The organism is Sphingobium sp. TomTYG73, assembly GCF_055394245.1.
The window spans coordinates 1-111,464 of the sequence record NZ_AP027339.1 but is presented as its reverse complement, the minus strand read 5'-3'; the positions used below and the strand labels follow the sequence as shown (position 1 = coordinate 111,464).

112 protein-coding genes and 1 riboswitch (1 of these 113 running past the window's edge) are annotated in these 111,464 nt (G+C 63.0%); of the genes, 35 read left to right on the top strand and 77 right to left on the bottom strand.

What is annotated here, in order from left to right:
- From nadC to ACZ5TH_RS00550, 3 genes are all read right to left on the bottom strand, one after another.
- Positions 1-379, bottom strand: the start of a protein-coding gene (nadC, locus tag ACZ5TH_RS00560; protein WP_464794251.1) for a carboxylating nicotinate-nucleotide diphosphorylase. 470 nt of this gene lie to the left of the window's left edge; the window shows 379 of its 849 coding nt (coding positions 1-379); its start codon is at positions 377-379; its stop codon lies beyond the left edge, outside the window.
- A gap of 158 nt (positions 380-537) precedes the next feature.
- Entirely contained in the window at positions 538-1,524 is a 987-nt protein-coding gene (gene nadA, locus ACZ5TH_RS00555) for a quinolinate synthase NadA (protein WP_464794250.1), read from the bottom strand.
- Positions 1,525-1,596: 72 nt separating this feature from the next.
- Positions 1,597-2,475 carry an MBL fold metallo-hydrolase gene (locus tag ACZ5TH_RS00550; RefSeq protein ID WP_464794249.1) on the bottom strand — a complete coding sequence of 293 codons (879 nt, stop codon included), beginning with the start codon at positions 2,473-2,475 and terminating at the stop codon, positions 1,597-1,599.
- 89 nt (positions 2,476-2,564) lie between these two features.
- Between ACZ5TH_RS00550 and ACZ5TH_RS00545 the strand changes: the two genes are divergently transcribed.
- Positions 2,565-3,461 (top strand): tyrosine recombinase XerC, encoded by an 897-nt coding sequence (locus ACZ5TH_RS00545; RefSeq protein WP_464794248.1) that lies wholly within the window; start codon positions 2,565-2,567, stop codon positions 3,459-3,461.
- A gap of 182 nt (positions 3,462-3,643) precedes the next feature.
- On the opposite strand, the gene ACZ5TH_RS00540 is transcribed toward ACZ5TH_RS00545, so the two are convergent.
- The 4 genes from ACZ5TH_RS00540 to rsmI all read right to left on the bottom strand — a co-directional run bounded on the left by ACZ5TH_RS00540 (position 3,644) and on the right by rsmI (position 6,567).
- On the bottom strand, positions 3,644-4,243 hold the full coding sequence (locus tag ACZ5TH_RS00540) for a DedA family protein (protein ID WP_464794247.1): 600 nt from the start codon (positions 4,241-4,243) through the stop codon (positions 3,644-3,646).
- 127 nt (positions 4,244-4,370) lie between these two features.
- Positions 4,371-5,345 carry a glutathione synthase gene (gene gshB, locus ACZ5TH_RS00535; RefSeq protein WP_464794246.1) on the bottom strand — a complete coding sequence of 325 codons (975 nt, stop codon included), beginning with the start codon at positions 5,343-5,345 and terminating at the stop codon, positions 4,371-4,373.
- Positions 5,346-5,374: 29 nt separating this feature from the next.
- Positions 5,375-5,728: a YraN family protein gene (locus ACZ5TH_RS00530; protein ID WP_464794245.1), complete on the bottom strand. Its 354-nt coding sequence runs from the start codon at positions 5,726-5,728 to the stop codon at positions 5,375-5,377.
- Positions 5,725-6,567: a 16S rRNA (cytidine(1402)-2'-O)-methyltransferase gene (gene rsmI, locus ACZ5TH_RS00525; protein ID WP_464794244.1), complete on the bottom strand. Its 843-nt coding sequence runs from the start codon at positions 6,565-6,567 to the stop codon at positions 5,725-5,727. Before rsmI ends, ACZ5TH_RS00530 begins: the two co-directional genes overlap by 4 nt.
- An 11-nt stretch (positions 6,568-6,578) precedes the next feature.
- On the opposite strand from rsmI, the gene ACZ5TH_RS00520 reads away from it, so the two are divergent.
- Positions 6,579-7,781 carry a penicillin-binding protein activator gene (locus tag ACZ5TH_RS00520; RefSeq protein WP_464794243.1) on the top strand — a complete coding sequence of 401 codons (1,203 nt, stop codon included), beginning with the start codon at positions 6,579-6,581 and terminating at the stop codon, positions 7,779-7,781.
- Between the two features lie 99 nt (positions 7,782-7,880).
- Here ACZ5TH_RS00520 and ACZ5TH_RS00515 read toward each other — a convergent pair whose 3' ends face one another.
- Positions 7,881-8,660 carry an ABC transporter ATP-binding protein gene (locus ACZ5TH_RS00515; RefSeq protein WP_464794242.1) on the bottom strand — a complete coding sequence of 260 codons (780 nt, stop codon included), beginning with the start codon at positions 8,658-8,660 and terminating at the stop codon, positions 7,881-7,883.
- Entirely contained in the window at positions 8,654-9,649 is a 996-nt protein-coding gene (locus tag ACZ5TH_RS00510) for a FecCD family ABC transporter permease (protein WP_464794241.1), read from the bottom strand. The genes ACZ5TH_RS00515 and ACZ5TH_RS00510 overlap by 7 nt, the downstream gene beginning before the upstream one ends.
- A gap of 113 nt (positions 9,650-9,762) precedes the next feature.
- Between ACZ5TH_RS00510 and ACZ5TH_RS00505 the strand changes: the two genes are divergently transcribed.
- The gene (locus tag ACZ5TH_RS00505) at positions 9,763-10,572 is read left to right on the top strand and encodes an ABC transporter substrate-binding protein (RefSeq protein ID WP_464794240.1); all 810 of its coding nucleotides are present in this window, start codon (positions 9,763-9,765) and stop codon (positions 10,570-10,572) included.
- 36 nt (positions 10,573-10,608) lie between these two features.
- On the opposite strand, the gene ACZ5TH_RS00500 is transcribed toward ACZ5TH_RS00505, so the two are convergent.
- The gene (locus ACZ5TH_RS00500; protein WP_464794239.1) at positions 10,609-12,468 is read right to left on the bottom strand and encodes a TonB-dependent receptor plug domain-containing protein; all 1,860 of its coding nucleotides are present in this window, start codon (positions 12,466-12,468) and stop codon (positions 10,609-10,611) included.
- Positions 12,469-12,639: 171 nt separating this feature from the next.
- Positions 12,640-12,864: riboswitch (cobalamin riboswitch) on the bottom strand.
- A 61-nt stretch (positions 12,865-12,925) separates the two neighbouring features.
- On the opposite strand from ACZ5TH_RS00500, the gene mobA reads away from it, so the two are divergent.
- Complete coding sequence (gene mobA, locus ACZ5TH_RS00495; protein WP_464794238.1) at positions 12,926-13,462, top strand: molybdenum cofactor guanylyltransferase; 537 nt, start codon at positions 12,926-12,928, stop codon at positions 13,460-13,462.
- 84 nt (positions 13,463-13,546) lie between these two features.
- On the opposite strand, the gene cobA is transcribed toward mobA, so the two are convergent.
- The 7 genes from cobA to ACZ5TH_RS00460 form a co-directional block, all read right to left on the bottom strand.
- Complete coding sequence (cobA, locus tag ACZ5TH_RS00490) at positions 13,547-14,329, bottom strand: uroporphyrinogen-III C-methyltransferase (RefSeq protein WP_464794237.1); 783 nt, start codon at positions 14,327-14,329, stop codon at positions 13,547-13,549.
- Positions 14,316-16,928, bottom strand: a complete 2,613-nt coding sequence (locus ACZ5TH_RS00485) for a molybdopterin-dependent oxidoreductase (RefSeq protein WP_464794236.1) — start codon at positions 16,926-16,928, stop codon at positions 14,316-14,318. The genes cobA and ACZ5TH_RS00485 overlap by 14 nt, the downstream gene beginning before the upstream one ends.
- A gap of 124 nt (positions 16,929-17,052) precedes the next feature.
- The gene (gene nirD / locus ACZ5TH_RS00480) at positions 17,053-17,388 is read right to left on the bottom strand and encodes a nitrite reductase small subunit NirD (RefSeq protein WP_449471110.1); all 336 of its coding nucleotides are present in this window, start codon (positions 17,386-17,388) and stop codon (positions 17,053-17,055) included.
- A 5-nt stretch (positions 17,389-17,393) separates the two neighbouring features.
- Complete coding sequence (gene nirB / locus ACZ5TH_RS00475) at positions 17,394-19,901, bottom strand: nitrite reductase large subunit NirB (protein WP_464794235.1); 2,508 nt, start codon at positions 19,899-19,901, stop codon at positions 17,394-17,396.
- Positions 19,902-20,254: 353 nt separating this feature from the next.
- The gene (locus ACZ5TH_RS00470) at positions 20,255-21,499 is read right to left on the bottom strand and encodes a nitrate/nitrite transporter (protein ID WP_464771821.1); all 1,245 of its coding nucleotides are present in this window, start codon (positions 21,497-21,499) and stop codon (positions 20,255-20,257) included.
- Positions 21,500-21,725: 226 nt separating this feature from the next.
- Positions 21,726-22,928: a CmpA/NrtA family ABC transporter substrate-binding protein gene (locus ACZ5TH_RS00465; protein WP_464794234.1), complete on the bottom strand. Its 1,203-nt coding sequence runs from the start codon at positions 22,926-22,928 to the stop codon at positions 21,726-21,728.
- The gene (locus ACZ5TH_RS00460) at positions 22,925-23,506 is read right to left on the bottom strand and encodes an ANTAR domain-containing response regulator (RefSeq protein WP_464794233.1); all 582 of its coding nucleotides are present in this window, start codon (positions 23,504-23,506) and stop codon (positions 22,925-22,927) included. The genes ACZ5TH_RS00465 and ACZ5TH_RS00460 overlap by 4 nt, the downstream gene beginning before the upstream one ends.
- A 187-nt stretch (positions 23,507-23,693) precedes the next feature.
- Between ACZ5TH_RS00460 and ACZ5TH_RS00455 the strand changes: the two genes are divergently transcribed.
- Positions 23,694-25,271: an ABC-F family ATP-binding cassette domain-containing protein gene (locus tag ACZ5TH_RS00455; RefSeq protein WP_464794232.1), complete on the top strand. Its 1,578-nt coding sequence runs from the start codon at positions 23,694-23,696 to the stop codon at positions 25,269-25,271.
- On the opposite strand, the gene ACZ5TH_RS00450 is transcribed toward ACZ5TH_RS00455, so the two are convergent.
- Genes ACZ5TH_RS00450 through ACZ5TH_RS00440 form a run of 3 tightly spaced genes read right to left on the bottom strand, consistent with a single transcriptional unit; the run spans position 25,268 to position 29,455 of the window.
- Positions 25,268-26,764, bottom strand: a complete 1,497-nt coding sequence (locus tag ACZ5TH_RS00450) for a DHA2 family efflux MFS transporter permease subunit (protein WP_464795122.1) — start codon at positions 26,762-26,764, stop codon at positions 25,268-25,270. The two genes, ACZ5TH_RS00455 and ACZ5TH_RS00450, sit on opposite strands and share 4 nt — an antisense overlap.
- A gap of 38 nt (positions 26,765-26,802) precedes the next feature.
- Positions 26,803-27,951 (bottom strand): EmrA/EmrK family multidrug efflux transporter periplasmic adaptor subunit, encoded by a 1,149-nt coding sequence (locus tag ACZ5TH_RS00445; protein ID WP_464794231.1) that lies wholly within the window; start codon positions 27,949-27,951, stop codon positions 26,803-26,805.
- On the bottom strand, positions 27,944-29,455 hold the full coding sequence (locus tag ACZ5TH_RS00440; protein ID WP_464794230.1) for an efflux transporter outer membrane subunit: 1,512 nt from the start codon (positions 29,453-29,455) through the stop codon (positions 27,944-27,946). The genes ACZ5TH_RS00445 and ACZ5TH_RS00440 overlap by 8 nt, the downstream gene beginning before the upstream one ends.
- 89 nt (positions 29,456-29,544) lie before the next feature.
- Between ACZ5TH_RS00440 and ACZ5TH_RS00435 the strand changes: the two genes are divergently transcribed.
- Both ACZ5TH_RS00435 and ACZ5TH_RS00430 read left to right on the top strand, forming a co-directional pair.
- Entirely contained in the window at positions 29,545-30,216 is a 672-nt protein-coding gene (locus tag ACZ5TH_RS00435) for a TetR/AcrR family transcriptional regulator (RefSeq protein WP_464794229.1), read from the top strand.
- Positions 30,217-30,268: 52 nt separating this feature from the next.
- Entirely contained in the window at positions 30,269-30,892 is a 624-nt protein-coding gene (locus ACZ5TH_RS00430) for a response regulator transcription factor (RefSeq protein ID WP_464794228.1), read from the top strand.
- Between the two features lie 13 nt (positions 30,893-30,905).
- Here the strand turns inward: ACZ5TH_RS00430 and ACZ5TH_RS00425 are convergent, their stop codons facing one another.
- The 5 genes from ACZ5TH_RS00425 to argH are packed head-to-tail and all read right to left on the bottom strand — an operon-like array spanning position 30,906 to position 35,532.
- Positions 30,906-31,862: a zinc transporter ZntB gene (locus tag ACZ5TH_RS00425; protein WP_464794227.1), complete on the bottom strand. Its 957-nt coding sequence runs from the start codon at positions 31,860-31,862 to the stop codon at positions 30,906-30,908.
- Complete coding sequence (locus ACZ5TH_RS00420) at positions 31,859-32,617, bottom strand: precorrin-2 dehydrogenase/sirohydrochlorin ferrochelatase family protein (RefSeq protein WP_464794226.1); 759 nt, start codon at positions 32,615-32,617, stop codon at positions 31,859-31,861. The genes ACZ5TH_RS00425 and ACZ5TH_RS00420 overlap by 4 nt, the downstream gene beginning before the upstream one ends.
- Entirely contained in the window at positions 32,617-33,882 is a 1,266-nt protein-coding gene (lysA, locus tag ACZ5TH_RS00415; RefSeq protein WP_464794225.1) for a diaminopimelate decarboxylase, read from the bottom strand. Before lysA ends, ACZ5TH_RS00420 begins: the two co-directional genes overlap by 1 nt.
- 25 nt (positions 33,883-33,907) lie before the next feature.
- Complete coding sequence (locus tag ACZ5TH_RS00410) at positions 33,908-34,168, bottom strand: hypothetical protein (protein ID WP_449471088.1); 261 nt, start codon at positions 34,166-34,168, stop codon at positions 33,908-33,910.
- Positions 34,165-35,532, bottom strand: coding sequence for an argininosuccinate lyase (argH, locus tag ACZ5TH_RS00405; protein WP_464794224.1), 1,368 nt, complete (start codon positions 35,530-35,532; stop codon positions 34,165-34,167). Before argH ends, ACZ5TH_RS00410 begins: the two co-directional genes overlap by 4 nt.
- A gap of 58 nt (positions 35,533-35,590) precedes the next feature.
- On the opposite strand from argH, the gene ACZ5TH_RS00400 reads away from it, so the two are divergent.
- Positions 35,591-36,199: a TlpA family protein disulfide reductase gene (locus ACZ5TH_RS00400; protein WP_449471084.1), complete on the top strand. Its 609-nt coding sequence runs from the start codon at positions 35,591-35,593 to the stop codon at positions 36,197-36,199.
- A gap of 145 nt (positions 36,200-36,344) precedes the next feature.
- Here ACZ5TH_RS00400 and ACZ5TH_RS00395 read toward each other — a convergent pair whose 3' ends face one another.
- From ACZ5TH_RS00395 to ACZ5TH_RS00365, 7 genes are all read right to left on the bottom strand, one after another.
- Positions 36,345-36,521: a Trm112 family protein gene (locus tag ACZ5TH_RS00395; RefSeq protein WP_464794223.1), complete on the bottom strand. Its 177-nt coding sequence runs from the start codon at positions 36,519-36,521 to the stop codon at positions 36,345-36,347.
- Positions 36,518-37,129 carry an LON peptidase substrate-binding domain-containing protein gene (locus ACZ5TH_RS00390; RefSeq protein ID WP_464794222.1) on the bottom strand — a complete coding sequence of 204 codons (612 nt, stop codon included), beginning with the start codon at positions 37,127-37,129 and terminating at the stop codon, positions 36,518-36,520. The genes ACZ5TH_RS00395 and ACZ5TH_RS00390 overlap by 4 nt, the downstream gene beginning before the upstream one ends.
- Positions 37,130-37,140: 11 nt before the next feature.
- Positions 37,141-38,052, bottom strand: a complete 912-nt coding sequence (locus tag ACZ5TH_RS00385; RefSeq protein ID WP_464794221.1) for a tetratricopeptide repeat protein — start codon at positions 38,050-38,052, stop codon at positions 37,141-37,143.
- An 82-nt stretch (positions 38,053-38,134) separates the two neighbouring features.
- On the bottom strand, positions 38,135-38,977 hold the full coding sequence (locus ACZ5TH_RS00380; RefSeq protein ID WP_464794220.1) for a MipA/OmpV family protein: 843 nt from the start codon (positions 38,975-38,977) through the stop codon (positions 38,135-38,137).
- Positions 38,978-39,049: 72 nt separating this feature from the next.
- On the bottom strand, positions 39,050-39,487 hold the full coding sequence (locus ACZ5TH_RS00375) for a DUF2141 domain-containing protein (protein ID WP_464794219.1): 438 nt from the start codon (positions 39,485-39,487) through the stop codon (positions 39,050-39,052).
- A complete protein-coding gene (locus ACZ5TH_RS00370; RefSeq protein WP_464795121.1) occupies positions 39,484-40,212 on the bottom strand; it encodes a sterol desaturase family protein in 729 nt (242 codons plus the stop codon). The genes ACZ5TH_RS00375 and ACZ5TH_RS00370 overlap by 4 nt, the downstream gene beginning before the upstream one ends.
- A gap of 40 nt (positions 40,213-40,252) precedes the next feature.
- Positions 40,253-41,143, bottom strand: coding sequence for a prephenate dehydratase (locus ACZ5TH_RS00365; RefSeq protein ID WP_464794218.1), 891 nt, complete (start codon positions 41,141-41,143; stop codon positions 40,253-40,255).
- Positions 41,144-41,330: 187 nt separating this feature from the next.
- Between ACZ5TH_RS00365 and ACZ5TH_RS00360 the strand changes: the two genes are divergently transcribed.
- The gene (locus ACZ5TH_RS00360; protein ID WP_449471072.1) at positions 41,331-41,990 is read left to right on the top strand and encodes a c-type cytochrome; all 660 of its coding nucleotides are present in this window, start codon (positions 41,331-41,333) and stop codon (positions 41,988-41,990) included.
- A gap of 99 nt (positions 41,991-42,089) precedes the next feature.
- Here ACZ5TH_RS00360 and ACZ5TH_RS00355 read toward each other — a convergent pair whose 3' ends face one another.
- The 4 genes from ACZ5TH_RS00355 to ACZ5TH_RS00340 form a co-directional block, all read right to left on the bottom strand.
- Complete coding sequence (locus ACZ5TH_RS00355) at positions 42,090-42,431, bottom strand: ArsC/Spx/MgsR family protein (protein ID WP_464795120.1); 342 nt, start codon at positions 42,429-42,431, stop codon at positions 42,090-42,092.
- A gap of 61 nt (positions 42,432-42,492) precedes the next feature.
- The gene (locus ACZ5TH_RS00350; protein ID WP_464794217.1) at positions 42,493-43,161 is read right to left on the bottom strand and encodes an aquaporin; all 669 of its coding nucleotides are present in this window, start codon (positions 43,159-43,161) and stop codon (positions 42,493-42,495) included.
- Complete coding sequence (locus tag ACZ5TH_RS00345) at positions 43,158-43,526, bottom strand: ArsR/SmtB family transcription factor (RefSeq protein WP_464794216.1); 369 nt, start codon at positions 43,524-43,526, stop codon at positions 43,158-43,160. Before ACZ5TH_RS00345 ends, ACZ5TH_RS00350 begins: the two co-directional genes overlap by 4 nt.
- A 160-nt stretch (positions 43,527-43,686) precedes the next feature.
- Positions 43,687-45,003, bottom strand: a complete 1,317-nt coding sequence (locus tag ACZ5TH_RS00340; protein WP_464794215.1) for a hemolysin family protein — start codon at positions 45,001-45,003, stop codon at positions 43,687-43,689.
- Positions 45,004-45,156: 153 nt separating this feature from the next.
- Here ACZ5TH_RS00340 and ACZ5TH_RS00335 point away from each other — a divergent pair, with 153 nt between their 5' ends.
- Positions 45,157-45,837, top strand: a complete 681-nt coding sequence (locus ACZ5TH_RS00335) for a YiaD family glycine zipper/OmpA-like lipoprotein (RefSeq protein WP_449471064.1) — start codon at positions 45,157-45,159, stop codon at positions 45,835-45,837.
- A gap of 245 nt (positions 45,838-46,082) precedes the next feature.
- Here ACZ5TH_RS00335 and ACZ5TH_RS00330 read toward each other — a convergent pair whose 3' ends face one another.
- From ACZ5TH_RS00330 to ACZ5TH_RS00285, 10 genes are all read right to left on the bottom strand, one after another.
- A complete protein-coding gene (locus ACZ5TH_RS00330; protein WP_464794214.1) occupies positions 46,083-46,700 on the bottom strand; it encodes a MarC family protein in 618 nt (205 codons plus the stop codon).
- Positions 46,697-47,347 carry a Cif family virulence factor gene (locus tag ACZ5TH_RS00325; protein WP_464794213.1) on the bottom strand — a complete coding sequence of 217 codons (651 nt, stop codon included), beginning with the start codon at positions 47,345-47,347 and terminating at the stop codon, positions 46,697-46,699. The genes ACZ5TH_RS00330 and ACZ5TH_RS00325 overlap by 4 nt, the downstream gene beginning before the upstream one ends.
- A complete protein-coding gene (gene folD / locus ACZ5TH_RS00320) occupies positions 47,344-48,237 on the bottom strand; it encodes a bifunctional methylenetetrahydrofolate dehydrogenase/methenyltetrahydrofolate cyclohydrolase FolD (protein WP_464794212.1) in 894 nt (297 codons plus the stop codon). Before folD ends, ACZ5TH_RS00325 begins: the two co-directional genes overlap by 4 nt.
- The gene (locus tag ACZ5TH_RS00315) at positions 48,234-48,557 is read right to left on the bottom strand and encodes a DUF167 domain-containing protein (RefSeq protein WP_464794211.1); all 324 of its coding nucleotides are present in this window, start codon (positions 48,555-48,557) and stop codon (positions 48,234-48,236) included. The genes folD and ACZ5TH_RS00315 overlap by 4 nt, the downstream gene beginning before the upstream one ends.
- Positions 48,554-48,844 carry a YggT family protein gene (locus ACZ5TH_RS00310; protein ID WP_460987406.1) on the bottom strand — a complete coding sequence of 97 codons (291 nt, stop codon included), beginning with the start codon at positions 48,842-48,844 and terminating at the stop codon, positions 48,554-48,556. Before ACZ5TH_RS00310 ends, ACZ5TH_RS00315 begins: the two co-directional genes overlap by 4 nt.
- A 173-nt stretch (positions 48,845-49,017) precedes the next feature.
- Entirely contained in the window at positions 49,018-49,923 is a 906-nt protein-coding gene (argB, locus tag ACZ5TH_RS00305; RefSeq protein WP_464794210.1) for an acetylglutamate kinase, read from the bottom strand.
- A gap of 176 nt (positions 49,924-50,099) precedes the next feature.
- Entirely contained in the window at positions 50,100-51,614 is a 1,515-nt protein-coding gene (locus tag ACZ5TH_RS00300) for a Ppx/GppA phosphatase family protein (protein WP_464794209.1), read from the bottom strand.
- Positions 51,615-51,620: 6 nt separating this feature from the next.
- Positions 51,621-53,759, bottom strand: a complete 2,139-nt coding sequence (locus tag ACZ5TH_RS00295; protein WP_464771796.1) for an RNA degradosome polyphosphate kinase — start codon at positions 53,757-53,759, stop codon at positions 51,621-51,623.
- A gap of 10 nt (positions 53,760-53,769) precedes the next feature.
- Complete coding sequence (locus ACZ5TH_RS00290; RefSeq protein WP_464771795.1) at positions 53,770-54,402, bottom strand: P-loop NTPase family protein; 633 nt, start codon at positions 54,400-54,402, stop codon at positions 53,770-53,772.
- Positions 54,399-55,601, bottom strand: a complete 1,203-nt coding sequence (locus ACZ5TH_RS00285; protein WP_464795119.1) for a heavy-metal-associated domain-containing protein — start codon at positions 55,599-55,601, stop codon at positions 54,399-54,401. The genes ACZ5TH_RS00290 and ACZ5TH_RS00285 overlap by 4 nt, the downstream gene beginning before the upstream one ends.
- A 184-nt stretch (positions 55,602-55,785) precedes the next feature.
- Between ACZ5TH_RS00285 and purM the strand changes: the two genes are divergently transcribed.
- From purM to nadB, 5 genes are all read left to right on the top strand, one after another.
- Positions 55,786-56,880, top strand: a complete 1,095-nt coding sequence (purM, locus tag ACZ5TH_RS00280; protein WP_464794208.1) for a phosphoribosylformylglycinamidine cyclo-ligase — start codon at positions 55,786-55,788, stop codon at positions 56,878-56,880.
- A gap of 109 nt (positions 56,881-56,989) precedes the next feature.
- Complete coding sequence (gene purN, locus ACZ5TH_RS00275; protein WP_464794207.1) at positions 56,990-57,940, top strand: phosphoribosylglycinamide formyltransferase; 951 nt, start codon at positions 56,990-56,992, stop codon at positions 57,938-57,940.
- A 72-nt stretch (positions 57,941-58,012) separates the two neighbouring features.
- Positions 58,013-58,951 carry an ABC transporter ATP-binding protein gene (locus ACZ5TH_RS00270; protein ID WP_464794206.1) on the top strand — a complete coding sequence of 313 codons (939 nt, stop codon included), beginning with the start codon at positions 58,013-58,015 and terminating at the stop codon, positions 58,949-58,951.
- Complete coding sequence (locus tag ACZ5TH_RS00265) at positions 58,948-59,400, top strand: endonuclease domain-containing protein (RefSeq protein ID WP_464794205.1); 453 nt, start codon at positions 58,948-58,950, stop codon at positions 59,398-59,400. Before ACZ5TH_RS00270 ends, ACZ5TH_RS00265 begins: the two co-directional genes overlap by 4 nt.
- Before the next feature lie 4 nt (positions 59,401-59,404).
- Positions 59,405-61,009: an L-aspartate oxidase gene (gene nadB, locus ACZ5TH_RS00260; RefSeq protein WP_460987397.1), complete on the top strand. Its 1,605-nt coding sequence runs from the start codon at positions 59,405-59,407 to the stop codon at positions 61,007-61,009.
- Between the two features lie 11 nt (positions 61,010-61,020).
- Here nadB and ACZ5TH_RS00255 read toward each other — a convergent pair whose 3' ends face one another.
- Positions 61,021-61,839 (bottom strand): alpha/beta fold hydrolase, encoded by an 819-nt coding sequence (locus tag ACZ5TH_RS00255; RefSeq protein ID WP_464795118.1) that lies wholly within the window; start codon positions 61,837-61,839, stop codon positions 61,021-61,023.
- A gap of 185 nt (positions 61,840-62,024) precedes the next feature.
- On the opposite strand from ACZ5TH_RS00255, the gene ACZ5TH_RS00250 reads away from it, so the two are divergent.
- Positions 62,025-63,170 carry a serine hydrolase gene (locus tag ACZ5TH_RS00250; protein ID WP_460987395.1) on the top strand — a complete coding sequence of 382 codons (1,146 nt, stop codon included), beginning with the start codon at positions 62,025-62,027 and terminating at the stop codon, positions 63,168-63,170.
- Positions 63,171-63,177: 7 nt separating this feature from the next.
- Here the strand turns inward: ACZ5TH_RS00250 and ACZ5TH_RS00245 are convergent, their stop codons facing one another.
- The 5 genes from ACZ5TH_RS00245 to ACZ5TH_RS00225 form a co-directional block, all read right to left on the bottom strand.
- Positions 63,178-64,044 carry an SGNH/GDSL hydrolase family protein gene (locus ACZ5TH_RS00245; protein ID WP_464794204.1) on the bottom strand — a complete coding sequence of 289 codons (867 nt, stop codon included), beginning with the start codon at positions 64,042-64,044 and terminating at the stop codon, positions 63,178-63,180.
- 12 nt (positions 64,045-64,056) lie between these two features.
- Positions 64,057-66,654 carry a methionine synthase gene (gene metH, locus ACZ5TH_RS00240; protein WP_464794203.1) on the bottom strand — a complete coding sequence of 866 codons (2,598 nt, stop codon included), beginning with the start codon at positions 66,652-66,654 and terminating at the stop codon, positions 64,057-64,059.
- A 124-nt stretch (positions 66,655-66,778) separates the two neighbouring features.
- Positions 66,779-67,825, bottom strand: a complete 1,047-nt coding sequence (locus ACZ5TH_RS00235; protein WP_464794202.1) for a homocysteine S-methyltransferase family protein — start codon at positions 67,823-67,825, stop codon at positions 66,779-66,781.
- Positions 67,822-68,754: a methylenetetrahydrofolate reductase gene (metF, locus tag ACZ5TH_RS00230; RefSeq protein WP_464794201.1), complete on the bottom strand. Its 933-nt coding sequence runs from the start codon at positions 68,752-68,754 to the stop codon at positions 67,822-67,824. The genes ACZ5TH_RS00235 and metF overlap by 4 nt, the downstream gene beginning before the upstream one ends.
- Positions 68,751-69,722 (bottom strand): ArsR/SmtB family transcription factor, encoded by a 972-nt coding sequence (locus ACZ5TH_RS00225; protein WP_464794200.1) that lies wholly within the window; start codon positions 69,720-69,722, stop codon positions 68,751-68,753. The genes metF and ACZ5TH_RS00225 overlap by 4 nt, the downstream gene beginning before the upstream one ends.
- 215 nt (positions 69,723-69,937) lie before the next feature.
- Here ACZ5TH_RS00225 and ACZ5TH_RS00220 point away from each other — a divergent pair, with 215 nt between their 5' ends.
- On the top strand, positions 69,938-70,165 hold the full coding sequence (locus tag ACZ5TH_RS00220; protein WP_460988155.1) for a circumsporozoite protein: 228 nt from the start codon (positions 69,938-69,940) through the stop codon (positions 70,163-70,165).
- A gap of 133 nt (positions 70,166-70,298) precedes the next feature.
- Here the strand turns inward: ACZ5TH_RS00220 and ACZ5TH_RS00215 are convergent, their stop codons facing one another.
- Positions 70,299-70,709, bottom strand: a complete 411-nt coding sequence (locus tag ACZ5TH_RS00215; protein WP_460987385.1) for a glycine zipper 2TM domain-containing protein — start codon at positions 70,707-70,709, stop codon at positions 70,299-70,301.
- 277 nt (positions 70,710-70,986) lie between these two features.
- On the opposite strand from ACZ5TH_RS00215, the gene ACZ5TH_RS00210 reads away from it, so the two are divergent.
- On the top strand, positions 70,987-71,988 hold the full coding sequence (locus ACZ5TH_RS00210) for an esterase-like activity of phytase family protein (RefSeq protein WP_464795117.1): 1,002 nt from the start codon (positions 70,987-70,989) through the stop codon (positions 71,986-71,988).
- A 122-nt stretch (positions 71,989-72,110) separates the two neighbouring features.
- Here ACZ5TH_RS00210 and rpmB read toward each other — a convergent pair whose 3' ends face one another.
- Positions 72,111-72,404, bottom strand: a complete 294-nt coding sequence (gene rpmB, locus ACZ5TH_RS00205) for a 50S ribosomal protein L28 (protein ID WP_196225248.1) — start codon at positions 72,402-72,404, stop codon at positions 72,111-72,113.
- Between the two features lie 155 nt (positions 72,405-72,559).
- On the opposite strand from rpmB, the gene ACZ5TH_RS00200 reads away from it, so the two are divergent.
- Both ACZ5TH_RS00200 and ACZ5TH_RS00195 read left to right on the top strand, forming a co-directional pair.
- Positions 72,560-72,781, top strand: coding sequence for a hypothetical protein (locus ACZ5TH_RS00200; protein ID WP_196225247.1), 222 nt, complete (start codon positions 72,560-72,562; stop codon positions 72,779-72,781).
- A 39-nt stretch (positions 72,782-72,820) separates the two neighbouring features.
- Positions 72,821-73,279 carry a nucleoside deaminase gene (locus ACZ5TH_RS00195; RefSeq protein ID WP_464794199.1) on the top strand — a complete coding sequence of 153 codons (459 nt, stop codon included), beginning with the start codon at positions 72,821-72,823 and terminating at the stop codon, positions 73,277-73,279.
- On the opposite strand, the gene ACZ5TH_RS00190 is transcribed toward ACZ5TH_RS00195, so the two are convergent.
- Positions 73,241-75,142 (bottom strand): hypothetical protein, encoded by a 1,902-nt coding sequence (locus ACZ5TH_RS00190; RefSeq protein ID WP_464794198.1) that lies wholly within the window; start codon positions 75,140-75,142, stop codon positions 73,241-73,243. The genes ACZ5TH_RS00195 and ACZ5TH_RS00190 overlap by 39 nt on opposite strands.
- A gap of 45 nt (positions 75,143-75,187) precedes the next feature.
- Between ACZ5TH_RS00190 and ACZ5TH_RS00185 the strand changes: the two genes are divergently transcribed.
- On the top strand, positions 75,188-75,604 hold the full coding sequence (locus ACZ5TH_RS00185; RefSeq protein WP_464794197.1) for a GtrA family protein: 417 nt from the start codon (positions 75,188-75,190) through the stop codon (positions 75,602-75,604).
- 7 nt (positions 75,605-75,611) lie between these two features.
- Here ACZ5TH_RS00185 and ACZ5TH_RS00180 read toward each other — a convergent pair whose 3' ends face one another.
- From ACZ5TH_RS00180 to ACZ5TH_RS00170, 3 genes are read right to left on the bottom strand one after another with little or no spacing between them, the layout of a single operon-like run.
- The gene (locus tag ACZ5TH_RS00180; protein WP_196225243.1) at positions 75,612-76,412 is read right to left on the bottom strand and encodes a LytR/AlgR family response regulator transcription factor; all 801 of its coding nucleotides are present in this window, start codon (positions 76,410-76,412) and stop codon (positions 75,612-75,614) included.
- Complete coding sequence (locus ACZ5TH_RS00175) at positions 76,409-77,515, bottom strand: sensor histidine kinase (RefSeq protein ID WP_196225242.1); 1,107 nt, start codon at positions 77,513-77,515, stop codon at positions 76,409-76,411. Before ACZ5TH_RS00175 ends, ACZ5TH_RS00180 begins: the two co-directional genes overlap by 4 nt.
- A gap of 46 nt (positions 77,516-77,561) precedes the next feature.
- Positions 77,562-78,044, bottom strand: a complete 483-nt coding sequence (locus ACZ5TH_RS00170; RefSeq protein WP_460987375.1) for a winged helix-turn-helix transcriptional regulator — start codon at positions 78,042-78,044, stop codon at positions 77,562-77,564.
- Between the two features lie 111 nt (positions 78,045-78,155).
- On the opposite strand from ACZ5TH_RS00170, the gene ACZ5TH_RS00165 reads away from it, so the two are divergent.
- From ACZ5TH_RS00165 to rplL, 3 genes are all read left to right on the top strand, one after another.
- Positions 78,156-80,261, top strand: a complete 2,106-nt coding sequence (locus ACZ5TH_RS00165; protein WP_460987373.1) for a RelA/SpoT family protein — start codon at positions 78,156-78,158, stop codon at positions 80,259-80,261.
- Positions 80,262-80,866: 605 nt separating this feature from the next.
- Entirely contained in the window at positions 80,867-81,382 is a 516-nt protein-coding gene (gene rplJ / locus ACZ5TH_RS00160) for a 50S ribosomal protein L10 (protein WP_449471020.1), read from the top strand.
- Positions 81,383-81,463: 81 nt separating this feature from the next.
- Positions 81,464-81,838 carry a 50S ribosomal protein L7/L12 gene (gene rplL, locus ACZ5TH_RS00155; protein ID WP_449471019.1) on the top strand — a complete coding sequence of 125 codons (375 nt, stop codon included), beginning with the start codon at positions 81,464-81,466 and terminating at the stop codon, positions 81,836-81,838.
- 131 nt (positions 81,839-81,969) lie between these two features.
- Here the strand turns inward: rplL and ACZ5TH_RS00150 are convergent, their stop codons facing one another.
- The 9 genes from ACZ5TH_RS00150 to ACZ5TH_RS00110 form a co-directional block, all read right to left on the bottom strand.
- Complete coding sequence (locus ACZ5TH_RS00150; protein WP_464794196.1) at positions 81,970-82,245, bottom strand: Hpt domain-containing protein; 276 nt, start codon at positions 82,243-82,245, stop codon at positions 81,970-81,972.
- The gene (locus ACZ5TH_RS00145) at positions 82,242-82,610 is read right to left on the bottom strand and encodes a response regulator (protein WP_464794195.1); all 369 of its coding nucleotides are present in this window, start codon (positions 82,608-82,610) and stop codon (positions 82,242-82,244) included. The genes ACZ5TH_RS00150 and ACZ5TH_RS00145 overlap by 4 nt, the downstream gene beginning before the upstream one ends.
- 25 nt (positions 82,611-82,635) lie before the next feature.
- On the bottom strand, positions 82,636-84,249 hold the full coding sequence (locus tag ACZ5TH_RS00140; RefSeq protein WP_464794194.1) for a GAF domain-containing sensor histidine kinase: 1,614 nt from the start codon (positions 84,247-84,249) through the stop codon (positions 82,636-82,638).
- Positions 84,250-84,332: 83 nt separating this feature from the next.
- Complete coding sequence (locus ACZ5TH_RS00135; RefSeq protein ID WP_464794193.1) at positions 84,333-85,049, bottom strand: Crp/Fnr family transcriptional regulator; 717 nt, start codon at positions 85,047-85,049, stop codon at positions 84,333-84,335.
- Positions 85,021-85,338 (bottom strand): DUF6894 family protein, encoded by a 318-nt coding sequence (locus ACZ5TH_RS00130; protein ID WP_464794192.1) that lies wholly within the window; start codon positions 85,336-85,338, stop codon positions 85,021-85,023. The genes ACZ5TH_RS00135 and ACZ5TH_RS00130 overlap by 29 nt, the downstream gene beginning before the upstream one ends.
- A gap of 54 nt (positions 85,339-85,392) precedes the next feature.
- Positions 85,393-85,887 carry an energy transducer TonB family protein gene (locus ACZ5TH_RS00125; protein WP_464794191.1) on the bottom strand — a complete coding sequence of 165 codons (495 nt, stop codon included), beginning with the start codon at positions 85,885-85,887 and terminating at the stop codon, positions 85,393-85,395.
- A gap of 281 nt (positions 85,888-86,168) precedes the next feature.
- Positions 86,169-87,788, bottom strand: a complete 1,620-nt coding sequence (locus tag ACZ5TH_RS00120; RefSeq protein ID WP_464794190.1) for an NAD(P)/FAD-dependent oxidoreductase — start codon at positions 87,786-87,788, stop codon at positions 86,169-86,171.
- A gap of 65 nt (positions 87,789-87,853) precedes the next feature.
- Positions 87,854-89,902, bottom strand: coding sequence for a TonB-dependent receptor family protein (locus ACZ5TH_RS00115; protein ID WP_464794189.1), 2,049 nt, complete (start codon positions 89,900-89,902; stop codon positions 87,854-87,856).
- Positions 89,903-89,956: 54 nt separating this feature from the next.
- Positions 89,957-90,367: a DUF2946 family protein gene (locus tag ACZ5TH_RS00110; RefSeq protein WP_464794188.1), complete on the bottom strand. Its 411-nt coding sequence runs from the start codon at positions 90,365-90,367 to the stop codon at positions 89,957-89,959.
- Positions 90,368-90,464: 97 nt separating this feature from the next.
- Between ACZ5TH_RS00110 and ACZ5TH_RS00105 the strand changes: the two genes are divergently transcribed.
- The 3 genes from ACZ5TH_RS00105 (at position 90,465) to ACZ5TH_RS00095 (ending at position 93,394) form a co-directional block, all read left to right on the top strand.
- Positions 90,465-90,875 (top strand): MerR family transcriptional regulator, encoded by a 411-nt coding sequence (locus ACZ5TH_RS00105; RefSeq protein ID WP_449471002.1) that lies wholly within the window; start codon positions 90,465-90,467, stop codon positions 90,873-90,875.
- 35 nt (positions 90,876-90,910) lie between these two features.
- Entirely contained in the window at positions 90,911-92,713 is a 1,803-nt protein-coding gene (locus tag ACZ5TH_RS00100; RefSeq protein WP_464794187.1) for an acyl-CoA dehydrogenase C-terminal domain-containing protein, read from the top strand.
- A 342-nt stretch (positions 92,714-93,055) separates the two neighbouring features.
- Positions 93,056-93,394 carry a hypothetical protein gene (locus ACZ5TH_RS00095; RefSeq protein WP_449470998.1) on the top strand — a complete coding sequence of 113 codons (339 nt, stop codon included), beginning with the start codon at positions 93,056-93,058 and terminating at the stop codon, positions 93,392-93,394.
- Between the two features lie 156 nt (positions 93,395-93,550).
- Here the strand turns inward: ACZ5TH_RS00095 and dnaJ are convergent, their stop codons facing one another.
- Positions 93,551-94,690 carry a molecular chaperone DnaJ gene (gene dnaJ, locus ACZ5TH_RS00090; protein WP_464794186.1) on the bottom strand — a complete coding sequence of 380 codons (1,140 nt, stop codon included), beginning with the start codon at positions 94,688-94,690 and terminating at the stop codon, positions 93,551-93,553.
- 98 nt (positions 94,691-94,788) lie between these two features.
- Positions 94,789-96,687: a molecular chaperone DnaK gene (dnaK, locus tag ACZ5TH_RS00085; RefSeq protein ID WP_464794185.1), complete on the bottom strand. Its 1,899-nt coding sequence runs from the start codon at positions 96,685-96,687 to the stop codon at positions 94,789-94,791.
- A 173-nt stretch (positions 96,688-96,860) separates the two neighbouring features.
- On the opposite strand from dnaK, the gene ACZ5TH_RS00080 reads away from it, so the two are divergent.
- Genes ACZ5TH_RS00080 through ACZ5TH_RS00070 form a run of 3 tightly spaced genes read left to right on the top strand, consistent with a single transcriptional unit; the run spans position 96,861 to position 98,192 of the window.
- Positions 96,861-97,319 carry a copper chaperone PCu(A)C gene (locus ACZ5TH_RS00080; protein ID WP_464795116.1) on the top strand — a complete coding sequence of 153 codons (459 nt, stop codon included), beginning with the start codon at positions 96,861-96,863 and terminating at the stop codon, positions 97,317-97,319.
- A 3-nt stretch (positions 97,320-97,322) separates the two neighbouring features.
- A complete protein-coding gene (locus ACZ5TH_RS00075) occupies positions 97,323-97,787 on the top strand; it encodes a vgr related protein (RefSeq protein ID WP_464794184.1) in 465 nt (154 codons plus the stop codon).
- A 45-nt stretch (positions 97,788-97,832) separates the two neighbouring features.
- The gene (locus ACZ5TH_RS00070) at positions 97,833-98,192 is read left to right on the top strand and encodes a hypothetical protein (protein ID WP_464794183.1); all 360 of its coding nucleotides are present in this window, start codon (positions 97,833-97,835) and stop codon (positions 98,190-98,192) included.
- Between the two features lie 5 nt (positions 98,193-98,197).
- On the opposite strand, the gene ACZ5TH_RS00065 is transcribed toward ACZ5TH_RS00070, so the two are convergent.
- Together ACZ5TH_RS00065 and ACZ5TH_RS00060 are read right to left on the bottom strand one after the other, a co-directional pair.
- Positions 98,198-99,187 carry a S66 peptidase family protein gene (locus ACZ5TH_RS00065; protein ID WP_464795115.1) on the bottom strand — a complete coding sequence of 330 codons (990 nt, stop codon included), beginning with the start codon at positions 99,185-99,187 and terminating at the stop codon, positions 98,198-98,200.
- Positions 99,188-99,228: 41 nt separating this feature from the next.
- Complete coding sequence (locus ACZ5TH_RS00060; RefSeq protein WP_464794182.1) at positions 99,229-99,672, bottom strand: cupin domain-containing protein; 444 nt, start codon at positions 99,670-99,672, stop codon at positions 99,229-99,231.
- A gap of 50 nt (positions 99,673-99,722) precedes the next feature.
- On the opposite strand from ACZ5TH_RS00060, the gene dapE reads away from it, so the two are divergent.
- Positions 99,723-100,865: a succinyl-diaminopimelate desuccinylase gene (gene dapE / locus ACZ5TH_RS00055; RefSeq protein ID WP_464794181.1), complete on the top strand. Its 1,143-nt coding sequence runs from the start codon at positions 99,723-99,725 to the stop codon at positions 100,863-100,865.
- A 3-nt stretch (positions 100,866-100,868) separates the two neighbouring features.
- Here dapE and ACZ5TH_RS00050 read toward each other — a convergent pair whose 3' ends face one another.
- The 4 genes from ACZ5TH_RS00050 to ACZ5TH_RS00035 all read right to left on the bottom strand — a co-directional run bounded on the left by ACZ5TH_RS00050 (position 100,869) and on the right by ACZ5TH_RS00035 (position 105,097).
- The gene (locus tag ACZ5TH_RS00050) at positions 100,869-102,545 is read right to left on the bottom strand and encodes a putative bifunctional diguanylate cyclase/phosphodiesterase (RefSeq protein WP_464794180.1); all 1,677 of its coding nucleotides are present in this window, start codon (positions 102,543-102,545) and stop codon (positions 100,869-100,871) included.
- Between the two features lie 99 nt (positions 102,546-102,644).
- Positions 102,645-103,178, bottom strand: coding sequence for a Smr/MutS family protein (locus ACZ5TH_RS00045; RefSeq protein WP_464794179.1), 534 nt, complete (start codon positions 103,176-103,178; stop codon positions 102,645-102,647).
- A gap of 12 nt (positions 103,179-103,190) precedes the next feature.
- The gene (gene mltA / locus ACZ5TH_RS00040) at positions 103,191-104,444 is read right to left on the bottom strand and encodes a murein transglycosylase A (protein WP_464794178.1); all 1,254 of its coding nucleotides are present in this window, start codon (positions 104,442-104,444) and stop codon (positions 103,191-103,193) included.
- The gene (locus tag ACZ5TH_RS00035; RefSeq protein WP_464794177.1) at positions 104,441-105,097 is read right to left on the bottom strand and encodes a Tim44/TimA family putative adaptor protein; all 657 of its coding nucleotides are present in this window, start codon (positions 105,095-105,097) and stop codon (positions 104,441-104,443) included. Before ACZ5TH_RS00035 ends, mltA begins: the two co-directional genes overlap by 4 nt.
- Positions 105,098-105,283: 186 nt before the next feature.
- Here ACZ5TH_RS00035 and secB point away from each other — a divergent pair, with 186 nt between their 5' ends.
- The 4 genes from secB (at position 105,284) to ACZ5TH_RS00015 (ending at position 109,333) form a co-directional block, all read left to right on the top strand.
- Entirely contained in the window at positions 105,284-105,784 is a 501-nt protein-coding gene (gene secB, locus ACZ5TH_RS00030) for a protein-export chaperone SecB (protein ID WP_460987336.1), read from the top strand.
- Positions 105,785-105,918: 134 nt separating this feature from the next.
- Positions 105,919-107,511: a murein biosynthesis integral membrane protein MurJ gene (gene murJ, locus ACZ5TH_RS00025; protein WP_464794176.1), complete on the top strand. Its 1,593-nt coding sequence runs from the start codon at positions 105,919-105,921 to the stop codon at positions 107,509-107,511.
- A 4-nt stretch (positions 107,512-107,515) separates the two neighbouring features.
- Positions 107,516-108,520, top strand: coding sequence for a tryptophan--tRNA ligase (gene trpS / locus ACZ5TH_RS00020; RefSeq protein ID WP_464794175.1), 1,005 nt, complete (start codon positions 107,516-107,518; stop codon positions 108,518-108,520).
- A 165-nt stretch (positions 108,521-108,685) separates the two neighbouring features.
- Positions 108,686-109,333 carry a DUF4136 domain-containing protein gene (locus ACZ5TH_RS00015; RefSeq protein WP_464794174.1) on the top strand — a complete coding sequence of 216 codons (648 nt, stop codon included), beginning with the start codon at positions 108,686-108,688 and terminating at the stop codon, positions 109,331-109,333.
- A 75-nt stretch (positions 109,334-109,408) separates the two neighbouring features.
- Here the strand turns inward: ACZ5TH_RS00015 and ACZ5TH_RS00010 are convergent, their stop codons facing one another.
- Positions 109,409-110,014, bottom strand: coding sequence for a peptidylprolyl isomerase (locus tag ACZ5TH_RS00010; protein WP_464794173.1), 606 nt, complete (start codon positions 110,012-110,014; stop codon positions 109,409-109,411).
- A gap of 37 nt (positions 110,015-110,051) precedes the next feature.
- The gene (gene dnaA / locus ACZ5TH_RS00005) at positions 110,052-111,464 is read right to left on the bottom strand and encodes a chromosomal replication initiator protein DnaA (protein ID WP_464794172.1); all 1,413 of its coding nucleotides are present in this window, start codon (positions 111,462-111,464) and stop codon (positions 110,052-110,054) included.

Below are 111,464 nucleotides of genomic sequence, written 5' to 3'. Positions count from 1 at the left end.
TGATCGCGTCGACATAAGCGCGGGTCATGGTGGCGATGCCGGTCAGGTGCTGGACGGTGTTGAGGGCGGAGCGCTCCGCCGTCAACATCGCGCGTGCCTTGCCACGGATGCGCATGATGTCGGTGCCTGGCGCGACGCGGTCGCCGTCTTGGCGGAGTAGCTCGATCTCGACGTCAGGGTCGAGGGCGCGGAAGAAGGCGGCGGCGATGGGGAGGCCAGCGAGCGTCACCGCGTCGCGGCTGTCCATCACGCCTTCGAAGATCGCGTCGGCGGGGATGACTGCTTCGCTGGTGACATCGCAGCTGTCAGGGCCGAGGTCTTCGGCGAGGGTGGAGGCGATGAAGGCGTCTAGGTCGAAGCCGGGCAAGGTGAAGGTCATCTGGCCTCTCTGTGCATTGATCGGAGTGGGATAGCAAACGCAGGCGGCGCTCACCGCGTCGTCATCCCGGCCTTGAGCCGGGATCCCGCTTTCACACGATTGAACGTAAAGCGGGACCCCGGGTCAAGCCCGGGGTGACGGAAAACAAGGAGCATGCCTTAGCGATTGCCCACGTCGCCCTTCCCTACCGTGCCGCTAGCCAGTTCCAGCATCCGGTCTAGGCTCTTCTTCGCGGCGAGGCGGAGGCCTTCTTCCATTTCGATGCGGGGCTGGAGGTCGCGCAGGGCGAGGTACAGCTTTTCCATCGTGTTGAGCGCCATATAGGGGCAGACGTTGCAGTTGCAGTTGCCGTCCGCGCCGGGAGCGCCGATGAAGTTCTTGTCCGGCACTGACTTGCGCATCTGGTGGATGATGTGCGGTTCGGTGGCGACGATCAGCGTGTCGCCGGTCATCGTCTTGGCATATTGCAGGATGCCGCTGGTCGAACCAACATAATCGGCATGATCGACGATATAGGGCGGGCATTCGGGATGCGCGGCGATGGGGGCGTCGGGGTGCTGGGCCTTGAGCTTTAGCAGTTCGGTTTCGCTGAAGGCTTCGTGGACGATGCAGACGCCGGGCCAGAGCAGCATCTCGCGGTTGAACTTGCGCTTCAGATAACCGCCCAGATGCTTGTCGGGGCCGAAGATGATCTTCTGGTCGCGGGGAATCTGGGAGAGGATCGTTTCCGCCGAGGAGCTGGTGACGATGATGTCAGAGAGCGCCTTCACCTCGGCCGAGCAGTTGATGTAGCTCAAGGCGATGTGGTCGGGATGCGCTTCGCGGAACGCCTTGAACTGGGCGGGCGGGCAGCTGTCCTCAAGCGAACAGCCAGCGTCCATGTCAGGCAGGACGACGATCTTTTCGGGGCTCAATATCTTGGCGGTTTCGGCCATGAAGCGCACGCCGCAAAAGGCGATGACGTCGGCGTCGGTTTCCGCCGCCTTGCGGGACAGTTCGAGGCTGTCGCCGACGAAATCGGACAGGTCCTGAATTTCGGGCTTTTGATAATAATGGCCGAGGATGACGGCGTTGCGTTCCTTGCGCAGCCGGTCGATCTCCGCGCGCAGGTCGGTCCCCTGCGGGATTCCGGTGATGGCGTTCATGTCCCTAACTCCTCACGGCCTTTGACCGCGCCACTAGCGGGCGGCGCGGCGGTTGGCCAGTAACTGTTTCCCCTAGCGCAATTGCCAGCGGCCATCCCCTGCGACCTCCGCCACGCCACGCCCGTTCAGGTCGATAAGGTGAGCAAGGACCGAACGCCCGGCGGCGGGATGAAGGCGCGGATCGACGCCTTTATACATTTGCGCCACCATCGCCGGGATTTCGGACGCGCCGTGGCGCTGAAGGAAGCGCATGATCTGCCCTTCCCGCTGCTTGCGATGCCCCATCATGCCACGCACCAGACGGCGCGGATTGGGCACCGGATCGCCGTGGGCGGGATAATAGATGGCATCATGCCGATCGAGCAGCCGCTGCATCGAGCGCATATAGTCGGCCATGTCCCCGTCCGGGGGCGAGATGACGCTGGTGGACCAGCCCATGACATGATCACCGGTAAAGAGGGCGTTTTCCTCGGTCAGCGCAAAGCAGAGATGGTTGGAGGTGTGGCCGGGCGTGGCGACGGCTTCGAGTGTCCAGCCCTCGCCTGTCACCTGTTCGCCGTCGGCGAGGATGCGGTCGGGCGTATAGGAAGGATCGAAGGCGGCGTCGGCGCGCGGGCCGTCATCGTCCAGCACCAGCGGCGCGCAGCCGATGATGGGCGCGCCGGTCTGTGCCGAGAGCGGCGCGGCGGCAGGGCTGTGGTCGCGATGGGTGTGGGTGCACAGGATTGCCCGCACGGGGCGGTCTGCGATCGCGGCGAGCAGCGCGGCGAGATGATCGGGATCGGCGGGGCCGGGATCGATCACCGCCACGTCGGTTGACCCGACCAGATAGGTCTGGGTGCCCGTATAGGTGAAGGGCGACGGATTGGGCGCAAGAACACGGCCAATGCGCGGCGAGATTTGCAGCAGCGTGCCCGTGGGCATGTCGGCCATGTCAGGTGCGGTTGCCATGCGCTCCATGTGCCTATCTGGCCGGGATTTTCAAGGGCCGGTTGATCGGGGGATTCCGTTTGGTGACGCCATCGCCTAGACTTGGCGCCATGAGCGCGAGTGGTGATCTTGTGGAAGCATGGCGGCAGCATCTGGCGCTGGACCGGCGGCGCTCGACGCATACGGTGCGCGCCTATATGGCGACGGCGGAGCGGTTGATCGCGTTCCTGACGGAGCATCGCGGGGAAGCGGTGACGGCGGCGGGGTTGGCGCGGGTGGATCAGGCTGACCTGCGGGCGTTCCTGACGGCGCGGCGGATGGACGGGATCGGCAACGGATCGGCGGCGCGGGAATTGTCGGCGGTGCGCGGGTTCCTGAGGTTCGTCGGTGGCGAGGATGCGCGGGTGCCGCTGCTGAAAGGGCCGAAGGTGAAGCGGGGTCTGCCCCGGCCGATCTCCCCTGACGAGGCGGTGGCGCTGGCGGGTGAGATTGCGGAGACGGCGCGCGAGGGATGGATCGGCGCGCGGGACTGGGCGGTGCTGTTGCTGCTTTATGGCGCGGGGCTGCGGATCGGCGAGGCGATGGGGCTGATGGGCGACGTGCTGCCGCTGGGCGATACGCTGCGGGTGACGGGCAAGCGGGGCAAGAGCCGACAAGTGCCGCTGCTGCCGCAGGTGCGCGCGGCGATCGAGGCTTATGTGGCGGTTTGCCCTTATCCTGTGGAGCGGGATGAGGCGCTGTTTCGGGGGGCGCGGGGTGGTCCGCTGTCGGCGGCTTTGATCCGGCGCGCGGTGCAGGGTGCGCGCGGAAGGCTGGGGCTGTCGGATCGGACGACGCCACATGCTTTGCGGCACAGCTTTGCGACGCATTTGCTGGGGCGCGGGGCGGATTTGCGGTCTTTGCAGGAATTGTTGGGGCATGCCAGCCTGTCATCGACGCAGATTTATACGCAGGTGGATGCGGCGCATTTGCTGGATGTCTATCGGAATGCGCATCCTCGGGCTTGAGTTGGGCGGAGGGACGCTGTTCCCCTCCCGTAAACGTTCAAACGAGGCACGTGACTCGTTTGAAGGGTTAGGGGTGGGCGCGAGCGTAGCGAGCTTCGACCTCGCCGTTACAAGACTCAATCCAACGTTGCGCCAGCCCACCCCCTAGCCCCCTCCCGCCTGCGGGAGGGGGAACAGCCCACTCACCCCCTCGGCTTCCAGGTTGCCAAGCGCCAGAGGTAGAGCGCAATTGCCCCGACCACGCACGCCGTCGCCGCGGGCCCCACATATTTGTCGATGTCGCGGAAATTCTGGCCGAGGACATAGCCTGCATAGGCAAGGATGATGTTCCAGATCAAAGCGCCGCCCGCCGTCCAGGCGAGAAATTTGCCATGTCCCATGCGGAACAGGCCCGCTGGGAGCGAGATCATGGTGCGGAAGGCGGGGAGGAAGCGGAACACGAATACGACGATCTGGCCGTATTTGCCGAATATATGGTCGAGCGCCTCAACGTCCCGCCATTCCAGCGTAGCCCAACGACCATAGCGGTCCACCAGCGGCTTGAGTCGTGCGAAGCCCAATATATGGCCGACCAGATACCAGAAATAATTGCCGACCGTGGTGCCCAGCGTGCCCGCGACGAGCAGCCACTCCATCGCCATGCGGCCTTGGCCGACGCGGATGCCGCCGATGCCCATGATGAGTTCGGACGGGATCGGGGGGAAGACATTTTCGATGACCATCAGGGCGAAAATGCCCCAATAGCCGCCTGCGTCGATGAGGTGGAGGACCCAGTTGGTCATACTTCGTCATTCCAGCGGAGGCTGGAATCTCTTTCGAGCTGCACGGCTTGGGGCACGAGGTCCCAGCGTTGGCTGAAGCCGCCCTTTGGGTCACTGAGATGACGGGAGTGGGACGGCAGGGGGTGGCTCAAGCAGCTACTCTTGCCGCCAGACGCGCATCGATGGCGTCCCAGATCATGGCACCGGTGTCTGTGCCGTTGAAGGCGTCGATCGACACGATGCCGGTCGGGGACGTCACGTTGATTTCGGTCAGCCATTCGCCGCCGATTACGTCGATCCCGACGAACAGCAGTCCACGCTGCTTGAGTTCCGGCCCCATGGCGGCGCAGATTTCCAGTTCCCGGTCGGTGAGTTCTGTGCGTGCGGCTGATCCGCCCACAGCGAGGTTGGAGCGGATTTCGCCTGCGCCGGGGATGCGGTTGATGGCGCCCGCGATTTCGCCGTCGATGAGGACGATGCGCTTGTCGCCTTGCGCGACGCCGGGAATGAAGGCCTGAACCATGAAGGGCTCGACCCATGAAGCGTTGAACAGTTCCACGAGCGCGGAGATGTTCGCGCCGGACTGACCGACATGGAAGACCGCGTTGCCCGCATTGCCGTAAAGTGGCTTGACCACGATCTCGCCATGTTCGGCGAGGAAGCTGCGGACTTCCGCAAGGTCGCGGGTGATCATGGTCGGCGGCATGAAGCGCGCATAGTCGAGCACGAACAGCTTTTCGGGCGCGTTACGGACGGCAGCGGGATCGTTCACCACCAGCGTTTCGGCCTGCACCCTCTCCAGCAAATGGGTGGCGGTGATGTAGCTCAGGTCAAAGGGCGGGTCCTGGCGCATGAGGACGACATCGACGTCGCGGCCGAGGTCGAGCAGTTCGGGCTCGCCAAGGGCGAAATGATCGCCTTGGACCTTCTGAACCTTTACCGGGCGCGCCTTCGCCAGCACGCGGCCGTCGCGATAGGTGAGGTCGGGCGCGAGATAATGGTAAAGGCGATGCCCCCTCGCCTGCCCTGCCAGCATGATGTGGAAGGTGGAATCGCCCGCGATGTTGATCCCTTCCATCGGATCCATCTGCACGGCGATGGTGAGGGGGTTGAGCTCAGTCATGTCCAATCCTTTTTCCGGGGATGAAAGGATCAGCCCCCATGCCAGACATTCGCCAGATGGCGCGGCGGACGGCCCGGCGCAAGGAGGATCACGTCGATCCGCATGTCGTCGCCCGGCTTTGCAAGGTCGTAGAAGAGCATTTCGGCTGCGGACGCGACGCGGGACAGGCGGCGTTCGTCGATCGCAAGGTCAAGATCGGCGGCGGTGGCGCGGGCCTTTACCTCGATAAAGGCGAGCATCGCGCCGCGTCTTGCAACAAGGTCTACCTCGCCGGCGGGTGTGCGCAGGCGGCGGCCGACGATCTGCCAGCCTTTGAGCCGCAGCCACCATGCGGCGATGCGCTCTGCCTGTCGCCCGCGTTGTTCGGCCTGTTGGCGCTTCATCCTTTCAGTTCCAGGGCTCGGTCGTAAAGGGCGCGGCGGTCGAGGCCGAGTTTCTTGGCGACCTCTCCGGCGGCCTTGGAGACGGGGAGCCGTTCCATGGCCTCTATCAGGGCGGCGTCGGCGTCCTCGGCACTGGCGGGCAGAGCTTCGCCGGGCGGGCCGACGATGACGACAATCTCGCCCTTGGGCGGGGCGTCGGCGTAGCGGGCGGAAAGTTCGGTCAAGGTGCCGGTGCGGGTTTCCTCGAAGGTCTTGCTGATTTCGCGGGACACGGCGGCTTCGCGGTCGCCCAGCCCCTCGGCCATGGCGGCGAGGCTTTCCGACAGGCGCGGGCCGCTTTCGTAGAAGATGAGGGTGGCGCGCAGGGCGGCGACTTCAGCCAGGGTGTCGGCGCGGGCCTTTTGCTTCACCGGCAGGAAGCCCATGAAGAGGAAGCGGTCGGTGGGCAGGCCCGACAAAGTGAGCGCGGCGATGGCGGCGCTGGGGCCGGGCAGCGTTATGATGTTGCGACCGGCGGCGCGGGCGTCGCGGACGAGCTTGTAGCCGGGGTCGGAGATGAGGGGGGTGCCAGCGTCGGACAGGAGCGCGACCGATTCGCTCGCCATCCGCTCGATCAGGCGGGCGCGGACGCCTTCGGCGCTGTGATCGTGATAGGGGATCATTGGGCGATCCGACCCCGCGTGACGCAGCAAACGTGCGCTCACCCGTGTATCTTCCACGGCGATCACATCGGCAAGGCGCAGGACTTCCGCCCCGCGCGGGCTAAGGTCTCCGAGGTTGCCGATCGGCCCCGCAACGATGTAAAGCCCGGGCTCCAGCCCAGAAGTTGTATCTTCCATAAGGACGCCAGATGACAGAGACGGATGCCCTCCGGCAAGCGGACATGTTCGCGGCAATGAAGCGCGGTGCGCGTATCCTGTTCGCCGCCAGCGCTTTGGCTCTCGCCGCCTGTCAGTCGATCGTGCCGCGTGGGCCGGGTCCGGTGCGGCCGACGGAGCCTGTTCCAAGTGGCCCTGATGTGACACAGGGCCTGCCGACCGACACGCTGCGCCACCGCGTCGCGCTGCTGGTGCCGATGAGCGGGCCGAATGCGGGCGTGGGACAGTCGATCGCCAATGCGACCACGCTGGCGCTGTTGGATACCAAGGCCGACAAGGTGCGCATCACCACCTATGACACCAGCATGGGCGCGGCGGCGGCGGCGAACAAGGCGCTGGCGGAAGGCAATCGCCTGATCCTGGGGCCGCTGCTGGCCGAAGACGCGCGGGTCGTGGGTCCGATCGCCGCAAAGGCGAATGTGCCGGTCATCAGCTTTTCCAACGATGTGAGCGTTGCCGGGAACGGCGTCTACATCATGGGCTATAATCCCAACCAGTCGATCGAGCGCGTCGTCGAATTCGCCAAGGGCAAGGGGCTGTCGAAGTTCGCCGCGCTGGTGCCCAAGGGCATGTATGGTGAGCGGTCGGGCACCTCGCTTCTGCGCGCGGTCGAGGGTGTGGGCGCGACCGTCGTGTCTATGCAGACGTTCGACCGGACGCCTGCTTCGATGACGGCGGCGGTCAAGAAATTGCAGGCTTCGTCCAGCTATGACGCCCTGCTGATCGCGGATAGCGGGCGGGTGGCGTTGCAGCTGGCGCCGATCGTGCGGAAGAATGGCGGGGCGACGGCGCGCCTGCTGGGCACGGAATTGTGGAATACGGATCGCGGGCTGGCGTCCGCTCCGGCTTTGCGGGGCGCGTGGTTCGCCAGCGTGTCGGACGGGCTTTATGGACAATTGGCGGGCAAATATCGCGCGCGTTATGGCAGCGCGCCGTTCCGGCTTTCAGCGCTCGGCTATGACGCGGTGCTGCTGACCGTGCGGATTGCGCGGGATTGGAAACCGGGGACGGTGTTCCCGGCGGCGCGGCTGCGCGATTCGGGGGGCTTTTCGGGGATTGATGGCGCGTTCCGGTTCGGGCGTGGCGGGGTTGCCGAGCGGGCGCTGGAAGTGTCGGAGGTTGGTGCCGGGACTTATACGGTGGTGGCGGCTGCGCCCAAGGCATTTGGAGAATAACTCACCTCACCCCGTTCGGGCTGAGCTTGTCGAAGCCTTTTCCTTCTTAAAAGAAAAGAGAAGCCCTTCGACAGGCTCAGGGCGAACGGAGTGTGGTGGTTAGCTTTTGATCCGCCCGGTTGGCAGGATCAGCGGCCATTCGCCATCGGGCTCGATGCAGGCGGAGATGCCGTAGACTTGGGCAAGGCTCTGTTCCGTCAGGACGTCGAGCGGCTTGCCATCGGCTACAAGCTTGCCATTGTCCATCAGCAGCAATCGATCGCAATAGCGGGCCGCCATGCCGAGGTCGTGCAGGACGGTGACGACCAGCGAGCCGGCGCGGGATTCGGCCTTGAGCAGGTCCATGACATCCAGTTGATGACCGGGGTCGAGAGCCGCGAGGGGTTCGTCGGCGATGAGCGCGGGCGCGCCTACTGCCAGCGCGCGGGCGAGGAGGACGCGGGCGCGTTCGCCGCCTGACAGTTCGGTTGCGATCCGGCCCTTGAGGTGGAGGACATCGGCGCGGGCTAGCGCGGCATCGACTAGAGCCTCATCCTGCGGAGACAGGCGGGACAGCGGGCCAAGATGGGGCATGCGGCCGAGCGCCACCAGCCGTTCGACAAGCAACGGCCAGTGCAGCGTCTGGCCCTGCGGTAGATACGCGACTCGGCGCGCTATGTCCTTTCGGCTGAGGCTGGTGATCGGGAGTCCATCGATCGACACGGCGCCGCTTTCCGCGCGGACGAGGCCGAGCAGGGCGCGGATCAGCGTGGATTTGCCAGCGCCATTGGGGCCTATGATGCCGACCAGTTGCCCCGGCTCCAGCACCGTGGTGACGCCGGTCACGGCGGGGTGGCGGCCGAGGCGGACTGAGAGGTTTTCGGCGCGGATGGTCACCATAGCCGCCGCTCCCGCATCAGGTGGACGAGGAAAACGGGAACGCCGAGCAATGCGGTCAGGACGCCGAGCTTCAATTCGCTGCTGGTGGGGATCAGCCGGACACCGATGTCGGCCAGCGTGAGCAACGCCGCGCCGCCGAGCAGCGAGGGGAGCAGGATGGCCGAAGGGGAGCGATCCGTGAGGGGGCGGACCAGATGGGGGACGATGAGGCCGACGAAGCCGATTGCGCCCGACACGGCGACCGCTCCGCCGACGCCGATCGCGACGCCCAGCATCATGCGCAGCCGTGCCCTGGAAAGGTCAACGCCGAGTGCCTGTGCGCCCTCCTCCCCCAAGGTCAGTGCGTCGAGGCTGCGGCCGTCGGCGATCAGCAGCGCGGCGCCGAGGAGGACGCAGGGCAGCGCGATCCAGACATGGGCGTAGCTGCGATTTTCAAGGCTGCCCATCAGCCAGTTCATGATCTCCATCGCCGCGAAGGGATTGGGTGAGAGGTTGAGCGACAGGCTGATCCCCGCCCCCGCGAGGGTTGCGACGGCTATGCCTGCGAGGATCAGGGTCAGCGGGCTTTCGGATGGGCCTGCGAGCAGGAACAGCGCGGCGATGGCGATGAGGCTGGCGATGATGGCGAGGGCGGGGAGGATGAGCGGGTGAAGCTGCGCGAGGCCGAAATATAGGGCGCAGACTGCTCCGAGAGCCGCCGCGTTGGAGGCGCCAAGGACCGAGGGTTCAGCGAGTGGGTTGCGGAGATAGCCCTGAAGCGCGGCTCCGGCGAGGCCCAGCATCGCGCCGACGATGAGACCGAGCAGCATGCGCGGCAGGCGCAGGTCGATGAGAATAGCGCGGGCGACCTCATCACCGCCGCCGGTGAGGACGGCTAGGATGCGGGCGGGAGAGAGTGGTACGGCGCCCAGCGTGAGGGAGCCAAGCGCTGCCAAAAGCGTGAGCGCGATCAGGATGGGGAGCAGCAGGGGATGGCGGCGGGCCTTCATGGCTTGCGCGCTCCAAGGCTGCTGATAGGGGTTGTAGTGCTGCGGCGAAAGCGGGAGCACGGCGCTTTGCGGAGGCTGGATTGGTGCGCAGAAGGTTGTTGGCGATATGTTGTTTGGTCGGCCTGACCGGCGCTGCGCCCGCGCCGCCCAAGCGTATCGTGTCGCTCAACACCTGTTCCGACCAATATGTGCTGGCGCTCGCCGATCCGGGGCAGATCGCGGCTCTGAGTCCCTATGGGCATGATCCGGAACTGTCGGCGGCGATCGCCAAGGCGCGGCGTTTTCCGGTACTGAAACGTCCGGCCGAAGAGGTATTGGCGCTGCGTCCCGATTTGGTGATCGGCTTTCCCGATGGCACTGGCGGCGTTGTCAGCGCGCCGGACGGGCGATGGCGCAAGCTGGGGCTGGCGAGCGCGGACAGTTTCGCGGCGATCAGGGGACAGATCCGGCAGGTGGCGGCCATTGTCGGCCATCCCGCGCGGGGCGAGGCGATGATCGCGGGCATGGAGCGCGACCTTGCCGCCCTGCCCCGGTCCCGGCGCGGCGGCGTGGCTGCCTATTATCAGCGGCGCGGCTATATGACCGGGACCGGCACTTTGGTCGATGAGTTGATCCGGCGCGCGGGCCTCACCAATCTGGCTGCGAAACTTGGCAAGCCAGCGCTGGCCCAGGTGCCGTTGGAACAGATGATCGCGGCCAGGCCCGACTATCTGATCGTGGAGCAAGGCAGCGAAAAGGTCGTCGATCAGGGGACGGAAATGCTGCACCACCCGGTGCTGCGATCCATTCCTCGCATCCGCGTGCCGCAAGCCTGGACGGTCTGCGGCGGCCCCGCCTATGTGCGGGCCGCGCGCAGCATCGTGGCGCAGGCGGACGCCGCAAGCAAAGGCAGGGCGCGCCCAAAGGCCGCGCCCCTGCGATGAAGGGGGGCAGTCGCCCACCCCCTTCACCTTCTACCGTCAGAAGCGGACACGCACGCCGCCATAGGCCGACCGGCCGTAGGTGCCATAACCATAGGCGGTGGCGTATTCCTGATCGAACAGATTGTCGATGCGACCATAGATTTCGAGCCTTTCCGTGATCGGGAAGGACGCGCGGATATCCGTTACCGCATAGCCGTCAATCTGCACCCGGTTGCGGGTCACGGGGTCGAGATCGACGCTGTCGCTGACCATCGTCACGGTCGCCCCGGTCGACAGGCCGAAGGACCAGGCATAATCGACCGATGCGCTGACGGCGTTAGCGGCGCGGCGCAGCAGGCGCTCGCCAAAGGCCGCGCTGCCCGGCGAACGATCACGCGCATCGACATAGCTATAGGCGGCGGTGAAGGTCAGTGCATCGACCGGACGCAGCGTCAGCGTCGTTTCCACGCCCTTGGCGCGGGTGCGATCCAGATTGCCATAGGTGAATGTCGTATTGTCGTAATTCAGCTGGTCCCGCGTGTCGCGCCAGAATCCGGTGACGGACAGCACCGCCCGGTCGCTCCCCAGATTCTGGTCGAAGCCGATGTCGTAGCTCTTCGAACGCTCGGGCTTCAGGTTCGGATTGCCGCTGAATGTATCGTAAAGCTGATAGAGCGACGGCGCCTTGAAGCCCTCCCCGTAGCTCAGGCGGAAATTGGTCGCGCCGCCATTGGGCGTGTAGTTGGCGTTCGCGCCGAACGTCGTCGCGCCGCCGAACTGGCTGTGATCGTCATGCCGCACGCCTGCGGTCATGGACAGGCCTTCAACTGGCTTCACCACCGCGAGGGCATAAACGCTGTCGATATTGGCGCGGTGGCTTTCCTGCGAACCGAAGCCGAAAAACTCATAATCGGGCCGCTCATGTTCATAGCCGAGCAGCAGCTTTACGTCATCGATGGGCTGATAGACGCCTTCATATTCGAAGCGCAGGTTCGTCCCGGAATAGCCGAAGTCCGGGGCGTTGCCGCGCACGAAATAATAATCGCGATCCTGCTGATACCAGGTAACGGCCGCCCGGTTGGTCAGCTTGCCGTCGAACAGCGCCAAATTCACGCCCGCATAGCCGATATATTGATTGGACTTCGCGACGTCGGGGCTGTCGGCCGGCGTGCCAAAGAAGCTGTCATAGTCGAGATCGCCGTTGATATAATAGCCGCGCAGGTCGAGGCTCAGATCATCGGTGAAGGCGATCTTCAGCCGGGCATTGCCAGTGATATTTTCATAGCCATCCTTTTCCGCGCCACCGAAATCGGAAGAGACAGCGGAGATGCCATCGGTGCGGAAATAGGCGAGGCCCACGCCGCCCGACAATATGCCGCTGGTGCCCGATACATCCGCCTTCGCATTCAGCGTATCGGCATAGCCATAATCGACCGACGCCTTGCCGCCGAACCCTTCGCTTGGGATACCGGTCATGATGTTGACGACGCCGCCGATCGCCTGGCTGCCATAGGCAATGGAGTTGGAACCGCGCAGCACCTCGATCCGGCGGATATTGCCGACAAGCAAATTGCCGAAATCATATTGATCGCCGATGCCGCTCGGGTCGTTGACCTTCACGCCGTCGATCAGCACCAGCGTCTGCGTCGTTTCGGCGCCACGCACCGACACGCTGGTGACGTTGCCCAAGCTCCCGGTACGATTGAAGCGGACTCCCGGTGTGGTGACCAGCAAATCGACGACGCTGACATTCTGGCGGGTTTCAATCGTCTTTTCGTCGATCACGGTCACCGCCTGCCCGACTTCATCGGTAGGCTGTTCGATGCCGAGCGCGGTGACGATGATTTCGTCCGCGTCTGCGGCGAGCGCGGGGGTGGCAGCGAGGAGCGCCAGCAGTGAAATTCCGGTCCTGATCATATTTCTGTCTTCCCTGAGCGCCATGCGACATGAGCCCAGGGCCTGCCGCATGAGCGGCCGGTGCGCGGGAAGAAGAGACGCCAGCCCCGTCACGCGCACCGATGCGGCCCTGCGCCGCTTCGTCGCTCAGACGGAAAACACCGTGCCCGGACCTATCCCTGGACCCAAGGCAAGAGCGACCATGCGCCGGTAGGTTTCCTGGCTCGCGGGTCGTCGCGGTGATGCACGCCTTCCCGGACTTTTGGTCCAGTGGCTGGTCCCCCTCGCCTTCCCCTTTGAAGGCTTGCGGGTTTCCCTGTGCATCGCGCTCGCCGCTTACAGTTGCAGGGACAGCCGCGGAGTTGGACGGTGATCCCGTCCGCACCGCATTCCCTTTCCGGCGCGATCTTTCGTGAACAGTTGCCCGCTCACGCCGCGCGCCATAGGGGAAGTTGAGGGTTCTGCCAAGGAGTGGATAATGCGATTGCTGGGTGCGGTGCTGGCTGGGGGACGATCCAGCCGTTTCGGCAGCGACAAGGCATTGGCGCTGATGCCGGACGGGCGCACGCTGATCGACCATGCTGTGGCGGCGATCGCGCCGCATGTGGAGGCAGTGGTGGTCTGCGGGCGGAGCGTCGAGGGGCTGACGGGGCTAGCGGATCGGCCAGCGGCGGACATGGGGCCGCTGGGCGGGCTGAACGCGGCGCTGCATTATGCGCGCAGTCAAGGTTACGATGCGGTGCTGACGACGGGGTGCGACATGCCCGTTTATCCGGCGGCGCTGGTGGAGGCGCTTGTGGGTGACAGTGGGGCGGTGCTGAAAGGGCAGCAGCTTGCGGGATTTTGGCCTGCGTCGCTCGCGGACGAGCTGGATGCGCATCTGGCAGAAGAGAATAATCGGTCGATCTTTGGCTGGATCGAGCGGTCTCGCGCGCGGGTGGTGGAGCGGCCGGAACTGGTGCTGCCGAATATCAATCGGCCGGAGGATCTGGCGCGCTGGCGCGAGCCGAACTGAGCTTGCCGAAGCCCCCTCCCTTCCTTCCAACTAAGTTCGGGGGCATTCGGCAAGCTCAGGGCAAAAGTTGCAAAGAGCCGGTCTTCAAAGCTGAAGAGCGACGCTGGCTGCAACCCCTACAGGCATGGTCGTTCCCGCCACCGCTTCGCCGATCAGCAGCAGGGTGGGGTCTTCGTCGCTGATCGTGGCGACCAGGAAGGCTAGCGCGGACAGCTTGCCCCGGATCAGGCGTTCGGTGGGGAGCGAGACGTTCACCGCCACCATCACCGGCGTTTCGGGATCGCGTCCGGCGGCGATCAACTGGCGGCTGATCTCTCCAGCGGCGGCGCGGCCCATATAGATGCCGAGCGTGCCGCCGGGACGGGCCAGCGCTTCCCAGTCGAGCTTGAGCGGTTCACCGGCTTTCAGATGCGCGGTCACCAGCGTCAGGCCTCGCGCCTTGCCGCGCAGGGTGAGCGACGCGCTGCCGCTGGCCGCTGCTGCGCTGGCGGTGGTGATGCCGGGGCAGATGTGGAAGCGGATGCCGTCGGCAGCGAGATGCTCCATCTCTTCGGACGAGCGGCCAAAGACCGACGGGTCGCCGCCCTTGAGGCGCACGACGCGCTTGCCAGCCTTGGCGGCGGCGAGGAGGAGGTCGTTGATGCTTTCCTGCGCCTTTGAATGGCGGCCCGAACGCTTGCCGACGCTGACCCGATCGACACCTTGGGGGATGAGATCGAGCACGCCGGGGCCGACGAGCGCGTCGTAGAAGACGATTTCGGCGGCGGCGATCAGCTTTTCGGCCTTGCGGGTGAGGAGGTCCGGGTCGCCCGGACCTGCGCCGACCAGCCAGACTTCACCGGGGGCGATTAGTTCATTCGGCTGCATGAAGGGCCTCCTGCGGAATTTGGGCGAGGATGTTGGCGAGCGCGGGACGGCAGGACCCGCAATTGGTGCCAGCGCCGATCGCCTTGCCGATGGCGGGGACATCGACCAGGCTCTGGTCGCGGATGGCGGTGACGATCTGGTTCAAACCAATGTCGAAGCAGACGCAGATGGTCGGCCCCTTGTCGGGCTGGTTGCCGGGACCGCGCGCGGCGAGGACGGATGCGCCCACCTCTTCGGCTTCGAGCTGGCTGATGAGCCAGTCACGCGACGGCAGCAGGCCAGTGCGGGTGACGAAGAGGACCGCTGCCAGCTTGCCTTCCCCGATGATGGCGATGCGGCGGGTGCCGCGCGTCATGTCGACGGCTTCGACGCGGTCACCCTTGGGCAGGCAGGCTTCAAGCCGCACGGGGTCGCCATTGCCCGCGACTTCGTAGAGCGCGCCGCCGGGAACGGTGACCTTCGTGGCCCAGAGGCAGGGGATTTTGGCGGGCTGCTCTCCGCGCAGGATGAGGAAACCCTTCCACTCGGTGGCGACCTTTTCGATGCTGGCGGGCGTCGATTTGAAGCCGGGCTGGCCGGAATGGGGATCGACCAGCGGGCGCGGCAGCAGGCCGGTGCGGCCGCCTGTGGAGACCTGATCCGTCCAGTGGATCGGCGTGAAGATTTCACCCACACGCTGGCCTTCGCTGAAAGCCACGCGGAAGATGCTGTTGCCCTGCGCGGTCTGGACGCGGGCGAGGTCGCCGTCGCAAATGCCCAGTTCCTGCGCGTCCTGCGGGTGGATATCGACCAGCGGCTCCTCCCGATGGCGGGCGAGCTTGGCTGAGAGACCGGTGCGCGTCATCGTGTGCCACTGGTCGCGGTAACGGCCGGTGTTGAGCGTCATGGGCCACTGCTTGAGCGGCTCCTGAAGGTCCATTTGCTTGGTGAGGACCAGCCGCGCCTTGCCGTCGGGGGTGGAGAAGCAGCCATCGGCAAAGGGCTTGTCGCCGCCCCAGCGGAAGGGCTCCATCGCTTCATAGGCGTCGTTGCCGATGGTGGCCTGGGCACGGAGGTTGAGCAGGCGCTGGCCGTCATTCTGATAGGCGGTCAGGCGGGCATGTTCGCGCCAGATGTCGGCGGGCCGGTCATAGGCGAAGGCGTTTCGAAAGCCCATGCGGCGGGCAACTTCCTTGACGATCCACCAGTCGGGTTTGGCGTCGCCGGGGAGCGCCAGGAAGGGGCGCTGGCGGCTGATCGTGCGGTCGCTATTGGTGACGGTGCCGTCCTTCTCGCCCCATCCGGCGGCGGGCAGGCGGACGTCGGCATGGACGCTGGTGTCGGTGTCGGCGATGATGTCCGACACGACGAGGAAAGGGACAGATTCCAACGCTTCACGGACGCGGTTCGCGTCGGGGAGCGAGACGGCGGGGTTGGTCGCCATCACCCAGAGCGCCTTGACCCGGCCTTCGTTGATGGCGCGGAAGAGATCGACGGCTTTGAGGCCGGGCTTGGTCGCCATGTTCGGCGCGGCCCAGAAGCGGCCGACACGCTCAACATTCTCGGGGGCGAAGTCCATGTGGGCGGCAAGTGTCGAGGCAAGGCCGCCGACTTCGCGGCCGCCCATCGCGTTGGGCTGGCCGGTGATCGAGAAGGGCGCGGCGCCCGGCTTGCCGATGCGGCGGGTGGCGAGGTGGACGTTGATGATCGCGTTGACCTGATCGGTGCCCCGGATCGACTGGTTGATGCCCTGGCTGAATAGGGTGACGGTGCGCGGCGTGGCGGCGAACAGCTTGAAAAACTGCTCCAGCAGCGCGGGCGCGATGTCGCAGGTCTTGGCCGTCGTCCAGAGGTCGTGGCCGGTGCGGATATGCTCCCAGAAGCCTTCGGGCGCGTTGACGTGATCTGCCACGAAGGCCGGGTCGGTGATGCCCTCGGCGTCGCACCAAGCGAGCAAGCCGTTCATCAGGGCGACGTCGGTGCCCGGCTTCACCGGCAGATGCAGGTCCGCGCCTTCGCAGGTTTCGGTACGGCGCGGGTCGATGACGACCAGCTTGGTGCCGCGCGCCGCGCGGGCGGCCTGGATGCGCTGATAAACGATCGGGTGGCACCAGGCGGTGTTGGAGCCGACGAGGACGATGAGGTCGGCCTCATCGAGGTCGCTATAGCTGGCTGGCACGATGTCCTCGCCAAAGGCGCGATTGTGACCGGCGACCGCGCTCGACATGCAGAGCCGCGAATTTGTGTCGATGTTGGACGTGCCGATGAAGCCCTTCATCAGCTTGTTGGCGACATAATAATCTTCGGTCAGCAGCTGGCCGGAGACGTAGAAGGCGACGCTGTCGGGACCGTAGCGATCCACCGTCTCGCGGAATTTCTTCGCAACGAGGTCCAGCGACTTGTCCCAGCTGGCGCGCTTGTTGCCGATCATCGGGTGCAGCAGGCGGCCGGTCAGGCCGACGGTCTCGCCCAGATGCGTGCCCTTGGAGCAGAGGCGCCCGCCATTGGCCGGATGCGCTTCATCGCCCTTGATCGTGACCGACCGGGGTCCGGTCGGCGTGGCCGAAATGCCGCAACCGACGCCGCAATAGGCGCAGGTGGTGCGGATGGCCTCTGTCATGCTCTTACCTCTTCGTCCCGAGGAATAGGAATTGGGTGGAAGCGCTTGCCGCAAGGGATGGCCAACAAGACGCCCCCACCCGGGTCCCCGCCGTTGTGGCTAGGGACCGGAAGCTTGATGCTCGTCAGGCTGCCGCCTTCATCGCTGCCGGGCGAGCGATCAGGATGCGACCGCCCTCCTCTTTCACGGCGATGGTCGGCGTGCAGCCTTCGTCATTGCCCTGCGCCTCGCCCGTTTTCAGGGCGATGTTCCAGTTGTGCAGCGGACAGGCGACGCTGTGGCCATGGACGATGCCCTGGCTTAGCGGCCCCTGCTTGTGCGGGCATTCGTTGACCAGCGCGAAGACCTTGTCGTCGCTGGTGCGGAAGACGGCGATTTCCTTCTCGCCTGCGATTTGCACCGTGCGAGCGCCGCGCTGGGGAATGTCGGCCAGCGTTCCGATGTCGATCCAATCGGTCATGATGGTTACTCCGCAGCGATGGCGATGGGTTCAAGATGCTGGTGCAATTCGCTCTCCGCACCAGCTGCGCGCTGCGCCCAGGGGTCTTCCTGAGAGAAGCTCTGCGAGTAGAGGAAGCGGGCGCGAAGAGCCTCGCGGCCTGCTTCGTCTTCCACGATCCGCTGCTTCACATATTCCACGCCGACACGCTCGATCCACGGCGCGGTGCGCTCCAGATAGCGGGCTTCCTCGCGGTAGAGCTGGGTGAAGGCGGCGCAATAATCGAGCGCCTCCTGCTCGGTCGCGACCTTGCAGAGGAAGTCGGTGGCGCGGACATGGATGCCGCCATTGCCGCCGACATGCAGTTCGTAACCGCTATCCACGCAGACCACGCCAAAGTCCTTGATCGTCGCCTCCGCGCAGTTGCGGGGGCAGCCCGATACGGCGATCTTGAACTTGTGGGGCATCCACGATCCCCAGGTCATCCGTTCCGTCTTGACGCCAAGGCCGGTCGAATCCTGCGTGCCGAAGCGGCACCATTCGGAGCCGACGCAGGTCTTCACCGTGCGCAGCGACTTGCCATAAGCATGACCCGACACCATGCCCGCAGCATTGAGGTCGGCCCAGACGGCGGGCAAATCTTCCTTCTTGATGCCGAAAATGTCGAGACGCTGGCCGCCGGTGACCTTCACCATCGGCGCATCATATTTCTCGACCACGTCGGCGATCGCGCGCAGTTCCTTGGGGTTGGTGAGGCCACCCCACATGCGCGGGACGACGGAGTAAGTGCCGTCCTTCTGGATGTTCGCGTGCATGCGCTCATTGACGAAGCGGCTCTGCTGATCATCGACATATTCGCCGGGCAGCGCGCAGAGGAGGTAATAGTTGAGCGCCGGGCGGCACGAGGAGCAGCCATCCGGGGTCGACCAGTGCAGCTTCTGCATCACTTCGGGAATCGAGCGCATATTCTGCGCCACGATCTCACGGCGGACATCATCATGGCCAAAGCTGGTGCATTTGCACATCGTCTTGGGGCCGGACTGGACGTCATCGCCCAGCACCACCGCCAGCAGGTTTTCGACAAGGCCCGTGCAACTGCCGCAGCTGGCCGACGCCTTGCAGGTGCCGCGCACCGCGTCGAGGCTGCATGCACCCTTTTCAATGCAGGCAACGACCTGGCCCTTGCTGACGCCGTTGCAGCCGCAAATCTCGGCATCGTCCGAGAGCGCCGCAACGGCCGCCTTAGGGTCCAGCGCGCCTCCTCCAGAGGCGAAAGCCTGACCGAAGATCAGCAGGTCGCGGATTTCGCCGACATCTTCCTCGCGCTTGAGGAGGTCGAAATACCAGCCGCCATCGACGGTATCGCCGTAGAGGACCGCGCCAATGATCTTGTCGTCCTTGACGATGACGCGCTTATACACGCCACGCGAGGCGTCGCGCAGGACGATGTCCTCGCAGCCTTCGCCACCGGAGAAGTCACCGGCGGAGAAGACGTCCAGACCCGCAACCTTGAGCTTGGTCGAGGTTACCGAGCCCTTGTAACCCGTGTGCTGGTCGGTCAGGCCATCGGCGAGGCTGCGGCACATGTCCCACAGCGGCGCGACGAGGCCGTAAACGTTACCGTCATGCTCGACGCATTCGCCGACCGCGAGGACATCGGGGTCGCTGGTGACCATATGGTCGTCGACCTTGATGCCGCGATTGACTTCAAGGCCAGCTTCACGGGCGAGAGCGGTCGCAGGACGGATGCCCACCGCCATGACAACAAGGCTCGCGGGGATTTCCGTGCCGTCCTTCAGGCGGACGCCCTCGACCTTGCCGTCGCCGTAGATGCTTTCGGTGTTGGCGGCGGTCAGGATCGTCTGGCCGCGTCCTTCGAGCGCGGACTTGAGCAGCCAACCCGCCGCCTCGTCCAGCTGCCGCTCCATCAGCGTGTCCATCAGGTGGATCACCGTCACCTTCATGCCGCGCAGGGTCAGGCCGTGCGCGGCTTCCAAGCCGAGCAGACCACCGCCGATCACCACCGCAGAGCCGCCCTTTCCGGCGGCTTCCAGCATGGTGTCGACATCCTTCATGTCGCGGAAGCTGATGACGCCCGGCAGGTCCTTGCCCGGAACCGGGATGATGAACGGATCGGAACCCGTCGCGATCAGCAGCTTGTCATAGCCAACAGTGCGACCCGACTGGCTCGTGACGGTCTTCGCTGCGCGATCGATCGCCGTCACCGGATCACCGGCGATCAGTTCGATCTTGTTCTCATCATACCATTCGCGGCTGTTGATGACGATGTCATCGAAGCTCTTTTCCCCGGCCAGAACCGGCGAGAGCATGATGCGGTTATAGTTCACATAGGGTTCCGCACCGAAGATGGTGACGCGGTAGCGCCCCGCATCACGAGCCAGCAGTTCCTCGACCGCACGGCAACCGGCCATGCCGTTGCCCACAACAACCAGATGTTCGCGAACATCGTCGGAGGGCACGAAGATATCCTCTTCGTTGGCCGTCTCCGGTCCGGCGTTGTTCTGAAAATCCATCCCTTGACTCCAGACAATAAAAAAAGCCGCCATCCGGACCCCTGGGCTTTGAACCCAGGAGTCTGGATGGCGGCTTTGCCATCATTAACGCTTTGACGATCCAACCGTGGATCACCGCAGCTATGTCAGTAGAGGACAACCTTGTCCTTCGCAGTGCAGCATAAATGAAACGCGGCTGGGGTCAAGCGATTCGGCGGAAAAGTTAGAGATTGCGCTCAGCTTCCACCTTTTCACCGTTTCCCCTGAGCTTGTCGAAGGGCTTCACTTCTTAGGAAGCGGTTCTCATTGCCCAAAAACAAGGGCGGCGGCTCCTCTTTCGAGTGCCGCCGCCTCTCCTCTCCGGTAAGCGTTGATCAGATACGCGCGCCGGTGCTCCAGGTCGCGCGCCACTTGGCACGCACCAGCGAGATACCGAGGAACGCGACCACGGCGAGGCCCGCGAAGATCAGGAAGCCGGGGGCAAAGCTGCCCGTGAACTGCTTGGCGATACCCAGCGAGGATGCGAGGTAAAAGCCGCCAATGCCGCCCGCCATGCCGACCAGGCCGGTCATGACGCCGATTTCTTCCTGAAAACGCTGCGGCACCAGCTGGAACACCGAGCCGTTGCCCACGCCCAGCGCCAGCATCGCAGCGACGAAGAAGCCCAAGGCAGAGACCAGCGTCGGCGCATAGGATACGCCCGCCAGCGCCAATGCGGCGACGATATAGACCATCATCAGCGCCTTCACGCCACCGATCTTGTCAGCCAGCGCGCCGCCCATGGGGCGAACCAGCGACCCGGCGAACACGCAGCCCGCGGTGCAATAGCCTGCCGTGATCGGGGTAAGGCCGAACTGGTCGGTGAAGTAGATCGGCAGCGACGCGGCCAGACCGACGAAACCGCCAAAGGTCACCGAATAAAAGCCCATCAGCCACCATGCGTCGGCGCTCTTCAGCGGGCGGAAATAATCCACCAGCTTCTTGGGCGCGGGCGCGTTGGGGGCGTTCTTCGCCATGATCAGGTAGAGGAAAAACACGATGGTCAGCGGGATGCAGGCGAGGCCCAGCACCGCGTTCCAGCCGAACAGCTTGGCAAGGATCGGCGCGAACAAGGACGCCAGAACCGTGCCCGAATTGCCCATGCCGGCAAGGCCCATCGCCTTGCCCTGATGCTCAGGCGGATACCAGCGGCTTGCCAGGGGGAGCGCGATGGCGAAGGAAGCGCCTGCAAACCCCAGGATGACGCCCAGCGCCAGCGTCCCGCCGAAGCTATTCACGCCCATGAACCAGGCGGTGAAGAGGCCAAGGATGACGATGACCTGGCTGATCGCGCCCGCCTGCTTGCAGCCAATGCGGTCGACCAACAGGCCGTTGACCACGCGAAGCAGCGCGCCCGCCAGTGTCGGCACCGCGACCATGAGGCCCTTTTCCGCAGGGGTCAGGCCCAGCGTCTTGGAAATGGAGGGCGCAAGCGGCCCGAGCAGCACCCACACCATGAAGGCGAGGTCGAAATAGAGGAAAGCGGCAATCAGGGTCGGCGTGTGGCCAGCTTTCCAGAAGCTGGTTGGTCCGGCTGTCCCCTCGCCGCCTTTCTCGCGATCCCAATAAGCAGTTGCCATGACGAGGTCCTTCAATCCAAGTGAAATGGACACAAAAAAAGCCGCTCTCCGGACGCCCGTTTGTGACGGGACCCGGCCAGCGGCTTTGCTGCAAATATTGTTTGAGGAGAGCGCGACCCCATCCTTGGGCATGCTCATCCATGAACGCGCTTCGTCGCGCGACCTTTTCCTTATCTAATGATTCGTTTCATGTTGCAAGGCACAATTTTTTCGAGCGCCACACGCGTTAGAAACTCTTCAGAAAATCCTCGATATGTTCGGGGTCGAATGTGCGGCCGTCGAAGAAACGGTCGGGGCCGAGCGTCAATTCGCCGCGCTTGGAGCCCACGGCCAAGGGGGACGCGACGGCACCCTCCACCTTCATGCTGGCGCCGGGAATCGCCACATTGCTGTCGGCCAGCGCGCGGCGGAAGATGTCGGGGCGGAATACCGATCCGGCCTTGGCCGCGTTTTCAGGCGTATGATCCACCATCTTCCAGCGGGCGAGTTGCGAATAGAGCCAGAGCGCCTGACTACGCCAGGGAAAAGGCGTCGCTTCGCGAGAGAAGAGCATGAAGTCGGGCATGTCGAGCGGTGGCATGTCCGGTCGTGCGGTGATGCGGCCCGACAGTGCGCGCAGGATGAGGTCGGCGGGCTGATCGACGAAATGCGGTTGCGACAGGAGATGCGCGAGCGCCTCATGATTGGCCGGGTCATCGCACCATGCGGCGGAACGGACCAGCGCGCGGATCAGCGCGTCTACGGTCTGCGGATTTTCCTCCAGCCAGGGGGTGCGGAAGGCCAGCACCTTTTCCACGCCGCGCCGCCAGATTCGCTCGCCAATGGCGACAGCTTCAGCAAGGCCCGCTTCGACAGCCGCGCTGCCCCAGGGTTCGCCAGCGATGAAACCGTCAATTTCGCCCCCGCGCAGGGCCTCAACCGTCAGCGAAGGCGGCACCACGCGCAACAACACGTCGCGATCCGGATCGACGCCCGCACTCGCCAGCCAGTAGCGCAGCATAATCGCGTGACTGGAAAAGCGGTGGACGACGCCGATCACCGGCTTGCGTTTCCACAGGCCGATGGCGGCGGCGAAGTCATGGGCGGTGCCAAGCGGATCGTCGAGCCGTGCGGCGACGTCAGGGTCGAGCGCCTGCGCGAACTCGCGCGCCATCACCAGCATGTTGCCATTGACGTTGAGCTTATAGGGCGCCGACAGCGGCGCGGGCTGTTGGCTCAAACCCAGCGTCACCGCGATGGCGAGCGGCGCCAGCATGTGCGCGGCCTGCACCTGACCGAAGATCAGCCGGTCGCGCAACGTCGCCCAGCTGACCGTGCGGACGAGATCGAGGGCGATCCCCTCCTCCTCCGCGAAACCCTTTTCCCGCGCCACCGCCAGCACGGCGGAATCGGTCAGCGGCAAATAGGCGATGCGCAAGGATATCGTCATAGGCCCCCTCCCAACAGGTCGCTCGCGGTGATCAGTGCCTGGGCGACATCCACGATCTTTTTCCCCTGATTCATCGCGCTCGACCGCAACAGCGCATAGGCGTCCGGTTCGTTGATGCCGCGCTGGCTCATCAGAATGGATTTGGCGCGGTCGATGATCTTGCGGTCGGAAAGCTGCGTCCGCGCCTCGTCCAGTTCGGTCTGGAGTCGGGCGAAGGCGTTGAAGCGGCGCACGGCCAGTTCCAGCACCGGCTTTACCCGCTCCTTGCGCAGGCCATCGACGACATAGGCCGAAACACCCGCGTCGATCGCCGCGCCGATCATGGATTCATCCGACTGATCGACGAACATGGCGATCGGGGTGGCCAGTGCGCGGCTGACCGTGAGCATTTCCTCCAGCGTGTCGCGGCTGGGGCTGCCCAAATCCATCAGCACGACGTCGGGCGCCATGCGTTCGAGCCGCGCGACGAAGCCGCCGCGCGGGGGGACGATGTGGATATCGTCATAACCCGCCTCGCGCAGTCCTTCTTCGAGAACCGTCGCGCGCAGGCCGCTGTCATCGATGATGACGATTCGCATTTGGACCCAGCCCTTTTGGCCCTTCAGTGACGGCGATGCTGCGCCGCGTCAATCGGGGCAGAAGCCGCCGGTTGCCAGCGGAAGGTGCCTGCTATATTAGCACAGGCCAGTTTTCGGAGGATAATCATCATGGACCTGCAACTGATCGCGAAGCCCCAACGCTCTGCTTTCAGGAAGTTTTTTGTCCATGCCTGCGATTACTCTCTCTCATATCAGCTGGTCCGCGCCTGACGGGACATCCGTCCTTAGCGACCTTGATTTTCGTTTCACTTCCGAGCGGATTGGACTTGTCGGACGCAATGGCGTCGGCAAATCGACGCTGCTTGCGCTTGTTTCCGGCAGACTGAAGCCCAGCGGCGGCAGTGTTCAGCTGGACGGGACGGTGGCCGACCTGCGGCAGACGGTGCAGGTCGAGCCGGGCGAGACGATCGCGGATTTGTTCGGTGTTCGGGAGGCTATGGCGCTGCTCTCCAAGGCCGAGCGGGGCGATGCGGACATGGCCGAACTGGAAGCATGCGACTGGACGCTGCCTTCGCGGATCGAGGAAGCATTGGCGGAAGTTGGGCTGAGCGTAGAACCCGATACACCGCTCGCCCAATTGTCCGGCGGTCAGCGGACGCGGGCGGCGCTGGCCGGAGCGATCTTTGCCCGGCCCGACTTCCTGCTGCTCGACGAGCCGACCAATAATCTGGACGCGGAGGGGCGCGCGGCGCTGATCGCTTTGCTGGGGCGCTGGCGGGCGGGTGCGATCGTGGTCAGCCATGATCGGGCGCTTCTGGAGGAGATGGAGGCGATCGCCGAGCTGACCACGCTGGGCATTAGCCGTCATGGCGGCAACTTCTCTTCATGGCAGGAGCGCAAGGCGGTCGAGCTTGCGGCGGCAGAGCAGGACTTGGCCCATGCCGAACGGCATCGGAAGGAGATCGCCAAGCGGACGCAGGTCGCGGCCGAACGCAAGCAGCGGCGCGACGCCGCCGGAGCGCGCAAGGGGGCCAAGGGCGACATGCCGCGCATATTGATCGGTTTGAGAAAGGATCGGGCCGAGGGTTCAGGTGGCGAAGCGGCGCGGCTGGCGGAGCGTCTGCGCCGCGAAGCAACGCTGGCGGCAGAGACGGCACGGCAGCGGATCGAGGTGGTCGAGAGCCTGACCGTCGCCCTGCCCTCCACCGCTGTTCAGGCGGGGCAGAGAATCGTTACGCTGGACCATGTTACGGCAGGTCATGATACCAGCGCGCCGGTGCTCCGGGAGCTGACCCTGAGCGTCAACGGGCCGGAACGGATCGCGATCACCGGGCCTAATGGCGCGGGCAAATCAATGCTGTTGCATGTGATCGCGGGCAGTCTGCCTCCCTTGGCGGGGAAGGTCGAGCGGCCGGCGGCCTGCGCGCTGCTGGACCAGAAGGTGGAACTGCTCGATCCACGCGCCAGCATCGCGGATAATTTCGCCCGCTTGCACCCAAGCGCGACGCATAATGAAGTGCGGGCGGCGCTGGCGCGCTTTCGCTTTCGGGCGGATCTGGCGTTGCAGCAGGCGGGTAGCCTTAGCGGCGGGCAGTTGTTGCGCGCCGGGCTGGCTTGCGTGCTGGGAGGTGCCACCTTGCCGCCGCTGCTGATGCTGGACGAGCCGACCAATCATCTCGACCTCGACAGCATCGCGGCGATCGAACAGGGCCTGCGCGGTTATGACGGCGCGCTGATCGTGGTGAGCCATGACGCGGCGTTCCTGCGCGCCATCGGCATCGACCGGGAAATAGGCTTGCTCTAATGCGCCGCCGACATGTCCACCCGACCGGTGGGCTTGGGCGCGAACCAGACCAGCGCGCCCGCAAGGAACAGGACCAGTGCCGCCACGAAGAAGACATGGTTCATCGACAATATGGTCGCTTGCTGATCGACCAGATTGGCGATCATCTGCGGCGTCTGCTGAGCCGACAGCCCGGAACCCGCGAGCTGCGATCCGACGCCCGGATCAAGTGCCGACACCATTTCATTGCGCGCGGTTCGCTGGCCATTGCCCCAGCCGGTGAGGACGATGGAGGTGGATATCGCGACCGCCAGCGTGCGCAGGAAGCTTTGCATGCCCGCCGCCGACGCGGTCTCTTCCGGCCGCACCGATCCCAGCGTCAGGGTGGTCAGAGGGATCATGAAGAAGGGCATGGCAAAGCCCTGCACGACCTGCGGCATGGCCAAAGTCCAGAAGTCGGCCGTGCTGGTCCAGCCCGATCGCCACATGGTGACCATGCCCATCCAGATCACAGAACCCGATATCAGCAGGCGCACGTCGATCTTGCCGACCGCGCGGCCCGCAAAGGGTGCGGCGATGATCGCGGTCATCGCCGTGAAGGCGGTGACGAACCCTGCCGAATAGGCGGGGTAGCCCATGGACATCTGAAGCCATTGCGGGATGATGACGATCCCGGCGAAATAGGCGCCGAAGCATAGCGACAATGTCAGCACGCCCGATGTGAAGCCGATATGGCGGAACACCCGCAGATCGACGATCGGATGCTCCTCCGTCAGTTCCCAGATGATGAAGACGAGGAAGCCGATCCCGGCCATCACGGCCAGCGCGACGATCATCGGATCGCCGAACCAGTCGTGGTCGCGGCCGGTGTCGAGCATGATCTGGAGGCAGCCGATCCAGAATATGAGCAAAGCGAGGCCGATAAAGTCGATGGGGAGCTTATGCCGTTCCGTTTCGGCAGGGCGCAGCAGCACCATAGCGGAGAATACGCACATCACCGCGATCGGCAGGTTGATGAAGAAGATCCAGTGCCAGCTCCAATTGTCGCTGATATAGCCGCCGATGATCGGCCCCACCGCTGGGCCAGCGAGCGTGGTCATGGCCCACAGGCCCATCACTTTCGCCCGTTGTTCGGCGGGAAAGATGCGCATCAACAGGGTTTGCGACATCGGCATCAGCGGGCCGCCGCACAGCCCCTGTCCGATACGGCAGGCGACGATCATGCCGAGCGTCGTCGAAAGGCCGCAGAGAAGCGAGAAGAGCCCGAAGCCGATCATGCCCCAGATGAACAGGCGCACCGTGCCGAACCGCTGGGCAAGCCAGCCGGTCAGCGGCACGCAGATCGCCTCCGCCACGGCATAGGATGTGATGATCCAGGTGCCCTGGTCAGGCGTGATGCCCAAATTTCCGGCGATGTGCGGCACCGACACGTTCGCGATCGTCAGGTCGAGCACGACCATGAAATTGCTGAGCGCCAGCACGAACCCGGCCAGCATCCGCCGCCGGGGGTCCATGAAAAATCTTTCCGCAGCCTCCGTCACCGCGTGGTTCCTCAGGCGCCCGAAAGGTCGATCTCGACCTCGGTAGAGAGGCCCACGCGCAGCGGATGCGCTGCGAGTTCCTTAGGATCAAGCGCGATGCGCACGGGCAGGCGCTGAACCACCTTGATCCAGTTGCCGGTCGCGTTTTGCGCGGGGATCAGCGCCATGGACGATCCGGTGCCGCCCGAAAAGCCGATGACCTTGCCATGATAGACGACGTCGCCGCCGTAGATGTCCGCAACGACCGTGGCGGGCATGCCGACGCGTACGCGGCGCAGCTGCCGTTCCTTGAAATTGGCATCGACATAGACTTGGCTGAGCGGGACGATGCTCATGATCGGGCTGCCCTGCGCCACGCGCTGGCCGACCTGCACCTGACGGCGCGTCACCACGCCATCTATCGGCGCGCGGATGATCGTGCGGCCAAGGTCGAGCCGGGCATTTTCCAGCTTCGCCTTGGCGGCGAGGACAGCGGGGTCCGTTTCGACCGTCGATCCACTGACCAGAGCATCATTGGCGGCAAGCTGTCCTTCCGCCGCACCCTGAGTCGCGCGTGCCGTCGCCACGCCTGCGCGCGCCTGTTCAAGGCCCGCACGGGCAGCGGCAAATGCCTTGCGCGCGCTGGTGACTTCTTCGCCCGAGACGGCGCCTTCGGGCGCCAGTGCCTCGCGCCGCTGAAGATCGACGCGCGCCTTGTCATAATCGGCCTGAGCGGCGGCGAGCTGCGCGCCCGCCTGCGTGATGTCGGCGCCCCGCGCCTGAACCTGGGCAGCGAGCGACGAACTGGTCGCGGCGGTCTGGCGGAAGCGGCGGCGCGCCTCGGCAAGGTCGGCCTCCGCCTGCGCAACGGCGATGCGGGCGTTGGTGGGATCGAGCCGCACCAATATGTCGCCGCGCTTCACCGCCTGCGTGTCGGTCACCCGCACTTCAACGGCCTGCGCGGAGATAAGCGGCGTCACCTGCGCGATCTCGGCATTCACATAGGCATTGTCGGTGCCGACATGATTGCGGCCGATCAGCAGATACCAAAGGGCATAGATCGCGCCGATGACGAACACGGCGATGGCAAGGCGGACCAGCCATTTCTTGCGCTGCTCCATCCGCGCGCTCTTGTCGGCGCTGCCGGTATCGGCGGTGAATTCGGGGGCTGCATCAGCCATTGGGCAGGTCCTTGGACGATGTGCCGCTGGCAGCGAAGCCGCCGCCGAGCGCGCGAATGAGGGCAATGTCAGTGGAAAAGGTCAGCGCTTCAAGCTCCGCGACGGATTGGCGGGCGGAAAGCAGCTGGTCCTCGACATTCAGCACGTCGAGGAAGGTGAAAAGGCCGCCCCGGTAGCGCTTCTGCGCTATGGCATAGGCCTCCTCCGACGCGGCCAGCCCGGCGCGGGCCTCGGTCAGCCGCTGACCCAATATCCGGCGGCCGGTGACCGCGTCGGCCACGTCGCGATAGGCGCCAAGGACGGTCTTGTCATAATTGGCGACGGCTTCGTCGAAGGTCGCCCGCGCGCCACGATAGCGGCCACGCAGTTCCCCGCCATGGAAGATGGGAAGGCTGATCGCTGGTCCGACATTGCCGAACAGCGAATCCTTGCTGAACAAGGTGTCGAGGAAAGAGCGGGGACCCGACGTCGAGGGGTCAAGGAAGGAAGTATTGTAGCCGAGTGACTGTACCCCGACGAGGGCGCTGAGGCTGATGGCCGGGAAGAAGTCGGCGCGGGCGACCTTGATGCGCTTGGCAGCGGCTTCCGTGCGGGCAAGCGCGGCGGCGACATCGGGGCGGCGTGCCACCAGGTTGGTGGTGACATCGGCGGGCAGGCCCAAATCCGCGACCTTGCCCAGATGCGGCTGCGTGATGGCAAGGCCGCGATCAGGGCCTGCGCCGATCAGCGCCGCGATCTGATGCCGACGGACGGCGATGGATTGGTCGATGCCCGCCAGCACGGCGCGGGCGGCGGACACGGTCGCATCGGCTTGCCGCACGCTGCCCCGCGTTTCCAGCCCGTTGCGCTGCCGCTCCGTCACCAGTTTCTGGCTGGCGGATCGGATGTCCAGCGCGCGTTGCTGGATAGCTCGTTGGTCGAACAGGCGGGCCAGGTCGGCATAAGCATCGGCGATGCCCGTCGTCAGCATCAGACGCGCCTGCTGCGCATCGATGCTGGCAGCCTCCGCCTCCGATGTGGCGGCAGCCAGCGCGGCCCGGTTCCGGCCCCAGAGATCAAGGTCGAAGTTCAGGTCGAGCGCGACTTTCCCCGTGCCCAGCCAACCTTTGGGCACGAAGTCCTTGGGGAAGCCCATATTATAGCTCTGCTTCGTCGCGGCGGCCGATCCGGTAAGATCAACCGACGGGAGCAGCGGGGCTCCGGCCTGCTGCGCGGCGGCGGATGCTTGGCGGAAACGCGCGGAAGCGGCAGCGATGTCGGGGGAGGCGGCAAGTCCCTCCTCCATCAACGCGTCGAGTTGCGAGTCGCCATAGCTTTTCCACCATCCATCGGCTGGCCATAGCGCGTCGCCCTGCCCCAGCGTTTCCGACGCCGCGATGCTGGAGGCTGTCCGGGGCGCGGGCGCCTTGCCGAGATCTGGCACGGCCGCGCAGGCGGAAAGCGCCAAGATCGCGATCGGCAGAAACCCGGCATGCGCGGAATTAATGAGACGATTTAGGGACATAAGAAACTGTACCATGTGGTATGAAAACCGCCTTTGCGCCTGCTGCACGGCCTTGTCAACAAGATAATCGTACTATATGGTACGCCTTTATGAGCGCCCCTGCAGACCTTGCCTCCCTATCCCGCCGCGAAGCAAACAGGCGCGATCGCCGTGATGCGATCGTCGCGGTCGCCCGCCGGTCATTCCTGGAAAATGGCTATGCCGCGACCACCATGTCCTCCATCGCCGCCGAGCTGGGTGGGTCGAAGGGCACCTTGTGGAGCTATTTCCCCGGCAAGGAGGAATTGTTCGCCGCCGTCCTGCGCGACGCGACGGAAACCTATCATTCCAGCCTCGCCCAGCTTCTGGACACGGGTGGTCCACTTGATCAAACGCTCCTGCGCTTCAGTCATGATCTGCTGCGCAAGGTGACGTCACCAGACGCGATCGCCCTGCATCGGCTGGTGGCGGCGGAGTCGAGCCGCTTTCCCAAAATGGGCGAGATTTTCCTGGAACTTGCGCCCTTATATACGCGCAATCTGCTGGCCCGCTTTTTGGAGGGGGCGATGGAGCGGGGCCAATTGCGCCGCGCCGATGCCCAGCTTGCGGCGCGGACGCTGATTGTGCTCACCTTGTCGGGCAGTCACCAGCAGATGATCTGGGGCAATGGTCAGCCGCCCACGCCCGAGCAAGTGGAGGCCGATGTGGCTTTTGCGGTCGATTGCTTCCTGCGCGCCTATGCGCCCGAAGCGGAAGCACCTTCACAGGCAAGATCGCATTAACCATTTCTTTGCGCACTTATCCTAGATCAAGGCGTGTGAGGAGACGCACGCCATGCAGTTTTTCAAATCCGCTGCGAGGACGCTCAATACCGACAGCGACAAGGCGAAGAGCGCTCGCCCGCTCCGTCGCCGCAGGCTTTTGCTGATCGAGGAAGACGACACGGCCCGCGCCGTGATCGCGCGTCGCCTTTCCCATCTCCATTATGACGTGGTGCTGGCCGAAAATGGCTTCGTGGCGCTGAACCGCCTTCTCAGCCGGTCGGTGGACATCATCCTGATCGACATGGGACTGGCGATCCTGCCGGGCATAGCCACCATGAAGAAAATCCGTGCCGCTGGCCTTGCCGGTCAGGCGAGTTTCGTGATGATCGCGGGCAAGCAGGATAACGACAGCGTCGTGGAGGCTTTGGAAGCAGGTGCGGACGATTATGTCACCAAGCCTTTCGACTTCGATGTGCTGGACGCGCGGCTCCGCCATTTGTGCCAGCGCGCCGATGAGGTGAACGCCCTCACCCGGCACAATGCCGAACTCGACGCCCGCATTGCGCGACGCGCGGTGGAACTGGGCGAGACGCGCGACGCGCTTGAGGAAATGCAGGTCGATCGGGCGCGGCTGGTCTCATCGATCCAGGCGTTGAATGATGAAATCGCCCGGCTGAACGCTGCCCGCCCCTGAAACGATCAGGGTTTCAGCGCTTCAACCAGCGAGTCGCGGTGAACCAGCCGCCAATCCCGATCGCCATGGCGACGCAGACCCCTACCACGCCCCAAAAGGCCCAGGCTTCATGGGCAAAGGGAATGCCGTTGACGTTCATGCCGAGCAGCCCGGTCAGAAAGGTGAGCGGCAGGAAAACCAGCGCCACTACCGATATGATCAACGCCTGCCGGTTCATCTGTTCCGCGCGCAGGTCCGTCAGCTCTTCATGCGCTAGCGCCGATCGCTCGCGCACCGCCTCCAGCTCCTCCGCCATGCGGGCGCAGCGGTCCGCCGCTTCCTGCAAATGCAGCCGATCATCGGGGTGAAGCCAGGGCGCATCCGCCGCTGACAATCTTTCAAGCGCCTGCCGCTGCGGTGAGATGAAACGGCGATAGCTTATCGCCGACGCCCGGATTTCCGACACCTGCCGCCGCACCTCGGCCGCGCCATTGTCGCTCAGCGCGCTTTCGATCTCGTCCAGATCATCGCCCAGTTGCGCGACTTCCGGATCAAGCGCTTCAGTGATTTCCTGCGCAAAGGCGGCGATAAGGTCGCCCGGATCGCGAATCTCTCCGGCCAGCATCTGCTTCACCACCGCCTCCATCGCCGCGAGCGGGCGGTAGCTGACGGTGATCACCCGCGCATGTTCGGCCCACAGACGGATCGACACCAGCGGGTCGCCGCTTGCCTCGGCGTCCGCCCCCAGACCGCGCAGGTTGATGAGCGCACCATGCGCCATCACCGTGCAACGCGGCCGGGTTTCCTGCGCCAACAGCGCCGACAGAGCCGCCTGCGGCATATGGTCGCAGCGCGAGACGATGCTTTGGGCATCCTCCCGCCAGCCATCGGCATGAATCCAGCTGAAAGGAGCATGGTCGGCCTGCGCGCAAAAATCATCGAGCGAGATTTCGCGGGCATGGCCGCCTTCATTGACGAACACCCGGCTCATTGCGGCATCTCCAGCCAGAGCGAGAGCCCTTCGCCCGGTGTATCCGGCGGCATGGTGGCGGGGATGCGCACAGCGTCGGCGCGGGCACGGTCCAGGATCGCGGCGGGCACGTCGGGCCTATGATAGATGCGATCGGCCTCCCCGAGCAGGCGCGCCGCGCGGAGCGTCAGGTCATCGGGATCGCCCGACAGCAGGCGCAGTGCGACAAGACGGGAGGGTTCCGCATCGCCCTGCTCCGCCAGCCAGCGGGGCACCTCGTCAGCGGAATCCTCGCCCAGCGGGTCAATCAGACCGCCAGCCGACAGCCCGGCATCAATTGCGCGGCGGCGAGCGCTGGCATCGGGCCAGCGTGCGCGGATGGCGTCTCGGGCAGCGTGCAACGCGGTGGCAAGCCTGCCCAGCTTTTGCGGCAATATTGCCTCGATCCGCTGGCGCAGCGCCTTTGCCAGCCCCGCCGAAGCCCCGCCAGTGCCGATGGCGATCAGCACGGGATCGCGATCAATGATGGCAGGCAGGGTGAAATCGCAAAGCTCCGGCCGGTCGGTCGCGTTAACCAGCACGCCCCGCGTCTTAAGCCGCGCAACCGTCGCATCATCGCCATCGGCAACGATCGCGATGGCTGCGTCCTCAACCTCCCCGACGACGCGCGCGCCCGCCCGTTCCAGCAACCGCCGCTTGGCCTCCACAGCCTCACCGCTGCCCGTCAGGATAACCGGCCTGCCCTTCAACACCAGAAAGACGGGCAGGCTTTGCATCAGCCCTGCACCCAGTCGGGAATGCTGTCCGCCTCGATCAGCGCCTCGATCGGCGGACGCGCGCGGACCACGGCCCATTTGTTTCCGGACACCAGCACCTCGGGCGTCAGCGGACGGCTGTTATAGGTGCCCGCCATGGTCGCGCCATAAGCGCCCGCCGTCATGAAGGCGACGAGATCGCCTGCCTGCACCACGTCCATGTCACGGTGCATGGCGAAGGTATCGCCCGTTTCGCAGACCGGCCCCACCACATTGGCGGTCTCCCGCGCGCCCGAAGGATCAACGGCGCGAATATCATGCCAGGCATCATAGAGGCTGGGCCGCATCAGGTCGTTCATCGCCGCATCGACGATCACGAACGGTGCCTGCGCGCCCTGCTTGACGCGCACCACCCGCGACAGCAGCGCACCTGCATTGCCGACGATGACCCGACCCGGCTCGAACATCAGGCGGACGTTCCAGCCCTGCGTGACCCGCGTCACCATCTCGCCATAGACAGCCGGCAGCGGCGGAATCGGGAGCGATGGGTCGTAGGGGACGCCCAGTCCGCCGCCCAAATCGGCGGTGCGGATAGCATGCCCAGCGGCGCGCAGCTTTTCGATCAGGACGCCGACCTTCGTGAAGGCCGCCTCAAGTGGGGCAAGATCGGTCAGCTGGCTGCCGATATGGACGGCGACGCCTTGCACATCCAATCCCGGCAGGTCACGGGCAGCGGCGTAGCTTTCCAGCGCATGGGTGTAGGGGATGCCGAACTTGTTTTCCGACTTGCCGGTCGAAATCTTGGCGTGCGTCCCCGCATCCACATCGGGGTTGATCCGATAGGCGACCGGGGCTTGTCTGCCCATGGACACCGCAACTTCCGACAGCATCTCGGCTTCCGGCTCGCTCTCCAGATTAAACTGGAAAATGCCATGCTCCAGCGCCAGCCTCATCTCTTCGGCGGTCTTGCCGACGCCGGAAAAGACGATGCGATTGGCCGGAATGCCCGCCGCGATCGCGCGCAGCAGCTCACCCCCCGAAACCACGTCAGCGCCCAGCCCCAGCTTCGCCAGCGTCGCCAGCACCGCGCCATTGGGATTGGCCTTCACCGCAAAGGCGATCAGCGGATCGTCCAGCCGCGACAGGGCCTCTCGAAAGACATTGACGTGGCGCGTCAGGGTAGCGGTCGAATAGATATAGACCGGCGTGCCGACCGCCTGCGCGATGTCCGCCATCGGCACCTGCTCCACATGCATGGCGCCGTTCACATAGTCGAAATGGTCCAAGGCTCTTTTGTCCTAGCGAATCTTGTCAGGGCTGGTTTTCGGGCGGCAGGTTGAACGGATCATCCTTGCGCTCCTCCGACTGCGAGAGGATGTCGACGCTCCGCTCGGGCCGCGACTGCATGGATGGGGTCATGAGCTGCTGCGCGGTGGGGGCAGCCACCGCGCCGACCGGCACCGCAGGCATTTTCTGCCCTGCGACCGGCTTTAACGGCTGACGTCCGCCACAGGCGGCAACCCCAAGCGCCAGCAGGGCGAAAGCGATGTTCCGGCTGATGGCGATCCTCATGCCTGTTCCTTCCGCGCCTGGGTGATCCGCGCGCGCACCTGATCGGGCGCGGTGCCGCCATGGCTTTTGCGGCTCGCGACCGACGCATCGACCGTCAGCACCGCATAGATGCGCTCATCGATGCGGGCGTCAATCGCTTTCAGCGTCTCGATCGGCAGGTCGGCGAGCGGCGTGCCCGCGCTCTCCGCCGCCGCGACGGCGCGGCCGGTGATATGATGCGCCTCGCGGAACGGCACATTGGCTTCGCGGACCAGCCAGTCGGCCAAGTCGGTGGCGGTGGCAAAGCCGCTTTCGGCAAGGCCGCGCATCCGATCGGTGCGGAACGTCACCGTCTCGATCATCCCGGTCATCGCCGCGATCGACAGACCCAGCAAATCATGCGCCTCGAACACCGGCGGCTTGTCGTCCTGCATGTCCTTCGAATAAGCGAGCGGCAGGCCCTTCATCGTGACGCAAAGCGCCGTCATGCACCCCATGATCCGCCCGGCATGGCCGCGCACCAGTTCGGCGGCGTCAGGATTGCGCTTTTGCGGCATGATCGAGCTGCCGGTCGAATAGGCGTCGGGCAGCTTCACGAAGCCGAAGGGCTGACTCGCCCAAATGATGAATTCTTCCGCCAGCCGCGACAAATGAAGGCTGCATTGCGTCGCCGCCATCAGATAATCGAGCGCGAAGTCACGGTCGCTGACGCTGTCGAGGCTATTGTCGGTCGGCTTGGCAAAGCCCAGCGCCGCCGCCGTCGCCTGGCGATCGATCGGGAAACCCGTCCCGGCCAGCGCCGCCGCGCCCAGCGGACATTCGTTCAACCGCGCGCGCGCATCGGCAAAGCGGCTGCGATCACGGCGGATCATCTCATAATAAGCCATCAGGTGATGGCCCAGCGTCACCGGCTGCGCGGACTGAAGGTGGGTGAAGCCCGGCATCACCGTGTCGGCATGTTCCTCCGCGCGGGCGAGCAGCGCTTGTTGCAGCGCCTCAAGCCCCGCTGCCACCTCATCAATGGCGTCGCGCACCCACAGGCGGAAATCGGTCGCCACCTGGTCATTGCGCGACCGCGCCGTATGCAGCCGTCCAGCGGCCGGGCCGATCAGTTCGGCCAGCCGGGACTCGGTCACCATATGGATGTCTTCAAGGTCCAGGTTAACCGGTACGCCATTCGCTTCATACTCGGCGGCGATGCGGTTCAGCCCTTCGGTAATCGCCTGCGCGTCCTCGCCTTCGACGATGCCCTGTTTGGCCAGCATCGCCACGTGCGCCTTGGACCCGGCGATGTCCTGCCTCCACAATCGCTTGTCGAACGGGATGGAGGCATTTATCTCGCGCATGACCGAAGCCGGACCAGCTGCGAAGCGTCCGCCCCACATGCTGTTGGAGCCGTCTCCCGTGCGACCTTCCCCGTCCCGATCAACTTTGCCCTGCGTAATGACACTGCTCCTGCTGGCTGGCCTCGGCGCGTGCGATAGGCAATCGCCGGGCGCGGGGCAAGATCAAGCCAATAGCAGCGCGCCAGTCCCCCCGACAAGCGGCGAGGCGCCCAGAGAGGGGACGGCCGCCCCGCAAAGCGGCAAAGGCGCGTTCAGCTTCACGCTCGACCGTTCAAAGGCAGGCACCCCCGCCCCCGATTTCGCCTTCGCCGGGCCGGATGGCAAGGACGCCACCTTGCAGGATTTCGCGGGCAAGCCGTTGCTGGTGAACCTGTGGGCGACATGGTGCGCGCCCTGCATCGCGGAAATGCCGACCCTAGATGCCGTCGCCAAGGCTTACGGGGCCAAGGGTCTCGCCGTACTGACCATATCTCAGGACAGCCAGGGCGAAAGCGTGGTGAAACCCTTCTTCGCCAAGCATGCGCTGCCGCACCTTAAGAGCTTCATCGATCCGGAAAACCAGTTCGGCTTCCACTATGCGACCGGCATGCTGCCCACCACCGTGCTGTACGACCGGGAGGGCAAGGAGATGTTGCGCGTGATCGGCGCGATGGACTGGAACAGTAAGGAAGGCCGGGATCTGATCGAGACGGCTTTGGAGTCTTAGAGTCAAATCCTCCCCATGCCGAGCATGGGGAGGGGGACCATGCGAAGCATGGTGGAGGGGAAAATGGCACGACCTGCGCGTCCTTCCCCTCCACCACCGCCATGGGCGGCGGTCCCCCTCCCCATCTTTCGATGGGGAGGATTTTCTAACCTAGCGACCTCGCTTCCCGCACCACCAGCACCGGCACGCCATCACGCACCGGAAAGGCCAAACCCGCCGCCTCCGAAACAAGCTCGCTGCTCTCAGCATCCCATCGCAACGGCGTCCGCGTCACAGGGCAGACCAGCTTCGCCAACAGATAAGGATCGGGCGCCACGCTCATTGCATCGTCGCCCCGCCATCAGGCTCCATCCGGCCAACGATCTGCATCAGCTGAATGATCCGGTCGCACCGCTCGCTTAGGCTGTCCGCCTCCAGCAAGGTCTGCTTGGCGGCAGGATCGAAGGGCGCGATCTGGGCTATGCCGTTCACCAGCGACGTGTCGTCGAGCCGCGACACGGCGGTCCAGTCCACGACATAGCCCAATGCTTCGGCAAAGCGCCGCGATTCCTGTTCAAGCGCCGCGCGCTCGACGGCGTGGAGAACTTCATCCTCCGGCGCTTGCTCGACATCGGCCTCGATCTGGCGAAAGGCGGTGGTGACGTCGAGTTCGCGGATCACCCGAAAACGCGCCAGCCCTTCCAATATGATGTTGAAACGGCCGTCATCCAGCACTTCAAACTCGCTTATGCGGCCCAGGCATCCGACATCGTACAGGGCGGGCGTGGCCCCCTCCCCACGCGGCTGGATCATGCCGATGCGCCGGTCCCGCGCCATGGCATCATGGATCAGCGCCCGGTAACGCGGCTCGAATATGTGCAGCGGCATGTCCATGCCCGGCAGCAACAGCGCCCCGGACAACGGAAAGATGGAGACGCGGGCGCGGTTCACCGGCCGCGCCGTCAGGAAAAGAGGATCTGCGACAATTTCCGCCGCTGCCCCGCGACCCACGGGTCTTCAAGGCCGGTGGCCTCGAACAGCTTGAGCAGCTGCGCCTTTGCCGCGCCGTCATTCCATTCCCGGTCGCGGCGGACAATCTCCAGCAGTTCGTCGGCGGCCCGGTCCCGCTCGCCATTCGCCATCAGGCCGCCCGCCAGTTCGAAGCGTGCATCATGATCGTCGGGATTGGCGGCAACCTTCGCCTCGACCCCGGACAGGTCCGCGACGGGTCTGGCGTCGCGCGCCAAAGCAATGGCGGCGCGGGCGCGGTCGATCGCCTGATCCTTGGCTACGTCGGCGGGCAGAGCGGCGAGCACGGCCTCCGCTTCATCCAGCTGCCCAAGCGCCACCAGTGCGCGGGCATGGCCGGAAGCGACATCCGCATTGTCAGGCACCATCTGGCCAACCTGCTCGAACACCGAAAGCGCGCGGTCTGGCTCCCCACCCGCCAACATTTCCTCGCCCATTTCAATGAGCGGGGCGATTTCCTCCAGCTGCGTCTTCTCATCCGATTCGATCGGCAACTGCGCCAGCAACTGGTCGAGATATTGCTTCAACTGCCCCTCGGTGCGTGCCTGACTGAGGTCAGCGACCGGCTGGCCCTGAAACACGGCATAGACGGTCGGGATAGACTGCACGCGAAACTGGGCGGCGATGAACTTATCCTCATCGACGTTGATCTTCACCAGCTTCACGCCCTTGGACGCATAGTCGGCGCAGACCTTCTCGATGATGGGCGTCAACTGCTTGCACGGCCCGCACCATTCCGCCCAGAAATCGACGATGACAAGACTGGTGCGCGACGGGTCCACCACGTCACGGCGGAACGCCTCCACCGCTGCCTGATCGGTGTCGCTCATTCCTAGGGTCGCCACTGCCGTATTCTCCTGCCTTGTTGCGCTTGGGTGCCGCGTCCATACAGCGCCTTATGTGGGGCGTCACCCTATCCGCACAAGATCAGAAGGTATAGCCGACGCCGACCGCACCGATCCATTGATTCCTGGAACCCGCGATGCTCACAATGGGCGAGTCCGCATAGTCGCCCAGCATCCGCGAATAGCCGCCCAGCGCGAACAGCGCCCAGCCTTTACGAATGTCGCCCGACAACGACAGGCCGCCGGTCAGGTTGACGCCGACCTTTTTGAAACCCGAACCATCGCCCGCGCGCGAATATTCCGGCAGACCGGACGCCAGCGCCCCGGCGGCATCGACATCATAATAATAGCGGCCATATTTCTTGCCCACATAATCGGCCGACACGCCCAGACCCACGAAGCTGCGCGTGGACAGCGGGGTGAAATATTCGATCGCTGGCGTCACGATGAAGCTTTCATGCGCGCCCGCGACATCCTTCGTCACGGCGACGCGCACCGACAGATTGTCGTAGGCGCTGGTGAGAACGCCGGTCTTGCCGATGCCGACAAAGCCGCCAAGCTCCACCGCTTTATCGCGTTCGCCAAGCGCGCGCACTGCGGCATCCTTGATATTCTTGCGGCTCGACCGATCGAAACGGACGCCCGCCACCGGCCCCAATTGAAGGTCAATATCCTGCCCCCGATTGGGAATGACATCGAAATACAGGCTCGGCCCGCGGGTCCAGAAGGCGAAATCGCTCACCTTGCCGCGCAGCTGCGGGACGGGGATCACCCGATAGTCGTCCGACCCTTCATAGCTGGGAATGACGGCGGCGCCGATCCCGACGGTCAGCACGTTGCTGTCGTTCGTCTGGGCAAAAGCGGTGTCGGCGGCACCCAGCGCAATAAAGGCAAGGCCCGCGAACAATATCTGTCGATGGTTCATAAATCCCCTGTTCCATCAATATGGTCAGCGTTTAGAATGTTTCGCTGCCATTACAGTTCCGGACGGATGCAATCAGAGGAAATATTTGACCTTTATGTCCTGACGCATCGCCGACCCCGTCACGGTAAATTGCGCCGATCGGAAACTGGGCGCGCCGAACCGGATCGCCGGGTTGCGGGAGAACCCTACGCCCTCGCGCGGAATACCGGCGAACGTGTCGAGCTTCCCATTGCCATTTTCATCATGGATGATCGCGACGCCATAGGTTCCGGGCGCCAGATCGCCCAACGGGATCACCCCTGACGTGGCGGCGACGACCAGGTGGCGCTTGTCGGGATCATGGCTGCAATCGGGAAAATAGGCGGGCGACCGGGCGACGCAGACAAGCAGGTTTCCCTTGTGCGATCGCAGGCCTTCAACCCCGATGCTGATCGGCTGCGGCTGGCCCACTGGCGCGGCGCCGGGCAGGATCATCATGGCCACGGCCGCGAGCAGCAATTTTTCCTTCATCCGTGCGCCTTCCTAAAATCGCCCAATCCCCGGTCGGTCCCGCACAGCCGGTCCCAGACACGAAAATAAAGCCCGTAATTGCAATTATATTGTTCATGATGCCGTTGATGATGGCTGGCAGTGATCAGCCAGCGGCCCGCCGGTCCCTGCACCAGCCAGCGCGGAAACATCTCCCACCCCATATGGTTGGACACACCCATGACGGTCATGATCGCCAAAACGCAGCCCAGCGCGGCAATATGGATGGGGATCAGGAACACCAGCGCCGGAATGACGATGGCGCCGCTTAACGCCTCCCACGGGTGAAAGCTCATCGCGGCCCAGGCCGTTGGCGGGCGGCTCGCATGATGCACGGCATGGGCGGCGCGGAACAGGCGCGGCCGGTGCATCCAGCGATGCGTCCAGTAAAACCAACTGTCATGCGCCGCGAGGTATAGCAGCACGGATATAGGCAGATACCCGAGCGAATAGGCGGCGGCATCCGTATAGATGCGCGTCCAGCCCCGCGCCTGCCATCCCCAGGCGACCACGCCCGCCGGAATGCCGTAGATCAGCGCCGACGCCAGCGACCACGCAATCTCCCGCCGGATCTGCGGGTCCATTCCAGCATAGAGGCCCGGCTGCCGGACACGCGTCGCCAGCGCAAAGCCGCCGCTGGTGACCAAATAGCGCACCGCCACGATCGCGCTCATGGCAAGAGCGGAAAGAAGGATCGCGGCCAGCATGGGATCGACTATAGGCAGCAGCGCCCGGCCCGTCACCCCATCAGGTCCGGGGCCGCGCCTGACGATAGCTGCCCAGCATGCGCACCCATTTGCTGTGGAATTCCAGTTCGGCGAGCGCCCGGTCAACGGCGGGGTCGCCGGGCATGCCCTCAATGTCGCAGAAGAACTCCGTCGCGGCGAAGCTCGCGCCCCGCTGGTAGCTTTCCAGCTTCGTCATGTTGACGCCGTTGGTCGCAAAGCCTCCCATCGCCTTGTACAGCGCGGCGGGGACATTCTTCACCTCGAACAGGAATGTCGTCATGACCGGCCCATCATCGGGCTCCGGCATGGTCGGCTCGCGCGACAGCACAAGGAAGCGCGTCATATTGTCGTCGCTATCCTCGATATTCTCCGCCACCATCTTGAGGCCGTAAAGCTCGGCCGCCAGATAGGGCGCAACGGCACCCTCCCCCGGCTTGCGCGATTCCGCGACCAGCGCCGCGGCTCCCGCCGTGTCGGCATAGGCCACCGGCTGGATACCCCGCTCGCGCAGATAATGACGGCATTGCCCCAATGCCTGCGGATGGCTGATCGCGCTTTTGACCGGGCTGTCGTCGATGGCCATCAGGCAGTGGCGGATACGCAGGAAATATTCGTCAACGATGTGCAGCCCCGATTCGGGCAGCAGGAAATGCATGTCGGCAACGCGGCCATGCAGGCTGTTTTCGATCGGAATGATCGCCCGCGCCGCCAAGCCATTGCGCACCGCGTCGATCGCATCTTCAAAGGCGAAGCAGGGCAGCGGCACCCAATCGGGCGCATAGCCAAGCGCCGCAAGGTGCGAATTGGCGCCCGGCGCGCCCTGATAGGCGATGGCGCGCGACGGGTCCGTTGCGGCCTTTTCGGCGAGTTCCGCGACCAGCGCGCGGGCGGGGGCAGGATAGTTTTCCATGGATGAAGCGCGCTTAGGCACTCCTCCACGCGCGCGCAAGCGTGTCGGAATCCCCGACTGACACCGGCGAAGGCGTTACAGCTTCCAACCATGCTTGCACGTTCGCTCTTGCGTCATTATGGCAGCGCGCTAGAGGGGGCGCGGAAACCAAGCCGCCAGAACAGAAATTCAAGGGAATCCAAGCGAAATGAGTGATCGTTTCAACACCATTGCAGGCTGGGCGTTGTTTGCGGGGATCATTGCGCTGGGTGGCGGCATCGTCAGCTCCAAATATTTCCATGACGAACGGCCCGAAAAGATGGGCTATGCGATCGAAGGCGTGGAGGCCGAGGGTGAAGGCGGCGCAGCTGCTGGTCCCGGCCTGAACACGCTTCTCGCCAGCGCGGATGTCGCCGCCGGTGAAAAGGTCTTCGCTAAGTGCGCGGCCTGCCACACCGTCAACCAGGGCGGCGCCAACGGCATCGGCCCCAACCTTTATGCTACCGTTGGCGAAGGCATCGGACAGGGCAAGGGCGGCTTCGCCTTCTCCGACGCGCTCAAGAAGAAGGGCGGCAACTGGACCTTCGAGAATCTGGATCACTGGCTGACCAGCCCGCGTGAATTCGCGCCCGGCACCAAGATGACCTTCGCGGGCCTCGGCAACCCGGCCGACCGCGCAAACCTGATCGCATGGCTCAACACGCAGGGTTCCAACCTGCCCCTGCCCGCCGCCGATGCCGCACCCGCAGAAGCGAGCGCAACGCCCGGCGAAGCCGCCGCCAATGCGACGAACGCTGCCGAAAGCGTCGAGGGCAAGGCTCCGGCCAACGCGGCACCTGCCACCGGCCCTGCAGCTGCTGGCAAATAAGTAACGGAGGGCAAGCCCCTCCTGATGAACCTGACGGGCGCGGCAGTGAATGCCGCGCCCGTTGCGTTTGGGAAGTGCTTTTGTGAAACTCGGGTCGTCTCAGGGCTTTACGACTTCACCATCCTCCTTGGTGAATCGCTCGGGCTGGCGGTCCAATAGGGTCAATACGACCTCTGAGGGACGACACAATTTTGTGCCCAGAGGGGAGACCACAATAGGGCGATTCACAAGGATGGGATGCTCAACCATCGCCGACAGGATTTGATCATCCGTGGCATCCGCGCCCATCAAGCCGAGTTCCGCGGCAGGCGTGCCCTTTTCTCGCAACAGATCACGCGGCGACGCACGCATATCGGCGATCAGGCGCTCCAATAGGGAACGGGTCCAGCCGATGTCGCGATATTCAATGACCTCGGGACGATAGCCCGCAGCCTGGATCATCGCGAGCGCGTTACGCGACGTGCCGCAATCGGGATTGTGATATATCGTAATGGGAAAGGTATCAGGCACGATACGGGTCCTCCTGTAAAAGCCAGCCAAACACCATCAGCGCGACTATGGCGCCTGCGCCTTGGCCGCCGATGAACAAGGGGATCGATGATGGCGCAATCCCCGCAAAGCTGTTCGTAAGGCCGCGAGCCACGGTCACGGCAGGATTGGCGAAGGATGTGGACGCCGTGAACCAATAAGCGGCCGTGATGTAGAGCCCCACCGCCGTCGGCGTGAACTCGGGTCGGGACCGCTGTGTCGTCAATATCGTCCCGATCAGGCCGAAGGTGGCGACGGCTTCCGCAAAACCCTGCCCCCAGCCGTCGCGCAACTTGGTCGAGATTTGCAACACTGGCTCGGCGAACATCGCGTGCGCTGTCCATACGCCAACAACGGCGCCGCAAATCTGGGCGACCACATATTGCAAAGCCTTTTGGGGGGTGACTTCACCCCGCAGCAGGAAAACAAGCGTTACCGCCGGGTTGAAATGTGCGCCTGACAGCGGCGCGAACATATGGATCAGGACGACGAGGCCCGCCCCGGTCGCCACCGTGTTCGCCAACAACGCAATCGCATCGTTACCGGCGGCAAGCCGCTGTCCCATGATCCCCGACCCCACGACGACGGCCAACAGCATGGCCGTGCCCAAGGCTTCAGCGGCAATGTTGCGGATGACTGTCATTGAGGCGAACAGCAATTTGCGGTGTCCACCATGGCGACCAAAGGTGCGCAGATTTCCGGACGTCCTGCGCAGCAGTCGGAAACGAGGAACTTCAGAAGATCACCCATCCCCTCATAATCGGCGGAGTAAATAACCGATCGCCCCTCGCGTCGGGACTGGATCAGGCCAGCGTGCCCTAAGATGGTGAGATGCGTGGAGAGCGTGCTTGGCAATACGCCCACTTCGCGCGCTATTTCTCCGGCCGGGACACCTGAGGCCCCTGCACGAACAAGCAGGCGGAAGACGGCCAGCCTGTGATTATGCGCCAATGCCGACAGTGCTTCGACGGCGTCCGGTAACGACATCTGCTGATTTTCACCTGCCACGGATGGCGACCTTCCGATTCGACTATTCGATAAAATCCGAAATATCGAATTATCTCGCCCAAGCCAATGGGTGCGTTCGCCTATCGGAATCAAGCGTCCTTATGACCGGCCCTGGTCACAAGCCGACCCGAATCTCCTGCAATGTCGCCAGAAGGCCGTTTTAACGCTCCGCGACCAGCAGCTTGTCGATTTTGCGCCCATCCATATCGACAATTTCAAATCGCCACCCCTGGTCGTCGATGAAATCACCGACCTCAGGCAAGCGCTTGAGCAGCCACAGCGCGTGGCCCGCCACCGTGGCATAATCGCGGTCCTCGGGCAGGTCGATGCCGATCCGATCCGCGAGCAGGTCCATCGGCATCTGGCCCGACACCAGCAAGCTGCCGTCCTCCCGTTCGACAAGGTCAGGTTCATCATGCACGTCGCGATCGGACGCGAAATGCCCCGCGATGGCGGACAGCAGGTCGGCGGGCGTCGCGATGCCTTCGAAATGGCCATATTCGTCATGCACCATCACCATGGGCACGTCCGCACGGCGCAGCACTTCCAGCGCGTCCATCGCATCGACCTGATCGGGCACGACCTCCACACGGCGCATCAATGACTCCAGGTTCAGCCGCTCTCCCCTGAACAGCGCGGTCATGATGTCGCGCGCCTGCACGACGCCGATAATATCCTCGACCGTTCCACGGCCCACCGGCAGACGCGTATGCGGCGTTTCCAGCAGCCTTGCCCGAATGGTTTCATCATCCGCGCCGATGTCGATCCAGTCCACATCCATGCGCGGCGTCATGACTTCGCGCACCGGCCGGTCGGCCAACCGCACGACGCCCGAAATGATCGCGCGCTCGCTTTCCTCGATCACGCCAGACCGGCTCGCCTCCGCGACGATCAGGTGCAATTCCTCGGCCGTCACATGATGTTCCGACTCCCGCGTCATGCGCAGCAGGCGGAAAATGAGCGCGCTCGACCCGTCCAGCACCCACACGATCGGCGCGGTAATCTTGGCGAGCCAGAGCATCGGCGTCGCCATGATGACTGCAATGGGTTCAGGCGAGCGCAGGGCGAACTGCTTGGGCACCAGTTCCCCGATGATCAGCGAGGCATAGGTGGTAAGGCCGATGACCAGCGCAAAACCCAGACTCTCGGCGCTATTGGGCGACAATCCGAATTGCTGGAGCCGCTCGCCAACGGGTCCGCCAAGGCTCGCGCCGGAATAGGCGCCCGCGATGATGCCGATCAGGGTGATGCCGATCTGGACCGTGGAAAGGAACTTGCCGGGATCGCTCGCCAGCATCAGCGCCGTGCGCGCGCCCCGCCGCCCCGCCTTCTCCATCGCCTGCAACCGGGGGCGGCGAGCCGACACGATCGCCAGTTCCGACATGGCGAAAACGCCATTCAGAGCGACCAGCGCCAGAATGATGACGAGGTCTGCCCAGGGAAAGGGCGTCGGAGCGTGCAGGGGGATCGTGGCCATGGTGGTCAGCTACGCCCTATAACCCTGTTCCTTACAGTTTCACAACCGTCCCCTCACCTGCGGTTCAGTTCGCCTGTGGAACAAAAGGCGGGCTTTGACGATTGGGGCCTGCATCCGCGCTTTCGGGTGCAAGACAAAAAGGGAACTGAATCTATGCGGATTTCTCATCGCATCATGGGTACGGCTGGTCTGGCCGCCATGCTCGCCACCGCCGCCTGCACGACCGACCCGAACACCGGGCAGCGTCAGATTTCCAAGGCCGCGATCGGCGGCATCGGCGGGGCGCTGGGCGGCTATCTGCTCGGCGACCTGGTCGGCGGCAAGCGTGACCGCACGGAAAAGATCCTGGGCGCAGGCATCGGCGCGGTCGCGGGTGCAGGCATCGGCGCTTACATGGACGCGCAGGAACGCAAGCTGCGCGAGGAAACCGCCGGCAGCGGCGTGGACGTGATCCGCGATGGCGACAATCTGGTGCTGCGCATGCCGTCGGGCATCACCTTCACCACCGACAGCGCCGCCGTGCAGCCGCAGTTCCGCCCGACGCTGGACGAAGTGTCGTCCGTCCTCGCACAATATCCCAAAACCTATATCGACGTTTACGGCCACACCGACAGCGACGGTGCGGACGCCTATAACCAGACCCTGTCAGAACGCCGCGCCCAGTCGGTCGCTGACTATCTGACCAGCCACGGCGTCCAGTCGGCTCGCATCGCAACGCGCGGCTTCGGCGAAACGCAGCCCATCGCCTCCAACGCCACGGTCGAGGGCAAGGCCAGCAACCGCCGCGTCGAAATCAAGATCGCGCCGGTCACGGAAAGCGACGTCCGGGCTTAAGCCTGCCGCCACTTCGAACGGAGCCGGGACGCGCCACAAGCGCTCCCGGCTTCTTTTTTAGCGGGCATTCGGGCGTCTTGTCGGGACGATCCTAAAGCATGATCATATGTGAGTAATCGTCACCCCGGACTTGATCCGGGGTCCCGCTTCTTGTCTGACGCTGCCGAGGCACGGGACCCTGGGTCGAGCCCGGGGCGACGAAAAGGAGCATAAATGCGGATGCTTCCGCGTACGACTATCACGCTCTAAAAACTCGCCTTCAGCCCATCGATCACGAATTGCGCGGCCAGCGCCGCCAGCAGCACCCCCAACAAGCGCGTAATCACCGCCTCGATCTTGCTGCCCAGCCGCGCCATAATCGGCCCCGCCGCCAGCAACGCCCCCAGCATCAGCACCAGCGTCACCAACACCGCGCCCATGACGACCAGCCGCTCGGCTATACCATCCGCCCGCGACATCAGCAGCATCACCGTGGCGATCGACCCCGGTCCCGCGATCATCGGCATCGCCATCGGGAATACCGACACATCCTCGACCTCGGGCGTCTCGGCGATCTTGTGCGCGCGGTCCTCGCGCCTTTGGGTGCGCTTTTCGAACACCATGTCCATGGCGATGATGAACAGCATGATCCCGCCCGCGATCCGGAAGCTGTCGAGTGCGATGCCCAACACCCCCAGCAGCTGCTTCCCCCACAGCGCAAAGATAAACAGGATCACCGCCGCGATGCCAACCGCGCGGATCGCCATCGCGCGCCGCTGCGCATGGCTCGCCCCGGTGGTCAGGCTGGCATAGATGGGCGCGCAACCGGGCGGATCGATGACCACGAACAGCGTGACGAAGGCGGAGATGAACAGCTCGATCATGCCCCCGGCGCCGCCACCCTGTCGTCTATCACCATGTCATAGCTCGTCCCGTTCCAGACGCGCACAGTGACATGACGCCCGCCATCGGGCGCAACCTCCGCATTCCACAAAAGGCTTTCATCGGTAGGTGGCACCGCTGCTTTCGCCTTGGCGCCCACCATCTCAGGCGTTTTGCCCCGCTTGCAGGTGGCGACCTTCCCCACCAGAAACTCCGGCGCGGCACGCGGCGCGGCCAGCGTATCGCCATGATCCAGCACCCATTCCCACGCGCCCCGCTTGTCCCGCCGCCAGATCGTCGTGAAATAGCCGACCGTTCCATCCGGCCGCTGCCAGTTGCCCGTGCTCGCCGCCAGATTGCCGTCGCACGAGACATGAATGAGGGACGGCGTCCAGCTCACCGGCTTGGGCGGATCGGCCCGCCCCTTCAACCATTGTTTCGCCAACACCCTCTGCGGCACGAACATCACCGCATCCTCGGCGGCGGTCTCGCGAAAGGCGGTCCATTGCCCCTTGTCGCGCGCAAGACGGTTGAAGGCAATTTCGGCGGCGAAGACGGAACTGGGATCAGGCTGATGCCGCATCGGCGGCCGCGCCGCGACCAGCCCGATAAGGCAAGCCGCGATCAGGACGGCCCGCCTTGCTGTCACAGCCCCTCCGGCTTCGCCAGCCCCGCGCGCGCATGGGCCGCCACCAGCGTATTGCGCAGCAGCACCGCGATCGTCATCGGCCCGACACCGCCCGGCACCGGCGTGATCGCCCCCACATGGGCCAGCGCTTCCGCCGTGGCGACGTCGCCGACGATCCGGCTCTTGCCATCTTCGGTGTCGGTCACGCGGTTGATGCCGACGTCGATGACGGTGGCGCCCGGCTTGATCCATTCGCCCTTCACCATCTCGGCGCGGCCCACGGCGGCCACTACGATGTCGGCGCGATGCACGACCGAAGCCAGGTCCCGCGTGTGGCTATGCGCGATCGTGACTGTGCAATTCTCGGCCAGCAGCAATTGCGCCATCGGCTTGCCCACGATGTTGGAGCGGCCCACGACCACCGCCTCCATGCCTGACAGGTCGCCCAACTCATCCTTCAGCAGCATGATGCAGCCCAGTGGCGTACAGGGCACCAGCGCCTCCTGCCCCGTCGCCAGCCGTCCGGAATTGACGACATGGAACCCGTCCACATCCTTGGCCGGGTCGATCGTGCCGATCACCGCCGCCTCGTCAATATGGCCGGGCAACGGCAACTGGACGAGAATGCCGTCCACCCGGTCATCGGCGTTCAATTCCTCGACCAGTTCGAGCAACGCATCCTCGCCGATGCTGGCGGGCAGCTTGAACTCCAGGCTTTCCATGCCCGCCTCGACCGTCATCTTGCCCTTGTTGCGGACATAGACGGAACTGGCCGGGTCCTCGCCCACCAGCACGACGGCGAGGCCCGGCTTGCGCCCCGTACGTTCGACAAAGGCGGCGACGCCCTCCGCCACTTTCGCGCGCAGCGTGGCGGCGAAGGCTTTTCCGTCGATGATCTTGCCGATGGTCATGCTGCCTCAACCCGTTCCTTGATGATGGCGGACAGGCGCGCCAGCGCGTCGACACCGCCCTTGATACGAAGCCGCTTTAGCCGGTTGCTGTCACCCGATTCCAGCAAAATCGCGCTGCGTGGCCAGTCTAGCCCCTTAGCGAGCAGCGCGATGAGCGCCGTGTTCGCCCTGCCCTTTTCCGCGACTGCGCGGACGCGCGCGCCCAGCCATTGCGCGCCCTTCTCGTCCGTCCAGCACCCGCCGATATCTTCACGCGCCGCGCCCGGCGTCAACCGGACAGAGAGCAGCAGGTCGTTGCCGTCCTGTCGCCAGACGCTCACACCTGCCCGAAGAGCGGCGGCAATATGGCCTGTCGGATGATGAGGATGGCGAGCAGCACGACCATCGGCGACAGGTCGAGCGCGCCAAGGTCAGGCATCACCCGTCGGATCGGATTGTAGATCGGCGCCGTCATCCGGTCGAGCGCCACGATGATCGTGCGTACGATATCGCTGGACGTGTTGATGACATTGAAGGCGATCAACCAGCTCATGATCGCCTGGATGATGATGATCCACCACAGCACATCGAGCAGGATGACAATGATCTGATAGAGCGCGTAGGCCATGCGGTCTCCAAATTGACTGCCGCTGCTCTAGCCGAGCGGGGGAGGCCGCGACAAGGGTTCCCTTGTTCTTCTGCCTACTTGGCGTCATCCCAGCGAACGCTGGGATCTCAGGAGAGGAAGCGCAACCGGGCTTAAGATCCCAGCTTCCGCTGGGATGACGATGGGAGAATCCCTCACCGCCGCACTAAAGTACCCGCACCCCGCTTCGTGAAAATCTCCAGCAGCATCGCATGCGGCACCCGTCCGTCGAGAATGACAGCAGCGTCCACGCCGCCCTCGACCGCCTTCACGCAGGTTTCCAGCTTCGGAATCATGCCGCCGCTGATCGTGCCATCCTCTTGCAGCACCTTGATCGCCGCCGGGTCGAGGTCAGTCAGCAACTGCCCCTGCTTGTCCAGCACGCCCGCGACATCGGTCAGCAGGAAGAAGCGCGAAGCCTGAAGCTCCGCCGCGATCGCGCCCGCCATCGTGTCGGCGTTCACATTATAAGTGTGCCCGTCAGCACCAATGCCCACCGGCGCGATGACCGGGATGATGCCGCTCTGCGTCAGCGTGTCGAGGATCGACCGATCGACCTTCACCGGATCGCCGACAAAGCCGAGGTCGACATTGCGCTCAATCCCCGAATTGGGATCGGGCGCCCGCGTATCGCCGACCTTCTCGCACAGGACGAGCCCGCCATCCTTGCCGGAAATGCCGACCGCCTTGCCGCCCGCGCCGGAAATCCAGCCAACGATTTCCTTGTTGATGGAGCCCGCCAGCACCATTTCGGCAATCTGCGCCGTTTCCCTGTCGGTGACGCGCAGGCCGTTCACGAAGTGCGATTCGACGCCCAGCTTCTTGAGCATCGCGCCGATCTGCGGCCCGCCGCCATGCACGACGACGACATTGATGCCGACCGCCTTCATCAGCACGACATCCTCGGCAAAATCGCGCGCTGCCTCGGGATCGCCCATCGCATGGCCGCCATATTTCACGACGAACGTCTGCCCCGCATATCGCTGCATATAAGGCAGCGCCTCCACGAGCGTTTCGGCCTTGGCGAGGAGAGCGGGGTCGGGGGCATGCTTGTTGTTCATGGGCGCGCGCAATAGGGCCTTATAGATGCGGGGGCAAGTTGGGCAATTTCCCCTCTCCCCTTCAGGGGAGAGGGTGCCGAGCGTAGCGAAGGCGGGAGAGGGGCCTGTTAGACCTTGGCGTTGCTCCCCTCTCCCCTAAAGGAGAGAGGGAGAGAGTCCACCCTTCACACACCCACTCACCAGGCCATCCGGTACTTAACCCCCATGGCCTGCGCCAGATGCCGCTGCCGCCGCTCGACCGCCTCGCCGAACAGGTCCATGTCCACGCCTTTCAGCCGCAGTTCGAGCGTGTCGCCCAACATCTCCAGCTTCGACGCCAGCAAAGGCCCCTCGACCCCGCCCGACAACCGCTGGCCAAGACGGATAGCCAGCCCCCACAAAGTCGCCCTTTTGAGTGCTGCGGCAGAAGCCAGTTCGCCAATGCCTGGGACAGGGGCGACAGCTCCACCGAAATTGCTGTGCAGAGCCTGCGCCAGCATCGCCCGTTCGCAGGCCGTAATGCCCACCCAATTGCTGTGCAGGGCAATCTCCACGCCACGTTCCGCCCGGAAATCCGGATTGGCGCGCCAGCCGACATCGGCGAGCAGGCAAGCGGCCCGGCGGATGCGCCGCCAGGACGGCTCATCGTCGCGGAACAGCGGCCCGATCCAGCGGTCGATCATGTCGCCATGGCCCGCGAAGCGCCCCTGCGCCTCGCCCTCCGCCTCCGCCGCCACCAGCAGCGGATCATGCGTACGAATGTCAGCGGGCAGATCCTCGAACAGCAGCCCTTCGCGCAGGCCATAGGCCGACACGACCAATTCACTCGACTTCAACTGCCGGACGACCACCGACAGCAACGCCGCCGCATCGGGCAAAGTCGGCACGCGCGATCCGGTGATCGACGGAATATCCTTCAACCGCGCCCGGCCCACATGCGACACGATCCGCGTCAGTTGCTCCGCGCGGGCGGCGGGCATCGCATATTGATGCACCACCGGCAGCGGAAAGTTGGTCAGCTGCATGTCGAACCGGGCCAGAGCGCGCCACGACCCGCCCACCAGATAGAAGGGCAGGTCAGGTCCGGCATTCCAGCCCGCCTTCGCCAGCATCTTCTTCACCTGCCGCTCCAAAACGGCCGGCCCCTTCGCCCGGATCTGCGGCAGGCGAAGCACGCCCAGCGGCAGCGAGATGGTTTCATGCACCGCGCCGTCGCGCACCCGCGCCAGCTCCAGGCTACCGCCGCCTAGATCGCCAACAATGCCGTCCGCGCCCGGTATGCCCGACAGCACGCCATAGGCCGCCGCGACGGCCTCCTGCGCCCCGGTCAGCAGTTCGACTTCCAGCCCCATGTCCCGCGCGCGCAGGATGAACTCCTCGCCATTGGCAGCGTCGCGCACGGCGGCGGTGGCGACGCAGCGCACGTCCCGCACCTCCATCTCGCGGCACAAATGGGCAAAGCGCCCGACCGCCCGCAATCCGCGCTCCATGGCTTCCGGCTCGATCCGTCCCGTTCGCCCAAGCGACGCGCCCAGCCCCGCCATCACCTTTTCATTGAACAGGATGAAGGGGATGCGCCGTGGCCCGTCATAGACGACCAGCCGGACGCTGTTGGACCCGATGTCGATGATCGCCGTGCGCGCCTTGGCATGGGCGGGTGAGGTCACCATCGTTTCAGCGATGGCGCGCACCTGGCTCAGCATCGAATTCATGACCGTTCAGGCCCGTCCGCGCAGGCGCAATGTCGGTACCGCCCCACTATCCAGCGACGCACCCCGGCCTGACAAAGACGGGTTGGTCATGAAATAGCGGTGCAGGTTGAACGGGCGATCCGTCGAATCGACGCGGGCATAATGGCCGTCGCTGTCCAGCTCCCAACTCTGTTCGGTGTCGATCAGGTTGGCGACCATCACCTGGTCCAAAATCTGGTCGTGAACGGTCGGGTTCTCCACAGGGGCAAGAAATTCGACGCGGCGATCAAAGTTCCTCGGCATCCAGTCCGCCGAGCTGATGAACACCTTCGCGCCATTATTGGGCAGCGCCTTGCCATTACCGAAAGCGGTGATGCGGCTATGTTCCAGAAAGCGGCCGACGACCGATTTCACCCGGATATTTTCCGACATGCCCGGCACGCCCGGCCGCAGGCAGCAAATGCCGCGCACGATCAGGTCGATCTGCACGCCCGCATTGCTGGCGGCATACAGCTTCTCGATGATCGCCGGATCGACCAGCGAATTCATCTTGGCCCAGATATCGCCGGGGCGGCCAGCGCGGACATGCTCGATCTCCGCATCGATAAGCTGACAGAGCCGATCGCGCAGGTCGCGCGGGCTCATCACCAGCTTCTCCAGTGACTGCGGTTCGACATAGCCGGTGATATAGTTGAAGAGGGCAGCGGCATCGCGGCCATAGGCGGGATCGGCGGTGAAGAAGCTCAAATCGGTGTAGATGCGCGCGGTGACGGGGTGATAATTGCCCGTGCCGAAATGGCAGTAGGTTCGGAACGCCTCGCCCTCTCGCCGCACGACCATCGACACCTTGGCATGGGTCTTCCAGTCGATGAAGCCATAGACCACCTGCACGCCAGCGCGTTCCAGCGCATCGGCCCACATCAGGTTCTGTTCCTCGTCGAACCGCGCCTTCAGCTCGACAACGGCCGTCACCGACTTGCCCGCCTCCGCCGCGTCGATCAGCGCGCGGATGATCGCCGACTGCTTGCCCGCGCGATACAGCGTCTGCTTGATCGCGACGCAGTCCGGGTCGGACGCCGCTTGTTTCAGGAACGAAACAACCACGTCGAACGCTTCATAGGGGTGATGGACGACAATATCTTTCGCCCGGATCGCCGCAAAGCAATCCCCGCCATATTCGCGAATGCGCTCGGGGAAGCGCGGCGCATAGGGCTCGAACTTCAAATCCGGCCGGTCTTCCTCAACAATGCCGCTCAGGTCGCCAATGCCAACAAAGCCCTCGACCTCGGCAATGATCGCCTCATGCCCCTGAAGCATGTCCTGCAACATTTCCTCGACCGGCTCGGGGATGCGCTCCTCGATCTCCATGCGGATCACGCGGCCCCGGCGGCGGCGCTTGATGGCGCTGCGGAAATAGCGGACCAGATCCTCCGCCTCTTCCTCAATCTCGATATCGCTGTCGCGGATGATGCGGAACACACCGCTGTTGCGCACCCGATAGCCGGGGAAGAGATCGCCCGAAAAACGGCGGATCACCGCTTCCAAAGCCATGTAGCGCGCAGGTGTGCCCGGCATCCGCACAAAGCGGGCGAGCGAGGACGGGATCATCACCAGCTCGCGGATCGGCTGCTTGTCCGACAGCCTTTCCAGATCGAAAACGATCGACAACCCCTGATTGGGAATGAAGGGGAAAGGATGCGCCGGGTCCAGCGCCTGCGGCGTCAGGATCGGAAAAACCTGGCTCAGGAAATGCTCGCGCAGCCATGTCTCGCTGCCCGCATCGATCTCGCTCGCAGGACCCATGACCTCGATCCCGACCCGCGTCAGCTCACCATGCAGCGCGCCCCAGACCTTCTGCTGCGCCGTCATCAGCCGCGCGGTTTCATCGGTGATCGCGGCAAGTTGCTGCGCGGGGGTCAGCCCATCGGCCGACCGCATATCGACATCCTGCAACTGCTGGCCTTTGAGGCCCGCCACGCGCACGCTGAAAAATTCGTCCAGGTTCGCGCCGGAAATCGACAGGAATCGCAGCCGCTCCAGCAGCGGATGCGCGCGGTTCATCGCCTCTTCCAGCACGCGCTGGTTGAACGCCAGCCAGGACAGCTCCCGGTTGAAATAGCGGTCGGTGGGCAGTGTCAGGCTGGCGGACGGATCAGCTTCGGCCACGTCTCTCTCACTATGATGAGGGGTGCGGATCGTCCGCCACTATAGGCAAGAAACCCGCCGCTTGCAGGCTCTCTTTGGCCATAGCGACAGAAATCTTACGCCCCGATGACAATGCCGCCTCGTTAAGCAGGCGAACAGCCTCAGCAATCGCGGCATAGCTGCGCTCGATCCGGCGCAGCAGCCACTCCGGCAAATCCTGCGCATAACGCGAACCGGCGCGGCCAAGCGCCCGTTCGACCAGCGCCCGGGCCAGCGGCTCGTCCGGCTGTTCGATCGCGACATGCGGCGCGGCGGCAAGGCGCGACCGGAGGTCCGGCAGAGCCACGTCCCACAACGTCGGCGCGCTGTCCCCGATCAGCAATAGCGGCTTGGCGCTCGTCTGCGCATCATTCCAGGCGTTGAACAGCAGCCGGTCGTCCTGCCCCTGCGCATCGTCGATCACCGTGCCGCCGCTCATCGCGGCGAAACGGCGGCCCAGCATCGATCGCCCCGACCGGGCCGGGCCACTCAACACGCTGATCGCCAAAGGCCATTCGCGCCAATTTTCCAGATGGCGGACGGCCACATGATTGGCCTCGCTGACCAGGAAGTCATCGTCCGTCCCCTGCCCTGGCCATTCGAACGGCAGGCTGATCTGGCTCATTGCGGCGCCGATGTTCCCGCCCCGCCAAGCGCCGCGCCGCCCCGCCTGATGCGCAGCATATTTCCGGAACCGGACACGGTGAAGCCCCGCGCCTGAAGCCCGGCACGCAGCGCATCCACGCTGCCGTCGAAGCTGACCTGCATCACGGAAGTCCCGCCCAGAGCAAGGCTGCTGGTCGCCGCCGACCTGACACCCACGATAGACCGCACCGCCGCCTCGCCTTGCGCCACCGATCCTACATCGGGCGTGTCGAACTGGATCGAAACGCTGCTGGTCGTCGCCGACGGCACCGGCGTTTCGGTCGTCTCCAATGACTGTTCGGTCCCATTTTCGATCGCGAGCGCGTCCGGATCGACCGGCTCCTCGATGATCAGCGACGGGTCGGGCCGCAAACGGCCGTCATTGAGCGCAGCGGTATAAAGCTGATCGATTCGCCGCGCCGCTTCATCCATCATCTGCGGCAGGGCGCTTTCGGCGGTCGCACGCAGGGAGAAGCTGCCGATCAACGTATCGTCCGGCCCATAGCGCGCCGTAAAAGTGCCCCTCACCGGACCACCCGGATATTCGCGCTGAAGCCGCGCGATCGGCACCACCACATCGGCGGCGCCATATTGATCCAGCAACACGCGCCACCACAAACGGCCACGACGCCCGACCTGCCCGGCATTCAGCAGGATGGGGTCGGCGATCGATCCGCTCACCCGAACATAGTCGATCGCGCTGTCCCCGGTGCGGAACCGCGCCCATGCCTTCTGCCACTCATTGATCCGCTCATAGGAAACAGCCGACCCGCCATCCCACATTACTGGAATGACCAGCAGCGGCGGCGAACGCATGACATGGCCGGATACGCCCAGCACCTGCCCCGTCCGCGCGCGGTCGAACAAAATCCCCAGCGTCGCGATGTAGCGGGTCGGCCCGACCTGCTCATATTCGATCTCCACGCCGGAGATCATGGCCTCGAGCTGCGAATCGGAAAGGTTCGGCACCCCGGCCGCGCCATGGGTGCGCGTCCACAGCATCCGCCAGCCCTGCCGCTGCGCCAGCCGCCAGCCCGCTAGGCGTGCGCTGTTGGCGTCCTTGCCCAGCACATCGACCTTGATGCCGCTGACCTGATAGTCGCCCCCGCTCGCGATCGGCGGCACGCCGCGTTCGCCCTCCATTTGCGCGAACAAGGCTGCGGCAGCGAGGCCCAGCATGATCGCGCCCAGAATCTGGACGGGCCGCGACAAGCGGCGGATCAGCGACGAAGGCCGGAAAATCTGGCTTTGGAAGGCAGTGGACAGGCTCACGCGCGCCCTTTTGGCGAGATTTCCCCCATCTGCCAAGCGGCAACCCATTTGCCGTTCCGTTTTCCGCATCATTGCTATAGTGGGCGCGGGCATGAGCGACACCGAATCCTACAGCTACGCCAAGGCTGGCGTCGATATCGCAGCGGGCAATGCACTGGTCCGCGCCATCGCCCCCTTGGCCAAGGCAACCCGCCGCCCCGGCGCTGATGCTGAACTGGGCGGCTTTGGCGGTTTCTTCGATCTGAAGGCCGCTGGCTATGACGACCCGCTGCTGGTCGCGGCCAATGACGGCGTCGGCACAAAGCTGAAACTCGCGATCGACCATGACCGCCATGACGGTGTCGGCATCGACCTTGTCGCCATGTGCGCCAACGACCTCATCGTGCAGGGCGCGGAGCCACTCTTCTTCCTCGACTATTACGCCACCGGCAAGCTGGAGAGCGGCGTCGCCGAACGCGTGATCGCGGGGATCGCCGAAGGCTGCAAGCAAGCCGGTTGCGCCCTCATCGGTGGCGAAACCGCCGAAATGCCGGGCATGTACGCTGCCGGAGACTATGACCTCGCCGGCTTCTGCGTCGGCGCGGTGGAACGCAGCAAGGCGCTGACCGGCAACAGGGTGAAGGCAGGCGACGTCCTCTTGGGCCTCTCCTCATCAGGCGTCCACTCCAACGGTTTCTCGCTCGTCCGCCGCCTCGCCACTGACAAGGGCTGGAAGCTCGACCGCCCGGCCATCTTCGACAATGAAGTCCTGCTGATCGACGCGCTGATGGCCCCGACCCGCATCTATGTGAAGCCGCTCCTGCCGCTGGTGCGCGACGGCAAGATCAACGCGCTCGCCCATATCACCGGCGGCGGCCTCCTTGAAAACATCCCTCGCGTCCTGCCCGAAGGCTGCCATGCCGTGGTCGACGCCGACGGCTGGGAGCAGCCGCGCCTGATGGCGTTCCTGCAAGCGCAGGGCCATATCGAACCGGAAGAAATGGCCCGCACCTTCAACTGCGGCGTCGGCATGGTGCTCGCGGTGGATGCTGACGCGGCGGACGCCGTGACCGCCGAACTCGAAGCCGCAGGCGAAACCGTCGTCCGCGTCGGCGTTGTAGAGGCTGGCGAAAAGGGCTGCACCGTCAAGGGCAGCCAGGAGACCTGGAGCGCCAAGGCCGACTGGACCGCCACGCATCTCGGTTAATCAGAAGGCCGAGATAAGAATAACCGTTCGCCCTGAGCTTGTCGAAGGGCTTCACTTCTCTTCAAAGAAAGGGAGGGGCTTCGACAAGCTCAGCCCGAACGGGGATGATATGACAAAGGCCAAAGTCGGCATCCTGATTTCCGGGCGAGGGTCCAACATGGCGGCGCTGCTCTACGCCGCCAAGCACCCATCCTGCCCCTATGAGATCGTCCTGGTCGCAGCCAACGATCCGCAAGCCGCTGGCCTCACCCTCGCCCAAGCGGAAGGAATCCCCACCTTCGCCCAAAGCCACAAGGGGCTAAAGCGCGCCGAATTCGACCAGATCATCGACGGTGAACTGCGCAAGGCAGGCGCGGAATATGTCGCGCTCGCCGGATACATGCGCCTGCTCTCGCCGGAATTCGTCGCTGGCTGGGAAGGCCGGATGCTGAACATCCACCCCAGCCTCCTCCCCAAATATAAGGGCCTCGACACCCACCAGAAAGCGCTCGACGCGGGCGACAGCCATGCGGGCTGCTCGGTCCATGTCGTGACCAGCGAGCTGGACGACGGCCCGGTGCTGGCGCAGACGGAGGTCGCCATCCTCCCCGGCGACACCGCCGACAGCCTCGCCGCCCGCATCCTGATTGCAGAGCATCAACTCTATTCCCGCACCCTCGCCGACTTCGTGACCCGCGCGCGCCAGCCCGAATGGCTGCTCGCCAAAATCCGCGAACGCGCCCTCGCCCTTCCCCAGGCGGATGAGGTGACGTCGCATGGCATGCCCTGTTTCGGCATCGAAAAAGGCAAGAAATTCGCTTATTTCAGCCATGATCATCATGGCGACGGCATCACCGCCCTGCTCGTCAAGACCACAGCGCCCGAAGAACAGGCGATGCTGATCGACAGCGACCCCGCCCGCTATTTCCGCCCCGCCTATTTCGGCGACGGCTGGGTCGGCATCCGCCTCGACCTTGGCGACACCGACTGGGATCATATTGACGACCGGCTGGCAAAAAGCTGGCGGGAAATAGCGCCCAGGAAGCTCATGGGCCTGATGGACGTAGCTGACGAGTTTTGAAAGCACCGTGTTCCTGCGCAGGCAGGAACAGGTGACTTTCATTTTCAGCCGTTCCACTCCACATAAGCCGCCATGACCGACAGCCCCGCCCCCGCCCCCATGCCCGCGATCGAGATCACCAACCTCACCAAAGTCTATGCGGGCGGAAAGCGCGCGCTCGACAATATCAGCCTCACCATCCCGCGCGGCCAGATTTACGGCCTGCTCGGCCCCAATGGCGCGGGCAAGTCGACGACGATCAACATCCTCGCTGGCCTCGTCAACAAGACCAGCGGCACCGCGAAAATCTGGGGCTTCGACATCGACCAGAACCCCCGCAATGCCAAGAACAGCATTGGCATCGTACCGCAGGAAATCGTCTTCGACCCCTTCTTCACGCCATTCGAGACGCTGGAAAATCAGGGAGGCTATTATGGCGTGCCGAAAGAACGCCGCCGCTCGATGGAACTGCTGCGCGCCGTCCATCTGGAGGACAAGGCCAACGCCTATGCCCGCACCCTGTCGGGCGGCATGAAGCGCCGCCTGCTGGTGGCAAAGGCGATGGTCCACTCGCCGCCGATCCTCGTGCTCGACGAACCGACCGCAGGCGTCGATGTCCAGCTTCGCCAGCAGCTCTGGGCCTATGTCCGCGAACTCAACGCACAGGGCGTGACCATCGTCCTCACGACGCACTATCTCGAAGAAGCCGAAGAGCTGTGCGATCGCATTGGCATCATCAATCACGGCCGCCTCATCACCGACAAACCGACCCGTGAACTGATCGCGATGGCGCAGGAAAAGGTCGTGCAGGTCACGGTCGACCGCGACATCACCGCCGCGCCGGACGCTCCGTGTTTCGAGAAGGTAGAACTGTCCGACCCGCGCACGCTGACCATCACCTATATGAAGGACCGCGCCAATGCCGGGCAGGTGCTGAGCGCCGTCCAGGCAAGCGGCCTCTCGATCGTGGATGTGGTCACGCGAGACCCGGATCTGGAGGATGTCTTCCTCAACCTGACGGCAGCCGCGTGAAGGAGGAAGGGCAACCTGCTCCCCCTCCCGCAGGCGGGAGGGGGCTGGGGGGTGGGCCAGCGCGACCTTTCAAAAACCGAAACACCACCCGCGCCAAGTCCCTCCGCAACCAAGCCTCCCCACCAGAACGCCTCCTCTGGCAACATCTCCGCAACCGTCAGCTAAACAGCCACAAATTCAGCCGCCAAATCCCGATCGGCCCCTACTTCGCGGACTTTCTCTGCCGTGAAGCCAGGCTCATCATAGAACTCGACGGCTCCACCCACGACAACAGAACCAATTATGACGCGCGCCGCGACGCCTATTGCCGCGCCCAAGGCTATTCCATTTTGCGCTTCACCAATGCAGATGTGCTGACCAATCTGGAAGGCGTGATGTCTCACATAGCCACCACGCTTGCGCATTTGCCCACCCCCAACCCCTCCCGCCTGCGGGAGGGGAGCGAGTAAGTCCATGCCTACCACCACCCACGACGTCGTCATCATCGGCTCCGGCGCAGCAGGCCTCACCGCCGCCATCAACCTGGCGCAAGACCGCAAGGTCATCGTCCTGGCCAAAGCCGCCCTCGACAGCGGCTCGACCAACTGGGCGCAGGGCGGCATCGCCGCTGTTCTCGACGCAGGCGACAGTTTCGAAGCCCATGTCAACGACACCATGGTCGCAGGCGCAGGCCTCAACAATCGCGAAACGGTCGAGTTGGTCGTATCCGAAGCCCCCGCCGCCATCGAAAGGCTGGCGAAACTCGGCGTCCCCTTCAACGGCGGCGAGGAATTTGGCGAACGGTGGCACCTGACGCGGGAGGGCGGGCACAGCCATCGCCGCATCGTCCATGTCGACGACGCCACCGGCCACGCCGTGCAGGTCGCGCTTCTGAAGGCCGCGCGCGCCAATCCCAACATCACCCTGCTGGAGGATATGGTCGCGATCGACCTCATCACCTCCCGCCATGGCGAGCGCTATTCGGGCGACGGCCATGTCTGGGGCGTCTACGCCTTCAACAAGCGGACCAAGCATGTCGATGCGCTGCTAGGCAAGGCGACGATCCTCTGCACCGGCGGCGCGGGCCGCACCTATCTCTTCTCCACCGCCCCGCGCGGCGCGACTGGCGATGGCATCGCCATGGCCTGGCGCGCGGGCTGCCGCGTCTCCAACATGGAGATGAACCAGTTCCACCCGACCTGCCTCTATAATCTGGAGGTCAAGAATTTCCTGATCACCGAAGCCGTGCGCGGCGAAGGCGGCCATCTGAAGCTCCCCCCCGGCGTCCCCGGTGGTGGCGAGCGTTTCATGCCCCGCTTCGACCCCCGCGCCGAACTCGCCCCGCGCGATGTCGTCGCCCGCGCCATCGACCATGAGATCAAGCGGCTCGGCCTCGACTATGTCCATCTCGACATCAGTCACAAGGAACCGGAGTTCGTCAGGCACCACTTCCCGACCATCTACGCCCGGCTGCTGGACCTCGACATCGACATCACCAAGGAACCGATCCCGGTTGTCCCGGCGCAGCATTATACCTGCGGCGGCGTGATCATCGATCTCGACGGCCGCACCGACATGCCCGGCCTCTATGCCGCTGGCGAAGTCACCGAAAGCGGCCTCCACGGCGCCAACCGTCTGGCCTCCAACTCCCTGCTCGAATGTTTCGTGTTCGGCGAGACGGCGGCTCGGCACATCCGCGCCCATTGGGACGATCTGCCCGCGCCCCCGCCAATCCGGCCATGGGACGAAAGCCGCGTCACCAATTCCGATGAAGAGGTCATCGTCCAGCACAACTGGAAGGAAATCCGCCGCTTCATGTGGGACTATGTCGGCATCGTCCGCACCACCAAGCGGCTGGAACGGGCGCAGCACCGCATCGACCTGCTCGCCAAGGAAGTGGACGAATATTACGGCCATTTCCGCGTGACGCCCGACCTAATCGAGCTGCGCAACCTGCTGGAGGTCGCCCGTCTGGTCGTCCGTTCGGCGCTCCGCCGCAAGGAAAGCCGGGGCCTGCACTACACGCTCGACTATCCCGACATGCTGCCTGAGGCCGTGGACACGGTGCTCGCGCCCTGACGGTGGGCGGCTCAACTGGACAGGAATTGCTTCACCGCCGCGCTGAACCGCGCGGGCTGATCCGCCATGATGACATGGCCGCCCGGCCCGATCGGCGTCAGCGTCAAATCCTTCTTGGCAGCATAGGCCGCGCGAAAGTTTCGACCGATCTGCGCCGCTTGGGCGGCATCGGATCCGGTGGCGTAAACAACGTCCATAGGCACGCTGATGCGGCCAAGCTGCGGCCCAAGGTCGATATTGGCGAGGTCGCGAAGGGCATTGGCAATGACGTCCGGGTCACTCCCCCTCGCACCCGGAGCTTGCGCCAATATCTGCGCAAGGTAACTCCGCCCCGCCTTGGTCCCCGTGAAATATTGACTGAGTTGGTCGGCGAGATAGCCCATGCCGCGCGCGGTGCCGCCCACCATGGCCGCGCCGTCGGGCAGCATATCGACCACCATCAATCGGCCCGCCACGCCCTTCAGCCCCAGCATCATAGCCAGCGTACCGCCCATGGAATGTCCCACGACCGCTGGCCGCCGCAGCCCTACCGAACTGATGTAGCGCGCAATCTCATCCGCCAGCGGCTGGATCAGGGGGCCGCTCACATTGGCATCGGCCGCCAATCCCGCAAAGCCACGCACATGGACAAGGTGCCAGCGATAGCCCGGCAAAGCCGCCATCAGGCCGTTCCACAGCCCCGGGCCGCTCGCCAAACCCGCTATCAATATCACGTCGCGTCCGGTGCCCCGAACGGTCACGGCGATCCTGCGCGATGCAAACGGAGCAGCCATAGCCGTGCTGCCGAACATCAGCGCGCCCGCCACAGCCGCGCCGCCCAGCAGGAGCATTCGCCGGTCCAAAACCTCTATGTTCATCTCGTCTCCATCCCCGGTCGCGGCTTAACCTTAACTGAGCGCAAGAAGCATTCCGTTCAGACTCCTTACATCGCAATTGTGGAATCATTCGTCGCATGAACCTTGTCAGTCGGAAGGCTCGCGCCACCAAGAGAGGTAGGGAGAGCGCGGGGACGCAGATGAAGAATGGAAATGACGGGCGCGACACGCGTCCTTATGGCGGTTCGGCCCGTCTTGTCTTGTTGATGGCGGCGCTTTCGGCTTGTGTCAGCGCACCTGTGGAACCTCATGCGCGCGCCACGCCGCGGGTGCAGCCGACGACATCGACCTTTCCGATCAAGCCTGTCGCCAATCCGCCAAAACCTTTCCAGGCGCTGGACGTCGATCAACGCGAAACGCCGCCCCCCGCTCTCGTCAGCGTCGTTCGTAACCTGGGCCAGAGCTTCAGCGGAAAAGTCGGCATCGCCGTTCGCCGCATCGGCAGCGACTGGACCGTAGCGTGGAACGGCAACTCGCTCTTCCCACAGCAGAGCGTGTCGAAGCTCTGGGTATCGATGACGTTCCTCGACGCGGTGGATCGCGGCAAGATTCGCCTGTCCGATTCGGCGACGATCACGCGGAAAGACCTGACCCTGTTCCACCAGCCAAGTGCTGCGCTGGTGGGGAACAGCGGATGGACGACGACCTATTCCGACCTGATGCGCCGCGCGATGACGCAAAGCGACAATACGGCGAACGACACCCTGCTGCGCGCGGTTGGCGGGCCGGAGGCTGTGCGATCCTATCTGTCACGGCGCTACATCAAGGATATCCGATTCGGGCCGGGCGAACGGCTGTTGCAGGCGACGACCGCAGGTCTGGAGTGGCGGCAGGATTATTCGATCGGCCGCAATTTCTACGCGGCTCGCGCCAAACTGCCGATGGCGGCGCGAGCGAAGGCGCTCGACAATTATCTCGCCAGCCCGCCTGATGGCGCCGCGCCCTCTTCGATCGTGCAGGCGCTCGCCAAGCTCAAGGAAGGCAGCATGCTGTCCCCCGCTTCGGCCCAATTGCTGATGTCCATCATGAGCGAAGCCAAGACCGGGCCGCAGCGGATCAAGGGCGGCGTGCCCGCTGGCTGGCATTATCTGCACAAGACCGGGACCGGGCAGGAACTAGGCGCCCGCTCCACCGGCTTCAATGATGTCGGCATCATGACGGCGCCAGACGGGACCAGCTATGCGGTGGCGGTAATGATCGGCAGCACGACCGAATCGATCCCGACGCGTTGGCAGCTCATGCAGGCGGTGGCAAAGGCCGTGGCCGCGAACCACGAAAAGCGGTAACGCCGCCTTAGCGATCAAGCATCCTGTCGAGCGCGGCGGCAATCGCCGTCATGCCCGGCAGCGTGGGATGATAGGGCGCGCCGACCGGCTTGCCGCCTTGCACCGGATAACCGTCCATCCACGGGTCCGGTGCACAGACGTCGTGACCGACGGTAAGGCGCGAGGCCGCAAGAATGGATGAGCCGGTATCCCGCGCCACGCGCGCCGTCAGCGCCGCCAGCCGTTTCGCCATGACCCGCGCCATCTCCGCATCTTGAGGAGAAACCGGCGTGGCAGCACAAAGGCCTTTCCCCGGAAGCACCACAGGATAATCGACCCATATCAACTTGGCCTTGGGCGCGCGCTGCCGCACTTCGGCCGCGATATGGCGGAGCGCTGCGTCCAGCGCCGTCCATCTTTCTTCCTTGGGCGCCAGGGTGGGCGGACAGCGAACCCCGCTCGCCGCATTCACCTGACGGCAGGACGCCCCCATCAGACCCCCGATATAGCCCACGTCATTGCCGCCAATGGTGATGGTGACGAGCCGCGTTTCCGCCGTCAGTGCTTCAATCTGCGGGCGGATGCCTGCCCAACCGTCGAGTACGCCGCCGGTCGTCGCCCCGCTGCAACTGACATCGACCAGCTCCAGCCCGCGCCGCTTTGCAAGCTGCTGCGCATAGTTGTTTGCGGAGCAGGCGCACATGGCCGGTTTGCTGTTCGCGGATGGCGCAATGCCCGGCCCTGCGGCGAAGGAACTGCCCATCGCCACATAGACCGATCCCGGAGCAATGCCGCCATCGTGCCGAACGCTCTGGTCATGCGCGCAGCCGGTGACGGCAGCGACCAACCCCAGCAGGAGAAAGCGAGGGAAGGAAGTTTGGAAAAAACGCCGCATCGGCCCTGCTCCTCAATCCAGATTGGGCCGCAGCCAACGCTCTGCGGTTTCCAGATCAATCCCGCGCCGCTGCGCATAATCTTCCAGCTGGTCCCGGCCGACGCGCGCCACGCCGAAATATTCCGCCTGCGCGTGGCCGAAGTAAAAGCCGCTGACCGCTGCGGTCGGCAGCATGGCAAAGCTTTCCGTCAGAGTGATGCCCGTCGCATGATGCGCGTCCAGCATGTCGAACAGCAACGGCTTCAGGCTGTGCTCGGGACAGGCAGGATAGCCGGGAGCCGGACGAATGCCGCGATATTGCTCGCGGATCAGCGCCTCGTTGGTCAGTTGCTCGCCCTCCGCATAGCCCCACAGCGCGGTGCGGACATAATGGTGCAGCCGCTCGGCAAAGGCTTCAGCAAGGCGGTCGGCGAGCGCCTTCAGAAGAATGTCCGAATAGTCATCGATAGCCGCCTTGAAGCGCGCCAAATGCGGCTCGATGCCATGGATCGACACGGCAAAACCGCCCATCCAGTCGCCATTGGGACTGATGAAGTCGGCAAGGCACATGTTCGCCCGGCCCTCGCGCTTGGCGATCTGCTGGCGCAGCATAGGCAGCGTGACATGCTTCTCATCCTCGACATGGACGATGATGTCATCACCCTCGCGGCGGCAGGGCCACAGGCCCACGACCCCGCGGGCCGTCAGCCATTTTTCGCTGACGATCTTGTCCAGCATCTTCTGCGCGTCGTTGAACAGGCTGGTGGCGCTTTCGCCGACGACCTTGTCCTCGAGGATAGCCGGATAATTGCCCGCCAGTTCCCACGCGCGGAAGAAGGGCGTCCAGTCGATATATTTGATCAGGTCCTTTAGGTCCCAATCAGGGAAGCTGTGGATACCCGGCAGCAGCGGACGGGGCGCCTTCAGCGCCTCGTCCATTTCGAATGCGTTGGCGCGGGCATCCTCGATCGACAGAAGCTGGCTCTGCCCCTTGCCTTCGCGCGCCTTGCGCACATGCTCATAATCATCCTTCGTCTTCTGCACGAAGTCGATCTTCTGCGTCTCCGAAACCAGCGCGGTCGCCACGCCCACCGCGCGGCTGGCATCCAGCACATGCACCACCGGCCCCGTGAACGCCGGATCGATGCGCAGCGCGGTATGCACGCGCGAAGTCGTCGCGCCCCCGATCAGCAGCGGCATCGTCATGTTGGCGCGCTGCATTTCCTGCGCCACCGTCACCATCTCATCGAGCGAGGGCGTGATGAGGCCGGAAAGCCCGATCATGTCCGCATCATTCTCGTTCGCGGCCTTGATGATGTCCTGCCACGGCACCATCACGCCCATGTCGATCACTTCAAAGCCGTTGCACTGAAGCACGACGCCGACGATATTCTTGCCGATGTCATGAACGTCGCCCTTGACCGTCGCCATGATGATCCGGCCCTTGCCCTTGGCGCCCGGCTCCTTCGACGCCTCGATGAAGGGCAGCAAGTGCGCCACCGCCTTCTTCATGACGCGCGCAGACTTCACCACCTGCGGCAGGAACATCTTGCCCGCGCCGAACAGGTCGCCGACGACATTCATGCCGTCCATCAACGGCCCTTCGATCACCTCGATCGGCTTCACGGCGGCAAGGCGGGCCTCCTCCGTATCCTCGACCACATACATGTCGATGCCCTTGACCAGCGCATGCTCCAGCCGCTTGGCGACCGGCCAGCCGCGCCATTCCTCGGCCGCCTTTTCGGACGCAGCATCCTTGCCCTTGAAGCTTTCGGCCAGTTCCACCAGCCGATCGCCCGCCTCGGGATCGCTGTTCAGCAGCACATCCTCGCACGCCTTGCGCAGCGCCGGGTCGATGGCGTCATAGACGTCCAACTGCCCCGCATTGACGATCGCCATGTCCAGACCCGCCGGAATGGCGTGGTAGAGGAACACGCTGTGCATCGCCCGCCGCACCGGCTCATTGCCGCGGAAGGAAAAGCTGAAGTTCGAAAGGCCGCCAGAAATATGGACATGCGGGCAGCGTTTCTTGATCTCGCGGCAGGCCTCGATGAAGTCGACGCCGTAATTATTATGTTCCTCGATCCCGGTCGCCACCGCGAAAATATTGGGGTCGAAGATGATGTCCTCCGGCGGAAAGCCGATCGACATCAACAGCTTATAGGCGCGCTCGCAAATCTCGACCTTGCGCGCCTGCGTATCCGCCTGCCCCGTCTCATCGAAGGCCATGACGACCACGGCCGCGCCATAAGCCATGCAGAGGCGGGCATGATGCAGGAAAGCCTCCTCACCCTCCTTCATGCTGATCGAGTTCACGATCGGCTTGCCCGAAACGCATTTCAGCCCCGCCTCGATCACTTCCCATTTGGAAGAGTCGATCATCACCGGCACGCGGCTGATGTCCGGTTCCGACGTCATCAGCTTCAGGAAGGTCGTCATCGCCTCCACGGCGTCGAGCAGGCCCTCGTCCATGTTCACATCGACGATCTGCGCGCCATTTTCCACCTGATCGCGGGCGATATCGATGGCGGCGGCATAGTCGCCCGCCATGATCAATTTCTTGAACTTGGCTGAACCGGTAACGTTGGTGCGCTCACCGATATTGACGAAAGTGGCGGTCGATTGGGTCATTGTCTGAACCTTCTCCCTCTCCCCTTCAGGGGAGAGGGCCGGGGAGAGGGGAATGCGAGGAGAGGCCGCCTTTTAAGGCCCCTCTCCCTAACCCTCTCCCCTAAAGGAGAGAGGGAATTTTGATCTACGCCGCGATGTGCATGGGCTCCAGCCCGGCAAGCCGCGTCACCACCGGCAGTTCCGGCACCTGACGCGGCTTATGCCCCGCCAGCGCCTTCGCCACCGCACCAATATGCGCAGGCGTGGTGCCGCAGCAACCGCCGACCATGTTTACCAAGCCTTCATCCACCCACTGGCGGATCAGGCTCGCCGTCGTCTCCGGCAACTCATCATACTGCCCCAACTCATTGGGCAGGCCCGCATTGGGATAGGCCAAAATCAGCGTATCGGCATTCTTCGCCAGCTCGCTCAAATAAGGCCGCAGCAAATCCGCCCCAAAGGCGCAATTCACCCCGATGGTCAGCGGCTTCAAATGCCGCAGCGAATACCAGAAGGCGTTGATCGTATGCCCCGACAGGTTGCGCCCCGACATATCGGTAATGGTAAAGCTCAGCATCAACGGCACAGGCCGCCCCGCCGCCGCCTCGGCCTCCCGCGCCGCCATGCCCGCCGCCTTGGCGTTCAGCGTGTCGAAGCAGGTCTCGACCAGCAGGAAATCCACCCCGCCCTCGATCAACGCATCGCACTGCTCGCGATAGTCGGCCTTCAGCGTGTCATAATCGACCTCGCGATAGGCCGGATCATTGACGTCCGGCGAGATCGACAAAGTCTTATTCGTCGGCCCGATCGATCCCGCCACGAAACGCGGCCGCCCATCCTTCGCCGTTGCCGCCTCGCACGCCTTGCGCGCAATCCGCGCGGCGGCGATGTTGATCTCCCGCACCAGATGCTCGCAGCCATAATCGGCCATCGCGATCTTGGTGGAGCTGAAGGTGTTCGTCTCGATCATGTCCGCCCCGGCATCGAGATAGGCGGTGTGAATACCCTCGACGATGTCAGGCCGCGTCAGGCACAGAAGGTCGTTATTCCCCTTCTGATCCTTCGCCAGGCCGAGCGACCCGCGATAATCCGCCTCGGTCAGCCCGTGCTTCTGGATCGACGTTCCATAGCCGCCGTCGAATATCATGATCTTCTCCGCTGCCACGGCGCGGAAGCGTTCCTCGGCGGTCATGCCGTCTTCTCCAGTTGCGGGCGGAGGCCGAGCAGATGACAGATCGCATAGCTCAATTCCGCCCGGTTGAGCGTATAGAAATGAAAGTCGCGCACCCCGCCCGCATAGAGCTTGCGGCACAGCTCCGCCGCCAACGTCGCGGACACCAGCTGCCGCGCGGCGGGCAGATCATCCAGCCCCTCGAACAATTTGCCCATCCAGCCCGGCACGTCAGTGTTGCACATGGCCGACATGCGCTGGACAGCCGCGAAATTGCTCACCGGCATGATGCCCGGAATGATGTCCGCTGTAATGCCAGCAGCCGCCACCGTGTCACGAAAGCGGAAGAAGGTTTCCGGTTCGAAGAAGAATTGCGTGATCGCTCGGCTAGCACCCGCGTCCAGCTTGCGCTTCAAATTGTCGATGTCGCTCTGCGCGCAGGACGCATCCGGGTGCGTCTCCGGATAGGCCGCTACCGAAATCTCGAACGGGTGACGCTTGCGCAAGCCTTCGACCAGCTCGGCCGCGCCCTTATACCCTTCAGGATGCGGCTGAAACTTCGTGCCCACTTCCGGCGGATCGCCGCGCAGGGCCACGATATGGCGCACGCCCGCTTCCCAATAAGCGTCCGCCACCTCGTCGATCTCGGCCTTGCTCGCCGCGACACAGGTCAGGTGCGCAGCAGCGGACAACGGCGTTTCCTTCGCGATCCGCGCCACCGTGTTGTGCGTCCGCTCCCGCGTAGATCCGCCAGCACCATAAGTCACCGACACGAACTTGGGCGCGAGCGGCGTCAGCGTCTCGATCGCCGACCACAGCTGCTCTTCCATCTTCTCCGTCTTGGGCGGGAAGAATTCGAAGCTCACATTCAGGTCGCCCGCCAGATCGGCGTAGAGCGGCGCTTGCCAAGCCCGCGCGGCCTCTTCGACGGATGGGAAGCTCAGGGTCATAGGGAAACTCGTCCTTCGATGGGCAGGATTCGCGCGCCCCGGCGGCGGCCCAGCCATAATACTACCGTCAATTCCTGGCCGGGCAGCACCTCCACCCGTTCCAGCTCCAAACCTGCGTCCGCAAACCAGCTTTCGATCTGCTCGTCCGAAAAGCCAAGCCGCGCATGTTGATCGCGCAGCCGCAATTCTTCCCGTTCATGCGCCGCAAAATCGGCGATCAGCACCCGGCCACCAGCCCCGGTGACGCGCGCCGCTTCCGCAATCACCGCTTCGGGCGCCTGCGCATAATGCAGAACCTGATGCAGAACCACGGTGTCCACGCTGCCCGGCTCCAGCGGCAGGGCGCCGAAATCGCCCAGCACCAACGCATATTTGTCACCTGCATCGGCAGGCAGCTTGGCCCGCGCCAGCCGCAACATATCGGGGCTGCGGTCAAGCGCGGTAACCTGATCCGCCGAGCGCCCGAACAGCTCGATCATCCTGCCCGTACCCGTGCCGATATCGAGCAAATGGCCGATGGATTCAGCACTCAAAAGCGCGGTCATGGCCGCTTCGACATCCACATCGGGCACGTGCAGCGACCGGATCGCGTCCCATTCCTCGGCATGTTCCGCAAAGTAGCTTTCCGCCGCCCGTGACCGATCCGCACGGACCGCCGCCAGCCGGGCAAGGTCGGCCTTCTGCCACAAATCTTCGCTTTCCGACGGCACCAGCTGATCGAACAGGGTCAGGAAAGGCGCCATGGCCTCCCCCCGGACCAGTCGCAGGAAAACCCAATTGCCTTCCTTGCGCCGTTCGACCAGACCCGCCTCCGCAAGGATGCGGACATGGCGGGACACGCGCGGCTGGCTCTGCCCCACGACCTGCGCGATTTCACCGACCGCAAGCTCCATGGCGCGCAGAAGATAGATGATGCGCAGCCGCGTCGGATCGCCAAGGGCGCGAAAGATGTCGAGTGCGGCGCTCATGGGCACATCATATAAAGAAATCTTTATATACGTCAATGGGCCTGCCGCGTTCCAAATAGGCCATGGAAGTGGAAGCCCGGAAATTGGCGAGTCGCACTATGGGGATTGCCTTGAGTGATCCAAGGCATTACGAATCGGCCCCGCAGGCGCAATGGGGGGTGAACTTTTCTCCGAGAGTGGTCTGCGACGTTTTTATCTCTGAGAGGGGTTTGCCCATGTCCAAGTCGATTGCTCTTTCGCTCGTTCTCGCCGCTTCGCTCGGCCTCGCCGCTTGCTCGAAGGGCGAAGACAATGCCGCCAATGCTTCGGCCAACGCTGCTGAGAACGCTTCGAATGCTGCTGACAACGCCATGAACGCTGCCGAGAATGCTGCTTCGAACGCCAGCAATGCCGCTTCGAACGCCAGCAACGCTGCATCGAACGCTGCCGCGAACGCGATGTAATTTCCCTTCTCGGGATTTTTGGAAACAGGGCCGCCCGGCAACGGAGCGGCCCTTTTCTTTTGGGCCGCGCGATTGCAATGAAAAGGGCCGCCCTTTTGGGGCAGCCCTTCTCTATCCAACAACGGGTGGCTGATCAGCAGTCCCGATCGATCGCCCGGCCAGCCAGCGCACCTACGCCCGCACCGACAATCGCGCCCGTGGTGCCGTCACCCCGGCGGCCGTAGCGGCCACTGCCCTTGCCGATCTCATTGCCGAGCAGGCCACCGGCGATCGCGCCTATGATCGTGCCGCCCGTGCCATTGTCCCGGCAGCGATAGCCGCCGCGATAGCCACGATAATAATTGTCGCGATAGTAACGGTCGCCACGATAGCCGCGATAATAGTCACCCCGGTATCCGCGATAGCCCCGATCGCCGCGATAATAGTCGCCGCGATCATAACGGCCCCAGCCGTCACGGGCCTGCGCAGGCGCTGCGGTTACGGCCAAGGAAGCAACGCCCATTGCCAGCGCGGCCCCCATATTGATCAGAAACTTGGTCTTCATGGCGTGCTCCTCAATCATGTCGTTACCGACTCCGGCGCGTCTCCGCCGCCCCATCGATTGCACCCCTTTTGGCCGATTCGCATTGAGCCAAGCCTGAATGGGCGTGTCAGCCACCGTTCAGATAAAAAAGCACCGTCCCCAGCCGGTTGCCGCTCATCAAGAGCGGACCTGAACGCTCATCACCGCAATGGAAAAACTGGTCCCTGTCCCGCAGGCGAACAGCATATATGAACAATCAGCCGTTGGTCCGGCAGGCGGGATTGCCTATGGCGGGGCGATGCGCCGTATCCTGATCGTCCTGCTGCTTGCGATCCTGCTTTTGCCGGCGCCGCACAAGAACAAGCCTGAACTATTTGGGCCTGGCCCGCTGCTCGTTACCGCGCGCGCCCTGCCACTAAATGCGTCCGATCCGGCTGTTCACGGCATCGGCGCGCTCGATTATCTGGGAGGCTGGCAACTCAGCAGCCCCCACCATGGATTTGGCGGCATCTCATCCCTGCTGGTAGATCAGCAGGGACAGGTTCTGGCGTTGAGCGATTCCGGCACTCTAATGGGTTTCGCGGTCAACCCCGTTCTCGATAGCCGGCATCCCTTCATCGCCCCCCTGCCAATCAGGGCACAGGACGGATCCCAGCCATGGTGGGCGTGGGATTCAGAGGCGATGGCGCATGATCCGGAATCGGATCGCTACTGGGTCGGTTTTGAGATGCTTCAGCGCATCTGCCGCTACGCCCCCGGCTTTTCACGGGTGGAAACGTGCCGCACCTGGCCGGAGATAGAAGCCTGGCCGGAAACGGGCTCGATCGAATCCATGGCGCGCCTACCCGACGGGCGCTTCCTCGTGATCGCGGAAATGGGAATGACGGCGGATGGAAGCCATGACACGCTGCTCTTTGCCGGAGATCCGGCGGAGCAAAGCACCGCATCGCCCATGCATCTTCGCTACGTAGCGCCGCGCGGCTATCGTCCGACGGATGCCGTCGCTCTGGATGACCGTCACATTCTGGTGCTCAATCGCCGCGTGACGCTGCGCGATCTGTTCACGGCCACTCTTGCCCTCATAGAGCTGCCGTCCCATCCGGAATCCGGCGATCGGTTGACCGCCCGCACGATCGCCCGTCTCGCTCCGCCCCTGCTGGCCGATAACTTCGAAGGACTGGCTATCACGCGCGAGGCCGGGCGCACTATCGTGTGGATCGTGTCAGACGATAATCATGAATTTTTTCAGCGCACCCTGCTGCTGAAATTCGCGCTGCGCGGGGCGCCCCGCGACCGTTGAGAAAAAAGCGGTATCGGGCAGCGCCGCACATGCAGGAATGACGCGCGGGCGCATCCTCCCGGCACGCAAAAAAGCGGCCCGTTACCAGGCCGCTTCTTAAAGCCGAAACGAATCGAACCGAATCAGGCGGCCGGAGCAGCCTGCTTCTTGACGATATCGCGCTTCAGACGGCGCGCCTTCAGCGACAGCTTGTCGTCGTTGGTCTTCAGCAACCAGTTGTCCAGCCCGCCATTATGTTCAACCGAACGCAGGCCATGCGTCGACACGCGCAGCTTGACGGTGGTTTCCAGCGTTTCGGAAATCAGCGACACATTCTGCAAGTTGGGCAGGAACACGCGCTTCGTCTTGTTATTGGCGTGGGAAACATTGTGACCCACCTGGCGACCCTTGCCGGTCAGCTCGCAAATGCGCGACATAGTCAATCAACCTTGTAGTTCATGTTCGTTCGGAAAGCGGCGCCAGTAGCGGGATTCCGGAAAGCCGTCAACCCGCCCACCGGCCAGATCGGATCGCTTTCGCAACCCTTTCCATGGCTCGGACGTTTGCAGCCGATAGACGAAAGGAGGGAGCAATGCGACTCATTGGTGGCTTGTTGGTGATTGTTTTGCTGGTGCTGGCCGCTGGCATCGCGACCGGCTTCATCGACCTGCAAAAGACCCAGGAGGGCAGCCTGCCCAAAATCGCCGTGGAAGGCGGGCAAATGCCAAAGTTCCAGGCCGACGTGGCCAAGGTCGAAGTGGGCACGCGGAACGAAACCGTCGAAGTGCCGACCGTCGATGTGAAGAAGCCCTGATCATTTCGTAGACGATCGCTATGCTGTAAGGGCTGGCGGATGGCACCGCCCTTTCCGCTTCCCGAACCCATGCGCCGCGCGCTCGAACTCGCACGCGCGGCCGAACTTGCGGGCGAGGTGCCGATCGGCGCCGTCGTCACGCTCGACGGGCGGGTCGTTGGCGAAGGAGAAAATCGCAACCGGCGCGACTGCGACCCGACCGCTCATGCCGAAATCGTCGCGCTTCGATCTGCGGCGGAAGGGCTGGGCGATTTCCGCCTCACCGGCTGCGACCTTTGGGTAACGCTGGAACCCTGCCCGATGTGCGCGGGGGCCATATCCCACGCGCGCATCGCCCGGCTATATTATGGCGCTGCCGACCCCAAGGGCGGAGCGGTCGAGCAAGGCCCCCGACTTTTCACCCAGCCCCAATGCCTGCACCGCCCTGAAGTCTATGGCGGACTGGGCGAAGCGGAAGCGTCAGCGCTGCTGCGTGACTTTTTCGCTGCCCGCCGCTGAATAATCGATGCGATAGAGGGTGTAGGGCAAGGTGAAGCCGCTCTTCAACGCCACGGGATGCAGCCAGCCGGGAACATCGCCCCGCATCAACCCTGCATAAAAGCCGCGCGGGCTCCGGGATTGGTAAACCGTCCCTTCCGGAAATCCGGGGCAGATCAGCAGGTAGGTCGCATGATGCCGCGCGGCGATCGGCCGGAACCCGTCCGCCGGTCCGTCAAAGGCATGGTGCAGGTCCAAGATAACCGTGCCATTGCGATGATAGGGACCCGCGATCGCGCTATGATGCGTGGTCGCGATCAGGCGCGGCCCCAGGTCCACCATTGTGAAAATGGTAGCGGAAGGAAGCTGGTTCAGCACCTCCAGCGCTGGCAGCGACCGGCAGCGACCATTGGCCTTGCTGATCGACTGTAGTCGAGTCTTCGCCGCCGGGCGTTGCGGTTTGGGCTTTTCGCCGGTCACGGCCGCCCAGAGCTGGTTGATCTGCGGATAAAGCGGCGTCGCGAACACCGCCACGGCGAGCAGCGCGGCTCCGACGATGCCGAACAAACGCGCAAGAGGCCTGCCGAAGAATATAAGCTGAAGCACCCGATGCGCCGCCCACGCCGCCGCCGGGATGGCGAGCAGCTGCGCCGCTGGTCCGGCCCGCAACTGCCAAAAGAGAAGCGCCGTCGAGAACAGCATCATCAGCCCGACCGTCGCCCAGGCCCACAGCCGATCGCTATCGCGCCGCGACTCCCAAAGCGCCCAGATCAGGCCGAACAGCCCCGCTACCGGAATGGCCATCAGCGGCACGATCAGGCTCCACGCCTGAACCGTGATCGGCTTGGCCTCACGAATATTGGCGAGCCACAGCCGCTCCAGCTCCGGCGAAATCTGATAGGCGCCCGTCAGGCATTGCGGCCAATTGAGCCATGCAAAGGCCGCAACGGCGCCCCCCACCAGCACGCCCGCGCCCAGCCGGGCCTGCCAGCTGCGTAGTGGCAGCAGCGCCAGCAGCGTCATGCCCGCGCCCACTGCCCCGAATATGGCGACCCAGATAGGCGAGATAGCGTCGCACACCATCTGCCGGTTTGCGTAGCTTGCAAACAGCAGGAACAGGATGGAAACCGAGCCAGCAAGGCTCAGCGCATAGGGCAGCATCCGCCTTGCCGCGCCTTCCTTGAATACCCAACGAAGCGCGATCAGCGCCCCGCCCGCCGCCAGATAGACGATCATCTCCATGCCGATGGTGATCGACAGCGCGCTGCTCACGCCCGCCACGATGCTGCCGCGCAGCCAGTTACGGTCGATCAGCCCCGCGAGCATCAGTACCGTCAGGGCCAGCTGCCATCCATGATGATCGATCCGCATCGGCAGGAACATGCTGATGCCCATCTGCGCCGCGAAGGGGGCCAGGGCGGCCAGTATCCAGCCATTGCCGCCAGCGAGGCGGCGCGCAATGAAACCCAGCCCCAGCATCAGCGGCAACAAAGGGATCATCGGCGCAATCGCGCAGGCCAGCCGATCCGCCAGCCCCTGCTCCAGAAAAGCGCGGAAGAACAGCATCAACGCCGCAATCGGCAGATCGACCAGCCGCGACCAGTGGATGTTGAACCCGGCAGGCGGATCAAGCCGATATTGCCTCAGATCGTACCAGCCCTGCCCCGCCAGCCAGTCCTTGACCTGCAAATACCGCATATTGTCGTCGGTATCGTTGAGCGTCAGCCAGTGGATGGCGGGCCAGCGCGAATAGAGCAGCCAGGTCACGGCCGCGACCCACATCAGGAAGGTCAGCCATTTCCAGTGCACCTGCGCCCATGCAGACGTCCAAACCAGGGCGCGCCGGGATCTTTCCCGCAGGGTGAAGCCGCTTTGCAAGTTCATGGCCGGTGGATTAGAGCGTTCGCATCAAATCGCAACGGGGCCTTCATGAAATTGCTGTCACGTCTGACGCCGGAACGGCAGGCCCTGTTCTGGCAGATCATGCGATATGGCCTCAGCGGCCTCTTTATCACCGCCTGCCAGGCCACCATCTACTGGACGCTCGCGGCTCTGGCCGGATGGCACCCGCAGCTTGCCAACACGACCGGTTATGTGGCGGCGGTCCTGATCGGCTATGTCACCCACAGCCTCTTCACCTTCCGTGATCAGGATAGCGACGGAAACCATGCGGCGCGCGGCGTCAAGTTCGTGGCCGTGTCCCTGCTTAGCTATGCTTTGAACGCCCTCTGGGTCTTCCTCTGCGTCACCCATATGCAATGGCCGGAATGGTCGCCCATCCCGGCCATGATATTCGTGACGCCAGCCGTGGTGTTCGGCCTCAACCGCCAATGGGTATTCCGCTAGACTCGCCTCAATGGACGAAGCGGGCGACGACATCCCTGTACGACCGGCTGACCTTCACCTGAGCGCCTGATTCCAGCACCAGGAAGCACTCGCCATTGGTGTGCGGCTTCACCTGCCGCACTTGGCTGAGGTTCACGATGGTCGACCGATGCACCCGCTGGAAATTGCGCGGGTCGAGCCGCTTCTCCAGATCCTTCATCGTCTCGCGCAGGATGAGCGAATTATCCGCCGTATAGATGCACATATAGTCGCCCGCAGCGTCAATCCGCTCGATCGAATCGACATCGACGCGGAAAATCTGCCCCCGGTCCTTGATGTTGATGAGCTTCTCGAACCGGTTCGACGATGGCGCCTCTTCATCCGCGTTGAAATCGTTCATGGCATCGGGAGCGACCTCCGCCAGCACCTCGCGCAGCTTCTCCGCTTCCTGCACCTGCTTCTTTTCCGACAGGCGCTGACGCACGCGGTCCAGCGCGTCGGCAAGCCGACCTTCATCGACCGGCTTCATGAGGTAATCCACCGCCTGCGCCTCAAAAGCGCGAATCGCATGATCGCTATAAGCGGTGCAGAAGATGAACAGCGGCGGCTCGACTTCCATCAGGCCCTGAACGACAGAAAAGCCATCAAATCCCGGCATCTGAATGTCGAGGAACACAAGGTCGGGTTTATGCGTCTTTATGGCGCGGATGGCTTCACGGCCATTCGAGCAGGTTTCAACAATTTCGACATCCTCATGCGCTTCCAGACGGAGCTTGAGGCCTTGAATAGCCAGGCTTTCGTCATCGACGAGGATTGTTCTGATGGTCATGCGGCCACTTTCGATGGTTCATCCAGATTAAGCGGCATTTCGATATGGACCGAAAAGCCGCTTGGCGTGGAACGCGTTTCAAAGCTCTGTCGTTCCCCGAACGCCTGAATCAGGCGATCGCGGATATTCGCCAGGCCAACGCCTGTTCCCTCGCTCATGGGGATGTTCGGGCGAGTGAACCCCTCGTTCAATCCCGGGCCGCTATCCGATACGACGATCCGGACATTTTCACCGGCAGGCTGCGCCGTGATGGAGATTTCGGCGCCTTCTTCCTTGGGGGTGACCGCATATTTGATGGCATTTTCCACCAGCGGCTGGAGCAGCAGGGAAGGCAATCGCGACTGCGCGACGGCCGGATCGATGTTGAATACCGGCCGCAGGCGGTCCTCGAACCGCATCTTCTCAATCTCCAGATAGAGTTTGAGCGTCTCCACCTCCTGCTCGATCGTCACCTGCGCCGTGGGTTCATTGATCAGGGTATAGCGCAAAAAGGACGACAGGCGTGAGAGCATCGCGTTGGCGCGATCCGTCTGCTTCAAAAGCACCAGCGTCGATATGCTGTTCAGCGTATTGAACAGGAAATGCGGATTGAGCTGATAGCGCAGCATGGCTAGTTGCGCGCTCGACGCCTGATTTTCCAGATGCAGCAGCTGGTCCGCCTGCTCCTCCACCTGAAGGTAGAAGTTGATGGCATAGTAAAGCGCCGACCAGGCACCCAGCAGCGTTATGCTGAGATAAAAGGCGCCAAGGAAGAGTTGCAGCCCCGCCGTTTCGCTCGCCCGGTTCTGGGTCGAAAAAACCCAGGCGTCGATAAAGGCGACCAGTCCAGCCGCCATTACCACGGTAACGATCGAAGCACCCCAGGTGATGATCGGCCGCTGTCGTTGCAGAAATCGGAAGATGACCGCGATCAGCAGGGTCACCGAATAGCCCGACACAGTGGAAATCATCACCGGGATCAGGCTGGAGAGCGGCTGCCCATTGGCGATGGTGGACGACCCACGCAGCAGGAACGCACCCGCCCAACCGACGGATTGCAGGTTCCAGAAAGCGCGGTTCTTGTCAGCGAAAAAAGGCTGAGGCTGAATAGGTTGAACAGACATCGCCGTCAGCCTAGGCGAATTCAGGTTCAGGGTGAAGCCACCCAAGTTACGCCGCCGTAGCAGCTTCCTGATCCATCGGCGTGACCTCGTCGGGGCAAAGCCAGACAAGGTCCTTTAGTTCCAGCGCCCGGCCATCATGCGCCTGAATGGTCACACGGCGAATCGGCTGGCCATCGCGCTTGTCCGCCAGCACCTGGCAAGACGGCGATCCGCATCCCCATTTCTCGCCCCATTGACGCAATGCGATCATGACCGGGGCCAGTTCCTGCCCCTTTTCCGTCAAGCGATATTCGATCTTGCGCCGGTCGCACTGCATCGGCTGACGCAGCATGATCCCGTTCTCGACCAGCCGCGAAAGCCGGTTCGCCAGGATGTTGCGCGCAATGCCGAGCGACGATTGAAAATCTTCAAAATGCCGGATGCCCGACAATGCGCCGCGCAGGATGAGAAACGACCAGCGCTCGCCCATCGCTTCCAGCGCGCTGGGGAGCGCGCACTGTTCCAGGTCCTGCGCCAGATTATGTTTCATCGTCCGTCTAGATAGCTCAAAGCCACAGCCCATGCAAAAGAGCAGCCATTTTGTCCAAAGATGGGATTTTTTTGTTGCACAGCAAGATGCTTCCCGGACAATCGGGTCACGATGCTGCGTCAATATGAACTTGTTGAGCGGGTGAAGCGCTACGATCCGGATGCGGACGAGGCGATGATCAACCGCGCCTACGTCTTTTCCGTTCAGAAGCACGGGTCCCAGAAGCGCGCCAGCGGCGACCCCTATTTCAGCCATCCCATTGAAGTCGCTGGTATTTTGACGGATTTCAGCCTGGACGATCAGACGATCGTCACGGCCCTGCTGCACGACACGATCGAGGACACGCTCGTCACCTATGACGAGATCGAAAGCGCGTTCGGCAAGGACGTCGCCAAGATGGTCGATGGCGTCACCAAGCTGTCGAAGATTGAGGCGATGTCGGAAAATGAGCGGGCGGCGGAAAATCTCCGCAAATTCCTGCTCGCCATGTCGGACGACATTCGCGTGCTGCTGGTGAAGCTCGCTGATCGGCTGCACAATATGCGCACGCTGCACTTCATCAAGAATGAACAGAAGCGCCGCCGCATTGCCCGCGAGACGATGGACATCTACGCCCCGCTTGCGGAGCGGATCGGCATGTACGACTTCATGCGCGAAATGCAGCTGCTCGCCTTCCGGGAGCTTGAGCCGGAAGCCTATGATAGCATCACCAAGCGCCTCGAACAGCTGAAGGAAGGCGGCCACGGCAAGGTCGATCGCATCGGGGCGGAGCTGCAACTGCTGCTGGGCGGCAAGAACCTGTCCGTCACCGTGTCAGGCCGCGAAAAGCACCCCTATTCCATCTGGAAGAAGATGCAGGAACGGCACATCAGCTTTGAACAGCTGACCGACGTTATGGCCTTCCGCGTCATCACCGAAACGACAGAGGACTGCTACCGTGCGCTCGGGGTCATCCACCAGACCTACAAAATGGTGCCGGGCCGGTTCAAGGATTACATCTCCACGCCCAAGCGCAACGGTTATCGCTCGTTGCACACCACGGTGATCCATCAGGATAACGCCCGGATCGAGGTGCAGATTCGCAGCCGCGACATGCACAACGACGCCGAACTCGGCCTGGCCGCGCACTGGGCCTACAAGCAGAAGGGCGACGCGGCCGATCATCATGCGGCATGGCTGCGCGACCTGGTCGAAATCCTGGAACAGAGCCAGGATGCGGACGAACTGCTCGAACATACCCGCATGGCGATGTATCAGGACCGGATCTTCGCCTTCTCGCCCAAAGGCGAGCTGCACCAGCTACCCAAGGGATCCACGCCGGTGGACTTCGCCTATGCCGTCCATACCTCGCTGGGCAACCAGACGGTCGGCGCCAAGGTAAACGGCCGCGTCGTGCCCTTGCGTACCGGCCTTGAAAATGGCGATCAGGTCGAAATCCTGAAATCGGAAGGGCAGGAGCCGCAGCCGGGTTGGCTCACCTTTGCGATCACCGGCAAGGCCCGCGCAGCGATCCGTCGCTATATTCGCCAGAAACAGCGCGGCGAGGAAGTTGCGCTGGGTGAGAAGCTCTATGAGGAAATCATCGGCCGCTTCTCGCCCGAACTGGCGAGCGAATTGGGTGACAAGGCGCTGAAGGCCGCGCTGAAGCGGCTAAAGCTGGATGATCGCGGGTCTCTGATGGTGGCCATCGCCACCCATCGCCTGCTTGATTCAGAGGTGATGGAGGCTCTTATCCCCGGCTCCACCAGCGTAGACGGGATAGAGGAAGCGCATCCGCGCCAGCACGCGCCCGTCTCGATCCGTGGCCTGACGCCCGGCATCGCCTATAATCTGGGCGACTGCTGCCACCCCGTACCCGGCGACCGCATCGTCGGTGTACGCCGCACGGGCGAACCGATCGAGGTGCACACCATTGACTGCCGGTCGCTGGAAGCCGGGCAGGACGACGATTGGGTCGATCTCAGCTGGGACAGCAAGTCCAAGGGCGGCACCGCCCGCCTTCAGGTCATCGTCAAGAACCAGCCCGGCGCGCTTGCCGCCGTCGCCAATGTGTTCGGCGCGACCAAGGCGAACATTCTGAACCTTCAACTGGTGAACCGCGAAGGGCCGTTCCACACCGACATCATCGATCTGGAGGTGAACGACGCCCAGCACCTGAACCGCATCCTCTCGGCATTGCGAGCATTGGACGCGGTGGTGCAGGCCGACCGGGTTTAGGACAGCATTATCTCCCCCTCCCGCAAGCGGGAGGGGGCCGGGGGGTGGGCTAGCGCAACGTCACCTCGTTCTCCAAGGCCCCCTCTGCCTCGCGCCCACCTGTATCCCCCAAACCACACCCCCCGCAAAAACCATCCTATTTCCCCCACACCCTCCCATTCCCGCTGTCCTACACAGCCCCAACCTGCCTATCTCCCAGCCCTCTTTGAAACGTCGAACCGCTTCCCATGACGCCCACGCGCGCCCGGGGACGCGCGCGCATATGGTGTGAACTTCGGGACAAAAATGGCGCTTTTCCGCCATTCTCTACGTCACTTTCAACTTTCGCGTGACAGGAAACCTCCAATTCTGTAGAGGCCCCCGCAGCGGACCCTTCGGGGTCTTCCGTCCGAGACAGTCGGTGAAGGGAATTTGCCCTTCTTAATTTCCGGCCTAGACGGGGAAAAGCTCTTTACCGGCCGGACCTTGTGTCCTGTCCGGGTCTGCCTGTTCTCCTCAAGGGATACGGGCCAGTCGACCTCTCCCCTTCGGACTTTAAGTGCCCCGCGTTCGCGCGGGTTTTAGTCGTTTGCTGGTTCGCCAGCGAACATGAAGTGGAGAATGGCATGGATCGTAATCAGAAAGCTGAGGTCGTTTCCGCGCTGAACGCACATCTGGCAGATGTTGGCGTGGTCGTCGTGACCCGCAACCTCGGCATGACGGTCGCACAGTCGACCCAATTGCGTCAGAAGATGCGTGCAGCCGGTGGCACCTACAAGGTTACGAAGAACCGCCTCGCCAGAATCGCCTTTGAAGGCACCGACTATACCGCGCTCAGCAGCCTGCTGACCGGTCCTGTCGGCCTCGCCTCCTCGGCCGATCCGGTTGCCGCCGCCAAGGTTGCAGTCGAATTCGCCAAGACCAACGACAAGCTTGAGATCGTTGGTGGCGCAATGGGCGAAGTGCTGCTCGATGTAGAGGGCGTCAAGGCGCTCGCATCGTTGCCGTCGCTGGATGAACTGCGTGCGAAGATCGTTGGGCTGCTCGTTGCACCCGCGACCAAGCTCGCGACCGTCACCCAGGCACCGGCTGCGCAGCTCGCGCGGGTCTTCAACGCCTATGCGGAAAAGAACGCGGCCTAATCGCCGCGGTCCTACCGACAAGACAGGTTATCAACTTTCAATTGAGGGGCTCATGCCCCGCCCAGAAGGGAATATAGTAACATGGCAGACATCAACGCACTGGTCGATCAGCTCTCGGCCCTCACCGTCCTCGAAGCCGCTGAGCTGTCGAAGGCTCTGGAAGAAAAGTGGGGCGTTTCGGCCGCTGCTGCCGTCGCCGTCGCCGGTCCGGCTGCTGGCGCCGCTGCTCCGGCTGCTGAAGAGCAGACCGAGTTCGACGTGATCCTCACCGGCGACGGTGGCAAGAAGATCAACGTCATCAAGGAAGTCCGCGCCATCACCGGCCTGGGTCTGACCGAAGCCAAGGCGCTCGTCGAAGGCGCGCCCAAGGCTGTCAAGGAAGGCGCCAGCAAGGACGAAGCCGAGAAGATCAAGAAGCAGCTGGAAGAAGCCGGCGCGACTGTCGAGCTCAAGTAATCGGTTTTGCTCCGCCCCGCGCGGAGCACCGATCCAGCTCAGCTGGAACAAGGGCGGTATCTTCGGATGCCGCCCTTTTCTATACGGATACAGCGGAGCAGCCTGCCTGAGTACGTCTGGATCAGTCGACCCTAAACGCGCCCCAACGCTTCTATAAGCGCCTGCCCAAACTCCTTTACGGCCGCATCACCAACGCTCGCGTCCAAAGCCTCCTCCAACGCGGACGCATGGCCGCCAATATCGGCATAGCCAAAAATCCCGGCCACGCCCGCCAATCCATGGGCGAGATGCAAAAGGCGGGAGCGATCCCCTGCTTCAAGCGCCGAAATGATGACGCTCCGATCGGACGCGGCCCGCTCATGGAAGCGCTGTCGCATCTTCTGCATTTGCGCTTCCGCATCACTCATGGCTCCAGCAATGTCCGCACGGTCCCCGCGAGGCTCATCGGATCGAACGGCTTGGCAAGCACGGCTCGCGCGCCGAGGGCCTTCAGGTTCGTGACGTGCCGTGGATGAGTTTTGGCCGTGATAAACGCGACGGGAATTGTCGCGGTGGCGGGCTCAACCTGCAACGCCGCCAAAGTCGCAGGCCCATCCATGCCCGGCATCATCACATCAAGCAGGATGAGAGCAGGCTGCCACTGCCTCGCCTGCTCAAGCGCTTCCGCACCCGAGGCCACCGTTCGCACCTCGAACTCCGGGTCCAGCTCAAGCGACATGGCCGCGATCTCCCGCAGGTCTGCCTCATCATCAACATAAAGAATGCGGGTCAACTCGGGCCTTTCTGTCAATTCGGCATCACAGTGGCAATTCGACAATAAACGTCGCCCCTGTTTCCGCCGCGGAATCCAGCGCGATGCTTCCGCCATGCGCCTCTACGATGCCTTTGCTGATCGCCAAGCCAAGGCCGGTGCCCGCATGGCCATGCTGATGCGCACCGTCCTCCTGCTCGAAACGCTTAAACAGCCGCGCGCGAAACTCCGGCGAAATCCCCGGCCCCTCGTCAGCGACGCGGATCCGCGCGACGTCCCCCGCCCCCTCAAGGGAAACATGGACGGTCCCACCCGACGGCGAGAACTTGCAAGCGTTGGACAATAGGTTGGTCATCACCTGACACAGGCGATTGCCATCAACCTTCGCGACGACCGCTTCAGCCGGGTGGTCGAATTCAAGCTTAACGCCGAAGCGCTCCGCATATGGCCCAATCTGCTCGATCGCCTCGGTCAACAACAAGCCCAATTCCCGTTCGTCGAAATGAAAGACCAGCTTCCCCGACTGAAGTTTGTCCATGTCCAGCAGGTCATTGACCAGATGGATCAGCCGCTCCGCATTCTTGCTGCCGATCGCGACCAGTTGTTTGGCCCTGTCAGGCAATTCGCCAGCGGCGCCACCCGCCATTAGTCCCAATGCACCGGAGATAGCGGTCAACGGCGTCCGCAATTCATGACTGACGGTCGATACCAGTTCGTCCTTCAGGCGGCTGATCTGCCGTTCCTGCGTCACATCCCGGGCCGTCATGATGAACCGCCCCCCACGGATCGATTCCCGGCGGATATCGAGGATGCGACCGTTCCGGCGCTGAATCTCCAACCGACGACTGTCGCTGGTACGGATGGACTCGACGAATCCCGCGACGATCTGATCCGGGTCGCCGGGTCCCAGTTCACCGCGCTGTGCGGTCAGGCGGATAAGTTCACGCGCATCCCTTCCGCCCGTCACGCTATCGGGAGCATAATCGAACAGATCGACAAAGGCTTGGTTCCACAGCATCAGCCGCAGGTCCCGATCCACCACCGCGACGCCGCCACTCACATTCTCTACTGTCAGCTTCAGCAACTGGCGTTCGTCATCAAGCTTGCGCCGATGTTCGTCAGCCGCGAATCCTTCGACCCGCAATTCGATGAGGTCGATCACCGTCCGTGCCAGCTGGGCGAGCCGCTGCCGATCCGCCTCGCTGAAATCACGCGGCTTGTAATCAACGATGCACAAGGTCCCAAGCGGCTGGCCATTAGCCACCCGCAAGGGCGCACCAGCGTAGAAGCGGACGTGCGGCGGCCCTGTGACCAATGGGTTGCCGCTAAACCTCGGATCCTTCGTCGCATCCGGCACCACCATGACCTCCGGTTGCAGGATCGCGAAGGCGCAAAAGGCGACATCCCGCGAGGTGTGGGTCTCATCGATGCCGCACGCACCGCGAAAACATTGGGTGTCCGATCCCACGATCGACACCAGCGACATGGGCACATCGAACAGGTCAGCTGCGAACTGGGTTATATGGTCGAACGGGCGTTCCCGACCGATGCCGCCAAGCCGGTAATGTTCCAGTGCTCGCAACCGATCGGCCTCATCCCCCGGAATGGGAGGCTTCACCGCCTCGGTGCCCTTGGGCTGCCGCTCCTGCATCGTTGGCATCGGTCCTCAAGTCCCGCTTATGATCACGGCACCAATCGACACCTTAACTGCAACGAAATCAACACCTTCCTTGAGAAGCAATGTCAAAGCGGATCAGGATCGAGATAGAGATAGCGCGCGTCGAACTCCGCGAGGGCCTTCAAACCCTCAAGATCAAGGATCTGCGCTTCGCCACGCTGATATTTCAAAAGCCCCCGGTCGCGGAGCAATCTGAGCGTGCGGTTTACATGGACCGCCGTCATGCCAAGGCTGTCGGCGAGCTGAGATTGGCTCATCCCGATATAGAACCGGTCGCTCGCCTGATCGATCACCTGTAGACGGACATATAGTTCGCAAAAAAGAGCCGCCATCCGGCCCGCCGCCGAACGCTGGCCGAGCGACAATTCCCATTCGCGGCTCATGCACGCATCCAGGTTTGTACTGAACCAGTACAGACGGCCTATGCGCGGCCACTGCTCGATCAACTGTCGGATTTGCTCATGGGGCACCAGGGTCACGACGCAGTCTGTCAGCGTCATGACATCATGCTCCAGCCGTTTCAGCGTGAAGCCATGAAGATCAACGAAGTCGCCCGCGATGTGTATTTGCGTGATCTGCCGCTTGCCATCCGCCAAATCCTTGAAGCGGCACATCACTCCTTCGAGCAGCAACGTGCTGGCCTCCAGAGGTTCTCCCTCATGCGCGATGATGCTGTTGCGAGGCACATGACGGCCCGGCGGCGTGATCGCCCGGATCGCCTCTTCCTCTTCCGGAGATAACGGGTGACGGAATCTAAGTTTGGCGAGATGAGCCTCTACCATCGCGGTCTCCTGGGCCGAGCCGGAGACACACAGCCTCGCTGAAGGACACTCGTCCCATCTGTACGCCAGAATCACTCCTTATGTCGATCCAGCCCGTCAGATCGACGACGCCCATCAGCACTTCCTCGCTCAGGATCGAGCGTATGCTGCTTATGGCAAGAGCACGGGCATCAGCCTCTTCGGCCAACTCCCGCCCCTCGTCATCGCGGGTAAAGCCGGTGCCATTGTGAAGATCGAAATGAAGGCGGCGCATGGCATGGGGAACGCCGCCTTTGACGGTAAGTTTCACGCAGCTCAAGACGCACACTTCATGCCGCGCGCTTGGAGCCGACTTTTCTGCTATTTAACGCGCCGCGAGGAGGATCGGCCGATCGGCCGCCGCCTGCGCAAAGTGTTGAGCGCGCAAACTGCTCAGCATGTTGTCCCTGTCCGTCGCATCATTCGCCACAATCACCCATGCCTCGAACTTCGACCCAGGGCGCACCTCCTGCGGTAAGGGGTAAAGCGATCCCATCGATCGGATAGCGCGCATCGATATACGATCGACACTGCGGGATGCCGAAGAGCCCGCCAGAGAAATATTCTCCGGCCGCCCTTGTTCTCCCAGACGGAACTGCACGCGGGAATATCCGATCGATGCTCCATCACGATAAAGGGAAGTTGCCTGACGGATGCTCCGCGACAATCTTGATGCTGTCCGATTCGTCCACTTTTCATAGCTTATTGCGCTTTTATCGGGTGCTACCACCGTCAGTTGCCCAGATCCCTGCCTGGCATCTGCCACCATCGGCACAGCCAAGCAGACGCAAAGCGCCGCCATCACAGGCTTGGCATACATAGAGGCCTCCTCTGTTTCTCTAGCAATTTTTTACTGAAAAGCCGCTGCGGCAGCGTCGGACCGGCCGAGAGCAGCGGCTGCTTATATATTGCAAAGCCGCGTGGCCGGGTAACAAATTATCGCCAATGAAGTCATGGGCATAAGAATTATTTCATCGGAGCTTAATTTATCGATCGAAAGTAATTTACCCGCTTAACTTGTTTTAGCTTGGCAAAAGACAGCGTTAAACCGCTACCCTCATTGGATTTTGATGGATTTACCTTACGGCAACGCCGCACGACTCAGGCGGAAATCGCCAAGCCGACGGCTTCCCCAACCTTGATGCCATCAATGGCCGCCGACAATATGCCGCCTGCATAGCCCGCGCCTTCGCCAGCGGGGTAAAGTCCGGCCACATTCAGGCTCTGAAAATCCTTGCCTCGTGTGATGCGGATGGGGGATGAGGTTCGGGTTTCGACACCGGTCATGACCGCATCAGGGTGATCATAATTGGCAATCTGTCGGCCAAATGCGGGCAGCGCCTCACGAAAGGCGTCGATTGCAAAGTCAGGCAGGCAAAGGGACAGATCGGTCATGGTGACGCCCGGCTTGTAGGAAGGGATGACCTCCCCGAGCGCTTCTGAGGGACGCCGCGCCATGAAATCGCCGACCTTTTGGCCTGGAGCCCAGTAGGAAGAGCCGCCTGCGACAAAGGCCTGGCTTTCCCAATGCCGCTGAAGGTCGATGCCCGCCAAAGGCCCTCCCGGAAAATCCCGCTCCGGCTCTATGCCAACCACCAGGCCTGAATTGGCGTTGAATTCCGCACGGCTATATTGGCTCATGCCGTTGGTGACGACACGTCCTTCTTCAGACGTGGCAGCAACCACGCGCCCCCCCGGACACATGCAAAAGCTGTAAACGGTGCGGCCATTCTCGCAATGATGCGCAAGGCTGTAGGCCGCCGCTCCAAGTACCGGATGACCCGCGCAATTGCCGTAGCGGGCTCGATCGATCCAGCTTTGTGGATGCTCGATCCGTACCCCGATCGAAAAGGGCTTGGCTTCGATATGAACGCCGCGCCGGTGCAACATCTCGAAAGTCGGGCGGGCGCTGTGCCCCACGGCAAGTACAACATGGTCGGCCTCTATAAAGCTGCCGTCGGAAAGATGCAGTCCGCGCAAGCGCTGCGCTCCGTCGCCTTGCCGCTCCATCTCCAGTTCATCGACCTTGTGCTGCCAGCGATATTCGCCGCCCAGTTGCTCGATCTGGCGGCGCAGGCTTTCGACCATGCTGACGAGGCGAAACGTCCCAATATGGGGATGCGCTTCGGTCAAAATATCTTCAGGCGCGCCCGCAGCGACAAATTCCTCCAGCACCTTACGGCCCAGGAAACGCGGGTCCTTAACACGGCAATAGAGCTTGCCGTCCGAGAAGGTGCCCGCGCCGCCTTCCCCGAACTGGACATTGCTGTCGGGATTCAGTTCGGCTCGCCGCCAAAGACCCCAGGTATCCTTGGTCCTCTCCCGCACAACCTTGCCACGGTCGAGGATTATGGGCCGGAAGCCCATCTGCGCGAGGATCAGTCCCGCGAAAAGTCCACATGGGCCTGCGCCCACCACGACCGGACGTTTCCCCGACCAGCCCTGTGGCGCATGCGTGACGAAGCGGTAGTCGGTGTCCGGGCGACGGCGCACGTCGTGGTCATCCCCAAGCCGTTCAAGCACCGCGGCCTCGTCCACCAGCTCGACATCGACAGTATAAACCAGTTGGATTGCACTCTTCCGCCGGGCATCATTGCCCCGGCGCACGATGACGTGACGGACGAGGTCCGATGCCTCAATTCCCAGCCGCTCGCAAATGGCGGCAGGCATCGCATCGGCCGGGTGGTCGAGGGGCAGCTTGAGGCCGGAGAGACGCAACATGGCGCCGCCTCTAGCCGCATTTACCGCCCCGCTCCACCCCCTCATGAGGATAGGCCGCTGCCTTTTCAGAGACGCGCGCGCACGCCCGCGTAGACCGCCCGGCGTTCGATGGGATAGAAGGCCGCACTGGCCTGGTTCCCAGGGATCGATGGATCGTCCGGTTTATAGCTTACGAGCGCTCCGATATCGCCTATCGCTCGCTCACCCGTCAGATTGCGTGCATCGACGAACAGGCTGACGCCCTTTGTCAACTGCGCCTGCGCCCCGATGTTGAACGTCGCATAGCCATCAACCCGCTTGCTATTGCTATAATCGACCCAAGCACCCTGCGGCACCCATTCCACAGCCGGAGCGATGCTGGCGCGATCGGTTCCCAGCTTAACTTCCGCCCGGTAGAAATGACGTGGCACGACGGGGAGGCGGTTGTCGCCAAATTGCGCGTCATTACGAAAACGGAAGTCGCTATACTGGTAGACCTGCCGCAACGTCGCCCAAGGCGCGAGGGTCAGGTCCAGCGCGGCCTCGATGCCTTGGTGCCGTGTCCGGCCTGCGTTGAATGTCGCCGCCGGGATGACGCCCGGCTGGACATTATATTGCAGCAACTCGCCTTTCAGGCCCGCGCGATAGAAGCTTATGTCCCAACGGGCTGGCCCCATGCTGCCACGCGTGCCGATTTCCGCCGTCCAGGCCCGCTGCGCATCAAGGGGCGTGAAGCCGGGCAGCGGCCCACTTGGTCCAGCGGCAATCTGGCCCAGTTCGATGAAGCCAGGCAACTCCACAGACCGGCTGTAATTTGCGTAGACCTGCACCGCCTGAGAGGGTGCATACAGAAGCCCGACTTTAGGCGCGAAGCTATCGAATTTCGCCTCGCCGCTGCGTGAAGGCACGAGGCGATTGTCCAGCCGCCGCTCACCATGCGTATAGATGCCACCTGCGATCAGCCATAAGCCCTGAACCGGAGCGATCCTGGCCTCCACATAGCTGTTGATCGTCTGCGCCCGCGCCTTTTGCATGGACGTGAGAGCGCCCGCTTTGCCGTCGATATTAACAAACTGCCGGAAATCACCATGGCCAAAACGTGCCTGCGTTCCCAGCGTTAGTTCGACCGGAAGCCCCCGCACCTCTCCCGAAAGGTCAAGGCTGGCGAACAGTCCACGATCCTCTGATTTCTGATCGACCACCTGATAAATGGGATGGTTTAGAGCCTTCGTATTGAAATAGGCGCCGAAGGCCAATTGACCGCCGTCCAGTTCAACCGTGGTACGGTTTTGAAACCGGATGGAATCGATGTTGCGCGCCTGATCACCTGCAAAGTTGCCCTTGGCCGGGTCATTCAGCGCATCCGCTTCGGTCAGCGCTCCCGACAGCTTCTGCCGGATCGTTTGGGCGTTGACATAGAAACGGGTTTCCACCCGATCGTTCACCTTGATCCCAACATTGCCGTTGAAACGCAAAGCGCGTCTCTCTCCGTGAGCGCGGTCCCCATCGGACCTGTCGGCGGTAATGGATGCCCAAGCGTCACCACGAGCATCGGCATAACCATAGGCCGCCTTCGCACGCAGCGTATCGAACGAGCCGCCATCTATGCGCAATTCCGCGCCCGGCATCGTCCGTCCGGTGGGTGTCACCGCATTGATGGCGCCACCCAAAGTCGATCCGCCAAGTCGCAGCGCATTGCCGCCGCGATAGACCTCCAGATGCTGGAACACCTGCGGATCCAGTTCCTGAAAGTCTCCGTTGTCGTCGGCCATGTTGATCGGGATGCCATCCTGCAACAGCGTCAGGCCCCGCATATGGAAGCTCCGCGACAGTCCGGAACCGCGTATCGAAATGCGCACCTCCTGGCCAAAGCGCGGTTGCGTGTAGACACCTGCGGAGAAGGCCAGCGCGTCGCGCAGCGATACGGCCAACTTGTCTTCGAAATCCTTGGCAGCAACGACATCGGCGCCGCCCGCCGTCCGGCTTATATGGGTAACGGCATCTTCTACTGTAGGACTGGCGGTTACGATGATACGGCCCTGGTCACCAGCTTCATCAGCGAAAGCTGGGGTGGAAAGCAGCGAACAGGCAAGAGCGCACAGCGACACGCTGCGCAAAGCGGTAAATGCAGACATGAATTCATCCTCAAGAAAATCGTGCCGCGCTCAGCGCAGCGATAAACGACAGCTTCAGGAGGACAGAGGAGGACCGGATGATGGCGGAGGCGGTGCGGCAAGTCGGGCGATCAGCCCCGTCTTGAGCGCGAATGCGATAGGCCCGAAAACAGTCTGCCACGCTGGCAACGGCAGATCGGCCAAAATCAGCGGCGGAACCACCGGCTGAACCGAGGCGGCGAAGGAGCAATGTTGTTGAACCGGGACGCCGTCATCCTGCGAATGATGTTCTTTCCCCAGCGCTTGATCGCGATCGACCAGGACGTTGACCGCGCCCTGCCCCGTACAGAGGGTCACCATCACGCCCCGATCCGTACGAACCGGCATGAAACCGGCGGGCGTGATCAAATGAATGGTCAGGACAAGCAGCGCCAACGCGGCCAGCAAGCCCCGCGCGACTTCCGATTGTCTGATTGCCCCCGTCATAAGGCGCCGCTTAACCTCCCAAAGCCCGACTGTCATCAGGGCAAATTGCCGCAGATCACACTTGACGTTAACGTCAACCTTTCTTAGCTAAGACGCCATGGATCAGCGCAGCGGCATCGCGGGCATCGAATTGCCCGACAACAAAGAACGGCAAAGCTACACCATCACCGACCTGTCGGAGGAGTTTGGCGTCACGGCCCGCGCCCTGCGTTTCTATGAGGATGAAGGGCTGATCGCACCGGAACGTCATGGCCTCGCCCGCATCTATTCACGCCGTGACCGCGCTCGGCTTGCCTGGATCCTGCGTGGCAAAAGGGTCGGCTTCAGCCTCGCCGAGATTCGCGAAATGATCGACCTTTACGATGCGGATGAGGAACATGAGGAGCAGCGGCGCGTCACAGTCGCCAAATGCAAGGCTCGCATCGAACTGCTCACCCGCCAGAAAAGCGACATAGATGCCGCCATCGCGGAACTTTCGGGCTTTGTCGCAGCTCTCGACAAGCCCTGAACATTCGCGACTAAAAAGATAACCGGAGAAGATTGATGCCCAGCTATTCCGCCCCGATCCGCGAAACGCGCTTCATACTCGACCATGTGGTGGGCCTTGATCGCTATACCAATCTGCCCGGCTTTGAGAGCGCGACGCCGGATCTGGTGGATGCCATCCTCACAGAGGGCGCGAAGATTGCTGAGGAAGTACTCTTTCCGCTCAACGCGGTCGGCGACAAGGAAGGGTGCGTTCGAAACCCGGATGGCAGCGTCACGACGCCGCCGGGCTTCAAGCAGGCATTCGACACCTATGTGGAAGGTGGATGGACCACGCTGCACGCGCCGGTCGAATATGGTGGACAAGGCCTGCCCAATATTGTCGCGTCTGCTGTTGGCGAATATGTGCTGTCGGCCAATCACAGCTTCGAAATGTATCATGGCCTGACCAGCGGGGCCGTGTCCGCTCTGCTCGCCAAGGGCAGCGAAGAGCAGAAGCAGAAATATCTCCCCAACATGGTGTCTGGCAAATGGACGGGCACGATGAACCTGACCGAGCCCCATGCGGGCACGGACCTTGGCCTCATCAAGACCAAGGCGGTGAGGCAGGATGACGGCAGCTATTCGATCACCGGCACGAAGATCTTCATTTCTTCCGGTGAGCAGGACCTTACCGAGAATATCATTCACCTGGTGCTCGCCAAGACTCCGGACGCGCCCGAGGGCAGCAAAGGCATCTCCCTCTTCGTCGTGCCCAAACTGTTGGTGAATGACGATGGGTCGTTGGGTGAGCGCAACGCCGTGTCATGCGGATCGCTCGAACATAAGATGGGCATTCACGGCAACGCCACCTGCGTCATGAATTATGACGGCGCCAAGGGATGGATCGTGGGCGAGGAGAATAAGGGCCTCGCCGCCATGTTCATCATGATGAACGCCGCGCGCATGTGGGTAGGCATGCAGGGCCTCGGCCAAGCGGAAATCGCGTTCCAGAACGCGGTCCATTATGCGCGCGACCGGCGGCAAGGCCGCGCACTGACCGGCCCTCAAGACAAAGACGAAAAAGCCGATACGCTGTTCGTCCACCCCGATGTGCGGCGCATGCTGATGGAGGCGAAGGCGCTGACCGAGGGGCTGCGCGCGCTGATGTTGTGGGGCGCTATGCAGGTCGATCTGGCGCAGCACGCCGCGACGGAGGAGGAACGGCAGGCCGCCGACGATCTCGTCCAGCTGCTGACCCCGGTGCTGAAAGGCTATGGCACCGACAAGGGCTTCGACGTTGCGGTCATGTGCCAGCAGGTGTTCGGCGGTCATGGCTACATCTGGGAAAATGGCGCCGAACAATATGTACGCGACGCCCGTATTGCCCAAATCTACGAAGGCACCAACGGCGTGCAGGCGATGGACCTGGTTGGCCGCAAGCTGCCGATGAATGGCGGCCGGGCTCTGCAGGCTTTCCTGAAAATCGTCGCGGACGAGGTCGCGCAGGCGAAGGGCAATGAGAAGCTGGCTGGCGTGGCCGAGGCGCTGGAGAAGGCAAGCGGGCAGCTGGGCGCGGCGACCATGTGGCTGATGCAGAATGCGATGCAGAACCCTAATAATGCAGGGGCTGGCGCGGTACATTATATGCATATCCTGGGCATCGTTTCGACCGGCCTTATGTGGCTGCGCATGGCGAAGGCGGCGGCGGCGCTGCTGGAAGCGGGCGAAGGCGATGCGCGCTATCTGGAGGCGAAGCTGGTCACGGCGCGCTTTTTTGCTGAGCGGGTGATGCCGGATGCGGGCGCGCTGCGGCGGAAGATCGAGGGTGGCGCGGAAAGCCTGATGGCGATCGATCCGGATATGTTTTTGGCGGCCTGAACGAGGCACTCTCATTCTTTACTGGGGGGATGACGGAATGGCTGGGTTGCGGCCACCGCCCTCCCGCAGGCGGGAGGGGCCGGGGGTGGGCTTGCGTGACATTCGCCTTGCTTTGCAGCTGATAGCTGGTTCCATCCGCTAGCCCTTTTCATGTGCGGAAGGGCATTTCTGATTGGGTCGTGAGCGGATACCCTCCCGTCATGCCAGCGCAAGCTGGCATCTCTCACGACAGGGCACAGCTTAGCCTCATGAGATCCCAGCTTACGCTGGGATGATAGGAAATGGGTGGATGGCGGACGTTGCCCGTCTCCGGCGGCGTGATATTAGTCGGGCATGAGTTGGATGTATCTGCTGACCTCGCTGGCTTCTCCCGCCGTCGTCGATGCCCCGCCTTTTCAAAATTTCGATGTTTTCCGAAATGCATTGTCGCACGACGCATTCAACGAGATGCGCTGCAAAGGCATGTCTGCTGAGCGCACGAAACGCCTCTACAATCAGCAGTATAAAGCACGCCAAGACCGGATAAGGGCCGCAATTGTAGCGAGCCACGGCACTGAATATCTGAACAACGAAGATATCATCGCCATCGGGCTTCCATGCCCGCACTACAGGGGCGCGGAAGAGCGCCTGAAGCGATTTTTGTCTATGGTAGAACAACGCTTAAGCATACCACAACAATAACCGCCTGTCTGGCATTGGTTGTTGACCGTCGGGCGACGAAACGAACGTTCACCGGTGAGAGAAACGAGTTTTGCCCAGCTGATGCTGATGCAAAAAGGCCGGGGCAGATGATGCTGCGCCCGGCCTTCTGATTTTCAGGTTTGAGACGGCGCGCGCTTAGTCGCCCCACAATTCCTTGAGCTTGCTGAAGAAGCCGGTCGATTGCGGGCATTCCTCGCCGGTTTCTGTGTCGCGGAAAGCTTCGAGCAGTTCCTTCTGCTTGGCGGAAAGGCGGGTCGGGGTTTCGACATCGACCTGTATCACAAGGTCGCCCTGCCCCCGGCCGTTCAGCACCGGCATGCCTGCGCCGCGCTGGCGGATCTGCTTGCCGGACTGGATGCCGCTCGGGATCTTGATCTCGTGACGCTGGCCGTCGAGGCCGGGCACTTCGATGCAACCGCCGAGTGCCGCCGTGGTGAAGCTGACGGGCGCGCGGCAGAACAGGGTCGTGCCGTCCCGTTCAAAGAGCGTATGCCGCTTCACATGCAGGAAGATGTAGAGGTCGCCCGCAGGTGCGCCGCGTGCGCCCGCTTCGCCTTCGCCGGAAAGGCGGATGCGGGTGCCTTCATCGACGCCGGCGGGGATGTTGACGGACAGCGTCTTGGGCTTGTCCACCCGGCCTTCGCCGCGACAGGTGCGGCAGGGGCTTTCGATGACCTGACCCGCGCCGTGACAGCCGGGGCAAGTGCGCTCGACGACGAAGAAGCCCTGTTGCGCCCGCACCTGGCCATGGCCGCCGCAGGTGCCGCAGGCCTTGACGCCGGTGCCGGGCTGCGCGCCCGATCCGTCGCAGCTTTCGCAGGAAGCGGAGACTTCGATCTCTATCTCGGTCTTCTTGCCGTGATAGGCTTCGTCGAGCGTAATCTCCATGTCGTAGCGCAAGTCTGCGCCGCGGCGCTGCGCCTGACGCCCGCCATTGCCGCCGAAGCCGCTCTGGCCGAAGATCGTCTCGAAAATATCGCCAAGGTCGGAAAAGCCGCCCGCGCCGCCACGCCCGTTGAAGCCGCCACCGCCGCCATTCTGGGCATTGGTATAGGCAGCGTGACCGTAGCGATCGTAGGCCGCGCGCTTCTGCGGGTCCTTCAGGCACTCATAGGCTTCGGAAACCGCCTTGAACCTCGCTTCGCCGTCGCTGCATCCCCCGGTCTTGTCCGGGTGATATTTCATCGCCAGCTTGCGGTAGGCGCTCTTGATGGTGCCTGCATCAGCCGAGCGATCGACCTCGAGCAGTTCGTAATAGTCCAATTCGCTACTCATTTCGCCCCCGGCGCGCGCACGTCCCTCGGCTTCGCCCGGCACGAACGGCTACCATAACCGTTCGGTTCGAGCGAAGTCGAGAAGCGTTTCATCGGGCCTTATGCCTTGTTGTCGTCCACTTCCGAAAATTCGGCATCGACGACATCGTCATCAGCCTTGGGAGCTTCAGCGCCCGGAGCCGAGGCCTGAGCCTGTTCCTTCTCGTAGATCGCCTGGCCGAGCTTCATCGCGACCTGAGCGAGTTCCTGCGCCTTGGCCTTCATCGCTTCGCCGTCGCCGCCTTCGACAGCGGATTTGGTCGCGGCGATCGCGGTTTCGATCTCGGACTTGAGGGCAGCGTCCACCTTATCGCCATGCTCGGACAGCTGCTGCTCGGTGGTGTGGATCAGGCTTTCGGCATTGTTCTTGGCCTCTGCGCCTTCACGCCGCTTCTTGTCCTCTTCGGCGAAGCGTTCGGCGTCCTTGACCATCTGGTCGATGTCGGCGTCGCTGAGGCCGCCCGAAGCCTGGATGCGGATCTGCTGTTCCTTGCCCGTGCCCTTGTCCTTGGCATGGACGTTGACGAGGCCGTTGGCGTCGATGTCGAAGGTGACCTCGATCTGTGGCACGCCGCGCGGCGCGGGCGGGATGCCGACCAGATCGAACTGGCCGAGCAGCTTGTTGTCCGCCGCCATTTCACGTTCACCTTGGAACACGCGGATCGTCACCGCCTGCTGATTGTCGTCAGCGGTCGAATAGACCTGCGACTTCTTGGCCGGGATGGTGGTGTTGCGGTCGATCATGCGGGTGAACACGCCGCCCAGCGTCTCGATGCCAAGCGAAAGCGGGGTGACGTCTAGCAACAGCACATCCTTGACGTCGCCCTGCAACACGCCCGCCTGGATGGCCGCGCCCATGGCGACGACTTCGTCCGGGTTGACGCCGGTGTGCGGTTCCTTGCCGAAGAATTCCTTCACGGCCTCGCGCACCTTGGGCATGCGGGTCATGCCGCCGACGAGGACGACTTCGCTGATCTCGCTCGCGGAAATGCCAGCGTCGGCCATAGCCTTCTTGCAAGGCTCCATGGTGCGCTTGATGAGGTCCGTCACCAGACGCTCCAGATCGGCGCGGGTGATGTTCTTCACCAGATGCTTGGGGCCATTCTGGTCAGCGGTGATGAAAGGCAGGTTGACTTCGGTCGACTGCGCCGAGGACAGTTCGATCTTCGCCTTTTCGGCCGCTTCCTTCAGACGCTGGAGCGCCAGCTTGTCCTTGGTGAGGTCGATGCCCTCATCCTTCTTGAAGCCCTCGGCCAGATATTCGACGAGCTTGGCGTCGAAATCTTCACCGCCAAGGAAGGTGTCGCCGTTGGTCGATTTCACCTCGAACACGCCATCGCCGATCTCAAGGATCGAGATGTCGAAGGTGCCGCCGCCAAGGTCATAGACCGCGATCGTCTTGCCGTCCTGCTTCTCAAGCCCATAGGCGAGCGCAGCAGCAGTCGGCTCATTGATGATGCGCAGCACTTCAAGGCCCGCAATCTGCCCGGCGTCCTTGGTCGCCTGACGCTGGGCGTCGTTGAAGTAGGCGGGAACGGTGATGACCGCCTGAGTGACCGTCTCGCCGAGGTAAGACTCAGCGGTTTCCTTCATTTTCTGAAGCGTGAAGGCGGAAATCTGCGAAGGCGAATAATCCTTGCCGCCCGCCTGCACCCATGCGTCGCCATTGCCGCCCTTCACGATGTGATAGGGGACCAGCTCCATGTCCTTCTTGGTGGTCGGATCGTCGAAGCGTCGGCCGATAAGGCGCTTCACCGCGAAAATCGTGTTGTCCGGATTGGTGACGGCCTGTCGCTTGGCGGGCTGGCCGATCAGGCGCTCGCCATCCTTGGTGAAGGCCACGATCGACGGCGTGGTGCGCGCGCCTTCCGCATTTTCGATCACCTTGGGCTTGCCGCCATCCATCACAGCCACGCAGCTGTTGGTGGTGCCAAGGTCAATGCCGATTACTTTTCCCATCTTGTCCTCTTAAACCCCAATTTCATTCAGCGGTCGACGGCCCCATACCTCACGAAAGCGCCAAGGCAAGGCCGTTTGCGGATGGGATATAGGCGTGATCTTTCTTGGCACAAGAAGCGCGGGCGATTACCGTAACAACCGACCGGAAACGAGACAGTCACGAAAGCCTCCTGATGCGCGCACTATTCAGCCTCTTTGCCCTTGCCGCTCCTTTCACGCTTGCGGCATGCGGCGATCCTGCACCGACCTATATCGACCAGGCCTGGGTCCGCCTGAGCCCCAACAAGGATACGCCATCGGCTGGATATTTCGTGGTGCATGGCGGTGACGCAGCGACGCAACTACGCGGCGTGCTAACCGATTACGCGCTCAAGGTAGAGATGCACGAGAGCATGGATCATAACGGCATGATGATGATGCAGAAGATCGATTCAGTCGACATTCCCGCCAAGTCGAAGGTCGCCTTCGCGCCGGGCGGCAAGCATCTGATGATCTGGGGAGTCAATGATACGGCTATCAACCGGGGCAAGATGACGCTGACCTTCCTCCTCGCCAATGGCGACCGCCTGCTGGTCGATGCCGCGATCCAGAAGCCTGGCGCCCCAACTCCCAAAGCCGGCGGAGTCAAATAAGCATTGACCAGCCGGTCTTTGACCTTGGGAGAAGTCGCGCTAGCCCGATCAGTTTTCGGCGATGCGATCGCCTATGATCAGGTTCGGGCTCACAATCGCAAATGGTGGCCATTTCAGCCCGCCCGCGTGACCATGTCGCCGGACGGGCATCTTTGGTTCAATCCCAAGAGCGGCCTCTTCTGCGCGGATTTCTGCGACCAGGGGCTGCACTTGCAGGGTCATTTCATCCACGAGATGACCCATGTCTGGCAAGCTCAGAGGGGCGGCAAATGGTATCTACCGCTGATGCGCCATCCCTTCTGTCGCTATGGCTACGACATCGTGCAGGGTCGGCCTTTTTGGAGGTATGGACTTGAGCAACAGGCGGAAATCGTCCGCCATGCGTTCCTGATGCGGAAAGGCGCACGCGTGGAGGGGAAGCCGCCGCTGCATGTCTATGAAGAGCTACTCCCCTTCAGCCGGGCCTAGTCGTAAGACAGGTTTTCGTCGCCAAAATCTGTTATCTTGGCCCGCATGCGGCTGATCGCACCATTCCTACCGCTGGCGGCCTTCCTCGCCACGCCAGCCTTGGCAGAGCCTTCGCCCACTCAGCGTGCGGGCCATTATTATCTTCGTGGCGTCATGGAGACCGGATCTGAACTGATGCTCCGGCCGGATGGGCGGTTTCAATGGTATCTCGTCTATGGCGCTCTTGATCTTTTCGCCGAAGGACGCTGGCAGGAGGTGGATGACACCGTCCGGCTGCTGGCCGAACCGACGAAAGACGTGCCGCAGCCCGGTTTCAATACGCTGACGCTGACTATCCGGGGCAACGAACTGATCCCGCCCGATGGACGCGGAGCTTACATCCGTCCCTCAGACGAGGCGGACTGAAATCCTCAGCTAACCGCCGCCTCCAGCAAACGGATGCTCCCCGCATCAGCATCAATTTCAGCGCGCACGCCCAACGGCAGGCTGAACTGGCTCGCGACATGACCTATGGCAGCGCCTTGAAATGCTGGAACGCCAAGGGGGCCGAAATGCTGCTGCAGCACTTCGGACAAGGTGAAACCGCCATAGGACGGCTCCCGTGCGCTACAGCTTGTGCATTGACCAAATACCACGCCCGCAACCTTGCCAAGAATGCCTGCCTGCGACAGCTGGGTCAGCATCCGGTCGATCCGGTAGGGTGCCTCATCCACATCCTCCAGAAACAGGATGGCACCCGCAAAGTCTGGCAGCCAGCCCGTGCCCACCATGGCCGCCAGCACGGTCAGATTGCCGCCCAGCAATCGCCCGCTGGCACGTCCTTCGCCAAAGGTCCGGATGCGCCCGCCCAATGGAACCAGCCGGTCCTCCTTGGGCTGCGGGTTGATCAATGTCGGAGTAGCGCCCTCAAAGGCAATCGCGCGAAAGGCATCCCAACTGAATTGCGGCCAGCTGCTTGCGGCATTGGGTCCATGGATCGTCGTAAAGCCCGCTCGCGTCGCAAAGGCCATGTGTAGCGCGGTTATATCGCTGAATCCGATCAGCAGCTTGGGGTTCGCGCGAATCGTTGCAAAGTCCAGATGAGGCAGGATGCGCGCGCATCCCCATCCGCCGCGAACAGCAAACACGGCCCGGACCTCCGGATCGGCGAACATCGCGTTCACATCGGCGGCCCGGTCCTCGTCCTTGCCCGCCAGATAGCCATATCGCTCGACCAGATGCCGGGCAGGCTTGGGCTTCAACCCCATCGCTAATATCGTTTCCCGCACGACAGCCAGATCGAACATATCATCCGTAAAGCCCGCTGGCTCAACAAGCCCCACGACATCGCCCGGACGCAAGCGTGGCGGCTTGATGAGGGTTGGAGCAGGTGCCTGGGCGGCCAACAGGGCGGTCCCCATGCCCGCCAGCATCATCCGCCTGTCGAAGCCCGGATAGCCGCTCAAAAAGCGCTCCCGTCCTTGCGCCGATAGCCTCCCATCGACCATCTAAGATCGATGTCAGGATAATGCGCGTCCCCCTGCGGCACTCGCCCGAAAGCCAGGAACTCGCAATCGCCCTCACTTTCATTGATAAGCTGGTGCCCATTCGGCTCTCCCTTTGGAAAAGCTGCCATGTCACCTGCCTGCATCGAAAAGCGGCCTTCTTCTTCGATCAGCACAGCCTGCCCGCTCAGCATGACGACGAATTCATCTTCGTCCTCATGCCAGTGCCGCTGCGATGAAGCCGCGCCCGGTTTCAATATCACATGACTGATGCCAAAATCGGCAAGCCCGCAACCATGGCCGAGCTTTCGCACCCAGCGTCCATCGACTGCCCTAGAATAGGGTGCCGGATAACCGGTCCTGTTATTCTGCTCTATGGCTGCAAGATCGATCTTGGGCATGATCTCTTCCTCCGCTGGCAAAGGCGCTCGGCTTTCGCTAACGCAGCCCCATGAGCATGACCAGCACCAATGCCGACACAGTGGACATAGCACGAAAGCTGATTGCATGTCCTTCGGTAACGCCTGCGCGGGGTGAGGTTTTCGCCGTGCTGGAGGCGATGCTGGTTCCGCTCGGCTTCACGGTCGACCGCTTTGTTGTGGGGGACGAGCCCGACGGTCCGGTCGAAAATCTGCTCGCCTGGCGGACGACCGGAGCGGGTCCGCACTTCGCCTTCGCCGGACATCTGGACGTCGTGCCGCCCGGGGATGGCTGGACAAGTGACCCATTCACGCCCGAGCTTCGCGGCGACCTGCTCTATGGTCGCGGCGCAGTCGATATGAAGGGATCGATCGCTGCATTCGTCGCCGCGCTTGCCAGCATTCCGGAAGACTTGCCGGGTACGGTCAGCCTCATCATCACTGGCGACGAAGAAGGCCCTGCGGTTTTCGGCACGCTGGCGCTCATGGATCGCATGGCCGCGCATGGACTACGGCCCGATCTCTGCCTGGTTGGTGAACCCACGTCATCCCAGCGGCTCGGAGACGTCATCAAAGTGGGCCGACGCGGTTCGGTGAACATGTGGATCCGGGTTGACGGAGTGCAGGGGCATGTCGCCTATCCGCATCTGGCCGACAATCCGGTGCCACGGCTCGTTCGCATTCTTGCCGCCATAGATGCCGTGGTGCTGGACGAAGGCACCGACTGGTTTCAGCCAAGCAATATCGAGATCACGGACCTGGAAGTCGGCAACCCCGCGACCAATGTCATTCCAGCCGCAGCGAATGCACGTATCTCCATCCGCTTCAATGATCGACATAGTGGCGCGCAGCTGATTGAACGGATCAACGCGATTGCCGCAGCGGAGGGCGGCACCGTCACCGCAAAGATCAGCGGCGAATCATTTCTGACCGAACCCGGAGCCTTGTCCAGCCTTGCCGCAGGAGCGATCAGGGAAGTGACCGGGGTGGAAGCGGAACTTTCCACCACTGGTGGCACTTCGGACGCCCGTTTCCTCTCGCGCCTCTGCCCCGTGGTCGAATTCGGCCTGAACAATGCGACGATGCACAAGCTGGATGAGGCAGTGGCCGTGCAGGACCTGCAGGATCTAACGCGCATATACGCGCTTATTGTCCGCCGGGCCTTAGCGGCCTGACCTTCAAACCATTCGGCGCTGGATGGCCTGCTTTGGTGCAAAGCGGGCCAGATAATCCTGCTCGCTGGTGGGTCGGGCGAAATGATATCCCTGGAACATCGTGCAACCGATAACGCGCAGCATTTCCATCTGCGCTTCCGATTCGACGCCCTCCACCACGACCTCCATCCCCAGCCCTTGGATTAGGCCGACAACGGCACTGCAAATGGTACGTGCCTCAGCCGACACGGCGATGTCGCGCACCAGACTCCGATCGATCTTGACCCGATCGACGGGCAACTCCTTGAGGCGGGACAGGTTGGAATAACCGGTGCCGAAATCATCGATGGCGATCCGCACGCCTTCCTCACGCAGCGCTTTCAACTGCGCACGCACCCGCTCGTCCATTCCCATCGCCAGCGATTCGGAAATTTCCAGCTCCAGCATGTGCGGCGGGGTCTGATGCGCCGCCATGGCGTGCCGCAGCCGCAGGAAGAAATCCGCTTGGGACAGTTCCCGTGACGAGATGTTGACCGCGATGCGCTGCCCGATCTCGGCCTTTGACCAACGCGCCGCCGTTTCGCAAACACGGCTCATTACCCAATCGCCCAACGCAACAATGGCGCCGCTTTCCTCCGCGACAGGTACGAAGAAGCCCGGCATGACCATGTCACGTTCGGGATGTGCCCAGCGGATCAAGGCTTCGGCCGTGACGACCCGGCCACTCACAGCCTCCACCTGTGGCTGGAACTCCAGAATAAACTCGTCCCGTTGCAGCGCCAGTAACAAATCCCGCTCCAGTTCGGCGCGGTCGGCGGCTTCCAGCGCCAGTTCGGCAGTGAACATTTCGGCCCGGTTCCGGCCCCGATGCTTGGCATGATACATGGCGATATCGGCGGATCGCAGCAGGGCAGAGAGGGTATCGCCGTGATCGGGGTAACAGGCGATGCCGATTGATGCGCCCAACTCTATATGCTGGCTGCCCAGATCGAAGCGCTCGCTCAGCGCGAACTGAATAGCGCGCGCGATCCGGCTCGCAGCCTCGGGTCCGGGCAACTTAGGGAAGAACATCGTGAACTCATCACCCGCGAGCCGACCGATGACCGCATCGTTCATGCCTGCACTGACCTGCGCCATCACGACTTCGCGGAGACGTCCGGCGACACGAGCGAGCAGTTGGTCACCCGCGGCATGGCCCAGAGTGTCATTCACCCCCTTGAAGCCATCGAGATCGATGAAGAACAGCGCCGCTGCACAGGTCTCTTCCCGCTCGGCAAGCAGCCTTTCGACCTGTCGGCAAAAGCTGGTGCGGTTGGCTAGGCCCGTCACCTGGTCAAACAATGCGAGCGTTTGCACATGGTCGAGGTTGGTGCGGACCTGACTGAACAGGCTGGTCATCGCTACCGACAGGTCGGGCAATTCGACGGCGATCTCAGGCGGTACGGACGATTGCAGATCACCATGGGCAGCGGCGATCAGCCTTTCGGTTGCGACATCAATGGCGCTCGCGGTCGTGGCGACCGTCTGGCGCGCTGAAGCCCAGCTCAATGTGCCGCAAAGGATCGCGACGATCAGCGATCTGCCGATGCCCAGGATATCGTCGGCCTGATCCTGCCCAAGCACAAGCGACAGGATAAACACCAGCGCCCCCGCGGCGCAGGCGAAGGCAGTGGCGCGGCTTTTCAATGTCACGCCCTGCATGTGCCTCCTGCCCAGAGCGCAGCTCGATAATGAGCCACGGATCGGGATGCTTATGGAGGACGCTGGTTAAGAAAAGGTCAGTGGCAGACCTTGGGGCGGCTATTTTTTGCGCCGCAATATGATGTAGATAGCTCCATCCCCGCCATGGCGCGGATGAGCCTGTCTGACGCTCGCGATCCGGTCGGAAAAGGGGCTGGTTTCGAGCCAGTGACCGATCTCACCCCGGATTGCGCCCCGCCGGGATTCGCGGTTTGGAACGGCCGCTTTCGGGGGCTTTCCGGTTATGACAAGCAAGATGCGCAAATCACGGGCCAACGCGGAAGAAAGCGCATGATTCAGCATTGCATGCGCGCTCGAGAGGGTGTGACCATGAAGGTCAATCGCCACGTCCGGCGCCAGCGTCCCGCCCCGGATACGACGCTCCCACCCATTATCGAGAATAGCTGCCGGGGAGCGGGATGGACGTGTTTCCATAGGCCGCGAAGGAACAGGCGGCAAAGCTCGGCTGCCTGGCACCGTTGCGACAGGCTCAGTCATATCGACTTTATGCCGACCAGGCCGCAGTGGGCGAACGGACCGAGTAAGAGCGCTCCAAAGCGCCTGTTCGTCAGAGGAAAGATGCCGACGGGCCATCGCCAGCCGCAATTATTGTGACGTCAGCCGCGCCGCCGATCCAACGGGCAGCAAGATCAGCGCGCTACCGCGTGCCGACATGCCCCCGGCGATCGACCGCGCTCGGCTACCTGCACCCCAGAAGCTGTCGAATCGATTGGAGCCCTTGATGGCACCGCCCGTATCCTGGGCAATCCAGACGCCATTGGGCTCCGCGCGATCAAGCGAAAGCAGCACCGGCGCCCCCATCGGGACATATCGCGGATCAGCGGCGACGGTCGCCTCAGCCGTCACCGGCACCCCCATGGCGCCAATCGGCCCCGGCCCTGTCAGTTCACGAAAAAACACGAAGCTCTTGTTTTCATTCATGATCTGCGCGCCCTCCACCGGGTTGGCGCGCAACCATGCCATGATATCCTGCATCGACCCCGCCTGGATCAGTCCGCGATCCTTCATCAGCTTGCCGATGCCAGCATAATCGCGGCCATTCTGCCCGTCATAGCCGATCCGCATGACATCGCCACCGGGCAGCAGCAGACGTCCACTGCCCTGCACCTGAAGAAAGAAGAATTCGACCGGGTCCGCCGCCCACGCAAGTTCGAGCCCACGACCGGCGAGCGCACCAGCGACGATTTGGGAACGCTCGTCAAAGGGGACGAAATTGCTCCCTTGCACCTTGCCGCGAATGGTCCTGCCCTTGAGACTGTCACTGAACAAGCCAAGACTGACGTCGATCAGCTCGGGCGGACGGCGATAGATCGGGATCTGGTAGCCTGCTTGCTCATTTCGCGACCCGGAGATTTCAGGCTCATAATATCCCGTGACGAACGCTGTGCCGGGACCGACCTGCACCGCCTCGAAATAGCGGGCGAAAAATTCATTGGCGCTCGCTTCAGGCCAGCTGGACGCAGCAGCGCAGGCGTTGTTCCAGTCCGATCCTCTTGTAAGGCCGCTCTGATCGATGCGCTTCATCAGCGACGGGCAGGAAACACGAAATGCCTCCAGCGCCTTGCGTGAACGCTCTCCTGCTTCGATCAGCGGTGCAATATCGGGACCACGCGCAACTCCGGCAGCGACCGCAGTTAAATGGTCGGCGGCCTGGGTCGATGGCGTCGCGGACGGTAAAGCTGGGCGCGGCGTCGCGGGAACTGCGCTGACCGGGGCCTCAGACCCGCGCACTGGTCTCGAAGGGGCAGGACCTGTCGCTCCGGGTGGGATGACACCGCCCGCGCATGCCGACAAGAGCAGCGCAGCCGACAGCGCTGCCCACGGCTGCCTGAAGTTCATGCGGCCTCGTCGGTTTCGCTAAGCTTCCAGTTGGGATCGGTGCTGCGCAAGTCGCGCGTGAACGTCCAGATATCGTTGGTGCTCACTGCATCGGTCAGCGAACCGGCGACGACATTGCCGTCCTTGTCCCTGGTCACCGCTGCAATATCGGCCTCGAAACGAAGCGAAACTTCGGCAACACGTCCATCGACGCTGGCGCCTACAATCTGCGCCTTTTCGATACGAACAAGCCGGTTCTCGAGCACATGACCCGCAGCCTCGCGTTGTGCAATGGACTCCTCGAAAGACGTCAGAACATCTGTATCGCACAGCCATTCCAGTTCCGAACGATCGCCCCGCCAGAATGCCTCAAGCACCATCTTGTAGGCTGCTTTCGCACCCTCGACAAATTGCGGCACATCGAAATTCCGGTCGGCCGCGATCAATGCGCGCACGCCAGCTTCGCTACCTTGGGCAATCAAGCCATCGGCCAATCGCACCGAATCACCGGCCATGTCCGTCATCGTGCGAGGCTGAAGGACAGTTACCTTCGCCCTTTCCTCAGCCGGACGCAGCGCAGGTTCCTGCTCATGCCCCGTCCGCTTTCCCAGTACGGAGTAGAGCCGCAACGCCAGAAAACCGGCGATGAGGGCGAGGATCACGATTACATACACGGGGCAAAGAACCCTTTAGACTAGATCTGAAAACGACAACGCAATCAACATAGGCATGTTTCCGCCCATATTCAAATGGCGCCTTTTGGCGGCGGCATTGCCCTGCCCCGCCGCCCCTGCTAAGCGCACGGGCTAACGTCTTGGGGCCGGTTGCCCCCGGACCAACAGGAAATTCAGGGAACTCAAATGGCCGACGAAGCCGATACGATCCAGACCAGCGCGGGTAACGGCGCCGACACGAGCCCACAGATCGCGCTCATCAGCCAATATGTGAAGGATCTCTCGTTCGAGAACCCTAATTCGCCTGCCGTCTACCAATGGCCAGATCAGCCGCAAATCGATGTTCAGTTCAACATCGGGGCCGACAAGGTCGGTGATGAAGTCGTAGAAGTTTCCTTGAAAATCGAAGTGAAGGCGCTCGCTCCGCAGGGTACGGCATTTGCGGTCGAACTGCTGTACGCCGCGCTCTTCGGCATGCGCAATGTGCCGGACGAACAGCTTCAGCCTTTCATGCTGGCAGAAGCCCCGCGCCTGCTCTTTCCCTTCGCCCGCCGCGTTCTGGCCGATGCGATCCGCGATGGCGGTTTCCCGCCGCTGTTGCTGGACCCGATCGATTTCGGTGGACTTTACGAGCAGCAGGCTCAGGCGATCGCACAAACCGCAGGCGAACCGGCTGGTCACGCCTGAAGCACATATGAGGCCGCACTCCGCTCCCGCTGGGCTCGCCAAGCTTGCGGTAAGCGGAGTAAGCGGTCTGCCCTGCGCTTCGGCCGTAGGCAGAACCGACCAGCCCAACCTCGCGCGGCGGGAGAGATAATCCCATGAAGTTGGTCAAGGCGCTTGGCTCGGTAGGCGGGCTAACGCTCGCCAGCCGGGTGCTAGCGCTGGTCCGTGACTCTTTGGCCGCGCGCTATGTCGGCGCAGGCTTTGCGTCGGACGCTTTCAATGGCGTAGCTTTTCGCCTGCCCAACATGTTTCGCGCCCTGTTTGCGGAGGGCGCTTTTTCCGCAGCCTTCATTCCGATGTTCAACCGCAAGGCGGCGGGGCCGGGCGGTGTCGCGGACGGCTATCATTTCGCCGAACGTGCGCTTGCCGTCCTGCTACCGGTGCTCATTCTTTTCACTGTCATTCTGATTGCTGCGGCCTACCCCATCACTTGGCTGTTATCCGGCGGTTTCTCGCGCCAAAACCCGACGCCGGAGCAGTTTGCCTTTGCGGTGCTGTTGTCGCGTATCACCCTGCCCTATCTCGCGCTGATCAGTCTTGCTTCGTTGCTAGGCGGCATATTGAATTCACTGGATAAATTCTGGGTAAATGCCGCCGCGCCCATATTGCTTAATGTCGCCATGATCGCCGGGCTATGGCTTTTCCACGGGGCGGACGAATATGAAACGGCTCGTGTCCAGGCCATGTCGGTCACTGTGGGCGGAGCGTTGCAACTCTTATGGCTGATCTGGGCCTGCCGTCGCGCGGGCGTTTCGATGAAGCTCAAACGCCCCCGTCTTGACGGTGACGTGCGTGAATTGCTGCGTCTTATCGTGCCAGCTGCCGCCGGTGCTGGCGCTTCGCAGATCAACCTGCTTATTTCCACTGCCTTGTCCGGTTGGCTGCTAGCCTCCGGGTCGATCACCTATATCTACTACGCCGATCGGTTGAACCAACTGCCGCTTGGACTGATCGGAATCGGCCTCGGCACCATATTGCTGCCGACCATTTCCCGGCTCCTGTCGACGGGGCAGGAGCAGGTGGCCATGGAAACGCAAAATCGCGGCGTCGAGCTGGCCCTCTTTCTCACATTGCCCGCGACGATCGCCTTCATCACGGTTGCCGAGCCGATCGTTCGCGGCCTTTTTCAATATGGCCGCTTCAGCGTTGAGGATGCGCGTCGCTGTGGCTGGGCATTGTCCGCCTTCTCGATCGGCCTCCCCTCCTATGTGCTCGTGAAGGTTCTGACGCCCGGCTATTATGCGCGTGGCGACACCAAAACGCCGGTGCGTTATGCGATGCTATCCATCCTCATCAACATCATCGGCAATATCGCACTAATCCCCCTGCTCGGGCATGTAGGCCCGCCGCTGGCAACTGCGATGTCCTCGACCGTCAATGTCGCCATGCTTTATGCAACGCTGGTAAAGCGCGGCCATTTCATTGCTGATGCGCAGCTGCGCCGAAGGCTTCCTCGACTTGCCCTGGCAGCACTGGTCATGGGCGGCGCGCTTGTCGCGGGCGAAAGCCTTCTTGAACCATGGTTAGCTGGGGTAATGATCCAGCGCTATCTTGCGCTGACCGTGCTTGTCGGCGCCGGGATAGCGCTTTACGGGATAGCCTGTTTCCTGACGGGCGCCTATCGGGTGTCCGACCTTACGGCACTCATGCGCCGACGGGGTTCAACCACAACCCAAGAGAATGGATAGAAGAATGCGCGTCCTTTCCGGCATCCAGCCGACCGGTAATCTGCACCTGGGCAATTATCTGGGCGCGATCCGCAATTGGGTTCGGATGCAGGACGAGATGGATGCGGCAAGCCAATGCTTCTTCTTTCTGGCCGACATGCATTCGATCACCGTGCATGAGGGGCGCGAGCAGCGCATCCGTAACGTCCGGGACATGGCGGCGGCGCTTGTCGCTGCGGGGATTGATCCCGATCGCTCTGTACTGTTCAATCAGGCACGGGTCCCCGCCCATGCGGAGCTATGCTGGTTACTGAACGGCACGGCGCGGATTGGCTGGCTGAACCGCATGACACAATTCAAGGACAAGGTCGGCAAGGATCGCGAAGGCGCCTCGATCGGCCTGTTCGTCTATCCGGTACTCCAGGCAGCCGACATCCTCGTCTACAATGCTACGCATGTGCCTGTGGGCGAGGACCAGAAGCAGCATCTCGAACTGGCCCGGGATATCGCCACAAAGTTCAACACGGATTTCGGGGTCGAGCTGTTTACCTTGCCTGATCCGATCATCCCCAAGGAGTCGGCGCGCATCATGTCCTTGCGCGATGGCACTGCAAAGATGTCAAAGTCCGATCCGTCGGACATGAGCCGCATCAACCTCACCGATGAGGATGACGCGATCATGCAGAAGGTGAAGAAGGCCAAGACTGATCCGGAACCATTGCCCGAAACGGCAGAGGGTCTGCAGGGCCGGCCGGAAGCGAATAATCTGATCGGCATCTACGCGACCTTGACCGGCAGAACGGCCGACGCCGTGTGCGCCGAATTTGCAGGCAAGGGTTTTGGGGCTTTCAAACCTGCTTTGGGCGAACTGCTGGTTGAAACCCTCCGGCCTATCCGCACGCGCTTCCTTGAACTGCGCACAGATGACGCGGCGCTCGACGCTATATTGGAGAATGGTGCGGCGAAGGCGCGTGCCGCCGCTGAACCCGCATTGCGGTCGGCCTATGATGCGATGGGCCTGATGCGCTGAAACGCTGCCCGTCGTCGACGGAATAACGATCCCCGTGACGTCTTGCCTATAGCTGACATTATTGCGTCCGCCCGCCTTGTTTGAGCGTTCAAATGATGTTCAGTTGCGTTCTGCTATTGTCGGGCGCAAGGTTGCAATGGTTCTCTGCCTTAGGGACGCTGGAATATGAAACTTATCAAAAAGATTGGTATGGTTGCGGCGCCGACGTTGGCGCTGATCGGCCTTTCTGGCTGTGCTTCATCCTTCAAAGCAAATGTCGCGCGCTTCCAGCAATTGCCTGCACCCGCCGGGCAGAGCTTCACAATCGTTTCTGATGACCCCAGTCTCGCCGGTGGCCTTGAATTTTCGCAATATGCAGGGATGGTAGGTCAACGCCTGGCGCAGACGGGCTACACTCCCGCATCTGATCCGGCCCGCGCGGACCTGATCGTCCGCGTCGCCTATCATGTCGATAATGGGCGTGAGAAGGTGCGCTCTACCGGCTTCGGCCCGCCCGACCCCTATTTCTATGGCGGCTGGGGCTGGCGCGGCCGCTGGGGCAGGCCTTGGGGCTACGGCTTCTATGACCCGTGGCTGTTCGGCCCCGGTTACAGCGACGTCAGCAGCTATACCGTGTATACCAGCGACCTCAGCATGAAGATCGATCGGGCGGCCGATAACCGGCGGCTGTTCGAAGGCAAGGCGTCCGCGCAATCCCTGTCGAACAGGTTGACCTATCTCGTCCCCAACTTGATCGACGCCATGTTCACCGGCTTTCCGGGGCAGAATGGAGAGGATGTGAAGATCACCCTACCCCCCGAACGGAAGGGCTGACCTCGGACGAAACGCTCGTGGGCGGTCTTCGCCCTGGAGTCGTAGGAGACCGCCGAATTTCTCGGCTCGAAAGGATCAGGGAAGCCGACGGGCTGTCATGATCCTTATGGACTGCTGAAGCATCTGCCCCTTCATAGCCCCCTCGCCCGCAGTCGGCGACTTGGGTGCCGACAGGATAGCGCGGACCACGTCCATACCCTCCACCACATGGGCAAACACAGCGAAGCCCTGATTATCGCCCGGCGACGCGGGTTGCGCGTCCATGCTGGGCATCTTGCCAAGGACGATGAAAAAATCCCCGGTGGCGCTTCCAGGCGCATAGCGTGCCATGGAAAGCGCGCCTTCATCATGGGTAAGCCCGGTTTGCGTGGTGGACTCATGGGTGATGGGTGGGAGTGCGCGCGCGGGATCATTCTGCGTTCCGCCCTGGACGAAGCCATAATCGGCTGTCCCCACGGCGCGGTAGAATGTGGTGCCGTCCAGCCGCTTTTGATCGACGTAGCGCAAGAAGTTGCGCGCGGTGATCGGCGCCTTGGCTAGATGGACGGCGACGATGATGCGGCCAGCACTTGTATCGAGCGCAACCTGCACATCCTGGGAAGGAGAAGAAGCCGGAACCTGAGCAGCAGCGGCCGTGAAGGAAAGTATAGCAGCGAGCAGAAGGGCAAAATGTCGGATCACGGCGACACCCTAATCCATCGCTACATCGCTGTCAGCGTCAGTTTTCCAGCTGGCGCAGGAGGGCGCGGATGTCGGCGTCTATATCCGCATTCGTTTGCCGCAGTCCCTCGATCGTGCGTACGGCGTGGATGACGGTGCTATGATCGCGGCCGCCAAAAATGCGTCCGATTTCGGGCAGCGACCGGGGCGTCATCTTCTTGGCGAGATACATGGCCACCTGACGGGGTCTCGCCACAGCGCGAGCGCGGCGCTTGGACCGCATCTCCGAGGCGTCGATCTTGTAGTGCGCCGCGCAGACCTTCTGGATCTCGTCTACCGTGATGCGGCGCGCGTTGGCGCGCACGGCGTCGGCGAGCATGCTTTGGGCAAATTCCAGATCGACGGAGCGGCCGGTCAGTTGGCCGTAGGCGATCAGTTTGTTGAAAGCGCCTTCTAACTCACGAATGTTTGAGCGAATTGAACGCGCTAGAAAATCGATGACGGCGTCAGGGACCGGCGGGTCGCCGGCGATGGCGCGCTTGGCTTCCAGGATGGACAGGCGCAGGTCGAGGTCGGCCGGGCGGATGTCCGCGACCAGCCCTCCGGCGAGGCGGGAGAGGATGCGGGCGTCGATCGAATCGAGCAGTTGCGGGGCGCGGTCGGCGGTCACGACGATGCGAGCGCCAGAATCGATCAAGTCATTGATAGTGTGTAGAAATTCTTCCTGCGTGGAGCCCTTGCCCGCGATGAACTGGATATCGTCGATCAGCAGCAGGCGGGCAGCGCGCAGGCGCGCCTTGAACATCATGGTCTCGTTCGCGCGCATCGCGTTCACGAACTCCATCATGAACCGCTCCGCCGACATGTAGAGCACGGGCGCGGCGGGAGAGTGGGTGGAGAAGTGCTGGGCGATGGCGTGGAGCAGGTGCGTCTTGCCCTGTCCCGTGCTGCCATGGATGAAAAGCGGGCTGAAACGGGGCTGCGCTTCTGCCGCGATCGCCTGCGCCGCGGAAAAGGCGAGATGGTTAGACTCGCCGGTTACGAAATCGGCAAAGCTGTGGCGCGGCTGAAAATTGCAAGCGGGGGCGGCATCAAGGGAAACCGGATCAACAACGGCGATCTCCTCCACCGGTGCGGCTTCGAGCAGGCGCGGGCCGATGGAGTTAGGCGCGCGGCGAAGCCTGACCTCCCGGACCCCTACGCCAGCACAGCGCCATGCCATGCAAAGGCGGTCACCAAAATGACCGGACACGAAATTGGCCGTGAAGTCGGAGGCGAACAGCAGGTCCAGGGTCTGGGATTCGGGGCAATAGTCGCCCAGCCGAGCGGCCTTCAGCCACTGATCGAACATGCGCGGGCCGATGTCGCGGCGAAGCCCGGCGCGGATCGCGTCCCACGCCGATTCCAGACGCGCGCCATCATGCGATGCCTGAACGCTCAAACTATCCGCCACTGCCGTGAAACCCTTCAT

Coding starts and splice junctions, on each gene's coding strand:
- nadA (WP_464794250.1), bottom strand. CDS start 1,524: ATGAACGCCATCACCGGAATCCCGCAGGGGACCGACCTGCGCGCGGAG.
- ACZ5TH_RS00550 (WP_464794249.1), bottom strand. CDS start 2,475: ATGGCAACCGCACCTGACATGGCCGACATGCCCACGGGCACGCTGCTG.
- ACZ5TH_RS00545 (WP_464794248.1), top strand. CDS start 2,565: ATGAGCGCGAGTGGTGATCTTGTGGAAGCATGGCGGCAGCATCTGGCG.
- ACZ5TH_RS00540 (WP_464794247.1), bottom strand. CDS start 4,243: ATGACCAACTGGGTCCTCCACCTCATCGACGCAGGCGGCTATTGGGGC.
- gshB (WP_464794246.1), bottom strand. CDS start 5,345: ATGACTGAGCTCAACCCCCTCACCATCGCCGTGCAGATGGATCCGATG.
- ACZ5TH_RS00530 (WP_464794245.1), bottom strand. CDS start 5,728: ATGAAGCGCCAACAGGCCGAACAACGCGGGCGACAGGCAGAGCGCATC.
- rsmI (WP_464794244.1), bottom strand. CDS start 6,567: ATGGAAGATACAACTTCTGGGCTGGAGCCCGGGCTTTACATCGTTGCG.
- ACZ5TH_RS00520 (WP_464794243.1), top strand. CDS start 6,579: ATGACAGAGACGGATGCCCTCCGGCAAGCGGACATGTTCGCGGCAATG.
- ACZ5TH_RS00515 (WP_464794242.1), bottom strand. CDS start 8,660: ATGGTGACCATCCGCGCCGAAAACCTCTCAGTCCGCCTCGGCCGCCAC.
- ACZ5TH_RS00510 (WP_464794241.1), bottom strand. CDS start 9,649: ATGAAGGCCCGCCGCCATCCCCTGCTGCTCCCCATCCTGATCGCGCTC.
- ACZ5TH_RS00500 (WP_464794239.1), bottom strand. CDS start 12,468: ATGATCAGGACCGGAATTTCACTGCTGGCGCTCCTCGCTGCCACCCCC.
- mobA (WP_464794238.1), top strand. CDS start 12,926: ATGCGATTGCTGGGTGCGGTGCTGGCTGGGGGACGATCCAGCCGTTTC.
- cobA (WP_464794237.1), bottom strand. CDS start 14,329: ATGCAGCCGAATGAACTAATCGCCCCCGGTGAAGTCTGGCTGGTCGGC.
- ACZ5TH_RS00485 (WP_464794236.1), bottom strand. CDS start 16,928: ATGACAGAGGCCATCCGCACCACCTGCGCCTATTGCGGCGTCGGTTGC.
- nirD (WP_449471110.1), bottom strand. CDS start 17,388: ATGACCGATTGGATCGACATCGGAACGCTGGCCGACATTCCCCAGCGC.
- nirB (WP_464794235.1), bottom strand. CDS start 19,901: ATGGATTTTCAGAACAACGCCGGACCGGAGACGGCCAACGAAGAGGAT.
- ACZ5TH_RS00470 (WP_464771821.1), bottom strand. CDS start 21,499: ATGGCAACTGCTTATTGGGATCGCGAGAAAGGCGGCGAGGGGACAGCC.
- ACZ5TH_RS00465 (WP_464794234.1), bottom strand. CDS start 22,928: ATGACGATATCCTTGCGCATCGCCTATTTGCCGCTGACCGATTCCGCC.
- ACZ5TH_RS00460 (WP_464794233.1), bottom strand. CDS start 23,506: ATGCGAATCGTCATCATCGATGACAGCGGCCTGCGCGCGACGGTTCTC.
- ACZ5TH_RS00455 (WP_464794232.1), top strand. CDS start 23,694: ATGCCTGCGATTACTCTCTCTCATATCAGCTGGTCCGCGCCTGACGGG.
- ACZ5TH_RS00450 (WP_464795122.1), bottom strand. CDS start 26,764: ATGGACCCCCGGCGGCGGATGCTGGCCGGGTTCGTGCTGGCGCTCAGC.
- ACZ5TH_RS00445 (WP_464794231.1), bottom strand. CDS start 27,951: ATGGCTGATGCAGCCCCCGAATTCACCGCCGATACCGGCAGCGCCGAC.
- ACZ5TH_RS00440 (WP_464794230.1), bottom strand. CDS start 29,455: ATGTCCCTAAATCGTCTCATTAATTCCGCGCATGCCGGGTTTCTGCCG.
- ACZ5TH_RS00435 (WP_464794229.1), top strand. CDS start 29,545: ATGAGCGCCCCTGCAGACCTTGCCTCCCTATCCCGCCGCGAAGCAAAC.
- ACZ5TH_RS00430 (WP_464794228.1), top strand. CDS start 30,269: ATGCAGTTTTTCAAATCCGCTGCGAGGACGCTCAATACCGACAGCGAC.
- ACZ5TH_RS00425 (WP_464794227.1), bottom strand. CDS start 31,862: ATGAGCCGGGTGTTCGTCAATGAAGGCGGCCATGCCCGCGAAATCTCG.
- ACZ5TH_RS00420 (WP_464794226.1), bottom strand. CDS start 32,617: ATGCAAAGCCTGCCCGTCTTTCTGGTGTTGAAGGGCAGGCCGGTTATC.
- ACZ5TH_RS00410 (WP_449471088.1), bottom strand. CDS start 34,168: ATGAGGATCGCCATCAGCCGGAACATCGCTTTCGCCCTGCTGGCGCTT.
- argH (WP_464794224.1), bottom strand. CDS start 35,532: ATGTGGGGCGGACGCTTCGCAGCTGGTCCGGCTTCGGTCATGCGCGAG.
- ACZ5TH_RS00400 (WP_449471084.1), top strand. CDS start 35,591: ATGACACTGCTCCTGCTGGCTGGCCTCGGCGCGTGCGATAGGCAATCG.
- ACZ5TH_RS00395 (WP_464794223.1), bottom strand. CDS start 36,521: ATGAGCGTGGCGCCCGATCCTTATCTGTTGGCGAAGCTGGTCTGCCCT.
- ACZ5TH_RS00380 (WP_464794220.1), bottom strand. CDS start 38,977: ATGAACCATCGACAGATATTGTTCGCGGGCCTTGCCTTTATTGCGCTG.
- ACZ5TH_RS00375 (WP_464794219.1), bottom strand. CDS start 39,487: ATGAAGGAAAAATTGCTGCTCGCGGCCGTGGCCATGATGATCCTGCCC.
- ACZ5TH_RS00370 (WP_464795121.1), bottom strand. CDS start 40,212: ATGCTGGCCGCGATCCTTCTTTCCGCTCTTGCCATGAGCGCGATCGTG.
- ACZ5TH_RS00365 (WP_464794218.1), bottom strand. CDS start 41,143: ATGGAAAACTATCCTGCCCCCGCCCGCGCGCTGGTCGCGGAACTCGCC.
- ACZ5TH_RS00360 (WP_449471072.1), top strand. CDS start 41,331: ATGAGTGATCGTTTCAACACCATTGCAGGCTGGGCGTTGTTTGCGGGG.
- ACZ5TH_RS00355 (WP_464795120.1), bottom strand. CDS start 42,431: ATGATCCAGGCTGCGGGCTATCGTCCCGAGGTCATTGAATATCGCGAC.
- ACZ5TH_RS00350 (WP_464794217.1), bottom strand. CDS start 43,161: ATGACAGTCATCCGCAACATTGCCGCTGAAGCCTTGGGCACGGCCATG.
- ACZ5TH_RS00340 (WP_464794215.1), bottom strand. CDS start 45,003: ATGGCCACGATCCCCCTGCACGCTCCGACGCCCTTTCCCTGGGCAGAC.
- ACZ5TH_RS00335 (WP_449471064.1), top strand. CDS start 45,157: ATGCGGATTTCTCATCGCATCATGGGTACGGCTGGTCTGGCCGCCATG.
- ACZ5TH_RS00330 (WP_464794214.1), bottom strand. CDS start 46,700: ATGATCGAGCTGTTCATCTCCGCCTTCGTCACGCTGTTCGTGGTCATC.
- folD (WP_464794212.1), bottom strand. CDS start 48,237: ATGACCATCGGCAAGATCATCGACGGAAAAGCCTTCGCCGCCACGCTG.
- ACZ5TH_RS00310 (WP_460987406.1), bottom strand. CDS start 48,844: ATGGCCTACGCGCTCTATCAGATCATTGTCATCCTGCTCGATGTGCTG.
- argB (WP_464794210.1), bottom strand. CDS start 49,923: ATGAACAACAAGCATGCCCCCGACCCCGCTCTCCTCGCCAAGGCCGAA.
- ACZ5TH_RS00300 (WP_464794209.1), bottom strand. CDS start 51,614: ATGAATTCGATGCTGAGCCAGGTGCGCGCCATCGCTGAAACGATGGTG.
- ACZ5TH_RS00290 (WP_464771795.1), bottom strand. CDS start 54,402: ATGAGCCAGATCAGCCTGCCGTTCGAATGGCCAGGGCAGGGGACGGAC.
- ACZ5TH_RS00285 (WP_464795119.1), bottom strand. CDS start 55,601: ATGCTGGGCCTCGCTGCCGCAGCCTTGTTCGCGCAAATGGAGGGCGAA.
- purM (WP_464794208.1), top strand. CDS start 55,786: ATGAGCGACACCGAATCCTACAGCTACGCCAAGGCTGGCGTCGATATC.
- purN (WP_464794207.1), top strand. CDS start 56,990: ATGACAAAGGCCAAAGTCGGCATCCTGATTTCCGGGCGAGGGTCCAAC.
- ACZ5TH_RS00270 (WP_464794206.1), top strand. CDS start 58,013: ATGACCGACAGCCCCGCCCCCGCCCCCATGCCCGCGATCGAGATCACC.
- nadB (WP_460987397.1), top strand. CDS start 59,405: ATGCCTACCACCACCCACGACGTCGTCATCATCGGCTCCGGCGCAGCA.
- ACZ5TH_RS00255 (WP_464795118.1), bottom strand. CDS start 61,839: ATGCTCCTGCTGGGCGGCGCGGCTGTGGCGGGCGCGCTGATGTTCGGC.
- ACZ5TH_RS00250 (WP_460987395.1), top strand. CDS start 62,025: ATGAAGAATGGAAATGACGGGCGCGACACGCGTCCTTATGGCGGTTCG.
- ACZ5TH_RS00245 (WP_464794204.1), bottom strand. CDS start 64,044: ATGCGGCGTTTTTTCCAAACTTCCTTCCCTCGCTTTCTCCTGCTGGGG.
- metH (WP_464794203.1), bottom strand. CDS start 66,654: ATGACCCAATCGACCGCCACTTTCGTCAATATCGGTGAGCGCACCAAC.
- ACZ5TH_RS00235 (WP_464794202.1), bottom strand. CDS start 67,825: ATGACCGCCGAGGAACGCTTCCGCGCCGTGGCAGCGGAGAAGATCATG.
- metF (WP_464794201.1), bottom strand. CDS start 68,754: ATGACCCTGAGCTTCCCATCCGTCGAAGAGGCCGCGCGGGCTTGGCAA.
- ACZ5TH_RS00225 (WP_464794200.1), bottom strand. CDS start 69,722: ATGAGCGCCGCACTCGACATCTTTCGCGCCCTTGGCGATCCGACGCGG.
- ACZ5TH_RS00220 (WP_460988155.1), top strand. CDS start 69,938: ATGTCCAAGTCGATTGCTCTTTCGCTCGTTCTCGCCGCTTCGCTCGGC.
- ACZ5TH_RS00215 (WP_460987385.1), bottom strand. CDS start 70,709: ATGAAGACCAAGTTTCTGATCAATATGGGGGCCGCGCTGGCAATGGGC.
- ACZ5TH_RS00210 (WP_464795117.1), top strand. CDS start 70,987: ATGCGCCGTATCCTGATCGTCCTGCTGCTTGCGATCCTGCTTTTGCCG.
- rpmB (WP_196225248.1), bottom strand. CDS start 72,404: ATGTCGCGCATTTGCGAGCTGACCGGCAAGGGTCGCCAGGTGGGTCAC.
- ACZ5TH_RS00200 (WP_196225247.1), top strand. CDS start 72,560: ATGCGACTCATTGGTGGCTTGTTGGTGATTGTTTTGCTGGTGCTGGCC.
- ACZ5TH_RS00195 (WP_464794199.1), top strand. CDS start 72,821: ATGGCACCGCCCTTTCCGCTTCCCGAACCCATGCGCCGCGCGCTCGAA.
- ACZ5TH_RS00190 (WP_464794198.1), bottom strand. CDS start 75,142: ATGAACTTGCAAAGCGGCTTCACCCTGCGGGAAAGATCCCGGCGCGCC.
- ACZ5TH_RS00185 (WP_464794197.1), top strand. CDS start 75,188: ATGAAATTGCTGTCACGTCTGACGCCGGAACGGCAGGCCCTGTTCTGG.
- ACZ5TH_RS00180 (WP_196225243.1), bottom strand. CDS start 76,412: ATGACCATCAGAACAATCCTCGTCGATGACGAAAGCCTGGCTATTCAA.
- ACZ5TH_RS00175 (WP_196225242.1), bottom strand. CDS start 77,515: ATGTCTGTTCAACCTATTCAGCCTCAGCCTTTTTTCGCTGACAAGAAC.
- ACZ5TH_RS00170 (WP_460987375.1), bottom strand. CDS start 78,044: ATGAAACATAATCTGGCGCAGGACCTGGAACAGTGCGCGCTCCCCAGC.
- ACZ5TH_RS00165 (WP_460987373.1), top strand. CDS start 78,156: ATGCTGCGTCAATATGAACTTGTTGAGCGGGTGAAGCGCTACGATCCG.
- rplJ (WP_449471020.1), top strand. CDS start 80,867: ATGGATCGTAATCAGAAAGCTGAGGTCGTTTCCGCGCTGAACGCACAT.
- rplL (WP_449471019.1), top strand. CDS start 81,464: ATGGCAGACATCAACGCACTGGTCGATCAGCTCTCGGCCCTCACCGTC.
- ACZ5TH_RS00150 (WP_464794196.1), bottom strand. CDS start 82,245: ATGAGTGATGCGGAAGCGCAAATGCAGAAGATGCGACAGCGCTTCCAT.
- ACZ5TH_RS00140 (WP_464794194.1), bottom strand. CDS start 84,249: ATGCCAACGATGCAGGAGCGGCAGCCCAAGGGCACCGAGGCGGTGAAG.
- ACZ5TH_RS00135 (WP_464794193.1), bottom strand. CDS start 85,049: ATGGTAGAGGCTCATCTCGCCAAACTTAGATTCCGTCACCCGTTATCT.
- ACZ5TH_RS00125 (WP_464794191.1), bottom strand. CDS start 85,887: ATGTATGCCAAGCCTGTGATGGCGGCGCTTTGCGTCTGCTTGGCTGTG.
- ACZ5TH_RS00120 (WP_464794190.1), bottom strand. CDS start 87,788: ATGTTGCGTCTCTCCGGCCTCAAGCTGCCCCTCGACCACCCGGCCGAT.
- ACZ5TH_RS00115 (WP_464794189.1), bottom strand. CDS start 89,902: ATGTCTGCATTTACCGCTTTGCGCAGCGTGTCGCTGTGCGCTCTTGCC.
- ACZ5TH_RS00110 (WP_464794188.1), bottom strand. CDS start 90,367: ATGACGGGGGCAATCAGACAATCGGAAGTCGCGCGGGGCTTGCTGGCC.
- ACZ5TH_RS00105 (WP_449471002.1), top strand. CDS start 90,465: ATGGATCAGCGCAGCGGCATCGCGGGCATCGAATTGCCCGACAACAAA.
- ACZ5TH_RS00100 (WP_464794187.1), top strand. CDS start 90,911: ATGCCCAGCTATTCCGCCCCGATCCGCGAAACGCGCTTCATACTCGAC.
- ACZ5TH_RS00095 (WP_449470998.1), top strand. CDS start 93,056: ATGTATCTGCTGACCTCGCTGGCTTCTCCCGCCGTCGTCGATGCCCCG.
- dnaJ (WP_464794186.1), bottom strand. CDS start 94,690: ATGAGTAGCGAATTGGACTATTACGAACTGCTCGAGGTCGATCGCTCG.
- dnaK (WP_464794185.1), bottom strand. CDS start 96,687: ATGGGAAAAGTAATCGGCATTGACCTTGGCACCACCAACAGCTGCGTG.
- ACZ5TH_RS00080 (WP_464795116.1), top strand. CDS start 96,861: ATGCGCGCACTATTCAGCCTCTTTGCCCTTGCCGCTCCTTTCACGCTT.
- ACZ5TH_RS00070 (WP_464794183.1), top strand. CDS start 97,833: ATGCGGCTGATCGCACCATTCCTACCGCTGGCGGCCTTCCTCGCCACG.
- ACZ5TH_RS00065 (WP_464795115.1), bottom strand. CDS start 99,187: ATGGGGACCGCCCTGTTGGCCGCCCAGGCACCTGCTCCAACCCTCATC.
- ACZ5TH_RS00060 (WP_464794182.1), bottom strand. CDS start 99,672: ATGCCCAAGATCGATCTTGCAGCCATAGAGCAGAATAACAGGACCGGT.
- dapE (WP_464794181.1), top strand. CDS start 99,723: ATGAGCATGACCAGCACCAATGCCGACACAGTGGACATAGCACGAAAG.
- ACZ5TH_RS00050 (WP_464794180.1), bottom strand. CDS start 102,545: ATGCAGGGCGTGACATTGAAAAGCCGCGCCACTGCCTTCGCCTGCGCC.
- ACZ5TH_RS00045 (WP_464794179.1), bottom strand. CDS start 103,178: ATGGCCCGTCGGCATCTTTCCTCTGACGAACAGGCGCTTTGGAGCGCT.
- mltA (WP_464794178.1), bottom strand. CDS start 104,444: ATGAACTTCAGGCAGCCGTGGGCAGCGCTGTCGGCTGCGCTGCTCTTG.
- secB (WP_460987336.1), top strand. CDS start 105,284: ATGGCCGACGAAGCCGATACGATCCAGACCAGCGCGGGTAACGGCGCC.
- murJ (WP_464794176.1), top strand. CDS start 105,919: ATGAAGTTGGTCAAGGCGCTTGGCTCGGTAGGCGGGCTAACGCTCGCC.
- trpS (WP_464794175.1), top strand. CDS start 107,516: ATGCGCGTCCTTTCCGGCATCCAGCCGACCGGTAATCTGCACCTGGGC.
- ACZ5TH_RS00015 (WP_464794174.1), top strand. CDS start 108,686: ATGAAACTTATCAAAAAGATTGGTATGGTTGCGGCGCCGACGTTGGCG.
- dnaA (WP_464794172.1), bottom strand. CDS start 111,464: ATGAAGGGTTTCACGGCAGTGGCGGATAGTTTGAGCGTTCAGGCATCG.